Below are 115,343 nucleotides of genomic sequence, written 5' to 3' on the forward strand. Positions count from 1 at the left end.
TGATGCTGAGTTGAAGATCTGGGTATCCGGAGCTTCAATTCCAATTGAAAGAAAGTTTAATAAGAGCCTAAACATCTATCACTTGCAGAGTGTATTAGCTCAATATGTATTGAAATAGAGATCCGGGGCCATAAGAATGATGCTCTAAAGTGAGCCAGCGGCTAAAGTTATATTTCACCATTTTGTGCCGCCTACAAAATAAAAGAAGACCCGCAGGAAACCTTTCTCGTTTACCCGTGGAGTCCAAGGAGAATATAGAAATGGCAATTGACGCAGTAAAAGATTATTTTTCACAGTATGGTAGAGCGAATGATGTTATGGAGTTTGATGTCTCGAGCGCAACAGTAGAGCTTGCAGCACAGGCGTTGCAGGTTATTCCGGCCCGCATTGCAAAGACACTTTCCTTTAAGAATGATCATGGGTGCATTTTAGTTGTGACTGCTGGCGATGCAAAAGTTGATAATAGAAAATTTAAGGATCAGTTTGGACTTAAAGCAAAAATGTTGGCCTCAGATGAGGTCCTTGAATTCACCGGTCATGCAGTAGGCGGTGTTTGTCCTTTCGCTATTAAGAATTCTGAGGTAATGACGTATGTTGACGTTTCGATAAAACGCTTTGATACTGTTTTTCCAGCCTGTGGTAGTAGTAATTCGGCGATAGAGTTAACTTGCGATGAATTATATCAATATTCACAAGGATTAATGTGGGTAGATGTCTGCAAAGATTGGGTGGATTAGTGAAAAGTGTATTGTAGTTAAATACGACGTGCAAAAAAGAGCTATTATCCTTTAGCGGACAATAGTTCTTTTTTATTTGTCTGACAGGAATATCTCATGAGAGCCCAAGTTGTCAAAGAAGGAACGTCCGCGAACGACACAAGAAAAAAGAAAGCGGCTAAGCCACTAAAGGCATAAGTCAATACCTGCTGTTGTGTCAGACCTTTGTTGTTTCTCAGTTTAGCTAATCTAACCGCATAATTTCGACGAAAGGAAGAGTTTTCCTGTATGAATTGTCAAAGAAAGAAGGTGAAACAAGTTGGCAGTTTCCAGGGCAGTCCACACGGATTCCTCGCATATGATGCACCGAGGTGATCGTGTGGAACAGAACTATGCCGCTACATATAAATTGGGCAAAACCACTGTTAATGTCGTAGCTCCTCCGCCTATGACTGAGGAGCAAAAAGAGCAAGTCCTCTGCGGTTGGCGTCGGGCTTTCTGGGCTGCCTGGGACTCACTGTCTGATGAAGATAAACTCGCACTAAATGCAGAGGCAGAGGTTGAAGAAAAAAGTAGAGCTGCCTCAAAGAGAGGAGGGGGAACTGAAAGAAATGATTGAGATTATCTAGCGGCCCTGGTCATTGTAGTGATCAATGGTTACCTTTGGATACATAATTTTGAGCAGGGCGGCAACCAAGTCATTTATGTGCCGACAGAGGCTGGTCTTCCGATCTTAGAAGCTGGTAAACGAACTGAACCCAAACAATAAAAAGGCCGCATGTAGCGGCGGAAGGGAGAGTCCATGAAAACGATTGAGAGCATTTGCTATTATACCGGCCTAGTACTAGCATTCGTCACCGGCGGGTCAATCGGCTACATAGCGGCGGTATTGGTATGACTATGGCCCAAAAAGGAAAAGGCCGCTGCGTCAACAGCGACCCAATCCGCTATACCATGGTATCTACGTAATTAGTATATCCCATGTAAGCTTGTATATACAAACTGAATTTGGCTAAAGGAGGATTTGCATGACCTGCGGAACTTGCCAAAACTTCATTGAGAACACTCGCATGAAAGGTTATACCAAGTGTCCTGTGCTAGGTGTGCATCGTATAACCAGTCAAGAAGCCTGCAAAACATCCTACCGGCCTAAAACCATACAACGATGCGGGACATGCCATCATTTAGGCCGTTCGGAACCTTCTGCCTATAGCGCATTCGACCAGCAGCAAAGAGGAAGCTGGCATGCACAAGGTTGTACCAGAACGGCGGGCCTGCGCTGACTACCAAGTAGCGCAATAATCTGTAGCTGCCCCGCACGCGACAACTCATACGGACGGCGGCTCGGGTGATAGTCGAGCATCGTAGCTTTGGCGGCGGGGCGGTGCAGTATATGGAACCTCGACTATTCGTATGCATGAGGTGGTCACAATTACAGTTTAATATAAAAAACCCGGTCAGAACGACCGGGTAGAAAAAGGGGAGGTATACTCATTTGGGCTAGGAGTCAGGGGCGCATCATACGCGGAAAACAGAGAGGCATGCAGCTTACGCGTGGGTTACAGAACCTTCTTGGATTGCAAAAGCCTGGGAAGCAGGCCGGCATACATACACGCGGGTTGCAGAATGTCCTAGGGTTACAGAATCTTGGGGAACATTGTGGAGAACATCCTCTATCAGGATCGAAATACTGAGTACCGCTAAATTCATCCCAGTCTAGTAGCTCCGGGTCATCCCAATCTTTGTATGCTATGGTATTCACCTCCTGAATCTAGATTAAGGAAGTCTATACTACATAATATGTTTGCTAATTAAAATTGTGTCACGACAAGAACAGATATGCGGGGTGATGTGATGGAAATAAAGTGGATACAGCTAAAAACGGCATTCTTTGAAGACGACAAAACAGACTTTATTATGAACCTGCCAGAAGCAGATTCGATCATCGTTATTTGGATGAGGATACTGACATTAGCCGGGAAATGCAATGCCGGCGGGTTTATTTTACTAACGGAGAACATTCCTTACACCATGGAAATGCTGGCCCATAAGACTTGAAAGCCCACCGATCGCTCAACCAAGCGTTCCGCAGCCATCTGATGATCTGCCCAAATGCTGCCGGGAATGCCAAAACCTATCAGCAGACCTAGACTGCAGCCTTAGATTAGCCATACCCAAGAAGGATAGCTGTAAGAAGCAGAAGAGGAGGATAATTTGTTTCCCTGGGGGACTCTAATTTTGGTGGTAATGAGGGTGTGTTAGATTACTGACGGCAGTGTTTTGTAAAGCGACGGCAAGGGATTGACCGCCTTCGCGCCAGAACATAAAAAACCGCCTTTCGGCGGCTTAAGAGGAGGGAATTATTTTGAACAGGGATCAGTCGCGCTCAGGCGGTAGAAGATTTGTCTCAAAAGTAGAATCGTCTATGCCAAGTGCGTCCTCGATTTTATCAAACAAAGATTCTTCTTGCTTTCTTTTGCGATCTATATCACCTTGTGATGGATCTGATTTTTTCTCCTTGTATGTCTGAATGTCCCGATTTACCTCATTCGATATCTCTTGTTCCGACATTTGTAATCACCTTCCTTTGTTCAACGGAGCCGCCTCCGGTGAATGGTCAACAGCGTAGTAACCATACGACAAAGTCTCTAGTTCAAGTGTATCTTCGGATTTATCGAGCAAAGGCTTTGCTTGCTTCTTTTTGATATTTTGCGTGTCGTGACTAACTTCGTTTGCTAAATCTTGCTCAGACATTTAATCACCTTCCTTTTGCAAATGGAGCCGCCTCCAGGAAGTCGTGTCTAAACGATTCATCCCAGAATGACCCATATGTAGACGGGTGCGGCTCCAAATTTAGTTTACGTCGCAATTTGAATTTTATAGCTAGATTATATTGCCTGTTTTACCTAAAGAACGGATAAGAATGAAGCTAACTATGTAAAACACCCATCCTAAATCCAAAATCCCTAAGGCCTGTTCCATATCGCTGCAAGAGATTCGCGCTGGGAGGGAGCAGGGATGAAAAGCATAAAAATAGGTGGCAAGTGCCACCTAGCAATTAGTGTTTCTTCTTTTCGCGGACTATGTTCTGATCATGGGGTGACATGACGCCCTGATTGAGGGTGCCTTTTGAATCTTTGCTATTGTCATGCTGACGCTTATTAGATATATCTAATTTTTTACCGTCCATGAAACCACCTCCTTGTAAGTAGCATTTCCTCTTCATTGTCTCTTATGCTTAGAACAAATTTAGATATATGGATGAATAACTGAGGAAAAGAAAGAACCGAAGAAGGTATACCATGAAAGCCTTAACCATCATGCAGCCCTGGGCCTCGCTGATCGCGGTAGGGGTAAAGCAGATTGAAAATAGACCAACGTCGAGAGAGATGCAACAAATACGAGAAAGAAGGCTTATGGTGAATTTTGAAACCATCGGTCAAAACATTGGTAATTTAGTCGATCAAAAGCAAAAAGCCTATGGAGACGCTATTTCAGCGGTCGAAGGCTGTATTCGCGTTCTATATCCGGCGGGTATCCAACCAGAACAATACCGCGATCTATTACTCCAAGTTAGAATCCTGGATAAGCAATGCCGTATCGCCAGGGGCGACATGAAAGCATTCGGAGAGAACCCCTGGGGTGATGTCGCTGGTTACGGAATTTTAGGCGTAGGCCACGGAGGGATAGATAATGATCTGCATCATGGGTGAGAAAACCAACTGCACTCACAACGTGGCAATCGGCATTGAAATGGGATTGGTAAATGAAGTTTGTCAAAAAGATGTCACTTTCAAGGGGGTCTTGACATGATAAAATTGGTATAGTGGAAAAAAGGCCGTTCGGATGAGCGGTCTTTTCTGTTACCGATTTAACGTGAACATTAAAAAAATTAATCGCATATTATACAAAGGAATAAGTTTAATGGAGGTTTAAGAATGTCAGATTTCTGTTGTGAGCATAAACACCATCACTGCTGTCCTAAATGTCATCACGAATTCCATCACAAGTGCCCGAAATGCCACCATGAATGCGAGAAAGACTGTCATAAATGTGAAAAGTGTGACCACCATTTTGACCACGATTGCGAGTGTCCTAAATGTCATCACAGGTTTGAATGGTAAGCGTAGATTTCATTTCGACTTAAGCGCCCTTTGGGGCGCTTTTCTAATACCAATTCACTCGCTGGCCGCATGTGCCAGCGGTACGAGCCGTTCCTAGGCGCGGGGCGCCTCTTTAATTTTACTTAAGAGTATCATTAGGCAGAGCGGTAACGATAAATTTTTACAAACTTATGATTATGGGGACATGGTTCTTGCTTTTTCGACATTCACGATGTGATAAACTGTAAAAGGTTTTGAGATAGGAGATGAATTGGAAGTTGAAACAGGTTGCAAGACTAATTATAAAGATCGAGGAGATACGGCAAAAGTTGCATTGCGTATCATCTTGTCATGGATATAGCGATCCAGAAGTTGTGTCGCTCAGTCAAGAACTCGACGAACTATTGAATCAGCATCGCAGAGTATGTTCAATTAAATAATCTGAGCCTTCGGGCTCTTTCTTTTTGCCTAAACCGCCTGGCCGCATGTGCCAACGGTACGAGCCGTTCCTGTACGTGGGGCGGCTCATTTATTTGAAGCAGTGTCTATAATTTTTAAATGTTGAGGGCTGGTATTAGGAATAAACAGCGCGCCGTCCCCAGTCTGATATGGCGTTTGTTACGCCACAGAGTAGTGTTATTGGTACTGTCATTTTTTTGTCATATCTACATGATATAGTATAAATAGTAAGAAGTGGAGGAATACCCAAGGAAGGTGATTAATATGGTTTCTAAAATAGAAATTGCACAACCCGTTTTCGATTACCGGAAGCATAATCTTCAGAAACCCAAGGCTGGTTTGAAGAAGAAGGAATCAACTTCATTCGCTAGTGTTTTAGAAAATACAATTAAATCCCGATCTACTGCGATTAATTTCGCTTCACCAGGATCAAAGTCTGTTCAGACTTCGGCGAGGCGCGATATCTAGTATGCCGACCAGTGATCACGCCACGATATATAGACACCCTCCTTGCATTGCCCTGGGGTTGGATACTTACTCGTAAATCCCATTAGAATACCTTTTGCCCGGCTTCGGCTGGTTTTTTTTATTATATCGTAACCGTTTTCTTTCATTCAACATACTATGAACTAGATATCTAGCTAGGAGGTGTGTTTTTATGGGTCGTGGCTTTGGAGGCTGCGGTTTTGGTAGAAATAGCAGTGGGATTATAATCGTCATTATAATCATACTTCTTTTTTTCTGCTTTGATGAGGATAGTTCGAGCTGTATTTAGTACCGGAGGATGATCCACACCGTCCATTCTTGATTATCTATAAGTACCTCCTTCATTAAAATGCCCTATGCCACCGGGGCATTTTAATTTTTGTTAGACCTTCTTTAGCCCTGGACGTTTGGCTGGGGCTTTTTTATTTTACATAATATAAAGGAAAGGCTTGATTGAGTATTGAATGTAATACATTAGTTAATACGGGGAGGATTATTATGACGTTTAAGCATGAATGCGGTGGCCATGCCCATACTAGCGGTGTTGGGCCGGTTCAAGGATGGAACCAGTGTATTTGTAGTAGGTGCGGAGAAATATTTTACAAATGGTTTACTGCAAAGATGCTAGAAATCCTGAAATAATAGCGTACCGCTAATCCCTCGGGGTGGGCGGTTTTTTGTATCAAAAAGATGGCAGTTTACATATGATAAACTAAAAAGCAACTTGGAGGCCGCGGGCGTGAATTATTTGTATTTGCCGAAGCCCTCTAAAAAATGCGTAAAATCCTATACTTCGATCTTAAGATTATATGAAGTTTCTTTCTTTAGGTTATGGAAGGTATGTCCATGGTGCGGTTGCGAATTTGATTATTACTACTGTTGTGGTGTATGTCCTTATTGTTACGATAATCCTAACACTGATAACAGTGACGATCCCCCTCAACCTGGCTTCGTGTTTTTTCCAGAACTCCTGCTTGAAACTTCTCCGCTCGCGCTTTTTCCGGAACTCGCGTTTTACCCATAGACAACTTTGTCGGTGAACTGAAGCCGCTCCTCTTGGGCGGCTTTTTTATTTTGCATTGTAACACTATTTTTCAATTAACCATATGATGTATTAGATAATTAAATAGGGGGTGTTTCTATGGGCCGTAATTTTGGCTTTGGAGGCTGTGGAAACGGATTTGGTAGTGGGATAATTATCATCATTATCATCATTCTTTTGCTTTTCAGCTTCGATAACGATTTTACGAGTGTATAAACCATTTCTCTAAGTAACCTAACCGCCCCGACATTGATTATCTATTACCTCCTGTTAAAATGCCCTAACACCAGGGGCATTTTAATTTTTGCACTAGAAAAACCTCACTCAGAGTACTTAGGATATCGACGCCGCTCACCCTTCGGGAGGCGGCTTTTTGTCACCTCACTACATTACAAAACATATTATGTAAAAGTAGGAGGTGTGGAATTGTGTCTGTGTCTGATGAAAATCGTGATGTTCTTAGCGCATTTAAAAAACGATTAGAAAGATTGGAAGATCAAATAGGAGAAATAGATAGAAATGTTAGCGAGATCCTCCGAATAGTTCGTAAACGGGAAGATGGGGGATTGATGCCTTAATAATTTACCCCTAGCCCTGCACATGCGGGGCTGTTTTAATGCATGAGAAAAGCCGCCTCACTTGGCGGCCTGGTTTCTTTTTAGCTTCGGCCCTGCACGACAGGCACAACTCCTGCCCGGCATAGGCTTTTTCGACCGGCGGCTGCAGGTTGATTGTCTTGCCGCATTTTGTTGCAAACGAATTTCATGATTGGCTCCTTTCCTGGTATGCCATCGTTAGCGGCGCTAATACTCTATCTGCACACTTTTCACACAAAAAAATGTGAGACGTTTTTGCAATTTTTGTGCGCAGCTACAGTAATATCCTTTTATTGATACCCGGCATAAGCTGTAATAGGAGAAAATAAGGAGGAATTGCCTGTGTACACTCCCCAAAACTATTCCAACCTGTTTGGTATGGACGGTTTTAGCGATAAACTTCTGGAAATGCATTTTACCCTGTACCAAGGTTATGTCAATAATACCAATATCCTGCTTGCGTTGCTGCGGGCCCTGCTGGACGCCAACAAAACCAGCGGTCCGGAGTATGCCGAACCCAAACGCCGCCTCGGCTGGGAATTCGACGGCATGCGCCTTCACGAATACTATTTCGGTAACCTTGGCGGCAATGGACGTATCAACCGTAAATGTCCGCTTTTTAAAAAAATCATAGCTAATTTCGGCAGCTACGATAAATGGGAGCAGGACTTCAAAGCCACTGGCATGATGCGCGGCATCGGCTGGTCGGTGCTTTACCAGGACATCAAAAACGGCCAATTGATCAACTTCTGGATCAACGAACACGATACCGGCCATCCCGCAGGCTGCAAACCCCTGCTCATCATGGATGTTTGGGAACATGCCTACATGCCCGACTATGACTTGAACCGAAATAATTACATTAAAGCCTTCTTTGCCAATATCAACTGGGATGTAGTCCAGGAGCGCTTGGAAGAGTAAAATAGGTGACAGTTGCAGGGGTTAGGTCAAGCATGTTGTCATCATCCTTCTATAGCAGAGTGAGCCGGTTTCCCGGCTCACTCTGCCTTTTCACGGGAACGTTTTCTGCTCTACGACGTTCCTTTTTGACATAATAACTACTAGGGTTCAACTCCACGCAACTGGTATGAAATGTTACGTTGCTACCACGCTCTTAAAGGCCTACTACAAAGAAGGGGTGAATTTGGACCGACGTTAATCCAAAAATATGTCAAGGGCAGCACCTTTAATTGTATGTATTATAGGAGCGCCCTTTTTTTATTTCCAAAAAGTCCCGGCTTCACAAACAGATGTTCGATATGGTATTATTGCAGTACAAACGTTCGGAGGTGGGCTTATGAATAAAATGGAAGCTATCCTTGAATACCTCAAAATCGCAACGAACAGTACTCCCCAACAGTCCGTGAAATCGCTAGCGTAATTGGCATGAGCGTAGAACCTACTCACCACATGCTGACGGTCCTCAGGGATCGCGGCTATATCACTTGGGAGCCTAACATGACCCAGAACAATCAGGTTAGTTAGGCCAGCGTGAGATATTTAATTCTGTCCCCATGGGAAGGGAAGGCTAAATGTGCAACGCACAATCCTGCACTCAGACCTTAATAATTTTTATGCTTCCGTCGAATGCCTCTACAACCCCGATTTGCGCAACAAGCCTGTCGCCGTATGTGGGGACGCCGAGGCACGACACGGGATCGTACTCGCTAAGAACCAGTACGCTAAGGCGGTAGGTGTAAAAACAGGGGACGCTATCTGGCAAGCAAAACAGAAGTGCCCCGGCTTGGTCACCGTGTCAGCGGACTTTCGGAAGTACCTGCGGTTCTCGCGCTTGGCTAGAGCGATATATGCTGATTATACTGATCAAATCGAGAGCTTCGGTATTGACGAGTGCTGGCTAGACGTGTCCGGGTCTGTTCACTTATTTGGTAATGGGGTAACTATTGCAGATGATATCCGGCGGCGGATGCGGGATGAACTTGGTGTAACGGCATCGGTAGGGGTTTCATGGAACAAAATCTTCGCTAAATTGGGCAGCGACATGAAGAAGCCTGATGCTACAACCGTTATCACAGAAGATAATTATCGAGAAACAGTCTGGTCTCTACCGGTAGGAGAGCTATTGTATGTTGGTCGATCTACTCGGCGGAAGCTTGAGAACCGTGCTATTTTTACGATTGGTGACTTAGCGAAACGTGAAGTTAATGATCTGGGGTTGTTGCTAGGTGTTTGGGGAGAAACTCTCTGGTCGTTTGCAAACGGTCTTGATTCGGCGCCGGTGCGGCTAACAGGAGAGGAAAGCTTAATCAAATCTGTCGGCAACAGTACGACAGCGGCACGCGATCTCCTCAATATTGAAGACGTCAAAATGATAATCTACGTGCTGGTCGAAAGCGTCGCAGCTCGGCTCCGCAAGCACGGTCTGAAATGTATGACAGTGGCGATCAGTGTGCGAGATAAAGATTTATTGTCGTTTGAACGACAGGGCAAGCTTAGCGGTCCGACTTTCGTCTCTAATGATATTGCCCAAAAAGCACTGGAACTGTTCGCAAGCAATTATCGCTGGAATAATTCAATCCGCAGCTTGGGTGTCAGAGGAGCTGATCTAGTAACTGCGGACAGACATGTTCAGCTTGACCTGTTCGACCGCGATAAAACGGAGGCGGAGGAGCTGGAACGCACTGTCGATACTCTTCGGCGACGCTTTGGTCATTACAGCGTACAGAGGTGCGCGATGCTGCTTGACAGACAACTAACCGGGTTCAATCCTAAAGATGACCACGTGATTCATCCAATATCATTTTTCAGGTGATAAATATGGGGAAAATATTTGTAGAAATCATTGCTGAGCACGATCTAAATGGCAGGACTAAGCCGATTGCAATTAAGTGGGAGGACGGGCGAGTCTTTGAAATCGACCGCGTCCTTGACGTGCGCCAGGCGGCGTCGCTCAAAGCTGGCGGCACCGGGATAAGGTACACTTGCCGGATTCGTGGCAAGGAATCATATCTGTTCGATGATGAGGGGCGTTGGTTCGTCGAAGCAAAATAAGAGGAGTATATTGCTCTAATCCGGGGGTGCCGCTCCTTCGGGGGCGGCTTTTTTATTTTGCAGATTAGCCAGTTACTTCAATAACACCAAGCCAGTCAAGATTGTTATCGTTCTAAATGGAATATCCGCATCATAAGGTGAATTATAAAAATGAAGGGGGTATAATAGTGGAGGAAGACATTAGGAAAAAAGCTTATAAGATTGAAAGTGATAGTGATAGTGATTGTGATCATGATCATTCCACAAACCTGACTCATGTGCATGAATTTTTAGGAAGCACCAAACTTGCGGAGCTGGAGGAAGATCCTCACAATCATCGTTTTGCCGGGGTTTCAGGTCAAGTTATCTCAATAGGGAATAATCATCATGTGCATGACATAATAACAAGGACAGACTTCTACGAGGACCATTTTCACGAGATCTGTGTTCGGTCTGAACAAGAAACTAATGTAGGTGATGGAAAACACGTGCATTTTGTACATAGAATGACCGAAGAGGCTGAAAACCATGAGCACGAATTTCTTGTTGCTACCCTAATTCAAGACCCAATTGGCGACTAGCCTATTTATGGGTATAAGCTCCGCTTAATTTGCGGGGCTTTTATATTTACCGAGAGACGATCAGGGGCGATGGTTCGTATTGGCAAGTTGCCATTGATCGCCTAGGTGCATAATTCGATTATTTAGCCGCTTCTGAAGGTATTATCCCCTTTAGGTATATCAAGCCATCGACACGTTCACTTTGAGCGTGTTTTCCTATTTGTCCTCAGTTAAAATACTGTTTTGTCCGCGCAATGTGTAGTTTACTGGGGTTTCCGCTACTTATTCGCCGTCTGTTGACTGCCAACATTTCTTTGTTAGCGAAAAGATAATTTGCCTGTCTCGTTTTGTCAAGCAGTCAAATAGCCATCAAAAGCAGATCCTTATGTATTTTCACCATTTTGTAAAGACTACTTTTACAAGGAGGTGAAACCAAATGGCAAAAGATTCTGAACTCGGCGGCAAACATAATGGTTCCAATAAAGGTTCACCCTCAGCTAAAATGGCAAATCATCAGCAGCAAAAAAAATTAGCTAGCCAACAGGCAGCGGCTGGCGATGGACAATCAACCAAAAAATAAGGCAAATTAGGCGTCGGTGATTCTCCGGCGCCCTTGCTTTGTATTACTGTTTATTGCTTATTATAACTTTGCTATGTATTATACTATATAATCAAATAGGAAGAGATTGTATTGATTACAGATAAACCGATGAAGGAAACGAAATAACATTAATCGATGTTCTTGGTACTGGACCTGATATTGTCGTGGAAGCGGTAGAAAATCAATGTGAGCAGGAACGATTGATCAAGCAACTGAGTCGATTGGATGATAGGGAGAAGTGGGTGCTAGAGCAACGCTTTGGACTACCAGGCTGCAATAAGAAAACGCAACGCGACATCGCGCGCATACTGGGAATCTCCCGTTCGTATGTTTCCCGAATTGAGAAAAAGGCGGTGGCCAAACTGTCTAAGCATTTCTCCCAGGAAGATGGACACTAGGCTTGTGGACTGCACTGCTTTTGTCTCGGCGTTATGCGTGGTATAATTAATTACTATATACTCGAGGAGGCGCGATGCTGCAACTGCTTTGTCCCCGTCTGATGGTGAATAGTCTGTTAGAAATTGATATAACTTTGTTGCGCCAACAAGGCATAGATGGTATTGTCCTTGACCTCGACAATACCATTTTGCCATGGGATAGTGCCGAAATTTGCCCGGAAGCCGCCATTTGGCTGCACCGGGCGCTGGATTCGGGGCTAAAAGCCGGTTTGGTTTCCAACAATCGACAGCGACGGGTCGCCGAGTTTGCCAGCCAGTTCGCCATTCCCTTCGCGGCGAGAGCTTTTAAGCCTGCCAGTCGTGGTTTCCAGCAGGTGATTGCTGAGATGAATCTAACTCCAGACCAGATAGCTGTGGTTGGTGACCAGTTGTTTACAGATATTCTGGGCGGTAATCGACTGGGCTGCTGGACGATCTGGGTCAAACCACTGAGCGCCCGCGAATTTATCGGGACAAAAGTTACCCGTCAACTGGAGAAATTAGCTGTACGTGTACTGCAATCGAAGAAAATGATTTAGGAGATGTAGACATGAAAGTCGCTATGATTCAGATGCAGGTAAAGGCTGGCGATGTACAAGCCAACCGGCAACGTGGCTTGGCTTTGGCCCGCGAGGCTGCTTCACTGGCTGATGTTCTTGTACTGCCGGAAATTTGGACAACCGGCTATCATTTAAAAGAGCTTGATCGCTGGGCAGAGGAAGAAGACGGACCTACAGTAAACGAACTAAAAGAAATCGCTAGGGCCCATGAGGTTTGGATTGTTGCCGGCTCGTTGCCAGTTCGTCGAGTGGAGGGCGTAACCAACACCATGTTTGTGCTGGCGCCAAATGGTACAATTGCCGCCCAGTATGACAAAATTCATATGTTTAGCTTATATGGAGAGGGCAGGTTTTTTCAGCCTGGCGCTAAGCAGACGGTCTTTCCCTTGGCTGGTACTCAGGCGGGGTTAGCTATTTGTTATGATATCCGTTTTCCGGAGCTGTTTCGTTCACTGACCCTGGCAGGAGCTGAGGTAGTATTTGTTGCCGCCGAATGGCCAGCAGTCAGAAGCGCCCATTGGCGGCTGCTGAGTCAAGCGAGAGCACTCGAGAATCAGGTGTTTATCATTGCAGTTAATTGTGTGGGTGAGCATAAGGGGATTGTCTTTCATGGCCATTCGCTGTTGGTTTCGCCTGAGGGGGAAATATTGGCTGAGGGTACAGATAAAGAAGAAATTGTGTTAGGCGAGGTGGATCTGGCTGCCGTCGGCAAGGCCCGTCAATCTCTGACTGTCTGGCAGGACAGGCGTCCTGACTTGTATACATAGGAAATTTTGCAAATATTGTCGCAATAATGCAGGAGTTGTTTATGTGAATCAAGAAAACTTTTCAATTATGATTTTCTAGTTTTCAAATGATAGGAGATACAGATGTGAAGAATCGCAAGCGCCTTGGCGATCTATTGCTGAATGCAGGCTATATTACTCAGGAACAGCTTGAAAAAGCGCTGAGCGTGCAGAGCAAGACACGTGAACGCCTGGGTCGCGCGCTGATCAATCTCGGTTACATAACAGAAACGGCAGTCTTGGATCTGTTAGAAATACAGCTAGGTGTCAAACGCGTTGAATTGACACCTGCCCAGGTGGATAAGACTGTTGCCGCCCTAATTCCTCGTGCGTTAGCGGAAAAATATCAGATTATTCCCATTGAGAAGCAAGATAACGTGATCAAACTGGTTATGGTAGATCCGACGAACTTCTTCGCTATTGACGATGTCCGCATGATCACCGGCAGCGAAGTAAAGCCGGTGATTGCAACCGAAAGTGAAGTTGTTCGGGCCATCAACGATATATACCGATCACTCTCAGTAGCCAAACAGCGCGAAGAAGCGGTTCAGCCAGGATCGCCCTCAGGCGAAGAGGCGCCGGTTGTCGCGATGATTAATACAATTATCTCACAGGCGATCCGCGAGAAAGCCAGTGATATCCATATGGAACCACAGGAAAAGGGGTTTCGCATACGGCTGCGCATTGACGGCGTTTTGCGAGAGATAGCGTCCTTTCCAAGGCATACTCATGCCCCTGCCGTCTCCAGAATTAAAATCCTCAGCGAGATGGATATCGCGGAAAAGCGGGTGCCGCAGGATGGCCGCATCAAGGTGACTGAAGCCGGAAGGGAAGTAGATATCCGGGTATCAACCTTGCCGACGATTTTTGGTGAAAAAGTTGTCATGCGGATACTGGATAAACAGGCAGTCGTCTTTGATATCAGTCGTCTGGGGCTATCTGATGAGACTCTCGAGAAATATCGTCGCTTATATTACCAGCCATATGGCATGATCCTGGTAACAGGGCCAACCGGATCAGGCAAGACAACAACCCTGTATTCGACCTTGTCGGCGCTGAACTCGATTGATCGTAATCTTATCACAGTGGAAGACCCGGTAGAGTACCAACTGGACGGTATTAACCAAGTACAGGTTAACCCCAAGGCGGGTATTAATTTTGCCAACGGGCTGCGATCCATCTTGCGACAAGATCCCAATGTCATCATGGTAGGCGAGATTCGCGATTCTGAGACAACCGACATTGCTATTCGTGCTGCTCTGACCGGACACTTAGTTTTCAGCACGTTACATACCAATGACGCGGCAGGTGCAATAACCCGGCTGATTGATATGGGTGCAGCGCCTTTTCTAGTTGCTTCTTCTGTGTTGGGAGTAGTTGCTCAACGTTTGGTCAGAAAAGTTTGCCCGGATTGTCGGGAAAGCTACTTGCTCACTGCAGTTTCGCCAGAGCGGCTGTATCTGGGATTGCGTTCCGATGAGCCGATTACGTTATACCGGGGGCGTGGTTGTTCACTTTGCGGCCAAACCGGCTATAAAGGCAGACTGGCCATTCATGAGATCATGCCCTTAACATCAGCCTTGCGTCAATTGATCAATCGCCGCGCTGACCGCGATGAAATCGCCGCCTGCGCGGCCAGAGAAGGCATGACCACCATGAGTCAAGACGGCTTCACTAAGGCTATGGCCGGTTTGACAACGATTGAAGAAGTAAGGCGAGTTGCCTATGATCCAGGATAAGGGGGACAGTTCCATGCAGATGGAAGCTATTTTACGTGCTGCTGTGCTGAATAAGGCGTCAGATGTTCATTTGACTGTTGGCATTCCACCAACACTGCGAATTCATGGTCAGCTCACGCCTATGGATATGCCAACGCTTATGCCTGAAGATACCTATCGCTTGTTGACTGCGATTACCTCAGTACCTCAGAGAAACCAGTTTGATGCCATAGGGGAACTGGATTTTGCCTATGCGATCCCTGAATTCAGCCGCTACCGCGTCAATGCGTTCAGACAGCAAGGCTCGGTTGCGCTGGTCCTGCGCATCATTAATGAACAGTCCCCAACCTTGACTGAGCTTGGTCACCCGGAGGCCTTGTTTACGCTAGCCCGGCGACCGCGCGGTCTAGTGCTGGTTACAGGCCCCACCGGCAGCGGCAAATCAACGACACTAGCCGCGATGATCAATTTGATAAATAGCGAGCGCGCTTGCCATATCCTAACTCTTGAAGACCCGGTCGAATACCTGCATAAACATAAGAAGAGCATTGTAAATCAGCGGGAAATCCACCATGACTCCCAAAGTTTCGCCAACGCTCTTCGCGCCGCCTTGCGCGAGGACCCGGATGTGATTTTGGTGGGTGAGATGCGCGACCCGGAAACGATCGGCATTGCCATCACGGCCGCAGAAACCGGCCATCTGGTGTTTGCCACTCTGCATACTGGTGACACAGCGCAAACGATCGACCGGGTTGTTGATGTCTTTCCACCCCATCAGCAGCAGCAAATCCGGGTTCAATTGTCAACTGTACTGCAGGGGATCGTCGCCCAGCAACTTCTGCCGCGCAGTGACGGCAGCGACCGGATCGCCGCTCTTGAAATCATGATGAGTACACCGGCGATTCGCAACTTGATTCGTGAAGGCAAGACACACCAAATTGCCTCGTCTATTCAGACTGGTGCGCGTTTTGGTATGCAGACCATGGACAATTCACTCAGAGACCTTTACCGTCGTGGCGTAATTGACAAGGAGGCGGCTGTTGCCCATGCGATTGACCCTGACGCTTTTTTGAAACTGCTGCAGGCATAGGAGGACAGTTTGTATGCCGCAATATTCCTATACAGCGCGAGACCGTGCCGGACAAATTATCCGCGGCTCGTTCACCGGTGAAAGTCGCGCCGAAGTGGCTGCCTATATTCGTGGCCGGGGTTTATATGTTACCCAAATCCGTGAAGCTGCGCCCAGCATTTCCTTTAACCTGGATCTGTCAGTAGGTGGCGGAGTAGGCACTAAAGACTTGGCTTTATTCTGTCGGCTGTTTGCAACCATGCTAGAAGCCGGGCTGTCTATGAACAATATTCTGCTAGTGCTGATTGAACAAACAACAAACAAGAAACTGCGAGAGACACTGAAGACGATTTACCGCAAGGTGCAAGAAGGGGAAGCTCTCTACCGTAGTCTTAGCGAACACCCGCGCGTCTTCCCGCCAGTTATGATCAGCATGGTCGAGGCTGGCGAGTTGGGCGGCGTGCTTGATAACGTGCTAGAGCGTCTGGCCGTCCAATTTGAAAAAGAACATAAGTTGAATGAAAAAATCAAATCAGCTATGGCCTATCCTGCTGTCGTTGTCGGCATGGCACTAGTGTCACTGACCTTTATTCTTACTTTTGTTTTACCGACGTTTGTCAAGATGTTTACAGACATGAAAATTGAACTGCCACTGTTAACCCGGATACTGGTGGCAGCTAGTGTATTTGTCCAGACATATTGGCCATTGCTGTTGCTTCTTGTGGCCGGAGCGGTCATAGGCTTTGCCTATCTGGCTGAGAAGCCAGGCTTTCGCCAAAAGGTTGATCCTCTGCTATTGCAAATACCGGTGTTTGGCTTGCTAATGCGAAAAATTGCCATTGCCCGTTTTACCCGCACGTTAGGCAGCCTGCTGCGTGGCGGAGTACCGATTCTTCAGGCTATTGAAGTTGTAAAGAAAACAACTGCCAACTATGCGATGATTAGTGCTCTAACCAACGCCCAGAACAGTATTCGCCAAGGTTCAGGCATAGCCGGGCCGCTAAAGGAAAGTGGCGTGTTTCCGCCAATGGTCATCCATATGACGGCTATTGGCGAAGAATCGGGCGAGCTTGACCGCATGCTGGATAAGATCGCCGATTTTTATGAAAGCGATGTTGACGACATGGCGGGACGGCTGAGCAGTATGCTGGAACCGATGCTGATAGGATTTTTAGGCATACTGATTGGCTTGATTGTGGTGGCGGTGTTACTGCCGATATTTGACATCGTGAGCGGGGCAGGGCACTAGAGTGCGGAGTTGCGTTGCCACGGAGGACACGGAGTGGACATAGAGGGAGAACGGAAGAGACGTTCAAAACCATGAAGACAGTTAAAGTGGACACAAAGAAGTACTAAAAGAAATATTTTGCGCACGTTGTACGCAAAGCATACGCCACTTTAACCGCAGGCGTGCAGCGCCCTTTGCGACTTTGTGGTAAAGAAGAAACTACTAGAGTTTAATCCAAGTGTCGAAAAGAAATATATTATGTACTATTTTTTACAAAATTAACAAAAAGTTAGTTAACAATTTATAACAGTTATTGTACAATAAGAATTAATAGGACTTTTAGCCCGATTTTGGGGAAAGAGTAAAACTTCTTTAGTATTTATAAATAATTAGTAGGAGAGTGAGAAGATGTTTAAGAAACGGAATCAGAAAGGTTTTACTCTGGTTGAGTTGGTTGTTGTTATTGCTATTCTAGGTATTTTGGCCGCTATTGCGGTGCCGCGGTTTGCAGGGGCCAATGACAATGCCACACGCGCGAAAGTTCAAGCTGATTTGCGGACCATAGATAGCGCAATTGCCATGGACAGAGCAAATGGTACTTATGTAGCTGGAACAACTGTGATTGCCGACCTCGTTACGCGGGGATTTATAGCTTCAGCACCAGTTCCAAGAAATCATGCAGGTAATGCTGTTGTTTATGGTATTGGTAATGCCGCTCCCGATACAGATCGTGCAATTGCTACAATTAATGCAGTGGTTTACCGAGCGGATAGTGTGATTCCTTGATATACTCTTTCCGAGGCGGTACTGTTTGACAGTGCCGTCTCGTCCTAACTTTTTAGGATTATTTATTTATCAATATATAGGTGACAAATCGTGATGATTATTCTTTTTTGTATTCTATTCGGTCTTCTCATCGGCAGTTTTCTCAACGTCTGCATTTACCGCATCCCGCTAAATCAATCTATCGTCTACCCGCCATCCCATTGCCCAAACTGTCAAACTCCTCTTAGACCCATCGACCTAATCCCCGTCCTCAGTTACTTTCTGTCTGGCCGCCACTGCCGATATTGCGGCGAAGTGATAGCTTCTCGTTACGCGATCGTGGAATCACTGACCGCGTTTCTTTTTGTATGGTGTTTTTCTGTTTTCGGCTGGACAGGGGAAACTGTCTCGGCTTGTGTCTTTGTGTCGTTTATGGTTGTGATTACTTTCATTGACTATGATCACCAGCTGATTCTTGATAAGGTTCTGATCTGGTTTGCTTTGGCTGGTGTCTCAATACGCTACTATCTTGGTTCTCCGTCGCTACTTGATATGGGACTAGCTGCCCTGGTCGGCGGCGGACTGTTGCTTATCATCGCTGTGCTTAGCCGGGGTGGCATGGGCGGCGGTGATGTAAAGTTCTGTTTTGCGCTGGGTATCTGGCTGGGATGGCCAGATATCCTTTTGGCCTTATTTTTGTCGTTTGTTATTGGCGGACTGGCAGGGGTGATCCTACTTGTATTTCGCCTGCGAGGTCGCAAAGATATGATCCCCTTTGGTCCGTTTATTTGCTTGGGCGCATTTCTTACGCTCCTTTATGGGCGAGATATTCTGACCTGGTACTTTGGCCTAATGAGGTGAGTTATGCAACGCGGTTTTAGCTTTATCGAATTAGTTGTTGTACTATCGATCTTGGCGATTTTGGCTGCTGTTGCTGTGCCGCAAATCGGCGATTCGGTCACTGTTCGTGAACTTGAAGACGTGGCTCAACAGCTGGCGTCTGACATTCGCTGGACACAGCAGGAGACTATCAATCGTACAGCTGACATGACATCACCGATGATCACGTTTTATCCTACGGGATACGCTATTGAAGCTGGCTTGGGTAATCGTCTTAAACCGTTCACCAAATTTCCAAATTCTGTTCAACTCGTAGGAACAACTAGTCCTATTTCGTTTAAATTGGATGGCAAGCCAGTGACCGGTACAACGATATCTTTGCAGAGCAGAAGTAAACCAACTCTATTTCGTTATGTGATTGTGCTGCAAACTACCGGGCGAATTAGGGTGGTGAATTCGCTGTGAGGCGTACAGGCCAAAATGGCTTTATTCTAGTTGAAGTTTTAGTTGCCATTATTATAATTAGTGTGGCTCTAACTGCGGTTGCCGCAATGTTCGTACCCGCAACCGCCGCCTATTCCAGCGCAGCTGACTATACAGTAGCTGCCAATCTAGCACAAAAACAATTAGAACTGCTAAAAACTCAGCCGTCAACGTTTTGGAATGGGGCGTTGCCAAGGACTTTGTCTTGGCAAGGCACAGAAACTCTGCCGATAAACCTAAATGGCATAGATTATCAAATTACCACACAGGTGTTAGCAATACCTACGTCGAATTCACTGGTTGAAGTACAGGTTACGGTGAATTGGTCGAAGGGGACAAAGGTGCAATCCATGCAAATGGTTGCCTTGTTTTCTACAAAATAGAATCATTTATCGGAGGCAGTGATGCGCTGGCAGTTATCCCAAAGAGGCTTTACTCTCATTGAATTAATGATCGGACTGTTCCTGACCGGAATACTGATGGCAGCTTTGTTTGGCTTGCTGTCTTCTTCACTTCAATCCCGGACACAGGCTGATCGACACGTGGAACTGCAACAGACCGCACGCCACGCTATGGATAGTATGGTGCGGGATCTGCAATACGCAAATGCAATTACGTCAGTCAGTCCAGAAAGTATCACCTTTAAGACAGAACAATTCGGGACTGATACGATTACATATTGGCTCGACAAATCTAGAACTACTGCGATATTAAGGCAAAATAAGAATGCAAGCATTAACCAACCAGTCACAGGTGAAGGACAAGCCGTTAATGTCAGCATTAGCCAATTGGCGTTTGAAATATTGAGAACCAACACCGCAGGACAGCCGCTGACAATAGGAATTGAACTGGCGGTTACTGATCTTGCGGTCAGCGATTCCGCAAAGCGCCCTGACTATACGCTACGAACAGCAGTTACCGGAATGAACATTCCTCGCTAGTTTGCTTAGTGATGGAGGTCACAAAGTGAGGTTTTTCAAAATAAACAAACAAGCCGGATCTGCGGGGATTTTGGCTCTTGTTATCCTAGCACTGCTCGGTGTTGTCGGCGCCGGCATGGTCAGACGTACATCGACTGAAGTCGATATGTCGGCAAATTACCGCAATGGCGTGGCGGCGCAATATCTGGCAGAGTCTGGAGCACGCGAAGCGATCGCGAAATTGACCCAAGATGCTGCCTTTGTCGCCGCAACTAGGGATAAAACCGCGAATTGGACTTCTCCAGTTATCGGCTCTGATGCAACGTCAGGAACCTATAGAGTAACAGTGGTCGGCTCTGGCAACAACTGGACGATTTCGTCGACGGGCACTGTCGGATTGGCTAACCGAATGGTTTATTTTACTATTTCGCTCGCGTCATCGATATATAGCTCAGCTGTTTTCTGCGGCCCGGATTTTATCGCTGAACAAAACACCCATATTACCGGCTCGATAGGGACAAACGGCAACGCCACCTTCGGACAAAATTCAGTCGTGTCTGGAGTAGTGTCAGCTCACGGCACGGTCACAACACAACAAAACTCATCTGTTCCTAAAACAGAGGGTGTACCTTTGGTTGATATTCCCATATTCACAATCCCCTGGGACAACAATTCCTCCACCTTGCCCGCCCCTTCGTGGCCTTTGTCTGGCGGTAATTATTTTGTCAATGGTTCGCTGGTTTTAGGCCAGAATACAACATATTCTGGCAATGGTGCTAGCACTATATTTGTTAAGGATTCCATTGTCATCGGACAGAATGTTACTCTTAGCGGCAATATAAAGTTAATCGCTCTAAAAGACATTACCATCGAACAGAACATGGACATTAGCGGTGGTGTGGCCCTGCTGGCCGGGCGCGATATCAAAGTTGGCCAAAATTTCGGGAAACAATCTGATTCCACAATACCAGTTCTGCTGGCGGCACAAGGAACAATCGATGTTGAACAGAACTTTGGTAAAGGTTCAGAAAACTTCAAAGCCAGTCTTTATGCCAACGGTGCCATAAGTTTGGGACAAGGGACTAAGATCAAAGGATTTGTGGTATCAGGCAGCGGGGTGAACATGCGTCAGAATGTAAGCATTACTTATGATGCATCTTTTGCCGACCATACAGAGCTTCCTGCAGATGTTGGTAATACAGTCAACATTGGTCCGTGGAGCAGTTACAAGTCTAACAAATAGGGGAGGAGATTGATCATGCATTTAAAGAATTATATGGAAGATCTGGTGTGGGAGAAGCTCGACGAGGTAATGGCTACTCAGCCTGATATGTGTAACTGTGAGCAATGCCGATACGATGTAGCGTCACTGGCTCTCAATTATTTGCCGTCGCGCTATGTCGTCACCGCCACAGGCGAGACCTATACTCGTGTAAAGTCGTTGGAAATGCAATTTGTTATTGATATCATCAGCGCCATCTCGCGTGCGATGATTATCGTCCAAGCTAAACCTCGCCATCCGGCAGAAAAGTAGTGTGAACGTGAGCATTCTAAGTAACCTGTTTAATCGAGACAGCAAATACATAACTGGTGTCGATATTGGCAGCGGTTTTATCAAAGTTGCTCAGCTTGACTATTCTCAAAGCCAGCCAGCCTTGATCGCGGCTGGCGCGACAGCGTTGCCGCCAGGAGCAATTACGGACGGATTGATTAGTAATTCGGCCTTGCTTGCTACGCAACTGCAGCAGTTAATGCTGTCAGCAGGTTGCCATGGTGAAAATGTCGCATTTTCTGTTGGCGGGCGGTCGACGTTTGTCCGGGAAGTATTATTCCCATCAATGGAACCAGCAGAATTAAAAGAGGCGATTACCTGGGATATTGAGAAATATATTCCCTTCGCCCCAGACACCTATTATTACGATTATTCGATTGTTGGCAAGTCTGAGACTGACTTAGAGATGCGGGTACTCATTGCAGCTGCTCCCAAGGAAGAAATTGATGCTTTAGTGGCTTTAGCTAACGAGTCAGGTCTAAAACCGATTGCTATCGATATTGACGCACTAGCGGCGGGCCGGGCATTGGGTGATCCGGATTCTGCGCTGTTGGTTGATATTGGTGACTCGATCACCCAGATCACTGTGTTCCAGGGAGGGTGCCCTGTTGCGGCCCGGACAGTCGTAATGGGTGGGCGCAACTTCACGCTTGATATTATGCAGATACTTGGTCTCACCTACCAGGAGGCTGAACTGCTGAAAGTGCGCCAAGAAGGGCTGCTGCGTCCGCGTAACGATGACGACGACGCAACCGATGTGCACAGCAAGCTGGCTCAGTCGGTTGGGGAACTTGCGAGAGAAATCGTTCAGACCTCTGAATTTTACAAAGTGCAAAACAGAAGTGCAGTAATTGATAAAGTAATCTTGACTGGCGGCGGCGCTAACCTTGATAATCTGATCAAGCATTTAGAGTGGCAGACAGGCATGCCGGTTGCACTACTTGATCCGCTGTTTTCTGTTCGCTCGACTGCCGCCTTTGACCCGCAGTATATTCGAGGGCTAGCTGGGCAGTTGACTGTTGCGATTGGACTTGCTATGCGGGGAGGAGAAGCATGATTACGATCAATCTGCTGCCACCGGTAAAGAAGAACCCTTTTTTGCAGGCTCGCCATTCCTTCGCCATCGCTGCCGGCTTGTTCGTTTTGTGCCTTGGCTCCTTCTGGGGTTATCTGCTCTATACAGAACAAAAACTAGAGACTGAACTCCAGCAGGTAAGGCAGCAGCATGAACTTTTCAAACCAACGCTGACGCAAATGCGGACCGCAACCGCTAAGCAACAGGCGATTACTGCCAGACAGACCATCCTGCTGGCCCTGACCCAGGAGCGTCCACCGCTTTACGCTGCGATCGCACGTCTGGGGGCTATCATTCCGAACGGAGTCTGGCTGACGGAAGTAACTGGCGATAAAAATAATTTAAAGATCGCTGGCATGGCGAAAAATTATCCGGATGTTGCGGAATTTTTGAAAAAGGCTCAAGACGATGTGATGTTTACCGAGTTTACGCTAATCCGAGCCGAGCACGACAAAACGAACGCCAATTTTGAATATAGGGTGAAGTTCAAGGGGATGTGACACAGATGCAGTTTGATACTCTGCCGCTACGCTATAAAGTTTGTGCTTTTGCCCTTGGGATGGTCCTGCTGACGTGGTTGTTCGCGGGTCTCGTATTGTTTCCATACCAACAGCGTATGACAGATATAGAAAACCAGCTGCAGGCGGAACGCAGTTTGGTTAAAGCAGCACAGGATTTTGGCATGATCCACCCGGAGCCGGCGAAATATTTAAAGCTGATTGATGATAAGTTACATGTACTCGAACGGATGCTGCCGTCTGAAGCGCGGGTCAGCGAATTTTTATCTCAAAGCGAAACAGCAGCAAAAGCCAGCGGCGCGAAGTTGGTGTCGCTCAAGCCGGGTGCAGCCATGAATAAAAACGGTTATCAGGAATGGTCAATGGAACTAGTTATTCATGGTAGTTTTTTTCAAACAATGAATTTTGTTAAAAAAATCGAAGAAGGCCCTCGCTTCAACAGCGTTTCTAACATTGTGATGCAAGCAAAACCTGGTCAACTGGAAAGCAAACTGACGATTAGCATTTATTCTTTTGGTATCCCACCCGTCCAGGCGACTCGCCTGCCAGTCGCACCGGCAAAATAATTGAATGTTTTAAACTATGCGAATAAAATGCGCTATGATAAAATAAAGATTATGACAATATTCGGGGAGCGTGGAATAGATTGGTAACTGGAAGAAGAAAAATCATTGGAGTGGCTGCGTTAATTTTCATCGTTTTGTCTGGTATTATTACATACCGCATATATGACAATTTATCGGCGAATAAAGAACGTGCAGGTCGGCTGGCTCAGGGGCGGGTAGTCGAGGTGGAGGCCGCTAGGGTCGGCCGCCAGGATATCAATCCAGTCATTGTGTTGTCAGGCAACTTGGAAGCAGGCTGGAACGCTGATATCTCACCGAAAGCTGACGGCCGTATTGATAAGCTGTATGTCGAGGAAGGCGATGTTGTTAAAGCCGGCAGCGTCGTTGCCGATCTTGATATGCAGGAATTGAAGGCACTGCTGACACAGGCCGAGGGGAATCTGCTTGTTGCCAAGGCTGAAATGGAGCAAGCTGACCTCGAACTAAGACGCATGGATTCTTTGGTTAAACAGGGGGCAATTTCGGCTCAGGCCTATGATACGGCTAGAATCAAACGTGATTTAAATATTGGTAAAGTCAAAGCGGCACAAGGTAACTTTGATCAATTGGCTACCCGATTGGATAATGCCAGTATCCTCGCTCCCCGTGATGGTGTAGTTGTCAAACGTCACCTCCAGGCAGGATTTTTCGCCAAAGCGGGGACACCGATTATCAGTCTGGCGGATACTTCATCTTTGTTGGCGAAAGCGACTTTGGGGGAAGGTCAGATTACTCAGCTTGCAGTTGGAGCTGGCGCGAAGGTCATCGTGAGTGCACTCGACGGACGTGATTTCTCTGGTGTCATTACTCGCATTTCTCCGGCGGCAGCACTACCGGCACGGACGTTTACGGCTGAGATCAGTGTGCCGAATCCGGACGGAATTTTAAAGCAGGGTATGTTTGCTAAAGTGGAACTCATCGGCAACGTCAAAAAGAACGTGCTGGTGGTTCCGGAAATCGCTTTAGTTATGCGGGAAGACCAAAAAACCGTCTATGTCGTTAAAGCAGATAACAAGGTACAGCAGCAGACGCTAAAGTTGGGTTATGTGGGCAATGGGATTGCTGAAGTGCTGGACGGCGTTAAGGAAGGAGATCTAATTGTTGTCGCTGGTCAGAACAAGATCAAAGACGGCGCAACGGTGAAGGCCTCCGCCAAGGACGGTGGACAATAGTGGGAATCAGTACCTTCATTAAGCGACCTGTTTTCACAACCATGTTGGTGCTGCTATTGGTCGTGTTCGGCATGAGCGCTTATCCCAGTTTAGGCATAGACCTAAACCCTGATGTTGATTTTCCGATTGTCACTGTGAGGATTACTTATACCGGCGCTTCGCCTGAGGAAATGGAGAGTTTGATCACTAAGCCAGTAGAAGATGCGGTCAGCTCGGTGTCTGGCATCAAGACCTTGTCCTCAGTTTCACGTGAAGGCTCGTCGGAAACGACGATTGAGTTTGAATTCGGCACCAACGCCAAGTTAGCAGCCAACGAAGTTCGCGAAAAAGTGGCCGGTGTGCGCCGCCGTCTGCCGGAAGAGATTGATGAGCCGGTCGTGCAACGGTTTGACATTACTGCCCAGGCGATCCTGTATTTTAGTATGGCTTCAGACGTGCGCAACCGCGGCGAAATTCGTAAAATCGCTGTTGATCTTGTTAAGGACGATCTGCAGCGCCTCGATGGCGTGGCTGAGGTTAACGTCTATGGCGCGGCTGAACGCGAAATACATATTTACCTGGATCCACAAAAGCTGGAAGCCTATAATGTAACATTTCAGCAAATTCTAGAACTCGCCAACAACCAGAACATCAACACACCTGGCGGCCGGGTTAATGAGAAAGGCACTGAGCTGACTGTCCGCACCATCGGCAAATACCGTAGTGTGCAAGATATTAAGGATATTGTGGTGGCGAATCAGCAAGGTCGGCTGATCCGCATGTCTGATATCGCTAATGTTGAGGACGGTTGGGCGGAAGAACGGGTCTATGCCCGCACTGATGGTCAACCTAGCGTTATGCTGTCTGTACAGAAGCAATCTGGCAGTAATACCGTTGATGTGGCCGAACGGGTAAAGAAGCAGGTCGAACATCTGCGCAACAACGTACTGCCGCCAGATATGAAAGTAACTATGACTCGTGATAGCTCAGTCTATATCCGCGACAGCGTGGAAGATGTCATTGTTTCGCTGGTTTTTGGCAGTTTTTTGGCAGTTTTTATTACATTTTTATTTCTTCGTAACGGCAGGGCCACTATTATTTGCGCTATTGCCATTCCGACGTCAATCATTGCCACTTTCTTCTTAATGAAGTCGATGAATTTCACGTTAAATAATATGTCTCTGATGGGTCTTAGTCTGTCGGTCGGTATATTAATTGACGATGCGATTGTTGTCATTGAGAATATCTTTCGCCATATGGAGGAAGGTAAATCTCCGTTCGAGGCAGCTAAAGACGGAACACAAGAGATTGCGCTGGCGGTCATGGCGACCACACTTTCCATCTTGGCGGTATTTGTGCCTGTCGGCAACATGGGCTTAGTTATCGGTCAATTCTTTAAACAGTTTGGCTTGACAGTCGCTTTTGCGGTTGCGTTTTCACTGTTTGTCGCCTTTACGTTGACGCCAACTCTGGCGGCCTATTGGCTCAAACCGCATTCAACAGAAACCGTTGCCCCTCGCGGCTTCTCACGGTTAGTGCAAAAAATGCTAGACAGTTTCGAAAATGGTTTTCTAGCTGTTCGCACGCTGTATGTGTTTATTTTGCGCTGGGCGCTCCAACGCCCGAAGAAATTGGTTGTAGTCGCTGTGCTGTCTCTGTTTATCAATGTCATGCTGACACCATTTCTTGGCGTCGAATTTCAACCAACCTATGATTCCGGAGAATTCAATATCGTGATGAACGCGCCGGCTGGCACTTCCATTGACCGGATGAAAGAACTAGTGACACCAATCGAGAAACTAGTTCTCGAAATACCCGAATTGGAGGCCGCTTATTTGCTTGTTGGACAGAATCGGCAGACATATCGGTCAACTTTAGGCATCAGACTGATCTCTGCCAGCGAACGAGATCGTTCGATGACACAAATTATGGACGAGTTGCGCTTCAAGCTGCGGGGAGTTAGAAACCTGAAAACTGCAGTGCAAAACAACCAAGGCGTGGGACGCGGTGATTCACGACCAGTTCAGTTGGCGCTGCGCGGACCTGAACTAGAAGCACTTTCTCACTATGCGCAGGATTTAGCCGAGAAGATTCGCCAAATTCCTGGTAGCGCGGATGTGGATATCTCGAGTGAACAGTCCGAGCCTGAGGTGTTAGTCCGAATGGACCCAGCCAGAATGGGAGAAATCGGCGTTGACGCAACCGCTGTTGGCGATGTGATCCAGATGGCCTTCCTGGGTAAAACGACCAAGAATCAATATAATATCGCTGACAGCGACTATGATATTCGCGTTCAATTACAGGAGCAGAGTCGTTTGAATATTGATGATGTAGCCAATTTGCGCATCTCGACTAAAAGCGGCACGTTCGCCCGATTAGGTGATGTTGCGGAAGTCAAGTTATCCTCCGGTCCGACGCAGATTGACCGCGAAGGGCGGCAGCGTCAAGTTATCGTTTATTCCAATGCAGTCGGAGTCTCGGCAGGTGAGATCATCGCCAAAGTGCGTGACCTGTTACCTGAACTCAATCTACCACTCGGCTATTCAACTAAATTCGTCGGCTCGGCCCAGATGATGCAGGAATCCTTTGCTGAAATCGGCAAAGCACTGGTGCTCGCGATTATCTTGATTTACATGGTGCTCGCAGCTGAGTTTGAGAGCTTTGTGCATCCACTAACCATTATGTTGTCATTGCCTTTCTCGCTGGTTGGAGCGATTCTCGGGTTGCTGGTCGCGGCTAAGACGATTAACATTATGGCTCTCATCGGAGTTATCATGCTGATGGGCTTAGTTACAAAAAACGCCATTCTGCTGGTAGACTATACCAACCAGCTGCGTGCAAACGGCATGGAGGTCGTCGAAGCGTTGGTAGAGGCGGGCGCTGTTCGTCTTCGCCCAATCCTGATGACAACAGCTGCCATGATCTTTGGTATGTTGCCGGTTGCTCTTGGTATCGGCGCTGGCGCTGAGTTGCGCTCATCGATGGGCGTTGTCTTAGTAGGTGGTCTGATTACCTCGACCATGCTGACCTTGATTATAGTGCCTCTGGTATATTTGTTAATCGATAGGATGCAAAATCGACTAAAACATGATAAAGCAAAAGACGCAGGAATAACGGTATAGCAGAAACTACGGTCTCACTTACCGGCAAGACAACAACAAGAATGACTAAAGAAGATCGCCGCGTTTCGCTGGCGATCTTTCTCGTTCTGGATAGAAATTAAACGGTTCGTTAGCGCGAAGCGCGCACGCGTTGCAAAGCGAATTGATATAAATACAGCGTTAACGTTCTTTTCGCGCTTTGTGCGAGGTTTATTGGGCTTCCTTCCCGGGACAGAAACTTTATGCTCACTTGGGGAATAGACTATATTGGTATGCTACTCCTTTGGAGGTGAGTAGATGGAGGATACTCAGCTTATTTCACTGACTTCGTCAAACGAAACCGGAATGCAAGATATTCTAGCGCTGATGCAAATACAAAATAATTATATCAATCAACTATACAGCATGATCATTAGCGCCTGCGCTGATGCGCAAGTAGCCGCAAACAAAGAATTCATTGACTTTACTCATCATTTTGTTAAATTTGTTCAACATCAGTCCAGCAGCATGGGCTTTAGTCAGGCGTTGGATACGATACGGGTATATCACTTTGCGTTGTTGGAGTTGCTTTTGGATAATCAGATTGTGGCGGCTGCTGAGCAACTAGAATTAGCAATTACCAGTTTGGAGCTGGCAAAGACTGCTCCTAGAACATTAGCCAATCCGCAAATGATCGTGCTACATTACGGTATGGATTTGCTCGAAGAGGCCCAACTAAAGATAATCACCTTGTTAGAAGAATTAGTCGCTGTATCGCGGCGAGGACAATTGCAAAATTGACAGAGGCAAGATTTGTAAATTCCTGTTATTGAGAAGTTTGTTTGTATATGGTAGTATACATTTAGATTAGTAGTGTTTAAATAGCAAGTCTGCTGCGGAGTTAAACACAAGGCTTAAGCACAGATTACCTAGGGGTTTAGCCTCTCTAAGTGCCCTCTAGGTACTCTGTGTCTTCTGTAATTAAGAGCACGGTGATTACATAACACCAGCACAACGGGAGTGGACAACCATGGATGATAAGCAATTGATAGAATTATTGGAATCGTACCGCTCTGGTCAGATATCCACCGAAGAAGGAGTTGCCGCTCTTCGCACTCTGCCTTATGAAGACTTGGGGTTTGCCAAAATTGATCACCATCGGACCATCCGTCAAGGATTTCCTGAAGTTATTTTCTGTCAGGGCAAGACGGTAGAACAAGTGGCAACGATCGCCACCCGCTTGGCTGGTCATAACAACAATCTACTGGCTACGCGGGCCACACATGAAATGTTTGAGGCGGTTAAATTGTCTGTTCCTGACGCCGTTTACCGCGAACAGTCTCGATTGATTACTGTAAAACGTGATGAGACTGTTGTTGATCCCGATCGATTCATTCTGGTCGTTACGGCCGGAACCGGCGATATACCGGTGGCCGAAGAAGCGGCGATCACGGCTGAAATGATGGGCAATACGGTTAAGACTGTCTATGATGTCGGTGTTGCCGGTATTCATCGACTGATCGCCCAATACGATCTGCTACAGCAGGCCAATGTCCTGATTGTGGTTGCCGGAATGGAAGGCGCGCTGGCTAGCGTAGTCGGTGGTATGGTTGCGAAACCAGTTATTGCTGTTCCAACTAGTGTCGGTTATGGAGCGAATTTCGGCGGCCTGTCGGCCTTGTTGGCTATGCTTAACAGTTGCGCGGCAGGGATTGGGGTTGTCAATATTGATAATGGATTTGGCGCCGGTCGTTTGGCCAGTATGATTAACCAGATGAGGTGAAGCAATGTCTGTTGTTTATTTAGATTGTTTTTCCGGCGTCAGCGGCAATATGCTGCTGGGTGGGCTGCTTGATCTCGGCTTGCCAGAGGAACAGCTGCGCTCTATGCTAGCTAACTTACCGATCTCCGGTTATGAGCTTTTAACCAAGAGAGTAGAAAAACACGGAATCAGCGCAGTGTACGTAGATGTTAAGCTAACGAAACGTCAACACCACCGACATCTGTCGGACATTTTACAGATCATCGAAACTTCAGGATTACCAAAGTCTGTAATAGAGACTGCAAACGCAATATTTTTGCGTTTAGCAGCTGCCGAGGCAAAGGTTCATAACGCCACCTTGGAAGATGTCCATTTTCACGAAGTCGGCGCAGTTGACGCTATTGTTGATGTCGTAGGTACCGCGTTCGGCTTGCATGAGTTGGGCATTACTAGTCTATATGCTTCAAAGCTGCACGCAGGAGCGGGCTTTGTCAAGTGCGATCATGGCTTAATGCCTGTGCCGGCGCCTGCGACCGCGGAACTGCTGCAGGGGATTCCCTGGTATGGCGGCGATATCAAACGGGAACTGGTCACGCCAACCGGAGCGGCGATTGTGTCGACTCTGGCAAAAGGGTTCGGTTCTATGCCTGACCGGTTTGTCAGCCGCAGGATTGGCTATGGTGCTGGAACGTGGGAGCTTGAAATTCCGAATGTATTGCGGATGATTTACGGCGATTTGCAGCCCCGGCAGGATGAGCTACTCATTATTGAGTGTAATATTGACGACATGAACCCTCAAGATTATTCGCCGGCTATGGACAAACTGTTTGACGCGGGCGCTTTGGATGTCTGGCTTACCCCAATAATCATGAAAAAGAGCCGTCCGGCTCACACTTTATCAATTTTAGCGCCGAGTGTGGCGCTAGATGTAGTGGCGCGAGTCGCGTTAACCGAAACGACTAGCATCGGCCTTCGCTATTTTCCAGTCGAACGAATTATCGCCGATCGGAGTGAGTTGACAGTTGAAACAGCTTGGGGTCGTGTCAGGGTAAAGATCAGCCGCCACCAAGGCAAAGTCTGTCAGGTCACTCCCGAGTATGAGGATTGCCTGCGACTGTCACACTCGTGCGGTGAGCCTGTGCGTATAGTCAGACAAGCGGCGCTTGCAGCTGCTTTCTTACTGCCGGAAACAGAATAGGAGAGGGTGCCGATGGCCGCATTAGAAGAAACAGTCGCTTCGATTACGAAAAACGTAACTGAGAATGATTTGGTTATAGCCAGTTCTCGCTCGATCGCCTATGGTGTTCAGTTAACCATCACTGACGCAAAAGAGTCGATTACTCTCAATATCTACAGTGGCAAAAAGGGCATCTCATTAACGCTTGGCGGCTCTGCCGCCAGCCAATTGCGGCAGAAAGTAGAATCGCTATTGGCAGTTCCACCGCGCCAATCCGCCCAACCAACTAAACCGCAGGGGGCTGACTTGGGCTTTGCCAATGTAGAAGGTTTTGACGGACGCTGGATTGGGACTGATGAATCAGGCAAAGGTGATTTCTTCGGACCGCTAGTCGTTGGAGCTGTGCTAGTTGACGATGAAACAGAGGCCCAATTGGTTGCAAAAGGCATTAAAGACTGCAAAGTCTTATCCGATGCCAAGGTGAGAGCCTTGGCTGTTAGTATCCGGGAAATCTGCCATGGACACTATGTTGAACTGGAGCTGCTTCCGTCTCGCTATAATGCGTTATATCAACAACTGCGAACAGAAGGTAAGAATTTGAATCAGTTGCTCGCCTGGGCCCACGCCCGGGCGATAGAAGATCTTTTGCAAAAAGAGCCTTGCCGGTTTGCTATTGTTGACCAGTTTGCCGATGAACGGCAGATTCTGTCGCGCTTGATGGCCAAAGGAAAAGCCCTGACGCTTATACAAAGTCACCGGGCTGAACGTAATATCGCGGTGGCGGCCGCTTCTGTATTGGCCAGGGATCGTTTCTTGGCCAGGCTGGATAGCTTTCGGGCCCAATACGGCATGGAGTTCCCCAAAGGGGCTTCAGCCGCCGTCATTGCCGCTGGTAGACGCTTTGCTGCTGAACGGGGGCGCGAGGCGCTGATCGAAGTCGCTAAAGTTCATTTTAAAACCATGGAGGAAATATAGCCGCAGACTATAACTAAGCGGCAGAGCGCGGGGGGACGCAATGAAAGACGTACAGAATCTAAACGATGTACGCGGTATCGCCATTCAGAAGGTTGGCGTTACTGATGTGCATTTGCCCTTTCAAATAAAGACTAAAGCTGGGGCGCTTCAGTCTGTGTTAGCCCGCATCCGACTGACAGTAGATTTACCGCAAGAGTACAAAGGCACCCACATGAGCCGGTTTATCGAGGCCTTGTTCGCCTGGAGCCAAAAGCCGGTATCCTATCGTGAGATGGAACAATTGTTGGGCGATGTTCTGCAGCGGCTGCATGCGCAGCGGGCTGGCATTGATATTCACTTTAAATATTTTATCGAAAAAACTGCGCCAGTCACTGGCTTAAAAAGTATATTGGATTTTGACTGCTCGTTTGCCGGCAATCTCGTGCAAGGTGAACGCTTGGAATTTACACTAGGTGTTGCGGTTCCGTTCACTTCACTATGCCCATGTAGCAAGGAAATATCGGATTGTGGGGCACATAATCAGCGCGGGGTTATGAGAGTGAAACTCCGGCAGCGTCCGGGTACGTTTACATGGATTGAGGACTTGGTTACGCTACTAGAAGAACAAGCAAGTTGTCCGGTCTATCCTCTGTTAAAGCGGGAAGATGAAAAATATGTAACAGAGCGAGCCTATGAAAATCCGAAATTTGTCGAAGATGTTTTGCGTGACATGGTGCTTGTTCTGCGCGGCATTAGAGGCGTCAGTTGGTTTGAAGCGGAATGTGAAACATTTGAATCAATTCATAATCACAACGCTTATGCATATCATAGCGAAGATAGCCAGCCGTAGACTGGCCCAATTTTGAGACAGGAGTGATCGTTATGAATTATTCTTGGGCTGAGCGATTAAGCGGCATGGAAGATCCGGCAATTAAAAATCTTCTTAAAACCATGCAACGGCCTGATGTCATTGCACTTTCTGCCGGTTCACCCGCGCAGAGCTCATTCCCGGTTGCTGAATTATCTGCAGCTTTCTCCGCTGTTCTCGCTGATCAAGGCGCTAGCGCCTTGCAGTATGGCATCAGTGAAGGTTATGGCCCGCTTAGGAAGTGGGTTGCTTCCAGGGTTAGCCGTCTAGGCATTCAATGCGAAATGGAAAATGTTCTAATCGGCAACGGTTCACAGCAAGTTCTTGATCTCATCGCCCGTATCTTGCTTAATCCTGGCGATTATGTGGCGGTAGAAAGCCCAACCTATCTAGCTGCTCTTCAGATCTTTAAAGGCTATCAAGCTCGGCTTCTTCCAATCCCGATGGATCAGGATGGTATGCTGGTCGATCAACTGGAGGCTGCGATACAGACCAAACGTCCGAAATTCATTTATGTAATTCCCTCATTCCAAAATCCTACCGGCATTTGCATGTCGCTGGAGCGTCGCCGCCGTCTGGCGGAACTGGCTGCCCGCTACGAAATACCAGTTATTGAAGATAATCCTTATGGTGAGCTGCGCTATGAAGGTGAAGCGATTCCGGCAATTAAGAGCCTGGCAGACAGTCCTTGGCTAATGTATGCCGGGACTGCATCAAAGATTATTGCCCCTGGTCTGCGACTAGGCTGGCTGGTTGCTCATCCAGAATTTATTGAACGAGTCGCTACTGCTAAACAGACAAGTGATGTGCTTTCTAATTCCTTAACCCAGCGAGCAGTTCATCGTTATGTTACAGATAATGATCTGGATGCGCATATTGAGACCATTATCAACCAATATCGCCTACAGAGGGATGTGATGTTGGCAGCGATGAAACAGCATTTTCCAGCAGGTGTAAAGTGGCAGGCCCCTCACGGCGGGATGTTTCTCTGGGTCACTTTGCCAGACGGCATGGATGCTTCAGCGCTACTGCCACTAGCGGTTGAGCAAGCAAAAGTTTCCTATGTACCAGGAACGCCGTTTTATGCTGATAACAGCGGCGCCAACACGCTGCGGCTGAATTTCTCGAGCCCTACGCCAGAACTCATTGCCGAAGGTATTGAGCGTCTGGGTAAACTCCTGAAAAGCTATATGAATGGATAGTAAGAAGAGGCTGTGCCGAAACGAAAGTTTCGACACAGCCTCTTTTGCATGCGTATGACTATTGTTGAATGGGTTGTTCCAGCTCTGTCATCAGGTTGGGGTAAACGAATTGGCAGGAATCGGGATACATGCCTAGCTTGCCCAGTTCTTCCATGACGACCACAGACACAGGGGTCTCAAAAGAGACGAGATTATCGTCAGTTAGCATGGGGGCATCTTCGACAAGGATTACTAAGTAGAGTTTAGCTTCTGGTGCGTTTTCCGGCACATCTTGGCGATCAAGCGGTATTTGCGGGAATAGGCGCAAGGTTGCGCAGTATTCGCCTGATGCATCTGTAATTTGAGCCCGGTAAGCATTCAGCCAAAGAGTACGTGCTAGCTTTACAGTAAATGGTGTGTTAAACATGGAGTTCATCCTTTCGTGTGAGCTTGTATTTTATTATAACATTGTCTTGACAGACGGCAAGTGCTGATGGAAAAAAAACAACGATCCGGACGCCGGATCGTCATGTATTAAGCGTTGCTAATTACGCAGAGAGGGGCTGTTTATTAATATCCTTCTTTTTCTTCAATTGGATGAACATGACCACAGCCAGCAAAACTATTCCAATTACGTCAGTGAATGTGCCCGGATCGATCAACATTATGCCACCTACGCCGGCCATGATGCGCTCAGGCCAGGACATGGGAGCAATACAGAAACCGATCATAGCTGCGCCGAGTCCTGTCATGCCAGGGTGGCTGAGATGATGTTTTGTAAACATATCGCTTTCCTGCCAATAATTTTACCAATAAATGAAATATTGCTATATATTCTGTAAATAATGAATGCTGGATACTATATACTTAATTGTTCTTTGTGATAACACAAATGTAGCGATGAACAAAGATGAGCTTTTGCATTTTTTTGTCATCGTAAGCAGGACTTCTTGATGCATCATTGAATATAATACAGATAACTACGCACAATTTAACAGTAGATTAGTGGGGATAGGTGCTTCGTGAAGCTTAATTGGGAAGTCCGGTGCGATGCCGGCACGGTCCCGCCACTGTAAAGGGGAGCCTGTTCTGCGATATACCACTGGGTTTATTCCGGGAAGGTGCAGACAGCAATGATCCCAAGTCAGGAGACCTACCTATTCTGACACACCGTTATGACCTACGAGAGATAGGCAGGTGGGATAGGTGTTTCTTTTTAAGATTGTAACGCCCCCTGCTCAGGGGCGTTTTCTTTTGTTTGGTCATTTTCGCAAAAAACTATAGGTTCTATCATCTATGTTTAAGAAAGAAGGTCACGATTAATGCGGATTGCGATTATTTCTATAACCAATGAAGGGGCTTTACTGGCACAAGGTCTGACTGCTTCACTTAAGGGGGAAATTGATGTTTTCGCCAAGGTAGGGCGTAATCCGGCTGAGGCCAAGGAATATGAGCATCTAGGTCAATTAGTTGCGAGGCTGTTTCATCAGTATGATAGCTTTGTATTTATCATGTCTGTGGGTGTTGTGGTTAGAGTAATCGCCCCTCATGTACGTGACAAGCGCTATGATCCAGCGGTAGTTGTGATGGACGAAACTGGCAGTTATGTGATCAGTTTGCTTTCCGGCCATCTAGGACACGCTAATGCTCTGACTTGCATAGTGGGCGAATCAGTTAAGGCCCATTCTGTCATTACAACAGCCACTGATGTTCTGCAAAAGCCTGCGGTTGATTTATTGGCGGTAAAGATCAACGCTACTATCGAACCGTTTGAAAATTTGCACACGATGAATGCTGCTATTGATAAAGGTGACAAAGTATCATTCTTTATTGATTCGACTCTTGCTAATTGTGAGACATATATTGCCGCAGCTGAGGAATTTGACGTAAAGCTGATTGATATAAAGGAATTAGCTGATGCCGCAAGCTATGATGCGGCGGTCGTCATCACAGACAAAGAGTTGTATATGGTAAAACCGTATGTGTTTTTGCGGCCAGCTAGTTTGGTGGTTGGCATAAATTGTCGCCCAGGAACGACAGGCTCGGAAATTCTGGGAGCGATTGCTGACGCTTGTAGAAAAGCGGGCCGCAGTACGAAGAGTATTGCTGCCATTGCTTCCAGTGTTGTTAAGGAAGATGAAATTGGTGTGTTGGCCACCGCTCAGCAAATAGAGGTTCCAGTGCGCTTTTTCAATGCTGAGGAATTGAACCAATGTATCGAGAAATTCGGACTCAAAAAATCGGCAATTATCGATGAAAAGTCAGGGGCGAGCATTGCTAATATATGCGAAGCAGCAGCTCTGGTTGCTGCTAAAACCGACAGTCTGATTCTAGAGGCAACTCTTTATAATAATGTAATGATAGCAATTGCTGAGGCTAAATCACCGTGGTGGGAATAGATCCTGTAAAATTGATGAGCAAGACAAGGAAGGGTTAGATGGGAAAGATCGTATTAGTGACTGGCGGCGCCCGTAGCGGAAAAAGCCGATTTGCTGAACAATATGCCAGAAATCTTGGAGACAAGCTAGCTTATATTGCGACAGCTCAGGTGCTTGATGAGGAGATGGCTGACCGGGTAAAACTCCATCAGGGACGACGGTCGGAAAACTGGCATACGTTTGAGGCTGCTTTTGCCGCCGAACAGGCGATTCAGGCTGCCGCCGATTTTCCAGTAGTATTGTTTGATTGCCTGACAATATACACTGCGAACCTGTTGTTGGCAGAGCAATCTACTGACATAGAAGCTAGGCGTGAAAGCGTGCTGCAGCAGGCGGATCTGGTGATCAAGGCTGCGCAGGCCAGCAAGTCGACGATTATATTTGTTGCGAACGAAGTTGGCATGGGTATTGTGCCTGATAATGCGTTGAGCCGAGAATACCGTGATCTCGCGGGATGGATCAATCAAAAGGTTGCTGCTGTCTCTGACGAGGTGCATTTAGTTGTCTGTGGCTTGGCGGTTGAACTAAAGAAATTGGCTCAACCTGTGCAGTTGTAATAAACAAGTGCTCGGAGGTATCATGCGGGATTTTATTACCGGCTTGCAGTTTTTAACGACGATCCGACTCTGGCCGGAAACTGAGTGGTCATCAGAACGATTCGGTCGCAGTGTACGCTATTTTCCGCTAGTCGGAGCAGTGATCGGGCTTGTATTGTCTGTGAGTTATATTTTGCTGTCACCCTGGCTGCCGATACATTTGGCAGCAGCTTTATTTATCATCGGTAATATTTTGTTAACTGGTGGTCTGCATTGCGATGGCTTTATGGATACCATGGATGGAGTGCTGTCTGGACGATCGCCGGAGCGTATGCTCGAAATCATGAAAGATAGTCGGGTAGGGGCCAACGGCGTGATCGCATTTCTTTGCCTGATTCTTTTGAAATGGTCAATCCTGCTTGATTTTCCTGCCGCCGCTTTGCCTGCAACATTGTTTGCAGCTCCTATCATTGGTCGGATGGGAATGGTAGCAGCAATTACATCCTTTCCTTACGCTAGGCCCCAAGGAATTGGCAAGGCATTTGCTGAATTCGCCGGCGGCAATAGCTTGCTTTTTGCTCTGGCTAGCGGTTTAGTCCTAATTAGCCTCCTGGGTTGGCCGATAATAGTAGCGGCTTTAGTTGGCCTCATAGCAGGCATGTTGTTTGCCCGCTCCGCTAATAAACGGCTTGGGGGAATTACTGGCGACATTTACGGCGCAGTTACTGAGATCACTGAGCTGTGCTTTTTTGTTGCTGCCCTGGTATTGACCAATTTCATTGTTGCCTGATTTACTATTTGCTGCGGATAGGCGTAATGATAACTGAAAATACTGGAGCATGCAGCGGAAATACTGAATGAAAGGTAAGGAATCAATGGCAGGTGAGAAGATGACCCGGATTATTTTAGTCCGGCATGGGCAAACAGAGTGGAATATGCAATTCAAGTACCAAGGTCATAGTGAAGTTGATCTCACTCCGACTGGGGTTAGACAGGCTGAACGAGTAGCAGCTCGGCTTGCAAATGAACCGATTTGCGCTGTTTATTCAAGCGACCTGGGCCGAGCGTTAAAGACTGCAGAACATATCGCTTTGTCGCATCACTTGTCTGTTACGCCGGTGAAGGGTTTGCGCGAGTATCATTTCGGTGAGTGGGAAGGCCTGACCTTTCAACAGATTTCTGAGCGTTGGCCTGAAATTAGCGTAGATTTCTTTAAGAATCCAGATTCTGTCCGCGTTCCCGGTGGTGAGACCTTTGGTGAAGTTAAAGCTAGAGCAGAGGCATCTGTCCGAAAACTGGTTGATTTACACCCTGATCAGACAGTTGTTCTCGTCTCCCATGGCGGTACGATACGCACCATTCTCTGCGCCGCTCTTGGTCTGCATCTTAACCGTGTCTGGGCTCTGCGCCAAGACAATACAGCAGTTAATATTATTGAATATTACCAAGAAACAGCTATTGTTACGCTAGTCAATGATATTCACCATTTGTCCGGCGAATAGAGCCTTATAGCAGGAGTTTCCAGAAGCGCGTGGAATACCTTTGTATACCAGTAGCTATCTGTGGCATAGTTTTTAACAGGATGGCTAAAATACTGACTGACTGGTTAACCTGAATAGACAGTTCAGAATATACTGGAATGTAGCGAGAGGAGCATTGTTATGGATGCCGTGACCAGTTTTTTAAATAAGAAGATTTGGGCAATCGTAGGAGCAACTGATAATACTGAAAAATTTGGTTATAAAATCTACAAATGTATGAAAACTGCTGGTTATACCGTTTATCCGGTCAATCCTGGTGTATCCGATATTCAAGGTGTGAAATGTTATCCTCGCTTGCAGGATTTGCCGGAACAACCGGAAGTGGTTGATGTGGTCGTACCGCCGAAAGTGGGCGAACAGATTATGAAAGAGTGCGCAGAGGCAGGGATAAAGAATGTCTGGTTGCAACCTGGCGCTAACGCAGAGAGCGTATCGAAGCTCGGTAAGCAGCTCGGTCTTGAGGTAATCGATACAGGTTGCGTCATGTCTGAGATTCACGTTCGTGGCATATCGCACAAATAGATAGGAATTTGATAATTGAAGGAGGTTATTCAATGTCTAGTGTCATTAATACAAGTGAAGCTGCCTTCCAAGATGATGTTCTGGAAGCTAAAGGTCCTGTTCTAGTCGATTTCTGGGCTCCTTGGTGCGGTTATTGTACAAAACTGTCACCCATTTTGGATGAAGTAGCAGGAGAACTGGGCGATAAAATTAAGATTGTTAAAGTTAATGTCGATGAAAACCGGGCGATTTCTCAAAAATATGGTGTAATGAGCCTGCCGACTATGATGGTCTTTAAGAATGGTGAACCTGGCGAGAGATTGATGGGGTTTATGCCGAGAGTGAATTTGATCGCAAAACTGAATCCGCTCTTGTAACCTGTAAACAAAAATATGAACGCCGCGGCGTTCATATTTTTGTCTGCCTGAGAATAGAAAAGTAACAAGCTATTGAACTGAGAAGGCAGACAGGAGAGTGCACTATGCAGCAACCGTTAACCATTATGCTGATCGGCGCCCCAAATGTCGGCAAAAGCATGATTTTTAACTATCTGACAGGCATGTATGTTACGGTGTCGAACTATCCGGGGACAACTGTAGATGTCAGTCGGGGCAAACTGGTTCTTGATGGATTGTCTTATGAGGTGGTTGATACGCCGGGAGTCTACTCATTGATCCCGATGACAGATGAGGAGCGGGTAACCCGGGAATTATTATGTGATGGCAAGCCTAAGCTGATTATTCATGTGGTTGATGCCAAACATATTCATAGAATGACGCATCTGACATTAGAACTGCTGGACGGCGAATTTTCCGTTATTGTCGATCTTAATGTGATGGATGAAGCGGAACAACTGGGTATGTCAATTGACTCTGTAAAGCTGTCTGAGGCGCTCGGCGTTCCAGTTATCAAGACCTCAGCAATTAACAGAAACGGGCTGGAGCAACTTAGGCAGGCGATCCGTCAATACCGATTTCGTCACTTGTATCGAACTGGCTTTGACAGTGAGCTTGAAACATCAATTGCTGCGATTGGTGATTGTATTGAAAAACCCTCTGGCTATGGCATGTCCCCGCGATTGATCGCGCTGTTGCTACTACAAGGGGATGCTGCAGTTCGGGCTCTGGTAAAGCGTGAAGTCCTATTTAACGAGATTTTGCAGTTAGTTGATCAAGCGACAAAACAGAATGGACAACAATTGAGTTTTGCCGTTATGGCTCAACGGCAGGCCGCAGTAGAACGAATATTGGGGCCTTGTGTACTCTCGCGCCAAATTAACCGTAGAATAATTGGAGAAACGGCAAGCAGACTAACGCGGGAACCGCTTACAGGCATCCCGATATTATTGTTGGTGTTATATTTCGGCTTGTATCTGTTTGTTGGACGTTTGGGAGCCGGAGTGTTGGTGGATTACTTTGATAAAGTGATCTTTGGCAGCTATTTGTTGCCGACTTTTACTGCCTGGGTGTCGACGTATATACCTTTTGAGCCTCTGCAGACTCTGTTCATGGGTGAGTTTGGCATCGTATCACTGGGTTTACGGTATGCGATCGCCATTATACTGCCAGTTGTTAGCACATTTTTCTTAACGTTTGCATTACTCGAGGATTCTGGCTATTTGCCTCGACTGGCTATGTTATTAAATGAATTTTGCCGTTGGTTTGGTCTCAATGGTCGAGCGGTGATTCCTTTATCGCTGGGGTTTGGCTGTGGAACGATGGCCGTTATGGTTACTCGGACGCTGGAAACCAAACGGGAACGTTTGTTAGCGACCTTTCTTCTTTCATTAGCCGTTCCTTGCTCTGCCCAGTTGGGCGTCATTTTGGCTCTATTGTCGCGAAACGTAATTGCTCTGGTGCTTTGGATAGGTGTTATAACAGCAGTCTTTTTAGTTGCGGGGTTGCTGGCGAATCGCCTGTTGCCTGGCAAGCCGAGCCTTTTTTATATGGAATTACCGCCGATTCGCCTGCCACGTCCAGGAAACGTGATTGTCAAGGCTTACTCACGCATGGTTTGGTATATGAAAGAGATAATTCCTGTATTTATCTGTGTTAGTGGCGTTCTGTGGCTGGGGGAACGGATAGGATGGCTACAGCTGATTGCTGATCGTTTTCAGCCGGTTCTCAGCTTGGTCGGTCTGCCCTCTGAGTTGGCGCCGATATTTTTGTTAGGTTTTTTTCGTCGTGATTATGGTGCCGCAGGCTTATATAATGCTGCAATGGACGGGGGACTGACTGTAAAGCAACTGCTAGTGGCAGCTGTAGCGCTAACCTTATTTCTGCCTTGTGTAGCGCAGCTAGTCGTCATGGTTAAAGAACGCGGGCCTATGGTTTCTCTGTTGCTGTTGGCGTTAATCGCACTGCTTTCTTTCTTTGTGGCTTGGCTTGTTTATGCTCTGGTTAATCCAGCGTGGTTTTAGAAGGGGGGAAGCCAGTGCGAGGAAGACAACTAATTAAGCTGATCCCTGGTGAGCGGGGAAACGTCACCTGTTTCTCCGGCCTAGAAGAACAGCATGCTCGAAAACTGCTGGCTTTGGGCGTTTTTCCTGGGATGGTAGTCGAAGTTCTGCAGGTGTCGCCAACACTGGTTATTCGCTTTGAGCACACTCAGCTTGCGCTTGACCGTGAGATTGCTTCGCATATTTATGTAACGAGCCGATAAAAAAATAGCGAAACACATTTTTTGTGCTTCGCTATTTTTACCGTTGTACTAGTACCGTATCAACCCTAATCCTGTGTATACTGGCGGTAGATTTCCCGCAATGCGGCGTTGTCGTCAATCGGCATACTGCCGGTATGTCTCATTCCTCCGCCTTGCCTTGCAAAAAATCTCCTCGCCATTCTACTTACAGTTTTAGAGTTGACACGGTACTAGTCCTGCCCAACAGCCTTATTCAAATCCGCGACTAGGGAGGCGACGTCGATACCATGGGCGGAAGCGCCTTGCTCAAGGTTCTCGAAGCGGGCGGCTACACATCCCAGACATCCCATTCCGTAATTACGAAAAATTTCAACTGTTTGCGGATATTTTTGAACAATATCGATAATGCTCATCGATTTATCAATTACTGACATCTTGGCAACTCTCCTTTCATTACATTTTTACAATAATTATACCACACTTTGTTACTGGATGCATTGTGCAGATCCTCATGTTTACGTCTCACTGCCTTAACTCGAATGACTGGTTTTTTGCTGTCAAAAGCAGTACAATAGTAGTATACCTTTTTTGGAGGCTTCTTTATGCCACTCGAACGAGTAAAACAAGTTCTTGCTTAATACCCGGATTTGCAATTCCACCTGTTTGACGCCAGCACGCATACCGCTGATTTAGCCGCTCAGGCGCTGGGCGTAACACCTGGGCAAATCGCCAAGACGTTGGTTTTCTTGGCTGATGGCAAACCGCTATTAGTCGTCACTTGTGGTGATCGCAGGGTAGATACGAAGAAACTAGTGAAAGTCTTTGGCGTTAAGAAACTAAAATTTGCTGACGCACAGACAGTCTTTTCCCTAACAGGTTTCCCACCAGGCGGCGTCTCGCCGATCGGCTCGCTGCAGCCGCTGCCGGTGTATGTTGACCAGAGCCTGTATCAATATGATATCGTTTACGCCGCCGCGGGAACGGCCAATTCAGCGTTGCCGATTAGCCCGAACCGACTGCTGCAAATCACTGAAGGCTGCCTCATTGATGTTTGCTAAAATAGGCTGTTGCGAATGTCTTTTGTCAAAATAAACAGCTTATCAATCAAGATTTTTGGTGTGTCGTCGATATTTGCCAGATAAGCGTGAAAAAACTAGAAATTTTCATAGGACCATAGTCCTGAATTCTTGAAATCCTCTGCTTTTGCAGAAGGATTTTTTTATTTTGAACAGAATTGGTATAAAAGTGGTTGAAAGTGGTGTAAAGTGGTGGATTAAAGTGGGCGAGGTGACGGGGCATGTTATTAGGCGAGTACCAACATAGCATTGATGCCAAAGGCCGCGTCATTTTACCTGCTAAATTCAGAGAAGAGATTGGCGAGAATTGTATCGCTACCAAAGGTTTGGAGAAGTGTCTATTTGTATATCCTAAGCAAGAGTGGAGCATAATTGAAAGCAAACTGAAACAACTTCCCTTAGCAAAAGCTGAAGCCCGGGCGTTTGTAAGGTTTTTCTTCTCCGGCGCTGCTGAGTTGGAATGCGACAAACAGGGTAGAGTGCTTGTTCCCGGTAATCTTCGTGACTATGCGGCACTCGATAAAGATATCGTCATTATTGGTGTGTTAAACCGAATTGAAATTTGGGACAAAACGGCATGGGAAGAGTATAACAATCAGATCGGCCCGACAGTCAATGACATTGCGGAACATCTGGTTGATTTGGGAATATAGCGGGGTTAAAATATGGAATTTCGACATGTTAGCGTGTTATTGGATGAAACCGTAGATCGTTTAGTAACAGATAGTGATGGGACTTATATAGATTGTACCTTAGGCGGCGCCGGACATGGATTGAAGATATGCGGTGCACTCCAGGCGGGTGGCAGATATGTGGGGATTGATCGCGACCCGGCGGCGATTCAAACTGCGCAGATAAAACTAAACCAGGTTGATTGTCGAGTCGATTTGGTACGTGCGAACTTTTCCGAAATCAAGCAAGTATCGCAAAATCTGGGCTTGACAGATATTCATGGGATACTTTTTGATTTAGGAGTGTCCTCACATCAATTAGATACAGCCGAACGAGGTTTCTCGTATATGAACGATGGTCCGCTCGACATGCGCATGAATCCTGACGATAAAATTTCGGCGTTCGATGTTGTTAATCGGTATTCAGAACAATCGCTAGCAAAGCTGATTGCTGAGTATGGTGAGGAAAAATGGGCTAAGCGGATTGCCGCCTTTATCGCAGCTGCACGCAAGGAACGTCCAGTGGAAACCACTAATCAACTTGTTGATATTATCAAACACGCAGTTCCTGCCGCCGCCAGGCGTGAGGGGCCGCACCCCGCGAAACGAACCTTTCAGGCGATTCGGATCGAAGTGAATGGTGAGTTGGCAATTTTACGGCAAGCGCTGCTTGATGGGGTGCAGTTATTGCGACCAGGTGGAAGAATCTGTGTTATTACGTTTCATTCACTAGAAGATCGGATCGTGAAACGAACCTTTCAAGAATTAACGAAGTCATGTACTTGTCCTCCGTCATTTCCGATCTGTGTATGTAAGACAAAGCCGTTGTTACGGCTCGCCGGTAAAGCAGTCAGCCCGTCTGTTCAAGAAGTAGAAGATAATCCACGTGCTCGCAGCGCGACTCTAAGAGTGGCCGAGAAACTGTGAACAGCTCGCTGTTCTAATTTTTAGGGAGGGTCAATACATATGTTAGCAAGCAAGAAGCAGGAATGGGCAATTTCTCATGATTATGCGCCGCAGACTGACGTAAGACGCCAGTCTAAACCGGCTCATGGTCTAAATGTCGAACTGCGCAAGAATTGTTGCGCGCTTGCGGTACTTCTTCTGCTGCTCGCTAGTATTGCCACCCTCCAGACTGAACGCATTGTTAGCACTGGCTATCAGTGTGTTAAATTGCAGAATGATCTGAAGGTTGTTGAGCAAAAAAACGAGAAATTGCGAGTCGAAATTGCCCGTTTGAAATCCCTGGACCGGATTCAAACGATTGCGACAAACAATTTAGGCATGACTGCTCCCAAACATGTGCTGGAGTCGCCGCTGGCGACGAGCAGTTCTGGCAAATTGGCAGCAGTGCAGCAGGAGGCTCCGCGGCGTAGAATGTAACAGATTGGGGGATGACGTGTGGCGTCAGCTTCACATGGTACAATACGCAAACGTGTGGCTTGGCTTTTATTGTTTACAACGATCATTATCTCCGGATTAACGGTTCGCCTTATGTATCTTCAATTCTACCGTAGTTCCTGGCTGACAGAGAACGCGACAGATCAACGGGTCAGGGAGGTACCTGTAGAAGCAAAACGGGGAATCGTGTTTGACAGAAATGGCAAACCAATGATTATTAGCGTCAGTACAGAATCTATTTATGCAATACCCGCTCAGGTTCAAGACGCCGAAAAGACAGCAGCCAAGATGGCTGCTATTTTGGCGTTAGACCAAGAAAAACTTGCCGTTAAGCTCAAGCGCCGTCAGGCCTTTACCTGGATCATGCGCAAAGCCGATACAGATACAGCATCGAAAATCAAACAACTCAATCTGCCTGGTATTGGTTTCACTCAGGAGGGAAAACGTCATTACCTGTATGATAATCTAGCCTCCCATGTGCTCGGATTTACTGGGATCGACAGCCAAGGGCTAGATGGCGTAGAATTGACGTTTGACAGTTACCTCAAGGGGCGCGCAGGCAGTGTTGTCATTGAATATGATGCGCGTGGTCACGAGATCCCTTATGCACATCAACGCTATGTACCAGCAATTGAAGGGAATAATCTATACCTGACCATCGATCTAGTCCTGCAACAGATTGTGGAACGTGAGCTTGATCGTGTTATTCGGGAGACGCAAGCCAAAGCAGCCACAATTATTGCGATGGACCCCCGCAGCGGCGAAGTTCTTGCTTTAGCCAACCGTCCTGATTACAATCCAAATAAATTTGCTGAATACTCGCCAAAACTCTGGCGCAATATCGCTGTTTCCAATACCTATGAACCAGGATCGACGTTTAAAATTATTACCACTGCTGCTGCGTTGAAGGAAAAGGCGGTTAAATTGGACGATAAGTTCTTCGATCCGGGCTTTACAGAAGTTCAGGGGCGCAACATTCGCTGCTGGAAGCATGGCGGTCATGGCAGCCAAACCTTTGTTGAAGTTGTCGAGCATTCATGCAATGTTGGTTTTGTCAATGTTGGGCTCCGCCTGGGGCGTGATCCATTTTACAATTATATCGAGTCCTTCGGTTTTGGGCAGCCGACAAATATTGATTTATCCGGCGAGGCGAGCGGCATTATGATCAAGCGATCAGCGATTAAACCGATTAATATCGCGACAATCGCTATCGGGCAGAGTATTGCGGTAACGCCAATCCAATTGTTGACCGCCGTATCCGCAGTTGCAAATGGCGGGCAACTACTGCGGCCACAGATTGTCAGAGAAGTGAAAGATAAGGACAATCAGATTTTGCGCACGTTTCAGCCAGATATTAAAAAACAAGTCTTAGATTTGGAAACAGCATCGGTAGTAAGAGGAATTTTGGAAAGAGTTGTGGAAAATGGTACCGGAAGGAATGCTTTTGTCGAAAATGGTCATGTCGCAGGTAAAACTGGTACAGCGCAAAAAGTTGAAGGCGGCGCGTACGCCCCGGATAAGTTCATTGCTTCATTTGTTGGCTTCGCACCGGCGAATGATCCGCAAATTGCCATGCTGGTTGTTATTGACGAACCTTCTGGCTTATATTATGGCGGTCAGATTGCAGCCCCGGTTTTTGGTCGCGTGATGCAGGATGCCCTTCAATATCTTGGGGTGTCTAAGCTAGCTTCAGCCAATCAACCTGCTGAAAGTCACACAGTTGTTCCTGATGTAATTGGCAAGCCATTACAGGATGGAATAAAGGAATTGAAAAAGGCAGGGTTGGCCTACAGAATTGAGGAGTCTGGCGAGCAGGTGACAGATCAGGTACCTAAGCCGAATAGTCGGGTACCGGCCGGTTCGAAAGTTTTACTTTATACGCGGACCCCTAGGTTTGATACAGTGGAGATTACTGCCCCAACTGTTGAGGGGTTAGGACCAAAAGAGGCGTTTGAAGTGTTGCGTGAATTGGGTTTACTACCACAGATGATGGGAACGGGATCAAAAGTGGTCAAACAAGATCCTGCTCCTGGCGCAAAAATTGCCCCAGGCTCGACATTCTTCCTCTATCTTGAGTAGTAAGAGACTAATTTTGGAATTAATGGTTAAATATATATGTAGTACACATGGGGAGGCTTCATCATGGCCAAATATTTACCTGATTTGCTAGCATTAATCACTTCGGTCGAGACTAGAGGCAATCGGTCCGTTACTATTGAGAACATCGCGTATGACTCACGTAAAGTTAGTCCCAATAGCCTGTTTATTTGCCTTAAAGGCGGTAGCGTGGATGGGCACGACTTTGCCGCAGCCGCAGTTGAAAAGGGAGCAGTTGCCATTTTGGCTGAGCGGGAGGTTGATCTTCCGCCGCATGTAACGCTTATTATTACTGCTAATGTCAGACTAGCGATGCAGAATATTGTTCCTTACTTTTTTGATTATCCGTCACGCGAGATGCGAATGATTGGCATAACCGGCACCAATGGGAAAACGACGACTACCTATTTAATTCGCTCGATTTTACAGGAAGCTGGGTATCGGGTTGGTCTGATTGGCACGATCCAAACGATGATAGGTGAACAAGTGTTGCCAGTCAAAAATACCACTCCTGATGTACTTGATTTACAGGAAACCTTGCGGAAAATGGCTGACGCAAAGCTGGATTATGTCGTGATGGAAGTATCTTCGCATGCGCTTTCATTGGGCCGAGTTGCTGGCTGTGAATTCGATGTCGGCATCTTTTCTAACTTGACCCAGGATCATCTTGATTTTCATCAGACGTTTGATAACTATATTCAAGCAAAGGCAAAATTGTTTGACATGCTGAGTCAACCGGTTCAGAATAAACAGCGTAAGACGGCTGTTATTAATTTGGATGCTGTTGCTGCGGATATTATGCTGAAGCATGCAGATTGTCCAACGCTTACCTATGCTATCGAAAATCAGGACGCAGACCTCAAGGCCAGCCAAATTGATATTACTAGCAAGGGCGCTAATTTTGTTATTTTAGGCAGCTTTGGCGAGCAAAGATTAAGCCTAAAGATTACAGGTGACTTTAACGTGTATAATGCCATGGCAGCGATTGGCGCCGCCCTGGCGGAAGATGTACCTCTTGCTACGATTGTTCGGGCGATTGAAAACGCCAACAGTGTACCTGGTCGCTTTGAACTCGTGGATGCGGGGCAACCTTTTAGCGTGATTGTCGATTATGCGCATACTCCGGACGGCTTAGAGAATGTTCTGCAAACCGCCCGTCGCTTCGCTCAGCGCAGGGTAATCGCGGTCTTTGGCTGCGGCGGTGACAGAGACAGGACGAAACGTCCGATTATGGGACGATTGGCTGCAAAATATGCGGAGGTAATTATCGCTACATCGGATAATCCTCGCTCTGAAGACCCATCCGCTATTCTGCGTGAAATTGAAGCAGGCATCAGAGATGCGATTCGTCCTGACGCCTGCTATGAAGTGATTGTTGATCGGCGTGAGGCGATTGCTAAAGCACTAAGCGCGGCGCAACCGGACGATGTTGTTGTCATTGCTGGCAAGGGACATGAAACCTATCAGGTATTGAAGGATAAAGTGATTGATTTTGATGATCGTGCAGTGGTGCGGGAAATTATCAGGGAGATGGAGTAATGGCTGAGTTTTTATTACAGGAGGTTCTAACGGCAACTGGCGGCAGTGCAAGCAGTGACAAAATGACGAGATTCTGCAGCATATCTACTGACACGCGGTTGCTTCAGCCGGGAAGCTTATTTATCGCTCTGTCTGGAGAACACTTTGACGGGCATAACTATCTCAACACTGCGGCAGAAAATGGCGCTGTTGGGGTCATTGTTAGCCGGAGGGATATTGCGGTCCCTGCCGGTGTTATCGTTATTGTCGTTGCTGACACGAGGCGTGCTTTGCAGGACTTAGCGAGATTTCATCGTCAGCGTTTTTCTGGACCGGTCATTGCCATTACCGGGTCGAACGGCAAAACAACAACCAAGGATATGACTGCCGCCGTTTTATCTTCACGGTTGTCTACATTGAAAACACAAGCCAATTTCAATAACGAAATTGGCTTGCCACTGACGCTGTTGCGCCTGGATCAGAGTCATCAGGTAGCTGTTGTCGAAATGGGCATGAGGGGCAAAGGTGAGATTCAAGAGCTAGCCGCTATTGCTTTACCGACAATCGGTGTTGTTACAACTGTAGGAGAAACTCATATTGAACTGCTCGGATCGGTGGAGAATATCGCTGCAGCCAAAGCTGAACTGGTTGAAGCAATTCCCGAGGATGGCACAGTCATTTTGAATGGTGACAATCCACTGGTTCGCGCGATGGCAAAGAAAACTCCCGCCAAGATTGTGTTTTACGGTATGGTGGATGCGGAAGTTACCGCAAAGGCTATTATCCAGACTGAAACAGGGATGTCATTTGACTGCTGTTGGCCAAATCAAAGCTTTCGTGTGGATCTAGCTACGTTTGGCCGTCATAACATATACAACGCATTGGCCGCAATTGCTGTTGGGCGAGAACTGGGATTGACGCCGGCAGAAATTTGTCAGGGGATAGCATCATTTGTCCCTGACGGTATGCGGTTGCAGGTCCAAGCCATTGGCCAATATCGGGTGATCAATGATGCCTATAATGCCAGCCCGCTTTCGATGGCTGCTTCCATCGAGGCGCTGAAAGATATTGCTGCAGGCAGAACAGTGGCTGTGCTTGGCGATATGCTGGAATTAGGTGATTTTGCCGTAGAAGCTCACCGTAAAATTGGTGAGAAGCTAGCTGCTCAGCGAATTGATCTAGTGATAACTGTTGGCAATTTGTCAAGAAATATTGCTCAGGCTGCGATGGAAGTAGGACTTCATGTGGAGGCATGCGACAATCACGAAGCTGCCCGACAGATGCTAAAGAAGTTTTTGCGGGCGGGCGATACCGTATTACTTAAGGGCTCTCGTGGAATGAAGATGGAACAGCTTCTCGACGTATTCGCCTAGGCTGCTCGGCCTGCAAGCTGTTGGTAGTTGATCTAGGAGGTTCATTATGCAGAATGTATTTTTCGCTGCTGTCGCCGCACTGGTTATAGCACTGGCTGCTGGTCCGCTGGTCATTCCTGCGTTGCGCAGGCTGAAGTTTGGTCAGAGCATCAGACAAGAAGGGCCGCAACGCCATTATGCCAAATCAGGCACGCCAACTATGGGCGGCGTCATTATTTTGAGCGCATTAACAATTTCTACATTGTTTTTTGCTGGCGGCAGTGCAGAGATTTGGTTATGCTTATTTATCACCTTGGGGCATGGGCTCATCGGTTTTCTCGATGATTTTATCAAAGTTGCACTCAAGCGCTCACTTGGTTTACGCGCGAGAGAAAAACTGCTCGGGCAGATTATCATGTCCTTTGCGCTGGCTTATTTTGTGACCACTGTTTTAGGGTTGGGAACAGATATTTGGATTCCGTTTGCCGGCACGTTTGATTTCGGGCCTTTCTACTATGTTCTTATCTTTTTTGTACTGGTTGGGGCTACAAATGCAGTCAATCTGACAGACGGCCTCGATGGTTTGGCCGCCGGCACTACGACTGTGGCTGCTCTTGCGTATATGGCAATTTCGCTCATGGTTCAAAAAGAAGCATTGGCTATTTTTTCTGCAGCATTAGCTGGAGCCTGTGTAGGTTTTTTAAAGTATAACGCCTATCCGGCAAAAGTGTTCATGGGCGATACCGGCTCATTGGCGTTAGGCGGCGCGTTAGCTACGGTGGCTGTTTTGACTAAGACAGAATTACTGTTAGTGGTAGTCGGCGGCGTTTTTGTGGCTGAAGCGCTATCTGTCATTATTCAAGTTATATCATTTAAGACAACAGGCAAACGGGTATTCAGGATGAGTCCGGTTCACCATCATTTTGAGCTGTCTGGCTGGGCAGAGACAAAGGTGGTAAAAACGTTCTGGCTTACAGGGGTATTGTTAGCTATTGTGGCTGTTTTAGTTCTACTTATCAGCCGTGCTGGAGGGGTATTTTGATGAATTTTACGAATAAGTCCTTTCTTGTTCTGGGAGCAGGTATCAGCGGGATTTCAGCAGCAAATGTTCTGTCAAGCTTAGGTGGGGTCTCCACGCTAAGTGACGCAAAATCATATGATGAACTATCAGAGGAAAGTCGCAATAAAATCAGTGCTGGCGTGAGACTTGAATTCGGCCGTCAGGACAAGGCTTTGCTTGACGGGCAGGATTACCTGGTCTTATCGCCAGGGGTTTCTATTTATCATCCTTTAGTTGACGCAGCTCAGGGCAGAGGTATTCCTGTCTTCAGTGAGATAGAAATTGCTTATCATCTGTCAGAGGCGCCGATTATCGCTATCACCGGTACGAACGGTAAGACGACAACAACTACCTTAATAGGTGAAATGGTCAAAACCTTAGGCAAGAAAACTGTGGTTGGCGGCAATATCGGGATTGCACTCTCGCGAGAGGTTCTTGGGTTACCTGCAGATGGCCTTGTTGTCGCGGAAATTTCGAGCTTTCAACTGGAGGCGATTCATGACTTTCGGGCTCGGATTGCTGCAGTCTTGAATCTGACGCCAGACCACATTGACCGCCACCGTAATGTTGAAACCTATCAACTGATGAAGGAACGCATTTTTGCTAATCAGCAGGCAAGCGATTACACCGTTTTAAATTTTGATGACCTCACTGTTCGGGAGATGGCGGCTCGCACTGCGGGGCAAGTCTTATTTTTCAGTCGCAAACAGCAACTCGCAGAAGGCGTTTGTGTTGATGCCGGTATCATCACAGTGCATTGGCAGGGGAAATCAGTAGCCATTTGTCCAATTAGTGATATGAACTTACGGGGAGCGCATAATCTCGAAAATGCTCTTGCCGCGTGTGGTGTTGCGTATTTAGCTGGCGTTAAACCTGCAGACATGGCTCGCGTACTGCGGGAGTTTGCCGGGGTAGAGCATCGCATTGAGCCGGTGGCTACAATCAAGGGTGTGGCTTACTTTAACGACTCCAAGGCGACAAATCCGGAGTCAGCGGTTAAAGCACTCGAGGCATTTTCCGGTCACATCATACTGATTGCCGGCGGCAGAGATAAGAACACTGATTTACATGAATTCATGACACTTGTCAGTGAACGGGTTGACCACTTGATTCTCATTGGTGAAGCCGCTGCGCGTTTTGCGCAAGAGGCGGGAAAACATGCAGTAAAAAATATTCATACAGCAGAGACCTTCTCTGCCGCCGTTGCTTTAGCGTACCGACTTGCAGCCCCACCGCAGGTAGTCTTATTATCTCCCGCCTGCGCTAGTTATGATATGTTTAACAACTATGAGGAGCGGGGAAAACTCTTTAAGGCTCTTGTTCGCGATTTGTCAGCTAATTAGTTGATGATAGGGGAGGGATCGCTGTTGGCGGATAAACTAAAGGCGCCGGATTTTATCCTATTTTTCACTGTCCTCGGTATGTTGGCGATAGGCGTCGTGATGGTGTTTAGTTCCAGTGCAGTCTCTGCTCAAGTTAATTTTCAAGATAGCTACTACTTCTTAAAGCGGCAGCTAGTATGGGTTTCTCTGGGGTTATTTGGGATGATCATTCTAATGAACATTGATTATCATATATGGAGAAAAGGTAGTAAACCGTTTTTGTTATTCACCTTGATTTTATTGGTGCTTGTACTTATTCCCGGCTTGGGTAAAGTGGTGAACGGCGCTCGCCGCTGGCTCGGCTTTGGCTCATTATATTTGCAGCCGTCCGAGTTAGCGAAGTTGGCGATGGCGCTTTTCTGCGCCGATAATTTGTCGCGAAATCAAGAAAAAGTGACAAAGTTCATGAAGGGAGTAGCGCCGATTCTTTGCTTACTCCTTTTAGTCTTTGGCTTGATTTTGAAAGAACCCGACTTAGGGACTGCTCTTTCAATTGGTGGTATGGTGTTTGTGCTGTTATACGCAGCAGGAGCCAGGTTGTCGCATTTGTTTTCGTTAGGAGCTGCCGGAGTAGTCGGCATTGTTGCCGCTATCATTGCTGAGCCGTATCGGATGAAGCGGCTGTTGGCATTTAGCGATCCGTGGGCTGATCCGTTAGATACTGGTTACCATATCATTCAATCTTTATATGCTCTGGGATCAGGCGGACTATTTGGAGTCGGATTAGGTCGCAGTCGCGAAAAGTTCTTGTATCTGCCTGAGCCGCATACTGATTTTATTTTTGCAATTCTAGGCGAAGAAATGGGCTTTCTCGGAACCGCGACAGTATTACTGTTGTTCTTTCTGCTGGCCTGGCGTGGCTTTCGAGTCGCCATGGCAGCACCAGATATATTCGGCAGCATGCTAGCAACGGCGTTGACTACCGTTATCACTATGCAAGCCTTGATGAACATTGCTGTGGTCACTGCGTCCATGCCTGTCACCGGTATTCCTCTGCCCTTTATCAGTTTCGGCGGGTCTGCCTTGATCTTTAACCTAGCCGGGGTAGGTATTTTATTAAATATTTCACGTTATGCTGCAACGCGTTGAGGAGGCAAAGGTTTATATGCGTATCATTATTTCCGGCGGGGGAACCGGCGGTCATATCTACCCCGCTTTAGCCATTGTCAAAGAGTTGGAGCGGCTGGCGAATCCGGCGGAAATTCTATTTGTTGGTACTAAAGAAGGCTTGGAGTCAGATATTGTGCCTAAAGAAGGCTACCGCCTGAAGACTATTGAGGTAGGAGGCCTGGAGCGGCAATTGAGTTGGCGAAATGTACAAACACTGGCCAAAACAGTGGGCGGCATTTGGCAGTCGCGGTCAATCATCCAAGAGTTTCAGCCAGATATCGTGATTGGCACTGGGGGATATGTTTGTGGCCCGGTGCTGTTAATGGCCTCCTTGTTGAAAATACCCACATTAATCCAAGAACAGAACGCCATCCCCGGGGTGACTAATAAAATACTGGCTCGCTTTGTTGATAAGATTGCTGTTGGTTATGCTGAAGCGATCCCGCGCTTTCCAGTAGCTCGAAAAGCTGTGGTAACCGGTAATCCGATTCGCTCAGACGTGATGGAGATAACCCGTGAGCAGGGGCAGCGTGAATTGGGTCTGGATCCGGACAAGCTGACCTTGTTGGTGAGCGGAGGCAGCCGAGGGGCGCAAAGCATAAACAAGGCGGCGATCGTAGTTTCTAAGGTGTTGGCTGGACGGGAAGGAATCCAGGTATTGCATGTTACTGGTAAAAGCGATTATAATAACATAGTTGGTTTATATAACCAAATTGGCATAGAACCTGAAAAAACTGGAAATATTAGTATCAGACCGTATTTGTACAATATGCCGCATGCACTAGCCGCGGCTGACCTTGCAGTTTTTCGAGCAGGAGCCATCGGTTTAGCGGAACTTACGGCGAGAGGAATCCCTTCCGTCTTAGTGCCGTATCCTTATGCTGCCGAGAACCATCAGGAGCACAACGCTCGGGTTTTGGAAACCAACGGCGCAGCGCTGGTGATTCGAGATGCGGATTTGACTGGCGAGCTTTTGTTGGCTGCTATTGAAGGTTTGCTTGCTGATCCGCAAAAACGTCTGGCCATGGCTCAAGCTAGTAAGGGGATGGGTAGACCGTACGCCGCCCAGCGAATCGCTGAAATGGCAATTGCGCAGGCACGCGGAAAACGGTAGCAATCTTGCTAGAGGCTGCATACTATGACATTACGCAAGGCGGTTCTGACGGCAGGGACTGTGCGGCAAAGGGGGAGAATTTTTTTTGCTGCAAACAATGAGAAAAATTCATTTTATAGGTATTGGCGGCGCCGGAATGAGCGCAATTGCAAAAGTACTTTTGGAGATGGGGTACCAAGTCACAGGCTCAGATCTCGTGAAATCAGAAAGTACAAGAAAACTTGAGTGCCTGGGTGCTGTCGTTTTTGCCGGACACGACCGCGATCACCTCGACGATGCTGAGGCTGCTATTGTTTCTACTGCGATTCCCTCTGCCAATCCGGAACTGATTGCAGCTCGGGAAAAGGGGATTCCGGTCTTTCATCGTGCAGATATGGTCGCTGCTTTGATGGAAGATCGTTTCGGAATTGCTGTTGCCGGAGCGCACGGGAAAACCACTACCACGTCGATGATCTCTCTAGTACTCGAACATGGAAAATTGGACCCGACGATAATAATCGGCGGAGAGCTTGAAGCCATTGGTGGTAACTCAAAACTGGGAAAAAGTCAGTTTGTAGTGGCTGAAGCTGATGAAAGCGATGGCTCGTTTATTAAACTAGCACCGAAAATTGCAGTGGTTACTAACATAGAAAATGATCACATGGACTATTATGGCACTATGGAGAACATCCTCACTGCTTTTCGGGATTTTCTACATAAGCTACCTACTGATGGTTTGGCAATTGTATGTTTTGACAATAGTTATATTCGAGACATGGCTGATGGGCTAGGACGCCCCTTTATTTCGTATGCGATTGACGCCTCAGCCGATTATACTGCGAAGAATATTACTTCAGAAGGATTACGAACTAGTTTTGACGTGTTTCATCATGAAACCTATCTCGGTACAGTGACTACTCAGGTGCCTGGCAGACATAATGTCGCAAACGCTCTGGCTGCGATTATCGTTGGCTTGACTCTTGGACTTACACTCGAAGAAGCATCTAAGGGCTTGGACGTCTTTTCCGGCGTAAAACGACGGTTTGAAACTAAAGGGCGGCAGGCAGGTGTATGGGTCGTTGATGACTACGCGCATCATCCCACCGAAATTGCGACTACTTTGCAAGCTGCTAAGGGCACAAAGCCTGGGCGATTGATTTGTGTATTTCAACCTCATCGTTATACCCGTACTCAGTTGTTGAAGAAAGAGTTTGGCGCGGCATTTAGTGCCGCTGATCTGTTAATCCTGACTGATGTGTACTCGGCGGGTGAAGCCCCGATTCAAGGGGTCAACGGTGAAACACTTAAACAGGAAGTTGATCGTCAAACCCAACAACAGGTTGTATATATCGAGAGCAAGGACGCTATTGCTTTGTATTTGGCTGGTGTCGTTAAGCCAGGAGATATGGTTATCACGATGGGTGCAGGAAACGTTTATACCGTTGGCGAAGAATTGGTCAAGAGACTAACGGATAAGTAAACTAGTTTTGCAGTGATTTGTTTTGATGGGGTGGTTGTACTTTTCTAGGGGGGGAGACGATGGAGAAATTTATCGTCACAGGAGAAGTGCAATTATCTGGCCACGTACGTTGCAGTGGCGCAAAGAATGCGGCTCTGCCCGTTATTGCGGCTACTCTTCTCAGCGCAGGCGTTAGTATAATTCATGATGTGCCAAAATTGCGTGATATCGCGGTGATGGAGCAGATTGTCACCCTACTGGGGGCTTCTGTTAGCTGGGAAGCTAATACATTAAAAATTGATACAACCAATATTAATCTGATCGAGATTCCGGAACATCTGATGCGCGAGATGCGTGCGTCTGTTTTCTTCATGGGGCCGCTACTCGGAAGATTTCGTAAAGTTCGTATCTATTATCCGGGTGGCTGTGCAATTGGCCCACGACCGATTGACCTGCATCTCAAAGCATTAGAAAAGCTGGGCGCGAAGGTCACAGAAAGTTTCGGTTTTATTGATGCAGAAGCGAAACGATTGCAAGGGGCGGTCATTCACTTTGATTTTCCGAGTGTGGGTGCTACCGAAAATGCGATGATGGCGGCTGTTACAGCCGCGGGAACCTCCTATATTCGCAATGCCGCACGCGAACCTGAGATACTTGATTTACAAATGTTTTTGAATAAAATGGGAGCAAAGGTAAGCGGCGCCGGTACCGACACGATAAAAATCGAAGGCGTTGAACATCTGAGCCCGGCTGAGCACACAGTCATTCCTGATCGGATTGAGGCTGGTACGTTTCTTATTGCTGGCGCTATCACCCGGGGCGACATTGTTGTACATAATGTAGTTCCTGAATTCTTGTGCTCAGTGACAAATAAACTACAGGAAGCTGGTACCAAAATTGAAATTGGTGCTGACTACATCCAACTGCAGGCTGATGAATTGCGAGCAACTGATATCAAAACATTGCCTCATCCTGGTTTTCCAACCGATTTGCAAGCGCCTGCTCTGGCTCTCTTGAGCCTTGCTAAGGGCACCAGCGTTGTGACTGAAACCATCTTTGAAAATCGCTTTAAGCATGTAGATGAATTAACACGAATGGGTGCTAGGATACGAGTTGAAGGCCGTACGGCGATTATCAGAGGTGTTTCTAAATTGACAGGTGCCATTGTGGAGGCCAGCGATCTTCGCGCAGGCGGTTGCCTTGTATTGGCTGCTCTGGCAGCGCAAGGAGTTTCCGAGATCGAAAATATACATTATATTGATCGCGGTTATGAACGGTTTGCGGATAAACTTCGGGAATTGGGAGCGCAAATAACAAGGAGCAAGTGAGCATGATTCAGAAAAAAATTGCTGTGTTGATGGGAGGACCATCTGCAGAGAGAGAAGTTTCACTAAATACCGGGAAAGCTATCCAGGACGCTTTAACTGTAAAAGGCTATGAAGTAGTCGGTATTGATCTCGAACCAGCCCGATTTATGGAACAGATCAATGAATCAGGGGCGGAGATCGTATTTAACGCTGTGCATGGACTGTATGGTGAAGATGGTGCCGTTCAAGGGGCTCTGGATATGGCCGGGGTTCCTTACACCGGATCGGGTGTTTCGGCCAGTGCCATCGCCATGGATAAAGCCATTTGTAAACAACTATTTACAACTGCCGGAATTCCGACTGCTCGATACCGGATATTGACAGATAACCAGTCTGCAGAGTCTGCCACAGACGAGATTATTAAAGAGTTTGCTTTGCCTGTGGTCGTGAAAGCGACAACACAAGGATCCAGTATCGGTGTGTATATTGTTGAAGAAAAAGACGCGTTAACTAATGCCGTGCGTGAAGCGTTTAGCTATAGTCGCCGCATTGTTGTCGAAGAATTTATTAAAGGTCGTGAACTAACGGTTGCAGTAATCGCTGGCAATCCCGTGCGTTCGTTACCGATTATTGAGATCGCACCACATTCCGGACGATATGACTATCAGTCAAAATATACGAAGGGTGCGACCGAGTATATTGTGCCAGCTTTACTGACAGAAGGGTTGACAGTCGACATTCAAAAGACGGCTGCCGATGTATTTAACCTAATTGGTTGCAACGGTGTTGCCCGGGTCGATATGATTCTGGATGCAGACAACCGTTATTTCGTTCTGGAAATTAATACAATCCCCGGAATGACGGCAACTAGCCTGGTGCCTAAGGCAGCGGCAGCGGCAGGCATTTCCTTTCCTGATCTCTGTGAGCAGCTTCTGCTTGCTGCTATTGCTGAATAGCAGCAAGCCTCTAAACAAGAATACAAAGCGTGGCAGAGACTGACGTTTTTTTCGTCAACCTCTGCCTCTTTTTTCCGTTTATAAATAGTTACCAAGTGATAAAGAATGTTGTATAATGAGGACATCTATAGAAAAGAGGTGTACGTCGTATGGACCCGTCCGACTCAACTCGGCGTCCAGTCAACGGTACGGCGCTGGCTTTGTTGCTGTTGGCGGTTCTCTTATCCGGGTTTCTTCTCTTTCAGTCGTCGCTTTTCTCAGTTGGCACGGTTATGGTGCAAGGACACCGATATTTAGCTGAGGACGAAATCCTGCGCATTGCTGGAGTCGGTGCGCGGGTTAATATTTTCCGGCTGGATACTGCCAACATTCAACGGCGTCTTACTCAGGACCTCCGGATTGCTGGCGCTGATGTTACTCGTCAGTTGCCAGGCACGATCATTATTTCGGTGCGTGAGCGTCAACCAGCGGCGTTTATAGCGACTGCCTATGGTTTTGCTCAGTTGGATGGCGAGGGGATGGTTCTCGCGGTTGCCAAATCAATTCGACGGATGAACGTACCGATAATTACGGGCCACAATATAGGCGGTTCCTATGTTGGCGAGAGGGTGGAATCACCTGTAGTGCTTGGCGTGCTTCGCTACCTATCTGCGCTAAGCGAGTCTGCATTTCGTCAGCTATCAGAGATCCATATTGAATCCTCTGGACAAATTACAGGCTACACTGTCGATGCAGCTCGTATAAAATTAGGAGAACCTGAACAAATGGCAGAAAAGGCTTCTAGAACATCTGCAATTTTCGCCGATGGTAAGAATACGATGGCACTAATTGAGTATATTGATGTTAGCTATGCGACACCCTATGTGAAGTTTAAACAAGAGAGAGAGTTGAAGTAATTTTGATTCCTATTAGACAAGGCCAAGCGGCGATTGCGTTAGTCTGCGTGGTTTTAGGGGTCATGCTGGCTGTTCAGTTCCGGACAACTCAGGATGTTCGGACCTCCATTCCGTATCAACGGGTGGAGGACCTGTCTAGCAGACTCAACCAAACCGAAAAAGAGCGTGATGCTTTGGCTAAAGAGGTTCACCAGTTGCGTCAGTCATCTTTGAGGGGCGTAGACTCTCAGGAGATGGAGTCCATTAAGATGGCTGCTGGCCTGCTTGCGCTGCAAGGTCCTGGGGTTGTTCTCACCATTGATGACAGCAAACGTCCAAGCAAGCCTGGTGAAAACCCTAATTTGTATATCATTCATGATGATGATATCCTCAAAGTTATTAACGAGTTATTGGCAGCAGGGGCTGAGGCCATGTCGATTAATGAACAGCGATTAATCGCCACATCCGAAATTCGCTGCGCAGGCCCTACGCTGTCTGTTAATAATACCAGGTATTCACCGCCTTATGAAATTCGCGCTGTCGGAGATCCGAAGACGCTAGAGAATGCCTTGAAAATGCGCGGCGGAGTGATTGAGACTTTACAGTTTTGGGGTATTCAAATCGCAATCAAAAAGCAGGAGAATATCGTGATTCCTGCATATAAAGGAGCTTTCCGCTTTGAATATGGCAAGCCGGTGAAAGAGGAGGCTAAGCAATAATGATTTTGCCGATAGCTGGTTTGCTTATAGGCATAATTCTGGGTACAATTTTTCCTGTTTCAGTGCCAGCAGACTATGCAAAGTATCTATCAGTAGCCCTTCTGGCTTCACTCGATTCGGTTTTTGGCGGCTTACGAGCTGGTCTTGAAGAAAAATTTGATAATACCGTGTTTATAACTGGCTTTTTTACGAATGCGCTATTGGCTGCTGTATTAGTTTATATGGGCGACAGGCTAGGAATTGACTTATATTATGTTGCTTCGCTCGCATTTGGTTTGCGAGTATTTCAAAATCTTGCTATTATTCGTCGATACTTTCTTAAAAAATAATTGCCTAAACCCCCGGGATTACCGGGGGTTTTCAAATTTTTGTATTTAAAAAAAGGGAAACCAGTCTTTGTGTTGAACTGTAAAATTAGGTGTTACTAAGACAAAGTTTGTCGGTTTCTGAGTAGTTCGAAATGCAGTCTGATACCTTGAGCTGGGGAGGAAATATTCACATGTTTGAATTGGATACGTCATTTGCCCGATTCGCAGCTATAAAAGTTATTGGCGTTGGCGGTGGCGGTAACAACGCAGTAAACCGGATGATAGACGCTAAGCTGCAGGGGGTAGATTTCATTGCTGTTAATACTGACGCGCAGGCACTGCTTACCTCTCAGGCTTCGCGTTGCATTCAAATTGGCGAAAAGTTGACAAAGGGCCTTGGCGCTGGCGCCAATCCTGAGATGGGGGAAAAAGCGGCGCTCGAGAGCAAAGAAGAACTACTTAAGGCGCTTGAAGGCGCAGATATGGTCTTTATTACTGCGGGTATGGGTGGTGGCACTGGCACAGGCGCGGCACCGATTGTGGCTGAATGTGCCAAAGAAGTTGGGGCGTTGACAGTAGGCGTTGTCACTAAGCCGTTTTCTTTTGAGGGAAAGCGTAGACAAGCCCAGGCTGAGCGCGGTGCTGAGCGGCTGAAAAGCAAAGTGGACACGTTAATTACCATTCCTAATGATCGTCTGATGCAAGTTGTTGATAAGCGTACCTCGATACTGGAAGCTTTTCGCATTGCTGATGATGTTCTTCGTCAAGGAGTGCAGGGGATTTCTGATCTTATTGCAATTCCTGGGTTGATCAACCTTGACTTTGCCGATGTGAAGACAGTCATGACAGATGCGGGATCGGCGTTAATGGGCATAGGCATCGCTTCTGGCGAGAATCGGGCAGTTGAGGCAGCGCAGGCAGCTATTAAAAGCCCATTACTGGAAACCTCCATTGACGGAGCTACTGGCGTATTATTGAATTTGACGGGAGGACCGGGTTTAGGAATCCTTGAAGCCAATGAGGCGGCAGAGATCATTGCCCGGGCCGCTGATCCAGAAGCCAATATTATTTTCGGCTCTGTGATCGATGAGCGTTTTGGCGAAGATGTGCGTATCACTGTTATTGCCACAGGCTTTGACTCACGTACCCGTAGATCATCCTTTGGCGGCGCTTCTTCTCCCTCGCTTGAACCGTTCCGCCGACCCGAATTCGACATACCGTCCTGGCTTAAGCGCTAAGCCGGACAATTGATCTAAATAGTCATAAAGTGAACAATTGAGCCAGTCCGGTGTGGACTGGCTCAATTGTTTTTAGAACTTTAATACTATTTTTGGGATAATTCCGGATAATTTGTTTGCCTTGGTATACCATGTATCAACATCTTTTCAAACTGGAATTTTATATAATTTAACTGTAATAAACAGGGAATGGTAGCCATATAGTAGCATAACGGCCATATATTGGAATTCGAGGTAAGAATAATGTATGTATATGTCGACTTATTTCTTGGCTTAAACATATTGATTAACGCCCTACTTATTGTCTTAACAGCAAAATTATATGGCACGCGAGTACGCTGGTTAAGGGTGCTTTTGGCGGCCGGAGCTGGTGGTATCTATGCACTAGGCTACATCTGCCTTAGCTGGGAGTTTTTATATTCTATCCCGATGAAGTTGCTGATGTCGATGTTAATGATTCACCTAGCGTTTAGCCCAAAAACGCTGAGTAGTCTATTGCGATTAACCACGGCTTATTATATTGCCTGTTTTGTTACTGGTGGTGCCATGGCTGGCTGGTTTTACTACCGACAATCTTTTATGTCAGCGCTACTAGAACCAATCAGCGCATTTATTGGCTGGCATGATTTGCTCGGCGGCGCAGTATTGGCGATATGCTTGCTGCTTGCCGCAAAAGCAGGCCTGCTGGCGAATCTTTTACGTAGATCAGTCGAATACCAAGTTGAAGTTGTGTACAGAAACAAAGAAACTGCGCTTACAGCAATAGTGGACACTGGCAATTCACTATACTCCGCAGGCCGCAGGCCGGTTATTATTGCCGATTATCAGGCAGTTCAAGAAGTCTTTAGCCAGCAAACTAAGGATTTTTTCTCTCGCTACTCGCCAGATACTTGGCTAGAAAGTTTGCACGACTGTGAAGACAAGGATTGGTTAGCACGAATACAAATCATACCCTTTCGCGCTTTGGGCGGTGAAAGCGTATTGATTGCTTTTCGCCCAGATATGGTTAAAGTGCGATCAAAGGATTCGTTTATTGAAACTTCAGATGTCGTAATTGGCGTTTACGCTGGAAGTCTTTCTGCTAAAAATCGCTTTACTGCTTTGTTGCACCCTGCCATTCTTCAATTTACTGTTCACAAGGAGGTAAACACATGCGTATCGCCTGGCTGAAGTTCAAATGGAGAGTTTATCTAAAATGGCAGGCTCTACTGCGCCATCTCAGCCTGTCAGAAGAAAATGAGGTTTATTATGTTGGTAGTACAGAGATACTGCCGCCGCCGCTTAGCAATGATGAAGAAGTTATCTTATTGACTTGTCTGCAAAACGGCGATAAGACAGTAAAGAGTATTTTTATTGAACGTAATCTAAGACTAGTCGTATATATTGCAAGAAAGTTTGAAAACACCGGAGTGGGGATAGAAGACCTGGTCAGTATCGGTACGATTGGTTTAATTAAGGCAGTCAACACGTTTGATCCGGGCAAACGCATTAAGTTAGCGACATATGCCTCCCGCTGCATTGAGAATGAGATTCTGATGTATCTGCGGCGTAACAGCAAAACCCGCTCTGAAGTCTCTTTTGATGAACCACTGAATATTGACTGGGATGGCAATGAATTGCTGTTGTCTGATGTTTTGGGTACAGAGAATGATGTTATCTATAAAACGGTGGAAGAGGAAGTCGATAAGATGCTCCTCGCCAGTGCTCTCAACAAGCTTTCGGGACGTGAGCGTAGGATTATGCAGCTGCGTTTCGGTTTGGATGATGGGGCTGTGGAATGTACCCAAAAAGAGGTAGCCGATATGCTGGGAATATCACAATCATATATTTCGCGCTTGGAAAAACGCATTATCAAAAGGCTGAGAAAAGAGATAAATCGATTAGAGTAGATTAGGGGCAGGATAGTATCCTGCTCCTATTTATTGTGCCTCGCGGATCACGGTATAAAAGTCGGGCAAGCGGGCAATAATGCTTATAGAATCGCCAGTATCCATAAGTGGGCATTTATGGGGTGAGTAGATGATTATTAACAAAGTTGAAATATGTGGTGTAAATACCGCTAAGCTACCTGTCTTGTCAGCAAGTAAGATGCGCGAACTCTTTGTTTCGCTGCAAAGCGGGCAAGAGGAGTCACGCGAAAAGCTAATTTACGGAAACCTTCGCTTGGTCTTGAGTGTTATCCAGCGCTTTAATAATCGGGGCGAATATGTGGACGATCTATTTCAAGTTGGCTGTATAGGCTTGATTAAGGCAATTGACAATTTTGATCTCTCGCAAAACGTAAAATTTTCGACGTATGCCGTCCCGATGATTATCGGTGAAATTCGTCGCTATTTGCGAGATAACAACCCCATTCGCGTTAGCCGTTCGATGCGTGATATCGCTTATAAGGCGTTGCAAGTTAGGGATTCTTTAGTCAATCGTTTTTCCCGCGAGCCATCAGTGACAGAAATCGCTGCAGAGCTAAAGATCCCGCGTGAAGAAGTAATTTTTGCCTTAGATGCCATTCAAGAGCCAATTTCGCTATTCGAGCCGATTTATCATGACGGCGGTGACCCTATTTTTGTGATGGACCAAATCAGCGATGACCGGAATTCTGATTTCAACTGGCTTGAGGGGGTAGCGATTAAAGAGGCATTGCGTCGGCTTAGCGAGCGGGAAAAACATATTCTTACCCTGCGATTTTTCGAAGGGAAAACCCAGATGGAAGTCGCTGATGAAATCGGCATTTCACAGGCACAGGTGTCGCGGTTAGAAAAGGCGGCATTGGGGCACATGAGAAAATATATTTAAATAGCAAATCTAAAAGCAGTTATTAGTGATTTTATCATAGTTTGGAGGCAGTTTAAGCGTGTTAAGGAAGTGTGTCTGTGGAGGACTACTCCTCGGTGCGTCGGCATTATTCGCAGCAGGATTTGGTGCTAATCAAGAACCAGCGGCATTTTTGCCAGGCAACTCACGTGATGTCGTAAGACTACACGTAATTGCTAATAGTGACGCGCAGTATGACCAACTGGTAAAATTAAAAGTTAGGGATGCGGTTATCGCCTATATGGCGCCTAAACTGAAAAATATCGCTACCAGCGCAGAAGCAACTGCCGTCATTGCTGAAAATCGGCGAGATATGGAAGAGGTAGCCCGTAGGGTATTACTGCTTAGCGGAGTTGCGTATCCAGTACAAGTACAATTCGGCCAATTCGACTTTCCAATAAAGGCCTATGGTGAATCGGTATACCCTGCAGGTAAGTATAATGCGGTGCGAGTCCTTTTAGGAAAGGCTGAAGGAAGTAATTGGTGGTGTGTGTTGTTCCCACCATTATGTTTCATTGATGCCAATAATGCAGTATCTACGCAAGCAGTAGGGTTAAAACCTGCTGCTAACGACGGCTATGGTCAAAAAGTTGAGCTTCGTTGGAAGCTGTTTGAAATTTGGCGGCAACCGGACAAAGAATGATAATACATAAATTATTGTCCCTCATATAATTGTATCTGGGACGACCGAAGAGGCTGAGGATCATACGCACGATTTTGTTTTTGCTACTCTAATTGAAAACCCAATTGGTGACTAGCCTATTTATGGATTAAAGCTCCGCTTAAATTGCGGGGCTTTGATATTTACCGAGAGACTATCGCTCTATCGCGTCTGCCTCCAAGTGGGTGGTTTTTTTTTATCGTAACCATATTCTATCATTCAGCATATTATGAATTAGATATCTAGCTAGGAGGTGTGTTTTATGGGTCGTGGCTTTGGAGGCTGCGGATTTGGCGGAAGTGGAAGTGGGATTATAATCATCATCATAATAATACTTCTGCTTTTCTGCTTTGATGAAGATTCTTCGAGCTGTATTTAATACCGTGAGACTGGGGCAACCCGTCCATTCTTGATTATCTACAAGTACCTCCTTCGATAAAATGCCCTAACACCAGGGGCATTTTATTTTTGCACTATGATCATTAGCCACTTAATGGGGCATGCTAGCGTAAGCTGTATATTGGACGTTTACGGCCGCCTTTCCCTGGCGATACAGTAAAGGCCATGACCGGGCTTGAATTATCTTATACAGCGTTATCATCAAAGGGAAAAACCCTAGATAAAATAAGCATTCGTGAGCATTGCTAAAAAAATAATCACTAAACCAACTAGTCCCTCATATAATGTAAAGGAACATTAGGCGGAGGGATAGATGAACGATGATGAAGACAAGCGATCTTCGGGCAAAAGAAGTGATCAACACTATCGATGGCAAATGCTTAGGACATATTACCGATATAGAGATCAACGTAGAGACAGGAAAACTGACGGCGATTGTAGTTCCCGGCAATGGGCGATTTCTCGGCTTCTTTGGCAGAAACGAAGAGATTATTATTCCATGGGACAAAATTAATAAGATCGGTTTGGATGTTATCTTGGTCGAAACAACGGCCTCAGTCGACTACGAGCGCTTAGATCGATAAACTATATACAATAACGGCTCAGGCCGTTATTTTTTTTGACATCAATCCGGGGTGTGATCGCATATCTTACTGTAACGATGGTTAGGGAGAGATGCGCATGCATTTTTGGGCTTTGATCATTCTGCTAATTATTTTAATTGGCGGGTCCATATGGATGCGAATGTGCTGTTTGCGAGCAGTTGATTCTTCTAAAGTCCAACAAACCGTGTTTTCAATAGCAGTGCAAGAATTAGTTGCCACTGCTGGTGGCGTTTACCTCTCGATCATTGCACTTGTCTCTTTTTTGAAACTGGACATTCCAGAAAAGCTGGCAGTGGCGGGAATTTCCTTTGATCCTATCGCATTACTGGCAATTGGCGTTGCGGTAGCACAACCATTGTGGAGAAGGCTGTTCCCCGAGAATACAGAATAGATGGGGTGATATTTTGCGTTTAAGTGATATGACGGGGAAAGAAGTAATTAATATCGCCGATGGAGCTAGACTAGGAATTGTTGAAGAATGTGATCTTGGTTTCGATTCAAGGACAGGCAAAATCGAATCCTTGTTGCTGCCGGGACGCGGTGGTTTGTTACAACTATTCGGTGAGTGCAAAGGAGCAGTTATACCATGGCAGTCAATCCGCCGAATTGGCGACGAGGTGATCATAACAGATATGAGCGATTCAGCCGATCGAGGTTTGATGGGAATTCGTCATGATCGGTAGAACAGATTAAAGCGAATAAAAACGACTGATTGGGGCAGGATATTATTATCATCATGGCAATACTAGGAGGAGATATCATGGAAAACAACAACAATTCTTCGCAAATGACAAATCAAACCGGCCCTGTCGTGACCAGTTATGCAGAAGGGCAATCTGCAGGCATGCAAGCATCAGGAAATACGAATACACAAACTGGGATGAATTCACAAACTAATATGACCTCGCAATCGACAATGACAACTCAAGCCGGTGGACAACAAGCCAAAGTTGCTTCCGGCAGGCAAAAGGTAGTTATCGGTATTTTCGAATCCAAACGTGAAGCTGAACAAGCAGTTAGCCAACTGCGCAATCAGGGGTTTTCCGATCAGGAAATTAATATCGTATCTAAACAAGGCCAAAATCAAACAGAGTATGCAGAAGATGACATTAGCGACGGGGCTCTTACCGGAGGTACGCTTGGCGGCATTGGCGGCCTACTGCTTGGTGCAGGCGCTCTAGCCATTCCGGGATTAGGACCAATCGTGGCAGTCGGACCGATCGCCGCTGCATTAAGTGGTGCGGTAATGGGAGGTGTCGCCGGCGGTCTGATTGACTGGGGGATTCCTGAGGAAGTCAGTCGTCGTTATGAGAACAGTGTCCGGCAAGGCGGAATTTTGGCCGTAATTCGTACATCTGATAGCTCTGTTAATCAGGCAGCCAGCATTTTACGGCAAAATGGAGCGAAAGATGTGGAATCACATGCCAGTAACGCACAGTAGTGATCTTGGCAAACTGGAAATAAAGTATTGACACAATAGTCACTAACGGGATACAATGAACATAAATTAAATAGAATCAGACCTGCGTACAGTGTAGTAGAGGTGCAGGCAACAAAAGTACTTTCAGGGAAGAGTGGTATCAATGATCTGAAAGAAAAGGGTTGTCTGCCGAAGCGATTGTGTCACCGGGACATTTTCGCTGGTCTTGTATAAAATATATACAAGATTGTCACCATGTTACCTCATGGTGGAGCGCTATCTCACTAATCAAGGCGAAACAAATTGTTTTTCCTTGTTTGACAAGGCTGCGTTAAGCAGTCAGTGAGAACTTCGCTCACTGACTGCTTTTATTTTAGGAGGTGTATGACATGATCCGGGTATTAGTGTGCGGTGCATATGGAAAAATGGGCCGCGAGGTTCTAAAGGCCGTGCACAAAGATGAACATTTGAGTGTGGTCGGTGCTGTAGATGTGAAATCTGAATTTTCCGATGTTGGTGATTTGATTGGAACCAGCAAAATCGGTGTTGTAGTAGGTAGTGATTTAGAAACTGTCATTCAGGAAACCCGCCCCCAAGTATTGGTTGATTTTACCCGTCCTGAGTCAGTAATGAACAATTTGCAAATTGCCATCCGTAACGGCGTTTGTCCGGTTGTGGGAACCACCGGCCTATCTGAAGCCGACGTAGCAGCGGTTAAGCAGCTTTGTAAAGAGAGACATGTTAATGCCATTATTGCACCGAATTTTTCATTGGGAGCCATTTTGATGATGCGCTTGGCCAAAGAAGCTGCCTCAGTTTTTCCGCATGTTGAAATCATCGAACTACATCACGATCAGAAGCTAGACGCTCCTTCAGGGACCGCGCTTCGTACTGCTGAATTAATTATGGAAACCCGCGGCCAGATGCGTCAGGGCCATCCGCAAGAAGTGGAAAAACTGGCTGGTGCCCGTGGCGGCGAAACAGGTGGCATCCGTATACATAGTGTCCGGCTACCTGGCTATGTGGCGCATCAGGAAGTGATCTTCGGCGGACTAGGTCAGACGCTAACAATTCGGCATGACTCAGTTTCTCGAGAATCCTTCATGCCTGGCGTTGTCTTGGCATGTAAAAAGGTGTTAACTGTTGACGGTTTAGTGTTTGGTCTGGAGAATATTCTAGAATAACGGAGGTACTTAAAATGAAAAAACCGAATGTGGCTATTCTCGGAGCAACCGGCGCCGTAGGTCAGGAGTTCCTTAAACTCATCGCAGAACGTAATTTTCCCTTCAATAATTTGAAACTGTTGGCGTCAGAACGTTCTGCAGGCAAACAAATTGAAGTGCTAGGTAAGACATATACAGTGGAAGAAGCCACACCGGACTCGTTTAATGGGATTGATATTGCGCTTTTCGCAGGTGGAGCGGCCAGCAAGACTCTAGCGCCTGAAGCTGTCCGCCGCGGCGCCATAGTTATTGATAATTCAAGCGCATTCCGTATGGATCCAGATGTGCCACTTGTCGTTCCAGAGGTTAATCCAGAGGCGTTACACTCCCATAAGGGGATCATCGCTAATCCGAATTGTTCCACTATCATTATGGTTATGGCTCTAAAACCAATCCATGATCGGGCCAAGATTAAGCGGATTGTCGTGTCGACATATCAAGCAGTATCAGGAGCAGGTAAAGAAGCGATTGATGAGTTGACTGAGCAAGTGACCGACATACTAGCTGGCAGACCTGTTCAAGCTAACATTCTGCCAAGCGCAAGTCTTCCCAAACACTATCAGATTGCTTTTAATTTACTCCCTCAAATTGATGTTTTTCTTGAAGATGGGTATACCAAAGAAGAAATGAAGATGGTACACGAAACCCATAAGATACTTAATGATTATTCGATAGGTATTACAGCTACGACGATTCGCGTACCTGTATACCGCAGTCATTCCGAATCTGTCAATATCGAGCTGGCTTCTGACTTGTCAGTTGATGAAACCAAAGAACTTCTTGCCGGATTCCAGGGGGTCAGCATTCTTGACAATCCAGCTGAAATGGAGTATCCGATGCCGCTATTCTGCTCTGATAAAGATGATGTTTATGTTGGTAGAATTCGCAAAGATACTTCAGTACCCTATGGATTAAATCTGTGGGTTGTTGGTGACCAAATCCGCAAAGGCGCGGCGCTGAACGCATTGCAAATCGCGGAATATATGATCGCCCATCAGTTAGTATGAGGTGCAAAGAATGAGGATCATTGTTCAAAAGTTCGGCGGTACATCTGTAGCTTCGCCGGAAAATCGTGAACTGGTAGTGGGGAAGATTGCCAAGGCGCAAGAGCAAGGGTTTCAATCAGTCGTTGTCGTGTCTGCCATGGGCCGAAAAGGAGATCGCTATGCGACCGATACACTGATTGATTTAGCGCGCGGCACTTGTAAAGACGTCAATTCTCGCGAGCTGGATTTGATGATGTGTTGTGGAGAAATTATTTCAGCTGTTGTCATGGCAGGCACGTTGCAAGCAGCAGGAATTGATGCTGTTGTACTTACAGGCGGGCAGGCCGGGATCATGACTGATAATAATTTTAGTAGCGCGCGGATTCAAAAGATTGATACAGCTCGCATATTAAGCCTGCTAGAAATGGGTAAGACTCCGGTTGTTTGCGGTTTTCAAGGCATAACTGCCGGTGGTGAATTAACAACATTAGGGCGAGGCGGCAGTGACACAACAGCCTCTGCATTAGGCGCAGCGCTGAATGCGCAAATGGTAGAAATTTATACCGATGTGGACGGGATCATGACAGCTGACCCCCGCGTTGTCGATAACGCGCGTATTCTTGATGTGATCAGCTATAGTGAAGTGTGCCAATTGGCGCATCAGGGCGCTAAGGTCATTCACCCCCGGGCTGTTGAAATCGCGATGCAGAAGAGCATTCCGCTGATCGTCAAATCTACTTTCAGTGACATGCCGGGAACTTTGATCACAAATATCGGTAAAGAAGATGGCTCTGGGGCGTTAGTGGAAGATCGGATCGCGGCAGGGGTAACCTCTCTTTTAAATATTGCGCAAATACGGGTTAAATTGGCTGCTTCTGCATCACAGGAAGCTGGATTTACAGTCTTCCGGTCGATGTCAGATAATAAAATCAGCGTTGACCTCATTAATGTGTTTCCAGACCAAATCATGTTTACGGTTGGTCAGGACATGATGGAGAAAGCTGCCGAAACTCTCTGCACACTCGGATTTGAAGTGGATGTTGTTCCCGGATGTGCGAAGGTATCGGTCGTCGGCGGCGGCATGCGCGAGGTACCGGGTGTTATGGCCTCGTTTGTTGAGGCGCTGGCGCTAAATGGAATTTCCATCTTGCAGACAGTAGATTCAAACGCTTCTATATCCGTACTCGTGCGTCAAGAATTTGCCACGAAAGCAGTGCAGGCACTGCATGAGAAATTTGGGCTATCACATCCTTGAATGATTATATTGGAGGGGTAGAAAAATGAAATCCTTTGGCCGTATTCTTACCGCGATGGTTACTCCGTTTCATGAGGACGGCAGCGTCAACTATCAAGCAGCGGCCGCTCTTGCTCGACATCTGGTGGCTAACGGTTCAGACGGTTTGGTTGTCGCCGGTAGTACTGGTGAGGCTGCGACGATGGATGCAGACGAAAAGCTTCGTCTATTCGCAACTGTTGCGGACGCAGTTGGCGATAAAGCGACAGTCATTGCTGGCACAGGCAGTAATGACACCAGGGCGTCAATTGCCTTAACACGGCAAGCGGAGAAGCTTGGCGTACACGGAGTCATGCTGGTTGGCCCTTATTATAACAAGCCTACTCAGGAAGGTTTTTATCAGCACTTTAAGGCTATTGCTGAAGTAACATCGTTACCGGTCATTATTTATAACGTTCCAGGTCGTACAGCCTCGAATATTTTACCTGAGACGATTGCACGGCTAGCCACTATACCTAATATTGCGGCTGTTAAGGAATCAAGCGGCAATCTTGATCAAGTGTCGGAAATTGTACGAACAACGCCTGATGACTTCCTGGTATACAGTGGAGATGATAGTTTGACATTGCCTATTCTTTCTGTTGGCGGCTGTGGCATTATCAGTGTTGCTGCTCACGCAGTTGGTGTACGCATGCATCAGATGGTTGATGCGTATTTTGCCGGTGATATCGCCCAGGCAAGAAATATTCATCTCGAACTGTTGCCATTTTTCAAGGTGATTTTTATTGCAAGCAATCCTATACCGATTAAAACCATTATGAAAATGCTAGGACACGAGGTTGGTGGATTCCGTCTGCCGCTTGTGCCAGCGACAGACAAAGAAATCGTGCAATTGCAGCAAGTTATGACAAAGTTGAATATTCGCTAAAACATAGCTGTTTTTATGCCCTGGCGCTTGCCAGGGCATTTTTGTGTGGCTCTCTCTATATTGGCAAAGGATAAACCAGCGTTGGTGCGCGCATAATAATTTTGTAAACGCGTGGGCGGCTGTTGTTAAATTGCACCAAATACGCTATAATTAAGGAAAGCAAATGAGCGGGTCGGTTTTTTCCTTAGTCACCAGACTGAACGGGCAGAGGCAATTTGCATTGTTGGAATACGTGGAGGTGTAACCTTTTTTGGCAAAAGCACAAAAAGTTCAGATCATCCCGCTAGGGGGCCTGGGCGAGATCGGCAAGAACATGACGGTGATCCGTTATGGTGATGATATTGTCGTGATCGACTCTGGTTTAATGTTCCCTGAAGATGATATGCTTGGCATTGACTTGGTCATTCCAGATATCACTTATCTTCTGGAGAACCGTGATTTAGTTCGAGCAATTATTTTAACCCATGGCCATGAGGACCACATCGGCGCATTGCCGTATGTAATGAAGCAGTTAACTAATGTCCCTGTATACGGCACCAGACTTACACTTGGCATCTTAAACGGGCGTCTGAAGGAAAACGGCGTTTCTGCAAATGGGCTGATTCCCATTAAATCAGGAGATCAAATCCAACTTGGCAGTTTTCAGGTTGGCTTTATTAGGGTTAGCCATAGTATAGCTGATGCGGTTGCAATCTACTTGAAGACTCCTGTCGGTACAATCGTTCATTCCGGGGATTTTAAGTTTGATCAGACGCCGGTAGACGGTAAAGTAACAGATTTCCATAAGTTTGCTGAACTGGGTGATCAGGGGGTATTAGTTCTGCTTGCTGACAGCACTAATGCCGAACGTTCTGGTTTTACCTTGAGTGAACGAACTGTAGGCGCCGTCTTCGATGAAGCATTCCGCAAAGCAAAAGAGCGTATCATTGTTGCCTCTTTCTCATCAAACGTTCATCGAATCCAACAGGCTATTGATTCGGCTTGTAAATGTAAGCGTAAGGTGGCAGTCATTGGCCGCAGCATGATCAATGTTGTCGGTATCGCACTCGAACTAGGCTATCTGGATGTACCTGAGGGCGTAATCATCGATATTGACGAAATCAACAATTATCCGCCTTCGTCGATTGTTATTCTGACAACTGGCAGTCAGGGCGAGCCGATGTCAGCCTTGACTCGTATGGCTATGTCTGACCATAAAAAAGTGGAGATTATGCCGGGTGACACCGTGATTATCTCAGCCACACCAATACCGGGAAATGAAAAGATGGTCGCAAGAACAGTGGACTATTTATTCCGTCAAGGAGCAGACGTTATTTATGAAAAGTCGTCAGGGGTTCATGTCTCTGGTCATGCTAGCCAAGATGAACTTAGACTTCTGCATAACTTGATCAGGCCTAAGTTTTTCATTCCTGTGCATGGGGAATATCGCCACCTGAAGAAACATGCTAAAATCGCTCAAGAAATCGGTTTGCCGAAAGAAAATATATTCATTGCTGAGAATGGTCATGTGTTGGAGTTCGGACCTGATAAGGGCGCAATTGTATCTAAGGTAACTGCTGGTCGTGTACTAGTCGACGGCCTAGGAGTTGGCGATGTCGGCAATATTGTTTTGCGTGATCGTAAACAATTGTCTCAGGATGGAATTTTGGTTGTGGTGCTAACAATGGACAAGCAACGTGCCTGTTTGGTTGCTGGACCGGATATCGTTTCGAGAGGCTTTGTGTATGTGCGTGAATCGGAGCAACTGATGGATGAAGCAAAAGAACGAGTCAAGCAAGCGCTTGACAAGTGTGAGTTAAACCAAATTACTGAATGGGCCACAATTAAGTCCAATGTGCGTGACAGTCTGGGTAAATACTTATATGAGAAAACCCGGCGGCGACCAATGATCCTACCGATAATTATGGAAGTATGACCTAGACGGCAGCCTAACCAGGTTGCCGTCTTTTTGTGGCGTAACTGGAATGAATCCTGCCAGATTGCCAATACTAGTATTGAATTGGCAATAGGAGGTATATTTCATGCTAGTTTCCCATAACGATCTGGTTAATTCCCCAAATAGTCAATCCGAGAGTCCGGAGACACCGGCAAACGAGCCTCAGAAAAAGAATAAACTGAAAAAAGGTGCAGTGGCGGACAATATTCAGGAACTCGGTTCAACCGACATTCCTACAGTTAAAAGCAACATTCATGTGATGACAATTATTGGTCAAATTGAAGGTCATATGATTTTACCACCAAATAATAAATCGACAAAGTATGAGCACGTTATGCCGCAACTGGTAGCAATTGAGCAGAGTAATGAAATCGAAGGCTTGATGCTGTTGCTTAATACAGTTGGTGGCGACGTCGAAGCAGGTCTAGCTATTGCTGAAATGATTGCTAGTATGTCTAAACCATCAGTCTCTATTGTGTTAGGCGGCGGGCATAGTATTGGCGTACCGGTAGCGGTATCCGCCACTCATTCTTTTATCGTGGAAAGTGCAAGCATGACCATCCATCCGATTCGATTAACCGGATTAGTCATTGGGGCGCAAAGTTCATTTGATTATTTGGAAAAGATGCAAGATCGAGTAAATAAATTCGTTGTTGGGCACTCCAGTGTGAGTGATTCCAAATGGCGGGAATTGTTGTATAAGACAGGCGAGTTATCCAGAGATATCGGGACTTCCGTAGTCGGGAAAGATGCAGTTAAATATGGGCTAATCGATTCAGTGGGTGGAATCTCAGAAGCGATGAATAAACTGCAAGAATTAGTCAAAGCCAAGAAAGAGAGCAAGGGGCTGAAACAATGATCTTGTGGACGATCATGCCAGAGGAGTTGGTATTTGGTCAAGAATCGTACGTCGACCCCTATGAAGAAATAGAATTTGCGGGCGCTAAGATGATGGTAGAAAAAATAGCTGCTAATCAATGCCGGATTGTCCGTATTATTTCAACAGATCCCCAAGATTATTTGCGATCAGACCTTCAGCCTGGGGTAGTGCTGACAGCCAAGAATCGGTATGAACTGCTGTCATAATCGATAGCTGGTGACGTCTGCCAGGCGAATACAGCCGTAGCCCCCGGTTACATGCTCGGGGGCTACGGCTGTATTTGCCTGGCACGGCTAACTTTCTCAACTGTTTGCAAAAAAAAGGATTTCACGCTACTATTATAGAAAGAATAGTTTTCAGAGGTGTTGAACTTGCTAAAACTATTTTCTAACCTGTCGCCAGATACTCGCTGTGAAATACGTGGCATTTTATTGATTGGGGCCGGTCTCTTCACAGTGGTTAGTTTAAACAGTTCGAATATCGGCTCAATTGGCGCTATTTTGGCCAGATTGTTGCGATATGCTTTTGGCGCGGGGGCGTCGTTCCTGCCCCTTTTGACTGTAATTATTGGTTCCCGTTATCTTTGGAGTCGCAAACCGTTAACTTACTCCACCCGTTTTTGGAGTTTGCTTGGTCTGTATATTTTTTCATTGGCTTTATTTCATCATGCGATGATACCTGTCAACCGCGAGATTCTTCCTGACAGCTTGGTTCCAGGCGGAGGATTGGTCGGGGGAATGCTGCTTTTTGTCTCGCGTAATCTATTTGGCTATTATGGCGCTTTAATCGTTTTAGTCGCTTTTTTACTCTGCTTTTTAATTCTTAGCGCTTCTTGGTCGCTAAGCCATACACTTGTCACGGCAAAAGAGAGAGCTTTAGAAAGCGTGGCTCTTGCCAAACAGAGTTTGGCAGCCTCCAGGCAATGTGCAGAAATGGAGGCTGAGTCTGAACCGCCTTTTTTTGATCAGGAAAAGCTAGAAAAGAAGGCTCAAATGAAGCGTGAACCTAAACAGGCTGAGACAGTTGCCGTTTCCTTGCCGGACAAACGAGATGAGACGCCTGTTGTCATGGCCGATTTGCCTATGTCAGGAAACCGACAATACATTGTGCCGCCTCTGTCGCTTTTGGCTAAGAACGTGAAGCCGCGGTCGTTGCGCATGCAACGAGAAGTGCATGATAACGGCCGACTGTTAGAAGAGACGCTGGCAAATTTCGGCGTAGGGGCCAAGATTGTAAATACCTGTCAAGGACCGACGGTAACGCGTTATGAGATAGAGCCTGCTCCTGGCGTCAAGGTTAGTCGCATCGTCAATTTAGCAGATGATATAGCGTTAAAACTGGCAGCTTCCGGCGTGCGTATCGAAGCGCCAATTCCCGGTAAAGCAGCGATTGGAATTGAAGTCCCCAACAAAGAGACCGCCAGCGTTCCGCTCAGAGATGTGCTAGAGAGCGAACCGTTTCAAAAAGCAAGCTCGCCGTTGACTGTTGCGTTAGGAAAAGATATAGCTGGGCAGCCCATTATTGCTGATTTGGCAAAGATGCCTCACGTGTTGGTTGCTGGTGCGACTGGTTCAGGGAAAAGTGTTTGCATCAATACGCTAATCACGAGTGTCTTGTTTAAGGCTACACCTGAACAAGTAAAATTCATTTTAATTGATCCGAAAGTGGTAGAGTTGTCCAATTATAATGGCATTCCACACTTGATGACTGAAGTAGTAACCGATCCGAAACGAGCAGCCTCAACACTACGTTGGGCAGTGCAAGAAATGGAACGCCGCTATGCTCTGTTTGCTGCAGCGTCTGTGCGTGATGTAGGACGCTATAATGAAGCGAATCCTGAACAGTTGCTCCCACTGATCGTGATTATTATCGATGAGTTAGCCGATCTAATGATGGTTTCGCCGGTCGACGTCGAAGACGCGATTTGTCGTTTAGCTCAGATGGCGCGCGCGGCTGGCCTTCATCTAGTACTCGCGACGCAACGGCCTTCTGTTGATGTAATTACCGGTACAATTAAAGCCAATATCCCATCGCGAATTTCCTTCGCGGTTTCATCTCAGGTCGATTCACGTACCATTCTTGATATGGCCGGAGCCGAAAAGTTAATCGGCAAAGGGGATATGTTGTTTAGTCCGCAAGGCTCCAACAAACCGATCCGCGTCCAGGGCGCTTTTATCTCTGATAGCGAAGTAGAGGAACTGATGACCTTCATCCGCAAACAAGGTGAGCCTGTATACAATGAAGAGATTCCGGCCTTTGAACCGGCGGTGCAGGATCAAGAAGGAAATCAATCATTCGAAGATGAAATGCTCGAGGAAGCGGTCCGGATGGTTCTGGAGACTGGACAAGCTTCTGTCTCGATGCTGCAGAGGAAATTTCGGATTGGTTACACCCGAGCCGCTAGACTGATTGATACTATGGAAGAGATGAAAGTTGTTGGTCCCAATATCGGCAGTAAAGCACGTGAAATTATTATGACATCAGACCAAGTGTATGCTAGGTACTTTAAAAAATGATGCAAGCTAGTTTGAAGAACTGTGGTGATACTATTTGCCTAGATTAATTGCAATCAAGGAAGCACAACAACTTGACAACCCTATTTACATTGATCTGCGCTCACCGTCAGAATATGAAATCGGTAGAGTACCAGGTGCAGTTAATATTCCGCTGTTTACTGATGAAGAACGAGCCGAGGTTGGGACACTCTACAGACAGTGCGGCCCGGAGCTAGCTAAAGATCGTGGACTTGCCATCGTTTCGCCCAGACTTCATGCTATGGTTAATGCTATCCAAACGTATGCATCATGCAAACGTCCTGTGATAGTTTACTGTTGGCGTGGCGGTATGCGATCCGGTTCAGTCGCCACTGTTCTCGAATTGATGGGAATTACGGTATATCGACTAAGCGGCGGTTATAAAGCGTACAGACAATATGTTCTGGAACAGTTATCCCAATTTTCCCTTCGCCCCCAGATCGTTGTTCTGTGCGGTTCTACCGGGGTTGGCAAAACGACATTGTTGCAGATGCTCTCAAAAGCAGACGAGGCTGTCATTGACTTGGAAGGACTTGCAAACCATCGCGGTTCAGCATTTGGGCATGTTGGATTAGGAAAACCCAGTACGGCGCAGAATTTTGATGCTATGCTTTTGCAGGAACTATTTCGCGCGAATGTTAGTCCAACTTTACTAGTTGAGTGTGAAAGTAAACGAATTGGCAATGTGTATTTACCGGAATTTCTCTATCAGGCTATGCAACATGGGAAAAGGATTTTGGTATCAGCCAGTTTGGAAACTCGTGTTGAGCGGTTGATCCAAGAATATTTGCAAGTAGGTGCAGGCAGCGATCAAGCAATTATCGCCAGTATTCAAAGTTTGACCAAACGGCTTGGGGCGAAACACACACAGCACTTGATTGAATACTATCAGTTGGGGAAAATCAATGAGGTCGTGGAAACTCTGCTCATTGAGTATTACGATCCTCTGTACGGCTATGAACAGCCAGACTCAGCCAGTTATGATTTCTGCGTAAATGCTGACGATCTTGAACAGGCGGCATCCGAAATTCAACGTTATATCGTGAGTTTAGGGAGGTAAGAGTTTTGCAAACTGTTGGTGAAATGCTTCGCGACGAACGGGAGCGTAAAGGGTTAAAGCTAAAAGATATTGAAACTGTGACTAATATCCGTTCGTTATATCTACAAGCAATTGAAGATGGTAATTATTCTGTGCTCCCTGGAGAGGCATATGCTAAAGGGTTTATTCGTAACTATGCGAACGCCCTCGGATTAAACGGTTCAGAGTGTGTGGAGCTCTTTCGGAAAAGTCAACAACCAATCGAAACATTGCCGACAACGGCTGTTGAAGAGAAAAAAAATCAGGAGCAAGAAGAATCACCATCTGTTTCGCCGTCTGTAACCACTCGGCGACGCCAGCGAAGCCGCAAGGCCGAGACTATGTGGATTGGGGCGTTACTGCTATTATTTGTCCTTGCTGGTGGTATTTGGTGGTATACGTCTACAGCACAAGATGATCCGAAACCGCAAACCCCGCCTCAGGCCCAACAACAACCAACCCCGTCCGGCTCTGTTCAGCAGCAACCTCCGGCCCAAGTCACGCCCGCAAAGCCTGCTGGAAAACCGGTGGTCATTGCTGCAAAATTTATCAATCAATCCTGGATTCAGGTTATGGCTGACGGTAAACAAATATATGAAGGCATCCCTCAGGCTGGTGAATCCATGACTTGGCAAGCAGAACAACAAATTACGATGAAAGTAGGCAATGCAGGAGGGGTCGAGGTGACTCACAACGGTCAGTCTATTGGTAAACTTGGCGGCAACGGCGAGGTTGTCCTCAAGACGTTTACGGTTAGCGGACGACAATAAACCCTATGCATGGATTTACGTGGAGAAAATGAATGACACAAAATGAATTTTTGCCAATAACTAAGGAAGATATGGAAAAGCGCGGTTGGGAACAACTCGATTTTCTGTTTATTAGCGGCGACGCATATGTAGATCATCCTAGCTTTGGACCGGCGATCATCTGTCGTCTACTGGAGAAGCAGGGTTACCGAGTGGGTATCATCGCTCAGCCTGACTGGCGGAATACAACAGATTTTAAACGTTTGGGAAAACCCCGTTTAGGCGTGCTAGTTTCAGCAGGCAATATGGATTCGATGCTGAATAAGTTTACCGCAGCGAAAAAGACACGAAGCACCGATAATTATAGCCCAGGCGGACGAGCAGGTCTTCGTCCGGATCGGGCGACGATTGTCTATTGCAATCGCATTCGTGAGGCATGGAAACGTGTCCCGTTGATCATCGGCGGGATTGAAGCCAGTTTGCGGCGATTTGCTCATTATGATTATTGGTCTGACACTGTACGCAAATCGATTATTGCCGATTGCCGAGCTGATATCTTGATTTATGGCATGGGTGAAAAGCAAATTCTCGATATTGCCGCTCAATTATCTGCTGGCGTTCCGGTTGACGCGATTGATCATGTAGCGGGAACTTGTTGCCTTAAAACGTCGTTAGAAGGCTACTGGGACTATGCGACTGTGCCATCCTATGAGGCAGTTCAGGATAATAAGCGCGCTTTTGCTGAGGCGTTTCGCGTGCAATACCGCGAACAAGATCCTATTCGTGGCAAAGTCGTGGTTCAGCAACATGGAGAACAGTATTTGGTGCAGAATCCGCCTGCCGAACCTCTATCCATGACTGAAATGGATGAAGTGTACGATCTTCCGTATCAGCGGACCTATCATCCCTCCTATGAAGCTGCGGGTGGGGTACCGGCGATTCGCGAGGTTAAATTTAGCCTAGTTAGTCATCGTGGTTGCTATGGCGCCTGCTCGTTTTGCGCCATCGTGTCTCATCAGGGCCGAATTATTCAAAGCCGTAGCCGGGAATCGCTCTTAAAAGAAACAGAGCAACTTGTCAAGCTGCCTGATTTTAAGGGCTACATTCATGATGTCGGCGGTCCGACAGCAAATTTTCGAGCGCCTTCCTGTGCGTCTCAACTAGAACGCGGGACTTGCCGTGACAAACAGTGTTTGCATCCGGAGGCTTGCCGTAATCTAAACGCCGATCATTCCGATTATCTTGAATTGTTGCGCTCGATTCGGGCTGTTCGAGGCGTCAAGAAAGTATTTGTCCGCTCCGGTCTTCGCTATGACTACATACTGGCTGGCGATAACCAGGAGTTTTTGCGGGAATTGTGTCAGTATCATATTAGTGGACAATTGAAAATTGCACCTGAACATATTTCGCCCAAAGTAACTCGCCTGATGGGCAAGTCAGGTAAGAATGTATATTTGAAGTTTATTAAAGCATATCAGGCGATAAACCAGGAATTAGGCAAAGAACAATACCTGGTTCCTTATTTTATGTCTAGTCACCCGGGTGCCGGATTGCGGGAAGCGGTTGAACTAGCCGAATTTCTCCGTGACATGGGATATCATCCCGAGCAGGTGCAGGATTTTATACCTACGCCTGGCAGTTTATCGACCTGCATGTATTATTCTGGCTTGAATCCTCTTACCGGTGAAGCTGTTTATGTTGCAAAAGATCCGCACGAGAAGAAAATGCAGCGTGCGTTAATGCAATATCGCGATCCAAAGAATCATGAGCTGGTTTACGAGGCTTTGCTTAAAATTAATCGACTTGACCTAGTCGGCTTTGGTCCCAAGTGCCTGATTCGTCCCCGTGACGGTCAAGCCTTTACCCCGGCTTCACGCGGTGAGAGCCAACGACGTTTGCCGGCGGCACGCGGACAGAAAGGCAAGTTGGTCGCAGATGCCAAGAAACAGAGAAATACTAAACAGAAACGCGGGAGGGGAACTCGTTGAAAGTTGGTTTTGTCAGCTTAGGCTGTGCTAAAAATTTGGTTGATACTGAGGTGATGCTTGGTCTGTTAGATCAGGGGGGCTATGTGATTACAGACCAGCCTGAGGATGCTGAGGTCTTAATTGTCAACACCTGCAGCTTTATTGATTCTGCCAAGGAAGAATCAATTTCGGTTATTTTACAAATGGGAGATTATAAGAAACACGGTAAATGCCGTTGCCTAGTCGTCGCCGGTTGTTTGGGGCAGCGCTACCGCGATGAGCTGTTGAATGAGCTTCCGGAAGTGGATGCTATTCTGGGTACAAGTGCTTGGGGGAGAATCATTGAGGCGATCGAGGCGGTACAAGCTGGCAGCCGAGTCTTGTTTATTGACGAAATGACTTCTATATATGATGATAAATCCCCCCGGATACGAACAACGCCAAACTACAGCGCCTATATCAAAATTGCTGATGGCTGCAGTAATTGCTGTTCCTATTGTGTAATTCCACGGGTCAGAGGGAACTTCCGTAGCCGGCCCATCGAGTCAGTTGTTGCAGAAGCGAAGAATTTGGTCTCCCGCGGGGTAAAAGAAATCAATCTCATCGCTCAAGACACCACCAGCTACGGACGGGATCGCACCGGTCAATCAAAACTGACTGAGCTTTTGCGCGAGTTAGTAGCTATTGAAGGCGAGTTTTGGATTCGGTTGCTCTACTGTTATCCAAACTATTTTACTGATGAATTAATTGAGCTTATTGCTAACGAGCCTAAAATTTGCAAATATATAGACCTACCACTTCAGCATGCTCATGATGATGTTTTACTCGCGATGAATCGTCGCGATTCACGCCAGGATATTGAAACATTGTTGAAAAAAATCCGCTCAACAATTGCCGGTGTTGCTATTCGCACTACCTTTATCGTCGGCTTTCCCGGCGAAACGGAAGAACAGTTCCGGTCGTTGCGGGACTTTATGGCAGAGCAAAGATTTGATCATGTCGGCGTGTTCAGTTATTCGCAAGAAGAGGATACCCCAGCCGGAGCCATGACAGAGCAAATCCCGGATGAAGTTAGGCAAGCGCGTTATCATGAACTGATGGCGTTGCAAAGCCAGATCTCCGAATCTATTAACCGCGGACTGGAAGGAATGACGGTTCGCGTCTTGGTGGAAGGTCAAGTTGAAGGGGAAACTACTCTGATTGGACGATCTTACCGCGAAGCGCCAGATGTTGATGGACGCGTGTATATTGAGGGTGGAGCTGACGTCGCCCGGGATGTGGGCTGTTTTGTTAATGCGAAGATTATTCAAGGCTTTGCTTATGATCTGGTTGCTGAACCAGCTGAAGAATAACAGGATCATGCCTGAATTGGGCATTCATGTAATCAAGGAGGGTTCTCTGTGATAGCTGAGATTATCAGTACAGGCACAGAACTTCTATTAGGTCAGATTGTCAACACTAACGCACAATATTTGGCGAAAAAAATGAATGAACTAGGCATTGACGTTTTACACCAGTCTACAGTCGGAGATAACCCTAGCCGGATGGCTGAAGTCATCGCACATGCACTGGAACGATCAGATCTAGTCGTGACAACAGGTGGCCTGGGACCTACTCTAGGCGATATCACCAAAGAAGTTACCGCTCGATTGCTAAATCGTGCCATGTATCTGCATAAACCTAGCGAGAGTCGCATCAGGCAGATCTTTGCCAGCCGAAATATGCTGATGCCGGAAAGCAATTTGCGTCAAGCCATGATGCCCGAAGCGGCGATCATTATCGATAATGACCGTGGAACCGCACCTGGTGTTATCCTGGAAGAGTCAGATAAGACAATTATACATTTGCCAGGGCCGCCACAAGAAATGCAATGGATGTTTGAAACTGCCATAGTCCCATACTTTAGGCAACGTTTTGGCCTGCAGTCGGTTATCGTCTCACGTGTATTACGGACCTTCGGGGTCAGTGAATCAGCACTTGAAGAAAAAATCAAAGATTTTGTGCTTGCGCAGAGTAATCCGACGCTCGCCTTACTTGCCAGAAGCGGTGAAATTCATCTCAGAATTACAGCTAAAGGTCAGACGGAAGCAGAAGCAACTGAACGGATTGCTACCCTAGAGCAAGCACTTCGAAGCCGAGTCGGCAAGGCTATCTTTGGCATTGATGATGAGACACTCGAGTTAGTAACAGGGCGTCAACTGTCTGAAAACAATTTAACCATTGCATTGGCTGAGTCCTGCACAGGCGGTTTGGTTACCAGTCGATTAACCGATATTCCCGGCAGTTCCCGCTATCTAATTGGTTCGCTTGTTTCCTATAGCAATCAGATTAAACGTGAAATTCTAGGTGTTTCTGAGCAGATACTAACTGATTGCGGCGCTGTGAGCGAGGAAACGGCCATTTTAATGGCTAAACAAGTTAGAGAAAGGTTCATGACTGATATTGGCGTCGGAGTGACCGGGATTGCTGGCCCTGATGGCGCGACAGCAACCAAGCCGGTTGGTCTTGTCTACATTGCAGTAGTTGGAGCCCAGGGAGTTGAGTGCGTCAAGCACCAATTCTCCGGTCAGCGTACAGGCATTAAGCAACGAGCCGCAAACGCCGCGCTATTTCAAGTCATGCGCTTTATTGAAAATTATGCTTCAGATCGAGAAAAATAGGAGGGACTATCAATTTGAAAGAACAAGGTTTCTTTGGCGAACTGCAGCTGAGTAAAAAAATTCTGTCAGCAATTACAGATATGGGCTTTGAAGAGCCGTCACCTATTCAGAGCAAGACTATTCCGGTCGCGCTTGAAGGCAAGGATCTTATCGGGCAGGCCCAGACAGGCACAGGTAAAACTGCCGCTTTTGGTATTCCGATGATGGAGCGTCTTGTGGACAGCCGTCATATCCAAGCTTTGGTTCTTACGCCTACACGGGAACTCGCTATACAGGTAGCTGAGGAACTCGCTAAGATCGGTAAATTCAAGAAAGTCAAGGTTCTTCCCATTTATGGTGGTCAACCGATAGAGCGCCAAATCCGAGCACTAAAATTGGGAGTTCAGGTTATCATCGGCACCCCGGGGCGATTACTTGATCACATGCGGCGAAAAACCATCAGATTAGACTTCGTCAATCAGGTAATCATTGATGAAGCCGATGAAATGCTTGACATGGGCTTTATTGAAGATGTGGAGAACATCCTTGAAAACATTTCAACTGACAGGCAGACCATGTTATTTTCCGCAACCATGCCTAAAGAAATATTGGCTTTGTCTGAGAAATATATGAAGGATCCTGTATCAATCACCACTAGCAAGGAACAAATAACTGTTCCCTTAATTGATCAGGTCTATTATGAATCCAGAGACAAGCTTGACGGACTATGCCGTGTTCTTGATGCAGAGACCACAGGGCAATGCATCATTTTTGGTCGCACTAAAAAGGGCGTTAATGATTTGACCGCTTCCTTGCAGGCTCGTGGCTATATGGCTGACGGCTTACATGGGGATCTCAGCCAGTCGCAGCGCGACCGAGTCATGAAGAAGTTTCGTGATGGCGATCTTGAGATACTAGTAGCCACTGATGTTGCAGCTCGCGGTCTTGACATCGAACATATCACCCATGTTATTAATTATGACATTCCGCAAGACCCAGAGTCTTATGTTCACCGTATCGGCAGAACAGGTCGCGCTGGTAAACGCGGTGTGGCAATTACATTTATCGAACCGCGCGAGTTCCGGCAGTTAAAGTTAATTGAGAAAATCGTCAAAACACGGATTTTGCGTAAACAATTGCCTACTCTTACTGACATTATGGAACGCCGCCGCGATCTGATAAAAAATCAAGTCATGCAGACAATTGAACAGGGAAGTTATACTGATTACCACACAATCGTCGCCGATATCGCAAATTATCATGATCCGTTGGATATTGCTGCCGCTGCCCTAAAGTTATTCCAGGAAGGATTCCGTGAGAAGACGGAAGAAAAACCGATGTTTTCGCAAACTGGCGGTGCGGATGGCATGGTCAGACTGTTCATGAATGTGGGAAGAGCGCAAAACATTCGTCCTGACGATATTGTGCGTACGGTAGCTGAGGAGGCTGGAATACCTGGTAATATTATTGGCTTGATCAACATATATGATAAATTCACCTTTCTTGAAGTGCCAGTTGATGTTGCAGAACGTGTGCTGACAGTCATGCACAGAAATACGATAAAAGGATTTAAAGTCAATGTTGAACCCGCCAAGGCAAGGCAGTAATAGTGCTTGACCACGAGAACGTATGTTTGTATAATGTAGATAATGTATGTATAAGAATACGGGGGGAGTCATACTATGGCGGAAAAAGCGGAGAAAATACAAAGCGATAACCGATTGCAAGCACTTGACTCAGCAATGCGTCAGATTGAAAAAGACTTTGGTAAGGGCTCAATTATGCGATTGGGCGAAGTATCGGCAAAGATGAGCCTTGAGGTCATTCCTACCGGTGCGTTGACTCTCGACGTTGCTCTTGGTATCGGCGGTGTTCCTCGCGGCCGTGTTGTAGAAATCTATGGTCCTGAGTCATCCGGTAAAACGACAGTTGCACTTCATATTATCGCCGAAGCCCAAAAAATGGGCGGTATAGCCGCTTTTATTGATGCTGAGCATGCACTAGATCCCTCCTATGCGAGAAAATTAGGCGTTGATATCGATAATTTGCTTATTTCGCAACCAGACAATGGCGAACAAGCTCTGGAAATTGCCGACGCGCTAGTGCGTAGCGGCGCAATCGATGTTATTGTCGTGGACTCGGTGGCCGCATTAGTTCCTAAGGCAGAAATTGAAGGAGACATGGGCGATTCCCATGTTGGTCTTCAAGCCAGACTGATGTCGCAGGCGTTGAGAAAATTGACCGGTATTATCAGTAAATCAAAGACAACCGCTATTTTTATCAACCAAATCCGGGAAAAAGTCGGCGTAACCTATGGCAGTCCTGAGGTGACAACAGGCGGTCGAGCGCTCAAATTCTATGCAACTATTCGCATGGATGTGCGTAAAGCGGAAACCATTAAGCAGGGGAATGACAGCATTGGTAGCCGTACCCGTGTTAAAGTGGTTAAAAATAAAGTCGCGCCACCATTCCGCATTGCTGAGTTTGACATTATGTACGGCGAAGGAATCTCCAAAGAAGGAACGCTGATCGATATTGGCAGTGAACTGGATATTTTGGTCAAAAGCGGATCCTGGTATTCGTATAAAGAGAATCGTTTAGGACAAGGCAAGGAAAATGTGAAAGAGTTCCTTAAACAGAATCGTCAAATTGCCGAAGAAATTGAAGCCCGGGTCCGCGAGTCGCTGACGGTTGGCAGCTCTAAACTACCCGCGTTTATAGATGATGCCGCAACCGAAGAATAGTGCGCTTACCGTGGCAGTTAGACTTCTGGCGCGGCGCGATCACAGCGAGCGCGAGTTAAGCGATAAGCTGGCGCAGCGAGCCTATTCACGAGATGAGATCAATGAAGCGCTAGCGCGCCTTCGTGAGCGAGGCTATGTTGATGATACTGCCTATTGCAATAAACTGGCTGAGAGTCTTTGGCAAAGTGGCAAATGGGGTTTGCCTGGAGTGGCAAATCAGCTCCGCCGCCGCGGTCTGCCAGAGGCTATGATCCGGGAAACGATGGCAGCCTTTGAGCGGGAGCAGGAGTTTAAGCATGCGCTTACTTTGCTGGAAAAACGTGCATTTACGCCGGATGAAAGAGATAAAGCGGGTCGCTTCCTAGCGTCCAGAGGTTTTTCTTTTGCGGTGATTGAGCAGTCACTCGATCATATCCATTCTTGAGCGATGAATCTATCTGTTGCCTTTGTATCAGTAGCTTGACACTGTATGAAAAACCAATTACAATTAAATTATTCCATGTGTAATATTATAATGATTCAGAAAACACAGGGATAATCAGGTGGGTGTGCAACAAGCCGAGTTGATACTCGGCTTTGCCCTTAATTAACGTAAAAGGAGGTGTGATGCATTATCATCGAGCTAATTATTACTGCAATCATTGTGGGAGTGTTTGGATTCGGTATCGGTTACTGGGTTCGCAAGAATGTGGCAGAATCAAAGATTGCCACTGCGGAGGAAGCAGCCAAGAAGATTCTTCAAGACGCAGAGAAAGTTGGCGAAGGCAAGAAAAAGGAAGCTTTGGTGGAAGCCAAAGAAGAAATTCACCGCTTACGTAATGAACTTGACCGTGAGGTCAAGGAACGACGCTCTGAACTACAACGTCTAGAACGACGCCTAGTGCAAAAAGAAGAAAACCTCGACCGTAAGATCGATTCCCTTGAAAAGAAGGAAGAGGTTCTCAGCCGCAAGGAGGCTGAGGTTGATAAAAGCCAAGAGAAGATCAACGATTTGTATGCTAAGCAACAGGCCGAGCTGGAACGCTTGTCCGGCTTGACGTCCGACCAAGCAAGACAACTGCTTTTAGCAAGTGTAGAAGAAGAGATCAAACACGAAACCGCCATAATGATTAAAGACCTCGAACAACAAGCTAAAGAAGAAGCTGACAAGAAAGCGCGTGAAATTATATCGCTGGCGATTCAGCGCTGTGCCGCCGATCACGTAGCAGAAACTACGGTTTCGGTCGTGGCATTGCCGAATGATGAAATGAAGGGCCGTATCATTGGCCGTGAAGGTCGCAATATTCGTACCCTAGAGACTCTCACAGGAATTGATCTAATCATTGATGATACTCCTGAGGCGGTAATTCTATCCGGATTTGACCCAGTCCGTCGTGAAGTAGCACGTATTGCGTTGGAAAAATTGATTGTTGATGGACGAATTCATCCGGCTCGAATTGAAGAGATGGTTGAAAAAGCACAAAAAGAAGTTGAACAGAAGATTAAGGAAGCTGGCGAACAAGCCACCTTTGAAACAGGAGTGCACGGTTTGCATCCTGAGATTATTAGGTTACTTGGACGTCTCAAGTACCGCACTAGCTATGGGCAAAATGTGTTGAAACATTCGATTGAGGTTTCTCACCTTGCCGGTATTATGGCTGCTGAACTTGGTGTAGACGTTATGTTAGCAAAAAGAGCTGGTTTGCTGCATGACATTGGTAAAGCCGTTGACCACGAGGTTGAGGGACCCCATGTCACGATTGGTGGAGATTTGGCGAAAAAATATCGTGAATCAGCTGAGGTTATTAACGCTATTGTTGCTCACCATGGCGATGAAGAACCGCGAACGGTTCAGGCTGTACTCGTTGCAGCTGCTGACGCAGTTTCTGCAGCCCGCCCAGGTGCGAGACGTGAAAGTCTTGAGTCTTATCTCAAGCGCCTCACCCGCCTGGAGGCTATTGCTGAGTCGTTTGAAGGGGTCGAGAAGACATACGCGATTCAAGCTGGTCGCGAGATTCGTATTATTGTCAAACCGGAAAAAATTGATGATGCCACATCAGTGCTTATGGCACGTGAAATTGTCAAGAAAATCGAAAGTGAACTTGAATATCCGGGGCAAATTAAAGTCACTGTCATTCGGGAAACTCGTGCAGTGGATTACGCCAAGTAGTTACAAAGCGGTCTCTTCGGAGGCCGCTTTCCATTCATTCTTTACCAGTTAATGAGTAGCAGGAATTTACGAACTACTCTAGAATTTTAGACTGTATGGATTAATGCACTTATCTAATTTGGACGGTGAACAATATGCCGAATTATCAGCAGGGTGATAAACAAATTTCTGACGGAGTGAATCTGCTAATCTCGATTCTAGTCCGATATCCTGAAGTGGGCACTATTACTTATAATTCTTCAAACCAGTCGATCAAGCTGACTTTCCTGCTGACAGGTTCGCCAGAAAAAAAACACATGGATTTTATCACAGACCATATTACTCACAGCCTCGATGCGTATCACATTTTGAAAAATATGAAAGATACTCTTGTCGAAATTTGCATGAACAGCTACGAGAATATGGCCATGTTAACAATAATCCGTGATGTCGGCTCGCTTTCGCGGGGGGAGATTGCTTTAATTATTGCTCTTTTGCGAGAAAAAGCGATAGATTTACTAGTTACAGACCAAAGCGAGTTCCTCGTAGAGGAGGATTTGCTGATTCAAGAAGAATTGATCGAGAATATGCTGGAAAATATGAAAAAAAAGTATGATAGTCATAGCTTGATTGGAATCCGCGAAGATGGTAGAGTTCTTGTTTTTAACAAATGATTGACAACAGTGCTTTCTCTTTTTATTCATAATTATTTGAATCTTTTGCTTTACCAGAGAGGATTTTTAGCGCAGATAACGAATATCTGGAAGGTAAACTAGACATCGTTGCGGCACTAATGATTCTAACGGAGGAGGGCACTTAGACATGGAAGTATTGAAAGTATCGGCAAAATCCAACCCCAATTCTGTAGCAGGCGCATTAGCTGGGGTATTGCGTGAGCGAGGGTGTGCCGAAATGCAAGCGATTGGCGCCGGGGCTCTCAACCAAGCAGTTAAAGCAGTTGCAATTGCTCGGGGGTTTGTGGCTCCGCACGGTGTTGACCTCGTGTGTATCCCGGCTTTTACCGACATCGTCATTGACGGTGAAGAAAGAACTGCCATTAAGCTTATTGTTCAGCCGCGCTGACGACAACAAAGCCTGTTCAGCAAATGGACAGGCTTTTGTGTTTTTACAGCATTATTTTCAAGCCTCTGTCGAGGCATACTAGTTCTGCCAAAACAATGAAAGAGAGGCTATAGTATGATAGTTGAACTGGTTGTCGGCAAACTGGTAAAAATCCAATGTGACACTCTTGTTGTCTGTATTCCTGAAGCTGCTTCGTTAACGGAAAACGCTGCTATTACGGAAATTGACCAAGCACTCGGCGGTAATTTAACAGTTTTATTCAAGGAACAGTTGAGTTGTGGGCGATATGGAGAAACTACTGTTATTCATACCTTTGGCGCCATTGCCGCTAAACAAGTTATTTTACTTGGGATAGGTAATTCCGCGAAGTTGACGATTGACAAAATACGTTCTTTAACGGCTATTGCTGCAAGGGCGGCGAGCAAGCTATCGGCGAAAACGCTTGCTCTGGCTATGCGACATGAGGCTGAGCTGACTAGGTTTGGGGTGGCGGGAGTTCAGGCGAGCGTTGAGGGTGCTTATTTAGGACTGTATGAATTTAATCATTACAAAAGTAAAAAGAAACCAAGTCTGTTGAGCGGTATCCAAATAGTTGCTAGTCCAACTGATGATACTACTGCTTTACAGGCTGCAGTGGACAAAGCGCTCATCATCGCTGATAGTGTTTGTTTTGCCCGAGACATGGTGAATCATCCCTCACATTATATGACTCCTGAGCGTATGGCCAAGCATGCAGAGGAAATAGCGCATAACTTTGGCGTTGACTTAGAAATTCTTCGTGCTTCGCAGATTCGAGAGCAAGGACTTGAAGCACTTTGGTCTGTGGCTAAGGGAAGTGATGAGCCACCTGTTTTGATCGTTCTTACCTATCGTGGCAATCCGCAAAACTCCGAAGTCCTCGGTCTAATCGGCAAAGGTATAACGTTTGACAGTGGTGGCATCTCTCTAAAACCTAGTGAAGGAATGGGAGAGATGAAAGATGACATGGGTGGCGCTGCTGCGGTGTTGGCGGCGATGAAAGCGATTGCTCAGCTTAAGCCGGCGTCAAACATTCTCGCTGTAATTCCATGCGCTGAGAATATGCCATCAGGTCGGGCATTGAAACCGGGTGATGTTATCGGCTCTCACAGCGGCAAAACCATTGAGATCATTTCAACCGATGCTGAGGGGAGATTGGTCTTGGCTGATGCGATTAGCTATGCTCGCAAGCTCGGAGCGACGAAATTGATTGATTTGGCTACTCTGACGGGCGCGTGTGTTGTCGCACTAGGCAAAGTGACATCAGCGATTGTTGCAAACGATGAAAGCTGGAGCCAGGCCGTGCTGACAGCAGCCGTAGCTACTGGTGAAAAAATGTGGCCTTTGCCAGCCTTTGATGAATACAAAGAACAAATAAAAAGTGACATTGCCGATCTGAAGAATTCTGGCGGCAGACCGGCTGGCGCCATTACGGCTGGCCTGTTCTTGGCGGAGTTTGCGAATACGACTCCTTGGGTACATATCGATATTGCCGGCACTGTGACTAGCGAGAAAGAAAATGGTTACAACCCTAAAGGTGCAACCGGAGCCGGAGTACGCACCCTTATTCAGATTGCTGAGACGACATGATTCAAGCCGATTTTCACATCCACACAACTGCGTCTGATGGTCGTATAGCACCCAGCGATATCTTGTTACAAGCTGTCCAGGTCGGATTGACCCATATCTCGATAACTGATCATGATACAGTCGATGGTTTGCTGGCGCTTGGAGCTAAGCCGCAACAGGCGGGAGTGACGGTAATAGCTGGTATTGAATTTAGTACAGACATGCCAGACTGTGAGATTCACATACTGGGGTATGGAATTGACATTTTTCATCCTCGCTTGCGTCAACAATTGACGCTGCTAAAAGAAGATCGTGTTTCGCGTGTTAGGAAAATGGCAGCTAAAATTACTGCTTTAGGCTATCCAATAGAGGAACAGGATATAGTAGAGGTTGCGCGAGGCGCAACCTCTGTGGGACGGCCGCATGTGGCAAAAGCGTTGATCGAAAAAGGCTATTTTTTCTCTGTTTCAGACGTTTTTCATTCATTGTTGAATCGGGACAAACCCGGGTATGTTCCGCATTATAAATTGACTCCTGGTGAGGTCATTGGGTTAATCCGTCAAGCCGGTGGAGTTTCGATTCTGGCTCATCCGGGATTAGTCGGCAATGATCAACAAGTTAGATACATAATAGAATCCGGGATAGATGGGCTGGAAGTATATCATCCCAAGCATGATGTCGAGGCTGTTGATCGTTATCTTTCCTTAGCCCAAGGCCAGGGGTTATTAGTTACAGGCGGCTCTGACTATCATGCGATTCCCGGTCGCTTTCCAGAAAGGCTGGGAGAGTTTCTTGTGCCGAATAATGTTGCGAACCTGTTTGTCAGCCGAATTTCCGGGTTATGATCCGCAATACGCGGATATTGGTAAAGGACGATCAGCTTTTGTAGCAAGTTAGCAGATCGGCAAGAAAGTTCAGAAGGAATAGGAGGCTGTCCATGGAAGTAATCGCTTTAGTGGGGCCGAGTGGAACTGGGAAAAGCCATCGGGCGCTAATCGTTGCCCATGAACACAATGCAGATGCGATTATCGACGATGGCTTGCTGATCAAAGATAGTAAGATCATTGCTGGATTTTCAGCAAAAAAAGAACCGAGTAAGCTGAAGGCTGTTAAACGTGCTATCTTTATGGATGAAGAACATGTTCAGGCGGTCAAAAGCGCGATTAAGACGGTTACTCCTGAAAGAATACTGGTTCTCGGTACTTCGATCAATATGGTAGAAAAGATTATTGATGCTCTTGATCTGCCAGCATTATCAAAAATAATTCGAATCGAAGATATTGCTACTCCGACCGAGATTACCCGCGCCAAAGAAAGTCGGATACGAGAAGGCAAACATATTATTCCTGTACCGACGATTGAATTAAAACCGCACTTTTCTGGTTATTTGATTGATCCACTGCAAATATTTTTTAAAAAACCACAAGCAAAATATCGTAAAATCGGTGAAAAGTCGATTGTACGCCCCACCTTCAGCTATTATGGTAAACTTTTTATTTCTGACGCTGCTATTGCCGTCATTGTTGACTATGTTGCAACAACAGACATGCAAATAACCCGGACGAGTCAGGTAAATATAAAAAATTCTCATGATCGAGAAAAAGGAATTTCGATCACTTTGGACGTAACTATACGATATGGAAGTATGATTCGCGAAGTTGTGTCACAAGCGCAGCAACGAATCAAGACTATGGTGGAATACATGACTGGAATGATAGTACGTGACGTAAACATTGATGTAAAGCGTCTCAGCTTGGATTAGGGAGGAGGAGGAGTATTGGACAGAACAAACGGGAATTTAATATTGTTTTCTGGTTATGCCAAACTGCCTACAGGCATTACCGCGAGTGAGATGTACAAAGTTATTGGTGTAATCGTTTTAATTGATTTGGACACGGATGTCATCGTCGAGGCGGATTGCACGTTGGCAACCAAACTCGCCAATAAACATGTTTCGTCCGCTCTTGTTGGCTGCTCCATGAAGAATGGCGCCGAGCCGTTAGTGCGGATAATTGACCATATTTATCAAGGGAGCGCCAAAAAAGCAATTATTACAGCATTGCGGATTATTTATGACAAATACCGGAGTCATAAAGATGGCATGACTCCTAGCGCCTTGGATTAAGATTGGCAATTAGCAAAAGAAAACCGGATAGTCCGGTTTTCTTTTGCTTTAGTGGTAACTGACTTTATTCTATGGTAGGCTGTGAGTTATAATAGAGTCAAGGGAGTGAACTATATATGCAAGGACACCAAACCTATTACATTTATACTTTTGGCTGTCAGGCCAATGCAGCGGATTCAGAACAACTTGCTGCTCAGCTTCAGCAAGCAGGATATACGGCAACCTTATTGCCAGATGAAGCTGATCTGATCGTGCTAAACACGTGTTGTGTGCGTGAGAGTGCTGAACGAAAGATTTATGGTAAGATTGGCGAATTAAAAAAGTTGAAAACAGCTGACCCTAACCGGATTATCGGCGTAGCTGGCTGTCTTGCTCAAAAGGATAAGGATAAGTTGTTTGCTAAGGCACCGCATTTGGATTTTGTCATGGGGACTTTTACCGTCGGTCGCTTGTTAGAAAATATTAATAAAGTTAAGGAAAATCGAGAGCAGGTCTTATCTGTCTGGGAGCAGGCTGAGGAAACGCAGCGCTTGCGCCCGGCTAGTCTGTCAGGTCAAATATCAGCATGGGTGCCTATCATGTACGGCTGCAACAATTTTTGCACCTATTGCATTGTTCCTTATGTGCGTGGACGGGAGCGTAGTCGTCCGGTAACCGAAATTATTCAGGAAATTGCTGCATTGGCTAAGCAAGGCGTAAAAGAAGTTACTCTGCTCGGCCAAAATGTAAACTCGTATGGAAAAGATGGACAGGCGAATGCTACATTCGCTGACCTGCTGCGCGAAGCTGATAAAATCAAGGAAATTCAGCGGATTCGCTATATGACATCCCACCCGCGCGATATGAACCAGCAAGTCGTCGATGTAGTCAGAAACAGTCGGTCGATCTGTGAACACTTTCATTTACCTGTTCAGTCGGGTAATGATCGCATTCTGCAGGCGATGAACCGCGGCTACAGCATTAATGATTACCGCACTTTGGTGCGATCGATTCGTCAGGCTATTCCAGATTCTAGTCTGACAACTGATTTGATCGTAGGGTTTCCCGGCGAGACAGACGAATTATTTGCCCAGACTCTCGATTTTATTCGCGAGATACGATTTGACGCAGCGTACACGTTCTTGTACTCTCCCCGCTCAGGAACGCCTGCTGCGACCATGCCAGAACAAATTCCCAGCTTAATAAAAAAACAGCGCTTGCAGCTGTTGATGGATGTACAAAATGAAATCAGTTTGCAGATCAATAGACAGTTAGAAGGTAAAATTGTTGAGGTCTTAGTCGAGGGTCCGAGTAAGAATGATGACAGTGCTTTTGTTGGCCGTACCCGAACCAACAAAATTGTTATCTGGAAGCATACTGGCAGTGAACAAGCGGGTGAACTACTATCGGTTCAAATTGATAAAGCCCAGACTTGGGTATTAAAAGGAAAAGCCGTCGATTGACGGCAGTAGGTAGAGGAGAACAGGATGGCTGAAACGTATACACCGATGCTAGAACAGTACCGGGAGATAAAAAACCGTCACCTGAATGACATCCTATTTTTTCGGATGGGTGATTTCTATGAGATGTTCTTTGAAGATGCCGAAACAGCGTCGCGGGAACTGGAAATCACGCTAACGGCTCGGGACGGAGGCGGCGGAAAACGCGTGCCAATGTGTGGTGTTCCGTATCATTCAGCTGATGGTTATATTGCCAAACTCATTGAAAAAGGCTACAAGGTCGCTGTGTGTGAGCAAACGGAAGACCCGCGCCAAGCGCAAGGTATTGTAAAACGCGAAGTCGTAAAAGTCATTACTCCAGGTACGGTATTGTCAGACCAACTGCTACCAGACAAGGCCAATAATTACCTGGTTGTATTGCTCGAGGAAAGCGGTCTGCTATGCTTTGCTGCAGTCGACATATCAACTGGCGAGTGTATGTGGGGCTCTTTTACTGGTGCCAGCAAGGTTGCTGCTATGTGTGACCGTCTATTTTGCCTGTCCCCGGCTGAAATCCTGTTTGCAGGGAAAATTGATAGCGCTGCTGCCATTAATGAGTTTATTGCCGCAAGGATTCCCAGTTGCGCGTATAGTTCAATTGATGTCGAAGACTTTTCTGCCTTACGGAAATTGCCAGCCTCACATTTTGGCACCGACAACTTGCCCGAACAAGAACCTGCACGCGATTGTGTCGCATATTTGTTATATTACCTACATCATACTCTAAAGAGCGACCTGTCGCATGTTAATCGGCTTGGTCGCTATGACGCAGATGCTCATCTCTTATTAGATAACATCACTTTGCGAAACTTGGAGATTTCACGCAATTTGCGTGATGGTAGCAAAAAAGGGACACTGCTGGGCGTGCTCGATTATACACAAACTGCGATGGGAGCCCGCTTGCTAAAAAAGTGGGTTGAGCAGCCCTTGAATCAGCCCACAGAAATAGTAACCCGTTTAGACGCGGTGGACGAACTTGTTAAACAACCCGCTGCTCGGGCTTATATTAGAGAGCAGTTGCGTGATGTATACGATTTTGAGCGTATCATAACTAAAATCGAAGTAGGCACTGCCAATGCACGTGATCTCACCGCGTTGCGACAATCCTTAGCGACCTTGCCACTAGTAAAAGAAGCGATCGTAAAGCTTCGCGCAAAACTATTTAGTAGCGCTGGTGGCCAGCTATCCGGTCATATGGATATTGTTCAGTTGATCCAGGATGCCCTTGTCGATAACCCGCCGGTAGCCACGCGGGAGGGGGGCATGATACGTCCGGGCTATGACTTGGAGTTGGACGAGTTACGGACTATCGCACGCGATAGCAAACTTTGGATTCAGAATTTGGAGGCCAATGAGAGAGAAACCACAGGTATACGCTCCCTCAAAGTTGGCTATAACCGGGTATTTGGCTATTACCTGGAGGTAACTCACGCCAACGCGTCTGAAGTTCCGGCACGCTATACCCGCAAGCAGACGCTTGCCAATGCTGAACGTTATATTACTCCCGAATTAAAAGAATTTGAGCTCAAGGTACTTGGTGCGGAAGAAAAAATTGTTGTTCTTGAATATCAGTTGTTTGTTTCTCTGCGGGAAACGATCAAACGTCAGGTGCGTGAAATTCAGCAGACAGCCAGGCAAGTAGCCTTGTTGGATGTCCTGTGCTCGTTAAGTGAAGCCGCATCTCGGCATAATTATGTAAAACCGCAAATCGTGACTGACCGCGAATTGCGTATAAAGGACGGACGGCATCCGGTAGTCGAAGAACTGCTGCAACGCGAGCGTTTCATTCCGAACGATACTGGATTAAACCACCGGGACTGCGAAATCATGATTATAACCGGACCAAACATGGCCGGAAAATCTACCTATATGCGTCAAGTCGCGCTTTTGACTGTCATGGCTCAGATTGGCAGCTTTGTTCCGGCGCGGGAAGCGTCCATCTCGCCAGTTGACCGGATTTTTACCCGGGTCGGCGCTAGTGATGATTTGTCCTCAGGCCAGAGCACTTTTATGGTAGAAATGGCGGAAGTTTCACATATTCTCAAACATGCCACCAGCAAGAGCTTAATTATTCTGGACGAAATTGGCCGTGGCACAAGTACTTATGACGGTATGAGCATCGCCCGGGCAGTCATCGAACATATTAAGAGCAAAATTAAGGCCAAAACTTTGTTTTCTACCCATTATCATGAATTGACAGAAATGGAAGGACAGTTTGACGGGGTGAAAAACTACTCGGTTGCAGTTAAGGAGCGGGGCAACGATGTAGTATTTCTACGTCGAATTGTGCCAGGCGGGGCAGATAAAAGCTATGGCGTGCATGTGGCGCAATTAGCGGGTTTGCCAAAGTCTGTTATTGAGCGAGCACGTCAAATTTTGTCTGATCACGAACAGCCCGATTGCCGCCAGATTGAGAGAGCAGCTAGCCCCAGCCCCAGCCCTCTACCTGCCTCGTTATTTTCGTCTGGACTATCGGATGAACTGCTGGCGCTTGACATCATGACAGTAACACCGCTGGAAGCCTTAAACATCTTATACAAACTGCAAAATCAGGCTAAGGCGGAGGCTGGCAAACTATGAGTGCAACTATTCGAATTCTTGATGAAACGGTAGCAAATCAAATTGCTGCAGGTGAGGTTGTCGAACGTCCTGCCTCCATTATTAAGGAATTAGTAGAAAACGCTTTGGACGCTGGTGCACGATCGATTGCAATCGAAATCGCTGATGGCGGTATCAGCTTCATTCGCGTTACAGATGACGGATCAGGCATGAGTGAGACGGATGCACGATTGGCAGTCATTCGTCATGCGACAAGCAAGATTACTTCTGCCGATGATCTTAGCCGTATCGCCACATTAGGATTTCGTGGTGAGGCTCTGCCCAGCATTGCGGCTGTTTCAAAGTTTACACTGATCACGCGTCTGCCTGAGGCGAACCTTGGCACCCGTCTTGAGATTCATGGCGGTAGTTTACTCGAAGTCAGCGAAACCGGTGCTGATAGCGGTACCTCAATTACTATTGTTGACTTATTCTATAACACTCCGGCCAGAAGAAAGTTTCTCAAAGCGGCAGCCGCTGAGGCGTCACAAATCCACTTAGCTGTTGTCCGGCTAGCTCTTTCGCGCTCTGAAATCGCATTTCGTCTAATTAATAATGGTAAGTTAGTTTTGTCAACTCCTGGCGGGGGCAGCATTGAAGAAGTTATGGGATGTGTATACGGACATCAAATTGTACCAGAATTACTGCCACTGCCGGACGCATTCGGAGAAGTTCGTGTTAGTGGCTGTATTGGCAAACCGAGTATTCTAAAGAGCAGTCGTCAGTGGCAGACTTTTATTGTCAATGGGCGTGTCATTTCTAATCGAATGCTCTCAAAAGCTCTGGATAATGCGTTCCATTCCCTGTTGCCGCACAGTGGCTTTCCGTTGGCGGTTGTGACAATCAATTTATCGCCTGCAGATGTGGATGTCAATATTCATCCGCAAAAAAGTGAAGTCAAGTTTCGCGATGAGCGTTCCATATATGGCGCAGTCTATAGGTCTGTATCTGATGCGCTCACTCAGGCGCGGCAACCTCAATCCATCGCGGCTCCATATCTGCTCGAAAAACATATGACGGAAGCCCCCAGAAACGCCGATCTATCGCCCTCCGTAACAACTCATCAGCCCGCTTTGTTCGTTCCTGACCGATTGAATGCTCCTGTGCTGCCTCTTTCGGTTGTACGGGAAAGTTTGGCTGCTGTCGATTCTTTAGCTGGCTCTGCCAACGTATTTCATTCATCTGAAACGACAGAGCAGGATACAGGTATGTATCTGCAAGCCCTAGGCCAAGTGGAAAATTGTTATATTGTCGCACGCGGAACAGATGGACTGTACATCGTGGATCAGCACGCAGCCCATGAGCGAATTTTGTACGACAAAATGCAGCAAGCAAGCGGACGGGTTCACGTACAAAAATTATTGATTCCGATTTTATTGACAATAGACCCGCTGGAAGGTAGGGCAATCGCTGAAGCGGAACCTGCTTTGCAAGAACTTGGCTTTACACTTGAACCCTTCGGCCCAGATACATATCGTTTAACTGAAGTGCCAGCAGATGTTAACACTGGTGAGGCTGAAGCTCTGTTGAAGGATGCACTGCGGCTGATCGGCGAACTACGTGATTTGAGTCCTGCCGCGTTGCGCCACGCCTATCTCCAGACCGCTGCTTGCAAAGCGGCCGTAAAGGCTGGCGATCTATTAAATATCCGACAACTTCAGGCTATTCTTGACGAATTGTGCCTTACCGATCGACCGTTCGCTTGCCCACATGGAAGACCGGCTATGGTGCGCTTCGGTGGGGACGAATTAGGGAAAATGTTCAAACGGACATAAGGGGAAAACGAAAATTGGTTGTTACCACTGTATACGAGCCAACGCTATCTGAGATTGAACAAGCAAAGGAGATTGCTGTATTTTTACAATTGCCTTATGTGAAACGTGGCAGACGTTCACTCGGAAATTTGCGAAAGTTATGCCAAATAGATACGCTAATTGTTGCCGCCGACAGTGGACCTAAAATAAGTACCCCGGACGGAGAGTTGTTTTTTCATATCGGCATGGCTGCCTTACGAATAAAAAACTTTCGGGATGGAAAACCTGACCATATGGCGGCTGCAATGGAGTTAAGCCAAGGGGTATCGGTACTTGACTGTACCCTGGGGCTTGGCACGGATGCTATTGTAGCCAGTATGCTAACTGGGGAGCGGGGAGCTGTCATTGGGCTGGAGGCATCAGAGCTGATCGCTTTTATTACCGGCTGGGGATTAGCGAATCTTTCTGCTGAAGCAAATGATATAACAGCTGCCATGCGGCGAATCGACGTGATTTCCGCTGATTATCGTCAATATTTACCTACGTTACCTGATAACTATGTTGACATTGTTTATTTTGACCCGATGTTCCGCAGACCTGTACACAGAAGCTCCGGGATTCGCCCGCTTCGTGAATTCGCGGATACTGGCTGTTTGTTGGAAGCAGATCTGCGTCAAGCTTGCCGTGTGGCGAAACGGCGAGTTGTTGTCAAGGAAACTCACGGTAGTCCAGAATTCAAGCGATTAGGAATTACTACTTTGGTTGGTGGAAAATACAGCAGTGTCCAATACGGGGTTATCGAACAGGAGGGCTGCTGATGGAAAGGCTAATTGCTGTTGTTGGTCCTACCGCCGTCGGCAAAACTAAGGTAAGCATTGATCTTGCAAGCTATTTGTATACAAAAATCATCTCAGGAGATTCCATGCTGGTCTATCGGGGACTGGATATTGGTACAGCTAAACCGACTCAAGAAGAGCAGGCGGGAATTATCCATGAACTCATTGATATCCGCGATCCGGGCGAGGAATTTAGTGTTGTCGACTTTAAACAGTTGGCTAGTGAATGCATCACACGCGTAAACGCAACTGGCAGGATACCAGTGATCGCCGGAGGAACTGGGCTGTATATTAAGGCCCTGCTGGAAGATTACGGATTAACTACCCCACCTGGCGACGAATTGATCCGCCAGGAACTCAAGCGGATAGCCGATGAGCAGGGAAATGAGCGGCTTTATCAGCTGCTTGCAGAAAGTGATCCAGTTAAAGCCGCTTTGTTGCATCCCAATGATGTGAGACGGATTATTCGTGCTCTTGAAATTCGTATGCTTACAACTAAACCCGTTATTGAGGATAGTGCGGCAGGACTTAAATACGACAGCTTGGTAATCGGCTTATCGATGGATCGCGAGAAATTATACGAACGGATTAATCGCCGAGTTGATACAATGATTGCGATGGGACTGGCGGACGAGGTAAAACGGTTAGTTGAACAAGGTGTTCCATTGACATCCCAAGCCATGCAAGCTATCGGCTATAAGCAAATGATTGGCTATGTCAAAGGTGAATATAGTCTTGCCGATGCGGCGGAGGCCATTAAGCTGGCGACGCGACATTTTGCAAAACGGCAGATGACATGGTATCGAAAGATGCCCTATATCAGATGGGTGAATGTCGATGAGTACACAGACCACTCGACGCTAATGGAACATATTTACAATTTAGTTGCAGAAAAATTTGGCATAGAGTAGAATAAGTACAAATAGGAATACGGAGGGTTTCGCGGATGACGACAAAGGTAATCAACTTGCAGGACAGCTTTTTGAACCAGGTACGAAAAGAGAACGTGCCTGTCATCATCTATTTAGTAAACGGCTTTCAGTTGCGGGGTTCGGTCAAAGGATTTGATAATTTTACGGTAATTATTGAAAATGATGGCAAGCAACAGCTTGTTTACAAACATGCTATTTCAACCATCACGCCGTTCCGAGCATTGATGCCAGGATTCCATGAAAAGAAAGAGGAAGTAAAGACAGATAAGGTTTGACAAAAAGCTCCGGGGAAACCCGGAGCTTTTTGTCACTATTTTTGAAATGCCGCGTATACTGTTATCACCGAAAACGAGGGATGTGACATACGTGACATTTCATAACCCGCAAGATGTGTTGTTAGCAATCAGAGATGGAGAAATCTCCGCTGTTGACGCCTGCAAATGTCTGCGGGACATGGAGAATACGCAAGTTATGATAACACGTCCTGACAGCTCAGTGAATCAACGGCAACGGGTTGAGGAGATTCTTTCTGAATTGGATCAACTGATTGGGCTTACGGAAGTAAAGAAGTTGGTTAGAGAGGTTTATGCTTTTGCTGAAATTCAGAAACGGCGTCAGAAGGTGAAGCTTGTGACTGAGCCGCTTGTTTTGCACATGATATTTAAAGGTAATCCAGGCACAGGCAAAACCACTGTCGCCCGCATCATTGGCAAGATCCTTCAAGAAATAGGAATATTGCAGCGGGGACATATTATTGAAGTAGAGCGGGCTGATCTGGTTGGGGAATATATTGGGCACACAGCCCAAAAGACTCGTGAGCAATTGCGAAAAGCCTATGGCGGGATCTTGTTTATCGATGAAGCGTACTCACTTGCTCGAGGCGGGGAAAAAGATTTCGGTAAGGAAGCGATAGACTGTCTTGTCAAAGGCATCGAGGATCACCGGGGAGAAGTTATACTGATTTTAGCTGGATATTGTCAAGAGATGGAGCGCTTTCTGGAGTCAAATCCTGGCTTGCGATCCCGCTTTCCGATTCACATTGATTTTCCCGACTATAGTCAGGAAGAATTGATGGCAATCGCCGAACAGATGTGTCAAAAAAGGCAGTATCAGTTGTCATCACAGGCACGCCTGCAAATTGCTAGACTATCTTTCGCCAGTCATACAGGGTACTCAGGCAATGCGCGGACAGTGCGCAATGTGATTGAACGGGCAATTCGTCGTCAAGCTGTCCGGCTGATAGAAAAACCTCTGCTAACCAGAGAAGACCTCATGTTGCTTGAGTCTGAGGATATTGCGGAGGTAGCTCTATGCGCGAAATAGTCATTGTTGGCCGTCCCAATTCAGGTAAGACGATGTTTGCGTTGAATTTCGCTAACTTTTTGGGAGTAAAGCGAGTAGACGTGACTTTTCGGGACTATGACGACATCTTGACCTGCCGCCATTTCTCCATCGAGGAAGCAAAGCGCGAATTGTGTAGCAGTGTGGCGCATCGAACCCTGACACTTCAGTCTATTGTTCTGCGAATGACGATGGGCAAAACCCCAATCGAGTTTATGCTTGACGATACCTGCGGGGTTTCCGAACAAATCCATCCTGACGCTACGGTGCGAAGAGGCATGGCGCAAACCTTAAAAAGCATGCGTTATGCAGACTATATCTTTCATATGCTGGATATGATATACTGGTCTAACCATCCATTTTTTCAAAGTGGAAATATTGACCAAGAAATATACCAGTACGGTTTGGCGCGCAATGCGTATACTATACTTGCTAACAAAATTGATGCACCACTCGCACGAGAACACCTGACGAAAATTGGCTCAGCCTTTCCGAAAGCGAAAGTCATACCAATTTCGGCTCTGCTGGGAGCAGGATTTAAAGAGGTGAAAGCGTGTGTTGCACGTAATATCTGAATGGACTAGGATGTTTTTTTCGGCCGTGCTTTGCGCATTTTCGATAAAGCTACTTGATGATTATTTAGATCGGGAATTTGATACAGCATGCGGAGAACACAATTGGATCAACCACCTAGGCGAAGGCGCTGTTGCTTACAGTCTGCCGTTTTTGGCCATCAGCGTAGCATTACACCCAGGGATTGGCGTTTCTTTGTTTCTGGCTTCCTGGACTGTTGGCATGTACCGAGATTTACATGTAAAATATCCCAGCAGACTGCGCGGCTGGCAAGAATCTGCGATAGTGATGGCAACTGGATTCTACTTTGCCGAATGGGATACCATGACGTGTTCGCTCTTGATAGCTGGTGCGGTACAATTAAGTGATGATATTATTGATCGATATACTGACCAAGCAACCGGAGTACGCAATTTAGCGCATCAATGGGGAGTTATGCCTTGCTGCGTTGCCTGTATCGCGTTTTTTATTGGTGCATGGTTTTTTGCTCCTACGGTATTTTGGCCGGTCATTTGCGGGATTGTCGTTGTCTATGTTGCATCCACCCGCAAAGGGAGGAGTGCGCATGTTTGAATGGCTGCTCCTTCTTATTGCCTTTATTGCCGGATATGGCTTAGGCAAACGCAATGGGTGGAAAAACGGCTTTGCTGAGGCTGAGGCGATGGTTCCGCTCCGCTTGCGGCAAGAGTCGTGCGAATTAGGCAAATGTGTTCTTTGTCAGGCAGAACCAGATGACCACCCGGGACTTAACTGCTAAATTAGGACAGAGCGTACAGTAAATATATAAATGGAGGTGGATTGGCATGGAAATATACGGAGATTTGGAAGGCCTTAGGACAAGCCTGCTGAATGAACTAAAAAGACTTTATGAATACTCTGTTGCGCCAGCAGAGATGATTTCTCTGGAATTAGCTGAACACATGGCTATATTAACTGATGAGTTGAACAGGGAGATCGTCGTTTATATTAATCGGAGAGGGCAAGTTTTGAGAGTAGCGATTGGTAACGCGCGGACAGCTCCTCTGCCTGAAGCTGAAGGAAGGCGCTCTCTTTCCCGTCTCAGCGGCATACGCTGCATACATACCCATCCTAACGGTGATAGCCGTTTGAGTTCAATTGATGTGAGTTCACTGCGCGAAATGCGTTTTGATCTCATGGCTGCTATTGGCGTGGCTGATAGAAAAGTTCAGAATATTAGTTTCGCCGTTTTGGCAGGCTGGGATGGAACAATCGCAAAAGTACAAGAATTTACCGATCTGACTATCCAACAATTTATTTCCATCCATTTGCCACAGTTGATCGGCCAAGTAGAAGACCAACTGGCTATCCGTGTTGATGCTACAGAGGTCCGACAGACGGAAAAGGCCTTTCTGGTAGGAATTGAGGGAGGTTCTCGTTGGGATGCCGAAGACTCACTGCGGGAATTGGCTCAACTGGCTGAGACGGCCGGAGCGGTAGTAGAAGGTTGGACAAGTCAAAAGCGGGACAAGCCTGATTCCACTTTTTTTGTTGGACGCGGTAAGGTTGATGAATTGGCTTTGATTCGCCAAGAAAAGTCGATTGATTTGATCATATTTGATGATGAGCTGACGCCTGCCCAGCAGCGCAATTTAGAAGAAGCGCTTGGTACAAAGATTATTGACCGCACCGGATTAATTTTGGACATTTTTGCGCAACGCGCGCGTTCTCATGAAGGTAAATTGCAGGTCGAATTAGCTCAACTGCGATACCTGCTACCACGTCTGGGTGGCCAAGGCCTAGTATTATCACGCCTAGGCGGCGGCATTGGAACACGCGGCCCTGGAGAAACCAAACTAGAAGCTGACAAGCGGCGTTTGCGCTCGCGAATTAGTGACATTCAGCAAGAAATTGTTCAGGTTGAAAAACACCGCGAGTTACAGCGCCGTGGACGCAAAAAAACAGCATATCCTAGCATCGCCTTAGTCGGTTATACGAATGCCGGCAAATCCACGCTAATGAATCGGTTGACATCAGCTGGGGTACTGGCCGAGGATAAGTTATTTGCTACCTTAGACCCCACCACTCGCTGTATCCGTCTGCCAAAAGGGCAAGATGTATTTCTCTCAGATACAGTCGGTTTTATTCAAAAGCTGCCTCACCAGTTGATTGCAGCGTTTAAGGCCACACTAGAAGAAGTGCTGCAAGCAGACCTACTTCTTCATGTGCTTGACAGCAGTCACCCGAGAGTTCAAGAGCAGAATACCGCTGTATACCAAGTACTGCGAGAGTTGAAGGCAGACACTAAGGAAACAGTGACTGTGTATAATAAAATGGATCAACTTGATAATCCAAGCCTGATTGAGCGGATACTGCGACAAGAGAATACTGTCACAATATCCGCACTGACCGGAGACGGAATAGATACTTTACTCACCATGATTGAACAGGTACTCAGTAAGCGTAAAACAGATATTTCGCTTTTGATCCCCTATGAGCAAAGTGGTATTTTGTCTTCATTATACGAATGCGCTACTGTTCACTCTGTTGATTACCAGGAACAGGGTATTAGAGTGGAAGCCTCCATTCCGGTTGAAAGCACTAGACGCTTTATTGAATTAGAGATAGTTGAGGAGAACGATGATGCAATTTACGACGAAATTGGAGAAAATCCGCCGCGAGGCGTTAATGGCAATTCGCCCTCGATTGGAGACGATTGAGGAAATCTCAACAGTCAACACAGCCAAGACGCTTGCCGCTTTCCGCAAGCACAGGGTATCCGGGCATATGTTCAATTTTTCTACAGGCTATGCCTATGATGACGTTGGCAGAGATACTCTAGAACTGGTTTGGGCAGATATTTGCGGAGCCGAAAAGGCCTTATTTAGAACTCAGTTTTGTTCAGGCACACACGCTCTAGCTAGTGTACTGTTTGGAGTGTTGCGGCCAGGAGATGAATTGATATCGGCAGCAGGGGCACCTTATGACACAATGCAGTCAGTCATTGGAGCAAACCGAATAACACCAGGGTCGCTGCGCGACTGGGGCATTTCGTATCGAGAAATCCCTTTGCTAGACGAATCGGTCGATGAGGAAAGCTTGATCGCGTCGATTACAGAGCAGACAAAGATGGTTTTGATTCAACGCTCTCGTGGTTATAGTCTGCGAGCGCCCTTGATGCTTGCCGATATTGAACGCTTATGTTCTCGGATAAAAGCAGTGAAGCCTGACTGCATTTGTTTTGTTGATAACTGTTATGGCGAATTTGTTGAAACCAAGGAACCGACACAAGTTGGCGCAGATATCATGGCTGGTTCACTAATAAAAAATCCAGGTGGCGGAATTGCGCCTACCGGTGGCTATGTCGCCGGTAGGGCGCATTTAGTCGAATTAGCCTCTTATCGTTTGACTGCCCCGGGCATCGGCTCAGAAGTTGGGAGTTCCCTCGGGGCTAGCCGGCTGCTGTACCAGGGGTTGTTTATGGCGCCGCATGTAGTGGCACAGGCTGTCAAAGGAGCAGTGTTCGCTGCCAAGTTTTTTGCTTTGCTTGGTTATGAGACAAGTCCGCAAGTAGACGAAGCGAGAACAGATATCATTCAGGCAATCAAGCTGAATACACCAGATAACATGGTGGCATTTTGTCGAGGATTGCAGAAGCATTCACCGGTTGATTCGCATGTGCGACCTGTGCCCAGTGGTATGCCCGGCTATGATGATGCGGTTGTAATGGCTGGGGGAACATTTGTTCAGGGATCATCGATCGAGATGAGTGCTGACGGTCCGCTGCGTCCGCCTTATGCAGTTTATCTTCAAGGTGCTCTGTCATTTGAACATGCAGTATTGGGAGTCTTGGGTGCCGCCAGTGAATTGCCTGGGATTGAAGACTGATTTAAATGTTGATTTTTCTTTAATTAGGAAAAAGTTCTGGCTATAGGCTGTCTGTTTGTGGTATTATAGTTGAAATACCTTCGTCCTGAAAGGAGATTATTATGTTTGAAAACAAGTTTGGTCCCGAAGGTCTGACCTTTGATGATGTGCTCTTAGTTCCTGCACAATCAGATGTATTGCCAAGAGATGTCGAAATCGGCACAAGGCTGACCAAAAACATTTCGCTTAATATTCCTATCATGAGCTCCGGCATGGATACTGTAACCGAAACTCGTATGGCTATCGCTATAGCCCGCGAAGGCGGTATTGGAGTAATCCATAAAAATATGACAATTGAACGGCAGATGAACGAGATCGATAAGGTGAAACGTTCAGAGCATGGAATTATCGTTGATCCGATTTTCTTATCACCAAGTAACTTGTTGCAAGATGCGCATGACCTAATGGAAAAATACCATATTTCTGGCGTTCCCATCACCGAAAAAGGGAAGTTAGTCGGAATTCTTACAAATCGCGACTTGCGGTTTGAGACCGTTTTAAACCGACCGATCCATGAATGTATGACCAGGGAGCATTTAATTACTGCTCCGGTAGGAACATCACTGGAAACAGCGAAAGAAATTCTGCGCAAGAACCGCATTGAGAAACTGCCTCTCGTTGATGAAGCTGGAAATTTAAAAGGGCTAATCACTATTAAAGATATTGAAAAGGCGCAAAAATACCCAACTGCAGCTAAGGATTCTAAAGGCAGACTACTGGTTGCGGCGGCGGTAGGGGTTGGGGCCGACATGATGGACCGGGTCGCTGGTATTGTCAGCGCAAAAGTCGATGTTATTGTGGTTGATACAGCGCATGGTCATTCCCGCGGTGTACTCGAGGCTGTCAGAAAAATCAAAACTACCTATCCGCAAATTGATTTGATCGCAGGCAATGTGGCTACAGGCGAAGCAACGCGGGCTCTAATAGAAGCCGGTGTTGACGCTGTTAAGGTCGGTATAGGGCCAGGCTCAATTTGCACGACTCGTATTATTGCTGGTATTGGCGTGCCACAGATTACGGCAGTCTATAATTGTGCTACTGCGGCGCGTCCTTATGGGATTCCTATCATTGCTGACGGCGGTATTAAATATTCGGGAGACATTGTTAAAGCTATTGCGGCAGGAGCAAACGTTGTGATGATTGGCAACCTGCTGGCAGGCACGGAGGAGAGCCCAGGAGAAACAATTATCTATCAGGGGAGAAGCTACAAAGTCTATCGCGGAATGGGATCACTCGGCGCCATGGTTGAAGGTAGCAAGGATCGTTACTTTCAGGAGAATATGGACAAGCTGGTTCCGGAAGGTATCGAAGGCAGAACCCCGTACAAAGGATCAGTTGCGGATACGGTTTTCCAACTGATTGGCGGACTTCGCGCCGGTATGGGCTATTGCGGAGTAGGGACTATTGATGACTTAATTAGCAAAACTCAATTTATCCGTATAACCAGCGCCGGTCTGAAAGAAAGCCATCCTCATGATGTCATTATCACTAAAGAGTCGCCAAACTATAGTTTATAATTGGCAGAGGGCCGCTGGCGGCTATCATGCAAACAGGCTCCGGCGGTGTTCCGGAGCCGTTTTCTTTTCTTAACGTTCGATGATGTTGACAGTCTGTAGAATAAGCGTAATTTCAGGACATACTAATTTTCAGGAGGGATAAACATGAAACGCACCAGCAAATTCAGGCGGCCAGGGCTAAGGCGAGCGAGTTTTCTGTCGGTTGCGTTATTCCTTGTTTGTCTTGTCGCGTCAGGCTGCACATCTCTTGGGCTTCCATCACCTGAAAATCTTAATGATTTGCACTTTGTCGAAGCGACACAAGTGCTTGATGTTAACGGACAGCTCATTTCCAAGCTGTTTGAAGAAAATCGGATTGTAGTACCCATCAGTCGCGTGAATCCTTACATATATCAAGCAATCATTGCAAACGAAGATACCCGCTTTTACCAGCACTTTGGAATTGATCCGATTGGCATACTTCGCGCTATTGTAGTCAATTTGCGCCGCGGTGAAGTCGCTGAAGGCGGTAGCACAATCACGCAGCAATTAGCAAGAAATATGTTTTTAAATCAAGAGCAAACCTTGTTAAGAAAAATTCGTGAGGCAATCCTTGCTTTGATGATCGAACGCAGATTCTCGAAACAAGAGATATTACAGGCATATCTTAACCAAGTCTATTTCGGCGAAGGCGCATATGGTGTCGAAGCCGCTTCCCAAATGTATTTTGGTAAACATGCTGCAGATCTTTCTTTGGCAGAGAGCGCTCTTTTGGCGGGTTTGCCACGAGGCCCGAATATCTATTCTCCCTATGTGGATGTCAACGCTGCCAAGAAACGGCGTGGGGTTGTTTTAACCGGCATGGCAGCGGCCGGCTTTATCAGCGACGAAGAAGCAAAGACAGCCAATCGTGAAGAAGTCATTACGGCAGGCAAGAAAAAACGTACAGTCCAAGCATCCTATTTTTTAGACTATGTTGCTAATGAGTTAGTTGGCCGTTATGGCGCCAATCAAGTATATAAAGGCGGTTTAAAAGTATATACCACCCTAGATATTAAAGCCCAACAAATTGCTGAAACCGTCTTAGGCGATCAGCAGGGCGCGGTGCTAATCCTTGATCCGCGCAATGGACATATTCGGGCGATGGTGGGTGGGAGAAACTATCAGGAGAGTCAGATTAACCGGGTACTGAGCGAGATTCGTCAGCCTGGATCGGCATTTAAGCCCTTCGTTTACGCGACGGCACTGAATCAGGGACTAAAGCAAAATACTTTATTTGTCGATGAACCAATTAACATCTCTGGCTATCAGCCAAAGAATTATGACAAAAAGAATCAGGGGCCTGTAACAATGAAGAAAGCTCTGCGCCTGTCTTTAAATACAGTAGCTGTGAAACTGGCTAATCAAGTTGGTATCAAACCGTCCATTGATTTGGCTAAACAGTTAGGAATCAGTACCCTAACTTCTCAAGATGACAATCTCAGCACCGCTTTAGGCGGTTTGACGGAAGGCGTTAGTTTACTAGAGTTAACCGCCTCCTATTCGGCGTTTGCTAATGGAGGTGTTTATTCAAAGCCAATTGGCATCTTAAAGGTGACCGCAGAAAACGGACAAATTCTTGAGCAAAACCAACCCTCGCAAGTGGCTGTTCTAAAACCAGAGGTTGCATATTTGCTAACAGATATGCTGCAAAGCGTCATACAGTCAGGTACAGGAAAAGCGGCTGCTATTGGGCGCCCGGCCGCTGGTAAGACCGGTACAACTGATGAAACGGTTACCGCTTGGTTTATTGGCTATACTCCGGATTGGCTGGCAGGAATCTATATAGGCAATGACAAGCGAACGCCAGTGGGTCTGACTGGCGGCGAAGTGGCAGGAATGTGGGGCTCAATGATGGGACAAGTGACTGCCGCGTCGGCACCGGTTGAATTTGTTAAACCGACAAATGTAGTCAGCGGAATTCCTATTTGCGCTGAGACCGGCAAGATACCGTTTGGGCGCTGCAAAGAAATCGAATATGACGCTTTCATAAAGGGCACTGAGCCCAAGAGTATTATCGAGCCGTTCCTGGCACCATTTTTGTCACCAAAAGATCCCAATCCTGAAGCGGCAACCCCAAATGAAAAAAACACAACACCAAACCAGCCCGCCAAGCCGCCGACCAAATGGAAGTTTCCTTGGTTTGGATTGTAGGCTATATCTCGGTATGGTACAATAGAGGGGAAATGACATCATTAAGGGAGATTCTTTTGTGAGAGAACGCGCAACGGTATTAGGCGTTGGAATTGATAAGGTGACGATGGATGAAGCCGTCGCTAGGGTGGGAGAGTTTATTGGCGAAGACTGCCCCAAGCTGGTAGCAACTGCTAACGCTGAAATGGTTATGTTAGCACAATCTGATACCAAGCTCGCAGCAATATTAGCCTCGGCTGACTTAGTCGTTCCAGATGGCGCTGGCGTTGTCTGGGCAGCTCGTTATAGTGGCCAGGCAGTAGCTGAGCGTGTGGCCGGCTTTGACTTAACGCAGCGTTTGCTAGCGCTAGCCGCTCAGTCAGGCTACCGCGTCTATTTCTTTGGTGGTTCCCCAGGGGTGGCAGAAGCTGCGGCAGTCACCGCTCAACAGCTCTATCCTGGTGTTCGAATTGTCGGTATCCGCAATGGCTTCTTTCAGGAATCAGATCAAACCGCAATTATTGATGAGATTCGCCAAGCTAGCCCGCATATTTTATTGGCCGCTTTGGGAGTGCCAAAACAAGAAAAATGGCTTCACAACCATTTGTCTGCTCTTGAGGTACCTGTATGCATGGGAGTTGGCGGTACCTTTGACGTGATGGCGGGAGTAGCGACGCGCGCGCCGCGATGGATGCAGCAAGCCGGGCTTGAGTGGTTGTACCGGTTGCTTCGTCAACCCCAACGTCTTGGCCGGATGATGGCTTTGCCCAAATTCGTTTTGAGAGTACTGTCAGCTAAAAACCATTAGACAAAGACTAACCGCTATATTATAATAATTTGAGGAAAAAGATAAGTATAGCAAGTTGTCTGCTTGCTTTTGTTTTTTTTCGTCAGGTTGACGCTCTAAGGAGGTGCATATGTGACCAATTCGCCTATAGTCAAAGAAGGACATACATATATATTGATTTTGGCTGTAATCACCATTATCTTAGGGGTAACCCTAAGCCCCTATTGGAGTATTGTCCCCGGAACGATTACCGCTTTTGTCATGTTCTTTTTTCGCAATCCGCGACGTAATGTGCCTGAGGACCCGAGTCTGATTCTTTCCCCCGCTGATGGGACAGTCATGAGTGTGTCAGAGGTATTTGAAGATCAGTTCTTAAATGCCCCTGGGGTGAAAGTCAGTATTTTCTTGTCTGTGTTTGATGTTCACGTCAATCGCAGCCCGGTTGAAGGCGATATCAAGTTCCAACAGTACACTTGCGGCCGCTTTAAGCCGGCTTTCAAAGCGTCGGCTGGCTTTGAAAATGAACGACATGCAATTGGACTCGAATGCGGCGACATGAAGATCCTAGTCACCCAGATAGCTGGCTTAATCGCCCGTCGTATCGTATCCTGGGTTACTGTTGGCAGCCTACTCGAACGGGGGCAACGCTACGGAATGATAAAGTTCGGGTCCTGTACCGAAGTCGTCGTTCCTCTGAATGTCGATATCGTTGTCAAAAAGGGTGATCGCGTGGTCGGAGGAGAGACAATAATAGGGAGGGTGCGAAATTGAGAAGCATTATTCCCAACGCGTTGACGGCGTTGAACCTTGTTTTTGGTGTGTTTGCCATCATATCTGCATATCATGGTCAGTTCTTACAGGCTGGCACATTGATTTTCGCAGCGATGATCGCCGACGGTTTAGATGGCAGGGTGGCCCGCTACTTTGGAGTTAGCGGTGATTTTGGAAAAGAACTGGATTCTCTATGTGATCTAGTTTCCTTCGGTGTGGCACCAGGCTTTCTGGCTTATGTGCTTGTCTTGAATGAATTAGGCTTTATCGGAATGGCGATTGCAGCGCTTTTTGCGACTTGCGGAGCGCTCCGGCTGGCGCGTTTTAATGTGAATGTTGGAATTGTTAAAGGCTACTTTATGGGACTGCCCATTCCTGCGGCCGGCTGTGTCATTGCAACCTTTATAATGACCGGCCTGAAGCCACAAGGTATCTGGTTCCCGATAATGATGTCCATTGTGGCATTGCTGATGGTCAGCACTATCCGTTATCCGGATTTTAAGGGAAAAGGTGAACCTATCCGCCTAATTCCGGCCATACTCACCCTGGCGCTTGCAGCTTATCTGATTTATACGTTTCGCCAAATTAACTTGTTTATTCCGTTTTTCTCGTTTGCTTTGTTTGGTATACTAAACACTGCATTTGCTCTGTTTGATAAAAGTAATTCTTAGCGTCTGGCGAAATCCTGGGATACGTCCTCGCATCTTAGGACATAGTAACCATACAAATGTTTGAATTTGCGGTTTCTCTCCAGTGGCGCATTGAACAATTCTGAGCCGAGGGATTGGAATCGGCGTAGGATAAGCAGAGTACTTGCTTATTAAAGGAGAATCTCATGAACTATACGTTCGATTACATAATGATTCCCATGCAATTAATCATTGTGTTCTTTACCTTGTATTATTTTTTCATCGCTTTTTTTGGTATGTGGCGGCGCAAGGAGGAAAAAATCCTTACTCCGGAAAAAACATTTGCTGTTATTGTTGCCGCTCATAATGAGGAACAAGTCATCGGTCAGCTCGTTGAAAATCTTCATTATCTTCATTATCCAGATGAACTCTACGATATTTTTGTGGTAGCGGATAATTGCAAAGACAGAACAGCGGAAATTTCAAGAGCAAAGGGAGCACTCGTTTACGAACGTTTCAATGATAAGCAAAAGGGTAAAGGTTATGCAATGGAATGGATTTTTACCAAACTGTTTAGTCTGGAGCGTAAATATGACGCAGTGGTCGTCTTTGATGCTGACAATCTAGTTCACCCTAACTTCTTAGCCGAGATGAATAGTCGGTTGTGCAAAGGCGAAAAAGTCATACAGGGTTATCTAGATGCAAAGAATCCCAACGATACCTGGATTTCTGGAACCTTTGCGATATCTTTTTGGTTGGTAAACCATATCTGGCATCTGGCAAAATATCAGCTTGGACTCTCTAGCGTGCTAGGCGGCACTGGTATGTGCATTTCTACAGATATACTGTATCGATTTGGTTGGGGCGCTACTTGTCTAACTGAAGACATGGAGTTCACCATGAAGGTCCTGTTAAAAGGCATCCGTACTACTTGGGCGCATGATGCCATTGTTTATGATGAAAAGCCGCTGACATTTCAACAATCCTGGAAACAACGCAAGCGGTGGGCGCAAGGTCATTTTGACGTTGCGGGACGTTATATACCGCAGCTGGTTTATGAAGGAATCAAGCAGCGAAATATCAGTATTCTTGATGGCGTGATTCACCTGCTTCAGCCGCATTTTTTGATCCTATCGACGACATTTGTTCTGCTAAGCTACCTTTACTATATTGAACCCTTCTATACCAATATTTTGTATATGATACTGCCGATTGAAGTTTGGACCCTGATTGCGGTTGGTCAGTATGTTTTTCCGATCATTGTACTAGCGAAAATCCGAGCACAGTGGAAGTCTTGGCTGTATATGATACTATATCCTTTATTTGTGTATAGCTGGATTCCGATCACATTTGTCGGCTTTTGGCGGCGTAACGACCGTGAATGGAGTCATACCCAACATACACGCAGTCTCAGTTATCACGAAATGGTTATGTCACAAGACGATTTTGCGAAGCACGATGAACTGCTGAGTAAACAGGTTACTAAATAGATAATCTTATGGAGTATTATTTAATGATGAGTGAATAACTCATCATTTTTCTATAACAAATGTGTGAGGTATTAAACGATGTGCAGGTCCAGGTGTCATGGTCTGGGAATCATCGCAGTCTTCTGTTCTAATATCGAACCTTAATGAGCAGCCAATAATCATCTCATAGAGGAAGAGGGGACACGTTTTGTATATTGTAATTACGAATGATGATGGCATTCATTCTCCAGGGATTCGAGCGCTATGGATGGAGCTTTCGTCCATCGCCGACATTGCGGTTGTTGCACCAGATAGTGAACGCAGTGCTTGCAGTCAATCGATTACTGTTCATCACCCGATTCGAGTGGATGAATACCCTGTTGATCAGGTTGGGGTAACTGCCTGGAGTGTAAACGGAACTCCAACTGATTGTATCAAGGTAGCACTAGAAGCCCTATTGCCTCGCACCCCAGATATTGTTGTGTCTGGCATCAACAATGGTCCTAATTTAGGGACAGATGTTTTGTATTCCGGCACAGTCAGTGCCGCAATTGAAGCATCACTGCATGGCTTGCCCGCAGTGGCTGTATCGCTGGCTGCACGGCGCCCTGTTGATTTTTCGGTAGCGGCCCGGTATACGCGGCAGTTGGTGGAAAGGGTTATGGCACAAGAATCACTTCCACAGAATACATTGTTGAATGTAAACGTGCCACCACTGGCCGCTATGTCGATCAAAGGAGTGGCCATTACGAAATTGGGTAAGGTTAGTTATGAGAACGTATTTGAGAAACGACAAGATCCCCGTGGGCGCGTCTACTATTGGATGGCCGGCAACGTGATAGATGCTGGGAACGATCCAGATAGTGATGTCGAAGCTGTCAAAGCGGGTTATGTATCGGTCACGCCGGTGCATTTCGATTTAACTAACTATGCAATAATGGATATGGTCAAGGGGTGGGACTGGTAGTTTTTTGCTTGGGTATAATTTACAGCTGCGTGCATACATTTATTGTAGAACCTCGAAATAGGGGGTATGTGTATGGCGAAAGCAGCCAAGTATCGTAAAAGCGGCATGCCGCCAAGCCGGAGCGCGGGAACAGCCATATCTATTATCGTAGGATTTATTGTGAGTGTTTGCATTTCTTTGTTGTTCATCACACTATTATCATTGATGAATGTCATCTCTGACACCTTTTATATTGACAACTATCTACAGTATTTGATGGTTGCAGTGAATATGATTAGTATTTTTATTGGTAGCGTGTATGCAGCGCAACGGGTGCAATCAAGAGTCCTCTTGACCGGAATGGCTGTAGGATTTCTTTATGTCGTGTTTTCCGTCGGA

120 protein-coding genes and 2 riboswitches (2 of these 122 only partly in view) are annotated in these 115,343 nt (G+C 46.6%); of the genes, 114 read left to right on the forward strand and 6 right to left on the reverse strand.

The features are described 5' to 3' along the window. The 4 genes from AXX12_RS04385 to AXX12_RS04400 form a co-directional block, all read left to right on the forward strand. Positions 1-118 carry the 3' portion of a PH domain-containing protein gene (locus tag AXX12_RS04385; RefSeq protein ID WP_066238690.1) on the forward strand. Its footprint begins 260 nt before the window's first position, so 118 of the gene's 378 nt are visible here — the last part of the coding sequence; the start codon falls outside the window, past its left edge; the stop codon is at positions 116-118. Positions 119-260: 142 nt separating this feature from the next. Then, entirely contained in the window at positions 261-737 is a 477-nt protein-coding gene (locus AXX12_RS04390) for a YbaK/EbsC family protein (protein WP_066238693.1), read from the forward strand. A gap of 337 nt (positions 738-1,074) precedes the next feature. Continuing rightward, positions 1,075-1,335: a hypothetical protein gene (locus AXX12_RS04395; RefSeq protein WP_156478583.1), complete on the forward strand. Its 261-nt coding sequence runs from the start codon at positions 1,075-1,077 to the stop codon at positions 1,333-1,335. Positions 1,336-2,570: 1,235 nt separating this feature from the next. Continuing rightward, positions 2,571-2,774: a phage replisome organizer N-terminal domain-containing protein gene (locus AXX12_RS04400; RefSeq protein ID WP_066238696.1), complete on the forward strand. Its 204-nt coding sequence runs from the start codon at positions 2,571-2,573 to the stop codon at positions 2,772-2,774. Positions 2,775-3,092: 318 nt separating this feature from the next. On the opposite strand, the gene AXX12_RS04405 is transcribed toward AXX12_RS04400, so the two are convergent. The 3 genes from AXX12_RS04405 to AXX12_RS19975 form a co-directional block, all read right to left on the reverse strand. After that, positions 3,093-3,287, reverse strand: coding sequence for a hypothetical protein (locus AXX12_RS04405; protein ID WP_066238699.1), 195 nt, complete (start codon positions 3,285-3,287; stop codon positions 3,093-3,095). Positions 3,288-3,293: 6 nt separating this feature from the next. Beyond that, complete coding sequence (locus AXX12_RS19175; RefSeq protein WP_156478584.1) at positions 3,294-3,470, reverse strand: hypothetical protein; 177 nt, start codon at positions 3,468-3,470, stop codon at positions 3,294-3,296. A gap of 304 nt (positions 3,471-3,774) precedes the next feature. Then, entirely contained in the window at positions 3,775-3,906 is a 132-nt protein-coding gene (locus tag AXX12_RS19975; protein WP_269448385.1) for a hypothetical protein, read from the reverse strand. 112 nt (positions 3,907-4,018) lie between these two features. Here AXX12_RS19975 and AXX12_RS04410 point away from each other — a divergent pair, with 112 nt between their 5' ends. From AXX12_RS04410 to AXX12_RS04550, 33 genes are all read left to right on the forward strand, one after another. Then, positions 4,019-4,429, forward strand: a complete 411-nt coding sequence (locus AXX12_RS04410; RefSeq protein ID WP_066238702.1) for an ASCH domain-containing protein — start codon at positions 4,019-4,021, stop codon at positions 4,427-4,429. A gap of 656 nt (positions 4,430-5,085) precedes the next feature. Then, a complete protein-coding gene (locus AXX12_RS20100; protein WP_082816710.1) occupies positions 5,086-5,259 on the forward strand; it encodes a Spo0E family sporulation regulatory protein-aspartic acid phosphatase in 174 nt (57 codons plus the stop codon). A gap of 1,975 nt (positions 5,260-7,234) precedes the next feature. Next, positions 7,235-7,384 carry a hypothetical protein gene (locus tag AXX12_RS19180; protein ID WP_156478585.1) on the forward strand — a complete coding sequence of 50 codons (150 nt, stop codon included), beginning with the start codon at positions 7,235-7,237 and terminating at the stop codon, positions 7,382-7,384. A gap of 354 nt (positions 7,385-7,738) precedes the next feature. Continuing rightward, positions 7,739-8,323, forward strand: coding sequence for a superoxide dismutase (locus AXX12_RS04420; protein WP_461781726.1), 585 nt, complete (start codon positions 7,739-7,741; stop codon positions 8,321-8,323). Between the two features lie 402 nt (positions 8,324-8,725). Next, positions 8,726-8,887 carry a LexA family protein gene (locus tag AXX12_RS20105; protein WP_082816711.1) on the forward strand — a complete coding sequence of 54 codons (162 nt, stop codon included), beginning with the start codon at positions 8,726-8,728 and terminating at the stop codon, positions 8,885-8,887. Positions 8,888-8,936: 49 nt separating this feature from the next. Then, positions 8,937-10,175, forward strand: coding sequence for a DNA polymerase Y family protein (locus AXX12_RS04425; protein ID WP_066238708.1), 1,239 nt, complete (start codon positions 8,937-8,939; stop codon positions 10,173-10,175). Between the two features lie 5 nt (positions 10,176-10,180). Further along, positions 10,181-10,414 carry a hypothetical protein gene (locus tag AXX12_RS04430; protein WP_197470639.1) on the forward strand — a complete coding sequence of 78 codons (234 nt, stop codon included), beginning with the start codon at positions 10,181-10,183 and terminating at the stop codon, positions 10,412-10,414. 200 nt (positions 10,415-10,614) lie between these two features. Beyond that, positions 10,615-10,974 carry a YmaF family protein gene (locus tag AXX12_RS04435; RefSeq protein WP_461781729.1) on the forward strand — a complete coding sequence of 120 codons (360 nt, stop codon included), beginning with the start codon at positions 10,615-10,617 and terminating at the stop codon, positions 10,972-10,974. Between the two features lie 415 nt (positions 10,975-11,389). Next, a complete protein-coding gene (locus AXX12_RS19185) occupies positions 11,390-11,533 on the forward strand; it encodes a hypothetical protein (RefSeq protein ID WP_156478586.1) in 144 nt (47 codons plus the stop codon). 185 nt (positions 11,534-11,718) lie between these two features. After that, positions 11,719-11,952, forward strand: coding sequence for a sigma-70 family RNA polymerase sigma factor (locus AXX12_RS18705; protein ID WP_197470641.1), 234 nt, complete (start codon positions 11,719-11,721; stop codon positions 11,950-11,952). 74 nt (positions 11,953-12,026) lie between these two features. Further along, positions 12,027-12,530, forward strand: coding sequence for a YqeG family HAD IIIA-type phosphatase (locus tag AXX12_RS04440; protein ID WP_066238711.1), 504 nt, complete (start codon positions 12,027-12,029; stop codon positions 12,528-12,530). Between the two features lie 11 nt (positions 12,531-12,541). After that, a complete protein-coding gene (locus AXX12_RS04445) occupies positions 12,542-13,318 on the forward strand; it encodes a carbon-nitrogen family hydrolase (protein ID WP_066238714.1) in 777 nt (258 codons plus the stop codon). Positions 13,319-13,404: 86 nt separating this feature from the next. Continuing rightward, a complete protein-coding gene (locus tag AXX12_RS04450; protein WP_066238717.1) occupies positions 13,405-15,075 on the forward strand; it encodes a GspE/PulE family protein in 1,671 nt (556 codons plus the stop codon). Between the two features lie 19 nt (positions 15,076-15,094). Next, positions 15,095-16,144 (forward strand): type IV pilus twitching motility protein PilT, encoded by a 1,050-nt coding sequence (locus tag AXX12_RS04455; protein ID WP_066240263.1) that lies wholly within the window; start codon positions 15,095-15,097, stop codon positions 16,142-16,144. Between the two features lie 13 nt (positions 16,145-16,157). After that, the gene (locus AXX12_RS04460; protein WP_066238719.1) at positions 16,158-17,372 is read left to right on the forward strand and encodes a type II secretion system F family protein; all 1,215 of its coding nucleotides are present in this window, start codon (positions 16,158-16,160) and stop codon (positions 17,370-17,372) included. Between the two features lie 387 nt (positions 17,373-17,759). Then, positions 17,760-18,137, forward strand: a complete 378-nt coding sequence (locus tag AXX12_RS19980) for a type II secretion system protein (protein WP_066238722.1) — start codon at positions 17,760-17,762, stop codon at positions 18,135-18,137. Between the two features lie 93 nt (positions 18,138-18,230). Then, positions 18,231-18,977: a prepilin peptidase gene (locus AXX12_RS04470; RefSeq protein ID WP_066238725.1), complete on the forward strand. Its 747-nt coding sequence runs from the start codon at positions 18,231-18,233 to the stop codon at positions 18,975-18,977. 3 nt (positions 18,978-18,980) lie between these two features. Continuing rightward, complete coding sequence (locus tag AXX12_RS04475; protein WP_066238727.1) at positions 18,981-19,421, forward strand: pilus assembly FimT family protein; 441 nt, start codon at positions 18,981-18,983, stop codon at positions 19,419-19,421. Continuing rightward, positions 19,418-19,822 (forward strand): type IV pilus modification PilV family protein, encoded by a 405-nt coding sequence (locus tag AXX12_RS04480; RefSeq protein WP_066238730.1) that lies wholly within the window; start codon positions 19,418-19,420, stop codon positions 19,820-19,822. The genes AXX12_RS04475 and AXX12_RS04480 overlap by 4 nt, the downstream gene beginning before the upstream one ends. A gap of 21 nt (positions 19,823-19,843) precedes the next feature. Further along, positions 19,844-20,380, forward strand: a complete 537-nt coding sequence (locus tag AXX12_RS04485; RefSeq protein WP_066238733.1) for a PilW family protein — start codon at positions 19,844-19,846, stop codon at positions 20,378-20,380. A 25-nt stretch (positions 20,381-20,405) separates the two neighbouring features. Continuing rightward, positions 20,406-21,602, forward strand: coding sequence for a DUF7305 domain-containing protein (locus tag AXX12_RS04490; protein WP_066238736.1), 1,197 nt, complete (start codon positions 20,406-20,408; stop codon positions 21,600-21,602). A 15-nt stretch (positions 21,603-21,617) separates the two neighbouring features. Then, positions 21,618-21,893 carry a late competence development ComFB family protein gene (locus AXX12_RS04495; RefSeq protein WP_066238739.1) on the forward strand — a complete coding sequence of 92 codons (276 nt, stop codon included), beginning with the start codon at positions 21,618-21,620 and terminating at the stop codon, positions 21,891-21,893. A 7-nt stretch (positions 21,894-21,900) separates the two neighbouring features. Continuing rightward, complete coding sequence (pilM, locus tag AXX12_RS04500; protein ID WP_197470643.1) at positions 21,901-22,968, forward strand: type IV pilus assembly protein PilM; 1,068 nt, start codon at positions 21,901-21,903, stop codon at positions 22,966-22,968. After that, positions 22,965-23,486, forward strand: a complete 522-nt coding sequence (locus tag AXX12_RS04505) for a PilN domain-containing protein (RefSeq protein ID WP_066238745.1) — start codon at positions 22,965-22,967, stop codon at positions 23,484-23,486. Before pilM ends, AXX12_RS04505 begins: the two co-directional genes overlap by 4 nt. A gap of 5 nt (positions 23,487-23,491) precedes the next feature. Beyond that, positions 23,492-24,070, forward strand: a complete 579-nt coding sequence (locus AXX12_RS04510; protein WP_066238748.1) for a type IV pilus inner membrane component PilO — start codon at positions 23,492-23,494, stop codon at positions 24,068-24,070. A gap of 80 nt (positions 24,071-24,150) precedes the next feature. After that, a complete protein-coding gene (locus tag AXX12_RS04515) occupies positions 24,151-25,281 on the forward strand; it encodes an efflux RND transporter periplasmic adaptor subunit (protein ID WP_066238752.1) in 1,131 nt (376 codons plus the stop codon). Beyond that, a complete protein-coding gene (locus AXX12_RS04520) occupies positions 25,281-28,382 on the forward strand; it encodes an efflux RND transporter permease subunit (protein ID WP_074431336.1) in 3,102 nt (1,033 codons plus the stop codon). The genes AXX12_RS04515 and AXX12_RS04520 overlap by 1 nt, the downstream gene beginning before the upstream one ends. A gap of 276 nt (positions 28,383-28,658) precedes the next feature. Continuing rightward, a complete protein-coding gene (locus AXX12_RS04525; protein WP_066238754.1) occupies positions 28,659-29,141 on the forward strand; it encodes a hypothetical protein in 483 nt (160 codons plus the stop codon). Positions 29,142-29,370: 229 nt separating this feature from the next. Continuing rightward, positions 29,371-30,123 carry a nickel pincer cofactor biosynthesis protein LarB gene (larB, locus tag AXX12_RS04530; RefSeq protein ID WP_066238757.1) on the forward strand — a complete coding sequence of 251 codons (753 nt, stop codon included), beginning with the start codon at positions 29,371-29,373 and terminating at the stop codon, positions 30,121-30,123. A 4-nt stretch (positions 30,124-30,127) separates the two neighbouring features. Next, on the forward strand, positions 30,128-31,300 hold the full coding sequence (gene larC / locus AXX12_RS04535) for a nickel pincer cofactor biosynthesis protein LarC (RefSeq protein WP_066238760.1): 1,173 nt from the start codon (positions 30,128-30,130) through the stop codon (positions 31,298-31,300). 12 nt (positions 31,301-31,312) lie between these two features. Further along, a complete protein-coding gene (rnhC, locus tag AXX12_RS04540; RefSeq protein WP_082816715.1) occupies positions 31,313-32,254 on the forward strand; it encodes a ribonuclease HIII in 942 nt (313 codons plus the stop codon). 40 nt (positions 32,255-32,294) lie between these two features. Further along, positions 32,295-33,083, forward strand: coding sequence for a GTP cyclohydrolase FolE2 (gene folE2, locus AXX12_RS04545; protein ID WP_066238762.1), 789 nt, complete (start codon positions 32,295-32,297; stop codon positions 33,081-33,083). A gap of 32 nt (positions 33,084-33,115) precedes the next feature. Beyond that, positions 33,116-34,303, forward strand: a complete 1,188-nt coding sequence (locus tag AXX12_RS04550; protein ID WP_066238765.1) for an aminotransferase-like domain-containing protein — start codon at positions 33,116-33,118, stop codon at positions 34,301-34,303. A gap of 58 nt (positions 34,304-34,361) precedes the next feature. Here the strand turns inward: AXX12_RS04550 and AXX12_RS04555 are convergent, their stop codons facing one another. Continuing rightward, a complete protein-coding gene (locus tag AXX12_RS04555; protein ID WP_066238768.1) occupies positions 34,362-34,709 on the reverse strand; it encodes a hypothetical protein in 348 nt (115 codons plus the stop codon). Between the two features lie 121 nt (positions 34,710-34,830). Next, positions 34,831-35,067, reverse strand: a complete 237-nt coding sequence (locus AXX12_RS04560; RefSeq protein WP_066238771.1) for a hypothetical protein — start codon at positions 35,065-35,067, stop codon at positions 34,831-34,833. A 211-nt stretch (positions 35,068-35,278) separates the two neighbouring features. Next, positions 35,279-35,457, forward strand: a riboswitch (cobalamin riboswitch). A 147-nt stretch (positions 35,458-35,604) separates the two neighbouring features. Here AXX12_RS04560 and AXX12_RS04565 point away from each other — a divergent pair. From AXX12_RS04565 to AXX12_RS04600, 8 genes are all read left to right on the forward strand, one after another. Continuing rightward, on the forward strand, positions 35,605-36,681 hold the full coding sequence (locus AXX12_RS04565; RefSeq protein WP_066238774.1) for a cobalt-precorrin 5A hydrolase: 1,077 nt from the start codon (positions 35,605-35,607) through the stop codon (positions 36,679-36,681). 38 nt (positions 36,682-36,719) lie between these two features. After that, complete coding sequence (gene cobU / locus AXX12_RS04570) at positions 36,720-37,277, forward strand: bifunctional adenosylcobinamide kinase/adenosylcobinamide-phosphate guanylyltransferase (RefSeq protein WP_066238777.1); 558 nt, start codon at positions 36,720-36,722, stop codon at positions 37,275-37,277. 22 nt (positions 37,278-37,299) lie between these two features. Then, complete coding sequence (gene cobS, locus AXX12_RS04575) at positions 37,300-38,046, forward strand: adenosylcobinamide-GDP ribazoletransferase (protein ID WP_066238779.1); 747 nt, start codon at positions 37,300-37,302, stop codon at positions 38,044-38,046. A gap of 100 nt (positions 38,047-38,146) precedes the next feature. After that, positions 38,147-38,758, forward strand: coding sequence for a histidine phosphatase family protein (locus tag AXX12_RS04580; protein ID WP_066240271.1), 612 nt, complete (start codon positions 38,147-38,149; stop codon positions 38,756-38,758). 159 nt (positions 38,759-38,917) lie between these two features. Beyond that, a complete protein-coding gene (locus AXX12_RS04585; RefSeq protein WP_066238781.1) occupies positions 38,918-39,319 on the forward strand; it encodes a CoA-binding protein in 402 nt (133 codons plus the stop codon). Between the two features lie 32 nt (positions 39,320-39,351). Beyond that, complete coding sequence (trxA, locus tag AXX12_RS04590) at positions 39,352-39,675, forward strand: thioredoxin (RefSeq protein ID WP_066238784.1); 324 nt, start codon at positions 39,352-39,354, stop codon at positions 39,673-39,675. A 104-nt stretch (positions 39,676-39,779) separates the two neighbouring features. Beyond that, entirely contained in the window at positions 39,780-41,717 is a 1,938-nt protein-coding gene (gene feoB / locus AXX12_RS04595) for a ferrous iron transport protein B (RefSeq protein WP_066238786.1), read from the forward strand. Positions 41,718-41,731: 14 nt separating this feature from the next. Beyond that, positions 41,732-41,959: a FeoA family protein gene (locus AXX12_RS04600; protein WP_197470644.1), complete on the forward strand. Its 228-nt coding sequence runs from the start codon at positions 41,732-41,734 to the stop codon at positions 41,957-41,959. A 209-nt stretch (positions 41,960-42,168) separates the two neighbouring features. Here AXX12_RS04600 and AXX12_RS04605 read toward each other — a convergent pair whose 3' ends face one another. Then, positions 42,169-42,372, reverse strand: coding sequence for a DUF1858 domain-containing protein (locus AXX12_RS04605; RefSeq protein ID WP_066238792.1), 204 nt, complete (start codon positions 42,370-42,372; stop codon positions 42,169-42,171). Positions 42,373-42,585: 213 nt separating this feature from the next. Between AXX12_RS04605 and AXX12_RS04610 the strand changes: the two genes are divergently transcribed. The 69 genes from AXX12_RS04610 to AXX12_RS04950 form a co-directional block, all read left to right on the forward strand. Then, on the forward strand, positions 42,586-42,996 hold the full coding sequence (locus AXX12_RS04610) for a YbaK/EbsC family protein (RefSeq protein WP_231881798.1): 411 nt from the start codon (positions 42,586-42,588) through the stop codon (positions 42,994-42,996). A gap of 239 nt (positions 42,997-43,235) precedes the next feature. Continuing rightward, positions 43,236-43,667, forward strand: coding sequence for a division/cell wall cluster transcriptional repressor MraZ (mraZ, locus tag AXX12_RS04615; protein WP_066238795.1), 432 nt, complete (start codon positions 43,236-43,238; stop codon positions 43,665-43,667). Between the two features lie 12 nt (positions 43,668-43,679). Then, positions 43,680-44,612 (forward strand): 16S rRNA (cytosine(1402)-N(4))-methyltransferase RsmH, encoded by a 933-nt coding sequence (rsmH, locus tag AXX12_RS04620; RefSeq protein ID WP_066238797.1) that lies wholly within the window; start codon positions 43,680-43,682, stop codon positions 44,610-44,612. Between the two features lie 39 nt (positions 44,613-44,651). Further along, positions 44,652-45,068, forward strand: a complete 417-nt coding sequence (locus AXX12_RS04625; protein WP_066238800.1) for an FtsB/FtsL family cell division protein — start codon at positions 44,652-44,654, stop codon at positions 45,066-45,068. 18 nt (positions 45,069-45,086) lie between these two features. Next, entirely contained in the window at positions 45,087-47,165 is a 2,079-nt protein-coding gene (locus AXX12_RS04630; protein WP_066238803.1) for a stage V sporulation protein D, read from the forward strand. A 63-nt stretch (positions 47,166-47,228) separates the two neighbouring features. Further along, positions 47,229-48,722, forward strand: a complete 1,494-nt coding sequence (locus tag AXX12_RS04635) for a UDP-N-acetylmuramoyl-L-alanyl-D-glutamate--2,6-diaminopimelate ligase (RefSeq protein WP_066238805.1) — start codon at positions 47,229-47,231, stop codon at positions 48,720-48,722. Next, positions 48,722-50,074, forward strand: a complete 1,353-nt coding sequence (locus tag AXX12_RS04640; protein WP_066238808.1) for a UDP-N-acetylmuramoyl-tripeptide--D-alanyl-D-alanine ligase — start codon at positions 48,722-48,724, stop codon at positions 50,072-50,074. The genes AXX12_RS04635 and AXX12_RS04640 overlap by 1 nt, the downstream gene beginning before the upstream one ends. A gap of 46 nt (positions 50,075-50,120) precedes the next feature. Beyond that, positions 50,121-51,095 carry a phospho-N-acetylmuramoyl-pentapeptide-transferase gene (gene mraY / locus AXX12_RS04645; RefSeq protein WP_066238811.1) on the forward strand — a complete coding sequence of 325 codons (975 nt, stop codon included), beginning with the start codon at positions 50,121-50,123 and terminating at the stop codon, positions 51,093-51,095. After that, complete coding sequence (murD, locus tag AXX12_RS04650; RefSeq protein ID WP_066238814.1) at positions 51,095-52,456, forward strand: UDP-N-acetylmuramoyl-L-alanine--D-glutamate ligase; 1,362 nt, start codon at positions 51,095-51,097, stop codon at positions 52,454-52,456. Before mraY ends, murD begins: the two co-directional genes overlap by 1 nt. Positions 52,457-52,459: 3 nt before the next feature. After that, a complete protein-coding gene (gene spoVE, locus AXX12_RS04655) occupies positions 52,460-53,584 on the forward strand; it encodes a stage V sporulation protein E (RefSeq protein WP_066238817.1) in 1,125 nt (374 codons plus the stop codon). A 16-nt stretch (positions 53,585-53,600) separates the two neighbouring features. Then, entirely contained in the window at positions 53,601-54,719 is a 1,119-nt protein-coding gene (gene murG / locus AXX12_RS04660) for an undecaprenyldiphospho-muramoylpentapeptide beta-N-acetylglucosaminyltransferase (protein WP_066238820.1), read from the forward strand. A gap of 85 nt (positions 54,720-54,804) precedes the next feature. Then, positions 54,805-56,178: a UDP-N-acetylmuramate--L-alanine ligase gene (murC, locus tag AXX12_RS04665; RefSeq protein WP_066238822.1), complete on the forward strand. Its 1,374-nt coding sequence runs from the start codon at positions 54,805-54,807 to the stop codon at positions 56,176-56,178. Positions 56,179-56,237: 59 nt separating this feature from the next. Further along, positions 56,238-57,485 carry a UDP-N-acetylglucosamine 1-carboxyvinyltransferase gene (murA, locus tag AXX12_RS04670; RefSeq protein WP_066238825.1) on the forward strand — a complete coding sequence of 416 codons (1,248 nt, stop codon included), beginning with the start codon at positions 56,238-56,240 and terminating at the stop codon, positions 57,483-57,485. A 2-nt stretch (positions 57,486-57,487) separates the two neighbouring features. Continuing rightward, complete coding sequence (locus AXX12_RS04675) at positions 57,488-58,420, forward strand: D-alanine--D-alanine ligase family protein (protein WP_066238827.1); 933 nt, start codon at positions 57,488-57,490, stop codon at positions 58,418-58,420. 149 nt (positions 58,421-58,569) lie between these two features. Beyond that, entirely contained in the window at positions 58,570-59,316 is a 747-nt protein-coding gene (locus tag AXX12_RS04680) for a cell division protein FtsQ/DivIB (RefSeq protein ID WP_066238830.1), read from the forward strand. A 2-nt stretch (positions 59,317-59,318) separates the two neighbouring features. Beyond that, positions 59,319-60,014 (forward strand): DUF881 domain-containing protein, encoded by a 696-nt coding sequence (locus AXX12_RS04685; RefSeq protein ID WP_066238833.1) that lies wholly within the window; start codon positions 59,319-59,321, stop codon positions 60,012-60,014. Next, a complete protein-coding gene (locus AXX12_RS04690) occupies positions 60,014-60,343 on the forward strand; it encodes a small basic family protein (RefSeq protein WP_066238836.1) in 330 nt (109 codons plus the stop codon). Before AXX12_RS04685 ends, AXX12_RS04690 begins: the two co-directional genes overlap by 1 nt. 170 nt (positions 60,344-60,513) lie before the next feature. After that, positions 60,514-61,560, forward strand: coding sequence for a cell division protein FtsZ (gene ftsZ, locus AXX12_RS04695; protein ID WP_066238839.1), 1,047 nt, complete (start codon positions 60,514-60,516; stop codon positions 61,558-61,560). A gap of 243 nt (positions 61,561-61,803) precedes the next feature. Continuing rightward, on the forward strand, positions 61,804-62,730 hold the full coding sequence (locus AXX12_RS04700; protein ID WP_066238842.1) for a sigma-E processing peptidase SpoIIGA: 927 nt from the start codon (positions 61,804-61,806) through the stop codon (positions 62,728-62,730). After that, on the forward strand, positions 62,712-63,449 hold the full coding sequence (gene sigE, locus AXX12_RS04705; protein ID WP_066238844.1) for an RNA polymerase sporulation sigma factor SigE: 738 nt from the start codon (positions 62,712-62,714) through the stop codon (positions 63,447-63,449). The genes AXX12_RS04700 and sigE overlap by 19 nt, the downstream gene beginning before the upstream one ends. Positions 63,450-63,579: 130 nt before the next feature. Beyond that, entirely contained in the window at positions 63,580-64,353 is a 774-nt protein-coding gene (sigG, locus tag AXX12_RS04710) for an RNA polymerase sporulation sigma factor SigG (RefSeq protein ID WP_066238847.1), read from the forward strand. Positions 64,354-64,411: 58 nt separating this feature from the next. Then, entirely contained in the window at positions 64,412-65,014 is a 603-nt protein-coding gene (gene spoIIR, locus AXX12_RS04715; protein WP_066238850.1) for a stage II sporulation protein R, read from the forward strand. A 737-nt stretch (positions 65,015-65,751) separates the two neighbouring features. Then, a complete protein-coding gene (locus AXX12_RS04720) occupies positions 65,752-66,015 on the forward strand; it encodes a YlmC/YmxH family sporulation protein (protein ID WP_156478587.1) in 264 nt (87 codons plus the stop codon). A gap of 97 nt (positions 66,016-66,112) precedes the next feature. Beyond that, a complete protein-coding gene (locus tag AXX12_RS04725) occupies positions 66,113-66,427 on the forward strand; it encodes a hypothetical protein (RefSeq protein WP_066238854.1) in 315 nt (104 codons plus the stop codon). Positions 66,428-66,440: 13 nt separating this feature from the next. Next, on the forward strand, positions 66,441-66,719 hold the full coding sequence (locus AXX12_RS04730) for a YlmC/YmxH family sporulation protein (protein ID WP_066238857.1): 279 nt from the start codon (positions 66,441-66,443) through the stop codon (positions 66,717-66,719). 77 nt (positions 66,720-66,796) lie between these two features. Then, positions 66,797-67,477 carry a general stress protein gene (locus tag AXX12_RS04735; protein WP_066238860.1) on the forward strand — a complete coding sequence of 227 codons (681 nt, stop codon included), beginning with the start codon at positions 66,797-66,799 and terminating at the stop codon, positions 67,475-67,477. 89 nt (positions 67,478-67,566) lie between these two features. Beyond that, a riboswitch (Lysine riboswitch) is annotated at positions 67,567-67,743 on the forward strand. 102 nt (positions 67,744-67,845) lie between these two features. Then, the gene (dapB, locus tag AXX12_RS04740) at positions 67,846-68,640 is read left to right on the forward strand and encodes a 4-hydroxy-tetrahydrodipicolinate reductase (protein WP_066238863.1); all 795 of its coding nucleotides are present in this window, start codon (positions 67,846-67,848) and stop codon (positions 68,638-68,640) included. A 14-nt stretch (positions 68,641-68,654) separates the two neighbouring features. Then, the gene (locus tag AXX12_RS04745; RefSeq protein ID WP_066238866.1) at positions 68,655-69,686 is read left to right on the forward strand and encodes an aspartate-semialdehyde dehydrogenase; all 1,032 of its coding nucleotides are present in this window, start codon (positions 68,655-68,657) and stop codon (positions 69,684-69,686) included. Between the two features lie 10 nt (positions 69,687-69,696). Next, on the forward strand, positions 69,697-70,920 hold the full coding sequence (gene dapG / locus AXX12_RS04750) for an aspartate kinase (RefSeq protein ID WP_066238868.1): 1,224 nt from the start codon (positions 69,697-69,699) through the stop codon (positions 70,918-70,920). A 25-nt stretch (positions 70,921-70,945) separates the two neighbouring features. Further along, positions 70,946-71,827 carry a 4-hydroxy-tetrahydrodipicolinate synthase gene (dapA, locus tag AXX12_RS04755; RefSeq protein WP_066238870.1) on the forward strand — a complete coding sequence of 294 codons (882 nt, stop codon included), beginning with the start codon at positions 70,946-70,948 and terminating at the stop codon, positions 71,825-71,827. A 250-nt stretch (positions 71,828-72,077) separates the two neighbouring features. After that, positions 72,078-73,742: a ribonuclease J gene (locus tag AXX12_RS04760; RefSeq protein WP_066238872.1), complete on the forward strand. Its 1,665-nt coding sequence runs from the start codon at positions 72,078-72,080 to the stop codon at positions 73,740-73,742. 106 nt (positions 73,743-73,848) lie between these two features. Then, complete coding sequence (locus tag AXX12_RS04765; protein WP_066238875.1) at positions 73,849-74,622, forward strand: ClpP family protease; 774 nt, start codon at positions 73,849-73,851, stop codon at positions 74,620-74,622. Then, entirely contained in the window at positions 74,619-74,849 is a 231-nt protein-coding gene (locus AXX12_RS04770; RefSeq protein WP_066238878.1) for a YlzJ-like family protein, read from the forward strand. The genes AXX12_RS04765 and AXX12_RS04770 overlap by 4 nt, the downstream gene beginning before the upstream one ends. 165 nt (positions 74,850-75,014) lie before the next feature. Further along, a complete protein-coding gene (locus AXX12_RS04775; protein WP_066238881.1) occupies positions 75,015-77,159 on the forward strand; it encodes an FtsK/SpoIIIE family DNA translocase in 2,145 nt (714 codons plus the stop codon). Positions 77,160-77,193: 34 nt separating this feature from the next. Then, positions 77,194-78,237 carry a tRNA 2-selenouridine(34) synthase MnmH gene (gene mnmH / locus AXX12_RS04780; protein ID WP_066238884.1) on the forward strand — a complete coding sequence of 348 codons (1,044 nt, stop codon included), beginning with the start codon at positions 77,194-77,196 and terminating at the stop codon, positions 78,235-78,237. Positions 78,238-78,242: 5 nt separating this feature from the next. Beyond that, positions 78,243-79,025, forward strand: a complete 783-nt coding sequence (locus AXX12_RS04785; protein ID WP_066238887.1) for a helix-turn-helix domain-containing protein — start codon at positions 78,243-78,245, stop codon at positions 79,023-79,025. Between the two features lie 32 nt (positions 79,026-79,057). Further along, a complete protein-coding gene (locus tag AXX12_RS04790; RefSeq protein WP_066238890.1) occupies positions 79,058-80,992 on the forward strand; it encodes a YgiQ family radical SAM protein in 1,935 nt (644 codons plus the stop codon). Beyond that, positions 80,989-82,323 carry a 30S ribosomal protein S12 methylthiotransferase RimO gene (gene rimO, locus AXX12_RS04795; protein ID WP_066238893.1) on the forward strand — a complete coding sequence of 445 codons (1,335 nt, stop codon included), beginning with the start codon at positions 80,989-80,991 and terminating at the stop codon, positions 82,321-82,323. Before AXX12_RS04790 ends, rimO begins: the two co-directional genes overlap by 4 nt. Before the next feature lie 48 nt (positions 82,324-82,371). After that, positions 82,372-83,631 (forward strand): competence/damage-inducible protein A, encoded by a 1,260-nt coding sequence (locus tag AXX12_RS04800; RefSeq protein WP_066238896.1) that lies wholly within the window; start codon positions 82,372-82,374, stop codon positions 83,629-83,631. A gap of 14 nt (positions 83,632-83,645) precedes the next feature. Beyond that, the gene (locus AXX12_RS04805; protein WP_066238899.1) at positions 83,646-85,217 is read left to right on the forward strand and encodes a DEAD/DEAH box helicase; all 1,572 of its coding nucleotides are present in this window, start codon (positions 83,646-83,648) and stop codon (positions 85,215-85,217) included. Positions 85,218-85,292: 75 nt separating this feature from the next. Next, the gene (recA, locus tag AXX12_RS04810) at positions 85,293-86,354 is read left to right on the forward strand and encodes a recombinase RecA (RefSeq protein ID WP_066238902.1); all 1,062 of its coding nucleotides are present in this window, start codon (positions 85,293-85,295) and stop codon (positions 86,352-86,354) included. A 10-nt stretch (positions 86,355-86,364) separates the two neighbouring features. After that, positions 86,365-86,778, forward strand: coding sequence for a regulatory protein RecX (locus tag AXX12_RS04815; protein ID WP_197470645.1), 414 nt, complete (start codon positions 86,365-86,367; stop codon positions 86,776-86,778). Positions 86,779-86,982: 204 nt separating this feature from the next. After that, on the forward strand, positions 86,983-88,503 hold the full coding sequence (gene rny, locus AXX12_RS04820) for a ribonuclease Y (protein ID WP_156478588.1): 1,521 nt from the start codon (positions 86,983-86,985) through the stop codon (positions 88,501-88,503). A 134-nt stretch (positions 88,504-88,637) separates the two neighbouring features. Next, positions 88,638-89,156 (forward strand): hypothetical protein, encoded by a 519-nt coding sequence (locus AXX12_RS04825; protein WP_066238909.1) that lies wholly within the window; start codon positions 88,638-88,640, stop codon positions 89,154-89,156. A gap of 148 nt (positions 89,157-89,304) precedes the next feature. Continuing rightward, the gene (locus tag AXX12_RS04830) at positions 89,305-89,565 is read left to right on the forward strand and encodes a stage V sporulation protein S (RefSeq protein ID WP_066238912.1); all 261 of its coding nucleotides are present in this window, start codon (positions 89,305-89,307) and stop codon (positions 89,563-89,565) included. Between the two features lie 114 nt (positions 89,566-89,679). Next, the gene (locus AXX12_RS04835; RefSeq protein ID WP_066238916.1) at positions 89,680-91,173 is read left to right on the forward strand and encodes a leucyl aminopeptidase; all 1,494 of its coding nucleotides are present in this window, start codon (positions 89,680-89,682) and stop codon (positions 91,171-91,173) included. Next, on the forward strand, positions 91,170-91,997 hold the full coding sequence (locus tag AXX12_RS04840) for a PHP domain-containing protein (RefSeq protein ID WP_231881799.1): 828 nt from the start codon (positions 91,170-91,172) through the stop codon (positions 91,995-91,997). Before AXX12_RS04835 ends, AXX12_RS04840 begins: the two co-directional genes overlap by 4 nt. 92 nt (positions 91,998-92,089) lie before the next feature. Continuing rightward, a complete protein-coding gene (locus AXX12_RS04845) occupies positions 92,090-92,914 on the forward strand; it encodes an Asp23/Gls24 family envelope stress response protein (RefSeq protein WP_066238919.1) in 825 nt (274 codons plus the stop codon). Positions 92,915-92,929: 15 nt separating this feature from the next. Then, entirely contained in the window at positions 92,930-93,277 is a 348-nt protein-coding gene (locus AXX12_RS04850; protein ID WP_066238922.1) for a DUF3870 domain-containing protein, read from the forward strand. Positions 93,278-93,393: 116 nt separating this feature from the next. After that, positions 93,394-94,719 (forward strand): tRNA (N6-isopentenyl adenosine(37)-C2)-methylthiotransferase MiaB, encoded by a 1,326-nt coding sequence (miaB, locus tag AXX12_RS04855; protein WP_066238924.1) that lies wholly within the window; start codon positions 93,394-93,396, stop codon positions 94,717-94,719. A 24-nt stretch (positions 94,720-94,743) separates the two neighbouring features. Further along, positions 94,744-97,335 (forward strand): DNA mismatch repair protein MutS, encoded by a 2,592-nt coding sequence (gene mutS / locus AXX12_RS04860; RefSeq protein WP_066238927.1) that lies wholly within the window; start codon positions 94,744-94,746, stop codon positions 97,333-97,335. After that, positions 97,332-99,128, forward strand: coding sequence for a DNA mismatch repair endonuclease MutL (gene mutL, locus AXX12_RS04865; protein ID WP_066238929.1), 1,797 nt, complete (start codon positions 97,332-97,334; stop codon positions 99,126-99,128). The genes mutS and mutL overlap by 4 nt, the downstream gene beginning before the upstream one ends. Before the next feature lie 14 nt (positions 99,129-99,142). After that, positions 99,143-99,925: a class I SAM-dependent methyltransferase gene (locus AXX12_RS04870; protein ID WP_231881801.1), complete on the forward strand. Its 783-nt coding sequence runs from the start codon at positions 99,143-99,145 to the stop codon at positions 99,923-99,925. Next, a complete protein-coding gene (gene miaA / locus AXX12_RS04875) occupies positions 99,925-100,854 on the forward strand; it encodes a tRNA (adenosine(37)-N6)-dimethylallyltransferase MiaA (RefSeq protein WP_066238932.1) in 930 nt (309 codons plus the stop codon). The genes AXX12_RS04870 and miaA overlap by 1 nt, the downstream gene beginning before the upstream one ends. A 35-nt stretch (positions 100,855-100,889) precedes the next feature. Beyond that, on the forward strand, positions 100,890-101,150 hold the full coding sequence (gene hfq / locus AXX12_RS04880) for an RNA chaperone Hfq (protein ID WP_066238935.1): 261 nt from the start codon (positions 100,890-100,892) through the stop codon (positions 101,148-101,150). Positions 101,151-101,346: 196 nt separating this feature from the next. Further along, positions 101,347-102,198 (forward strand): AAA family ATPase, encoded by an 852-nt coding sequence (locus AXX12_RS04885; protein WP_461781730.1) that lies wholly within the window; start codon positions 101,347-101,349, stop codon positions 102,196-102,198. After that, the gene (locus AXX12_RS04890; protein WP_066238937.1) at positions 102,186-102,791 is read left to right on the forward strand and encodes a tRNA modification GTPase; all 606 of its coding nucleotides are present in this window, start codon (positions 102,186-102,188) and stop codon (positions 102,789-102,791) included. Before AXX12_RS04885 ends, AXX12_RS04890 begins: the two co-directional genes overlap by 13 nt. Further along, complete coding sequence (locus AXX12_RS04895) at positions 102,772-103,362, forward strand: hypothetical protein (RefSeq protein WP_066238941.1); 591 nt, start codon at positions 102,772-102,774, stop codon at positions 103,360-103,362. Before AXX12_RS04890 ends, AXX12_RS04895 begins: the two co-directional genes overlap by 20 nt. Continuing rightward, positions 103,355-103,546: a hypothetical protein gene (locus tag AXX12_RS04900; RefSeq protein ID WP_066238944.1), complete on the forward strand. Its 192-nt coding sequence runs from the start codon at positions 103,355-103,357 to the stop codon at positions 103,544-103,546. The genes AXX12_RS04895 and AXX12_RS04900 overlap by 8 nt, the downstream gene beginning before the upstream one ends. A gap of 46 nt (positions 103,547-103,592) precedes the next feature. Continuing rightward, positions 103,593-105,467: a GTPase HflX gene (gene hflX / locus AXX12_RS04905; RefSeq protein WP_066238947.1), complete on the forward strand. Its 1,875-nt coding sequence runs from the start codon at positions 103,593-103,595 to the stop codon at positions 105,465-105,467. Beyond that, a complete protein-coding gene (locus tag AXX12_RS04910; RefSeq protein ID WP_066238949.1) occupies positions 105,388-106,635 on the forward strand; it encodes a methionine gamma-lyase family protein in 1,248 nt (415 codons plus the stop codon). Before hflX ends, AXX12_RS04910 begins: the two co-directional genes overlap by 80 nt. A gap of 101 nt (positions 106,636-106,736) precedes the next feature. Continuing rightward, positions 106,737-108,191, forward strand: coding sequence for an IMP dehydrogenase (guaB, locus tag AXX12_RS04915; protein ID WP_066238952.1), 1,455 nt, complete (start codon positions 106,737-106,739; stop codon positions 108,189-108,191). A gap of 144 nt (positions 108,192-108,335) precedes the next feature. Further along, on the forward strand, positions 108,336-110,363 hold the full coding sequence (locus tag AXX12_RS04920) for a transglycosylase domain-containing protein (protein ID WP_066238955.1): 2,028 nt from the start codon (positions 108,336-108,338) through the stop codon (positions 110,361-110,363). A 58-nt stretch (positions 110,364-110,421) separates the two neighbouring features. Then, entirely contained in the window at positions 110,422-111,150 is a 729-nt protein-coding gene (locus AXX12_RS04925; RefSeq protein ID WP_066238958.1) for a WecB/TagA/CpsF family glycosyltransferase, read from the forward strand. 111 nt (positions 111,151-111,261) lie between these two features. Beyond that, positions 111,262-111,900, forward strand: coding sequence for a phosphatidylserine decarboxylase family protein (locus AXX12_RS04930; protein WP_066238961.1), 639 nt, complete (start codon positions 111,262-111,264; stop codon positions 111,898-111,900). Beyond that, on the forward strand, positions 111,897-112,571 hold the full coding sequence (gene pssA / locus AXX12_RS04935; protein WP_066238963.1) for a CDP-diacylglycerol--serine O-phosphatidyltransferase: 675 nt from the start codon (positions 111,897-111,899) through the stop codon (positions 112,569-112,571). The genes AXX12_RS04930 and pssA overlap by 4 nt, the downstream gene beginning before the upstream one ends. 164 nt (positions 112,572-112,735) lie before the next feature. Next, positions 112,736-114,019, forward strand: a complete 1,284-nt coding sequence (locus AXX12_RS04940) for a glycosyltransferase family 2 protein (protein WP_066238966.1) — start codon at positions 112,736-112,738, stop codon at positions 114,017-114,019. A 187-nt stretch (positions 114,020-114,206) separates the two neighbouring features. Then, a complete protein-coding gene (gene surE / locus AXX12_RS04945) occupies positions 114,207-114,965 on the forward strand; it encodes a 5'/3'-nucleotidase SurE (RefSeq protein WP_066238969.1) in 759 nt (252 codons plus the stop codon). Positions 114,966-115,037: 72 nt separating this feature from the next. Further along, positions 115,038-115,343, forward strand: the 5' portion of a protein-coding gene (locus tag AXX12_RS04950) for a TIGR04086 family membrane protein (RefSeq protein WP_066238974.1). The gene runs 114 nt beyond the window's last position; only the first 306 of its 420 coding nucleotides appear in the window; the start codon lies at positions 115,038-115,040; its stop codon lies beyond the right edge, outside the window.

Origin of the sequence: Anaerosporomusa subterranea (genome assembly GCF_001611555.1) — a bacterium.
Lineage (GTDB): Bacteria > Bacillota > Negativicutes > Sporomusales > Acetonemataceae > Anaerosporomusa > Anaerosporomusa subterranea.

What these genes read in the sequence shown, in the direction of transcription:
- AXX12_RS04560 (WP_066238771.1), bottom strand. Translation starts at nt 35,067, where the DNA reads ATGTTTACAAAACATCATCTCAGCCACCCTGGCATGACAGGACTCGGC.
- mutS (WP_066238927.1), top strand. Translation starts at nt 94,744, where the DNA reads ATGGCTGAAACGTATACACCGATGCTAGAACAGTACCGGGAGATAAAA.
- sigG (WP_066238847.1), top strand. Translation starts at nt 63,580, where the DNA reads ATGATTATTAACAAAGTTGAAATATGTGGTGTAAATACCGCTAAGCTA.
- mutL (WP_066238929.1), top strand. Translation starts at nt 97,332, where the DNA reads ATGAGTGCAACTATTCGAATTCTTGATGAAACGGTAGCAAATCAAATT.
- dapG (WP_066238868.1), top strand. Translation starts at nt 69,697, where the DNA reads ATGAGGATCATTGTTCAAAAGTTCGGCGGTACATCTGTAGCTTCGCCG.
- AXX12_RS04790 (WP_066238890.1), top strand. Translation starts at nt 79,058, where the DNA reads ATGACACAAAATGAATTTTTGCCAATAACTAAGGAAGATATGGAAAAG.
- AXX12_RS04770 (WP_066238878.1), top strand. Translation starts at nt 74,619, where the DNA reads ATGATCTTGTGGACGATCATGCCAGAGGAGTTGGTATTTGGTCAAGAA.
- recA (WP_066238902.1), top strand. Translation starts at nt 85,293, where the DNA reads ATGGCGGAAAAAGCGGAGAAAATACAAAGCGATAACCGATTGCAAGCA.
- AXX12_RS04450 (WP_066238717.1), top strand. Translation starts at nt 13,405, where the DNA reads ATGATAGGAGATACAGATGTGAAGAATCGCAAGCGCCTTGGCGATCTA.
- AXX12_RS19980 (WP_066238722.1), top strand. Translation starts at nt 17,760, where the DNA reads ATGTTTAAGAAACGGAATCAGAAAGGTTTTACTCTGGTTGAGTTGGTT.
- AXX12_RS04525 (WP_066238754.1), top strand. Translation starts at nt 28,659, where the DNA reads ATGGAGGATACTCAGCTTATTTCACTGACTTCGTCAAACGAAACCGGA.
- ftsZ (WP_066238839.1), top strand. Translation starts at nt 60,514, where the DNA reads ATGTTTGAATTGGATACGTCATTTGCCCGATTCGCAGCTATAAAAGTT.
- AXX12_RS04635 (WP_066238805.1), top strand. Translation starts at nt 47,229, where the DNA reads ATGGCCAAATATTTACCTGATTTGCTAGCATTAATCACTTCGGTCGAG.
- AXX12_RS04885 (WP_461781730.1), top strand. Translation starts at nt 101,347, where the DNA reads ATGATAACACGTCCTGACAGCTCAGTGAATCAACGGCAACGGGTTGAG.
- AXX12_RS04625 (WP_066238800.1), top strand. Translation starts at nt 44,652, where the DNA reads ATGTTAGCAAGCAAGAAGCAGGAATGGGCAATTTCTCATGATTATGCG.
- miaA (WP_066238932.1), top strand. Translation starts at nt 99,925, where the DNA reads ATGGAAAGGCTAATTGCTGTTGTTGGTCCTACCGCCGTCGGCAAAACT.
- AXX12_RS04830 (WP_066238912.1), top strand. Translation starts at nt 89,305, where the DNA reads ATGGAAGTATTGAAAGTATCGGCAAAATCCAACCCCAATTCTGTAGCA.
- AXX12_RS04690 (WP_066238836.1), top strand. Translation starts at nt 60,014, where the DNA reads ATGATTTTGCCGATAGCTGGTTTGCTTATAGGCATAATTCTGGGTACA.
- AXX12_RS04640 (WP_066238808.1), top strand. Translation starts at nt 48,722, where the DNA reads ATGGCTGAGTTTTTATTACAGGAGGTTCTAACGGCAACTGGCGGCAGT.
- AXX12_RS04405 (WP_066238699.1), bottom strand. Translation starts at nt 3,287, where the DNA reads ATGTCGGAACAAGAGATATCGAATGAGGTAAATCGGGACATTCAGACA.
- hflX (WP_066238947.1), top strand. Translation starts at nt 103,593, where the DNA reads ATGGAAATATACGGAGATTTGGAAGGCCTTAGGACAAGCCTGCTGAAT.
- AXX12_RS19185 (WP_156478586.1), top strand. Translation starts at nt 11,390, where the DNA reads ATGGCAAAAGATTCTGAACTCGGCGGCAAACATAATGGTTCCAATAAA.
- mraY (WP_066238811.1), top strand. Translation starts at nt 50,121, where the DNA reads ATGCAGAATGTATTTTTCGCTGCTGTCGCCGCACTGGTTATAGCACTG.
- mraZ (WP_066238795.1), top strand. Translation starts at nt 43,236, where the DNA reads ATGTTATTAGGCGAGTACCAACATAGCATTGATGCCAAAGGCCGCGTC.
- hfq (WP_066238935.1), top strand. Translation starts at nt 100,890, where the DNA reads ATGACGACAAAGGTAATCAACTTGCAGGACAGCTTTTTGAACCAGGTA.
- folE2 (WP_066238762.1), top strand. Translation starts at nt 32,295, where the DNA reads ATGAAAGACGTACAGAATCTAAACGATGTACGCGGTATCGCCATTCAG.
- AXX12_RS04475 (WP_066238727.1), top strand. Translation starts at nt 18,981, where the DNA reads ATGCAACGCGGTTTTAGCTTTATCGAATTAGTTGTTGTACTATCGATC.
- AXX12_RS04445 (WP_066238714.1), top strand. Translation starts at nt 12,542, where the DNA reads ATGAAAGTCGCTATGATTCAGATGCAGGTAAAGGCTGGCGATGTACAA.
- murA (WP_066238825.1), top strand. Translation starts at nt 56,238, where the DNA reads ATGGAGAAATTTATCGTCACAGGAGAAGTGCAATTATCTGGCCACGTA.
- AXX12_RS19975 (WP_269448385.1), bottom strand. Translation starts at nt 3,906, where the DNA reads ATGGACGGTAAAAAATTAGATATATCTAATAAGCGTCAGCATGACAAT.
- cobU (WP_066238777.1), top strand. Translation starts at nt 36,720, where the DNA reads ATGGGAAAGATCGTATTAGTGACTGGCGGCGCCCGTAGCGGAAAAAGC.
- AXX12_RS04580 (WP_066240271.1), top strand. Translation starts at nt 38,147, where the DNA reads ATGACCCGGATTATTTTAGTCCGGCATGGGCAAACAGAGTGGAATATG.
- AXX12_RS04920 (WP_066238955.1), top strand. Translation starts at nt 108,336, where the DNA reads ATGAAACGCACCAGCAAATTCAGGCGGCCAGGGCTAAGGCGAGCGAGT.
- AXX12_RS04825 (WP_066238909.1), top strand. Translation starts at nt 88,638, where the DNA reads ATGCCGAATTATCAGCAGGGTGATAAACAAATTTCTGACGGAGTGAAT.
- AXX12_RS04735 (WP_066238860.1), top strand. Translation starts at nt 66,797, where the DNA reads ATGGAAAACAACAACAATTCTTCGCAAATGACAAATCAAACCGGCCCT.
- rsmH (WP_066238797.1), top strand. Translation starts at nt 43,680, where the DNA reads ATGGAATTTCGACATGTTAGCGTGTTATTGGATGAAACCGTAGATCGT.
- dapB (WP_066238863.1), top strand. Translation starts at nt 67,846, where the DNA reads ATGATCCGGGTATTAGTGTGCGGTGCATATGGAAAAATGGGCCGCGAG.
- feoB (WP_066238786.1), top strand. Translation starts at nt 39,780, where the DNA reads ATGCAGCAACCGTTAACCATTATGCTGATCGGCGCCCCAAATGTCGGC.
- AXX12_RS04390 (WP_066238693.1), top strand. Translation starts at nt 261, where the DNA reads ATGGCAATTGACGCAGTAAAAGATTATTTTTCACAGTATGGTAGAGCG.
- AXX12_RS04940 (WP_066238966.1), top strand. Translation starts at nt 112,736, where the DNA reads ATGAACTATACGTTCGATTACATAATGATTCCCATGCAATTAATCATT.
- AXX12_RS04605 (WP_066238792.1), bottom strand. Translation starts at nt 42,372, where the DNA reads ATGTCAGTAATTGATAAATCGATGAGCATTATCGATATTGTTCAAAAA.
- AXX12_RS04585 (WP_066238781.1), top strand. Translation starts at nt 38,918, where the DNA reads ATGGATGCCGTGACCAGTTTTTTAAATAAGAAGATTTGGGCAATCGTA.
- AXX12_RS04395 (WP_156478583.1), top strand. Translation starts at nt 1,075, where the DNA reads ATGATGCACCGAGGTGATCGTGTGGAACAGAACTATGCCGCTACATAT.
- AXX12_RS20100 (WP_082816710.1), top strand. Translation starts at nt 5,086, where the DNA reads ATGAATTGGAAGTTGAAACAGGTTGCAAGACTAATTATAAAGATCGAG.
- AXX12_RS04470 (WP_066238725.1), top strand. Translation starts at nt 18,231, where the DNA reads ATGATTATTCTTTTTTGTATTCTATTCGGTCTTCTCATCGGCAGTTTT.
- larB (WP_066238757.1), top strand. Translation starts at nt 29,371, where the DNA reads ATGGATGATAAGCAATTGATAGAATTATTGGAATCGTACCGCTCTGGT.
- AXX12_RS04485 (WP_066238733.1), top strand. Translation starts at nt 19,844, where the DNA reads ATGCGCTGGCAGTTATCCCAAAGAGGCTTTACTCTCATTGAATTAATG.
- AXX12_RS04700 (WP_066238842.1), top strand. Translation starts at nt 61,804, where the DNA reads ATGTATGTATATGTCGACTTATTTCTTGGCTTAAACATATTGATTAAC.
- AXX12_RS04555 (WP_066238768.1), bottom strand. Translation starts at nt 34,709, where the DNA reads ATGTTTAACACACCATTTACTGTAAAGCTAGCACGTACTCTTTGGCTG.
- AXX12_RS04565 (WP_066238774.1), top strand. Translation starts at nt 35,605, where the DNA reads ATGCGGATTGCGATTATTTCTATAACCAATGAAGGGGCTTTACTGGCA.
- trxA (WP_066238784.1), top strand. Translation starts at nt 39,352, where the DNA reads ATGTCTAGTGTCATTAATACAAGTGAAGCTGCCTTCCAAGATGATGTT.
- AXX12_RS04430 (WP_197470639.1), top strand. Translation starts at nt 10,181, where the DNA reads ATGGGGAAAATATTTGTAGAAATCATTGCTGAGCACGATCTAAATGGC.
- AXX12_RS04455 (WP_066240263.1), top strand. Translation starts at nt 15,095, where the DNA reads ATGGAAGCTATTTTACGTGCTGCTGTGCTGAATAAGGCGTCAGATGTT.
- rnhC (WP_082816715.1), top strand. Translation starts at nt 31,313, where the DNA reads ATGGCCGCATTAGAAGAAACAGTCGCTTCGATTACGAAAAACGTAACT.
- murG (WP_066238820.1), top strand. Translation starts at nt 53,601, where the DNA reads ATGCGTATCATTATTTCCGGCGGGGGAACCGGCGGTCATATCTACCCC.
- AXX12_RS04495 (WP_066238739.1), top strand. Translation starts at nt 21,618, where the DNA reads ATGCATTTAAAGAATTATATGGAAGATCTGGTGTGGGAGAAGCTCGAC.
- larC (WP_066238760.1), top strand. Translation starts at nt 30,128, where the DNA reads ATGTCTGTTGTTTATTTAGATTGTTTTTCCGGCGTCAGCGGCAATATG.
- AXX12_RS04745 (WP_066238866.1), top strand. Translation starts at nt 68,655, where the DNA reads ATGAAAAAACCGAATGTGGCTATTCTCGGAGCAACCGGCGCCGTAGGT.
- AXX12_RS04765 (WP_066238875.1), top strand. Translation starts at nt 73,849, where the DNA reads ATGCTAGTTTCCCATAACGATCTGGTTAATTCCCCAAATAGTCAATCC.
- AXX12_RS04675 (WP_066238827.1), top strand. Translation starts at nt 57,488, where the DNA reads ATGATTCAGAAAAAAATTGCTGTGTTGATGGGAGGACCATCTGCAGAG.
- AXX12_RS04845 (WP_066238919.1), top strand. Translation starts at nt 92,090, where the DNA reads ATGGAAGTAATCGCTTTAGTGGGGCCGAGTGGAACTGGGAAAAGCCAT.
- murD (WP_066238814.1), top strand. Translation starts at nt 51,095, where the DNA reads ATGAATTTTACGAATAAGTCCTTTCTTGTTCTGGGAGCAGGTATCAGC.
- guaB (WP_066238952.1), top strand. Translation starts at nt 106,737, where the DNA reads ATGTTTGAAAACAAGTTTGGTCCCGAAGGTCTGACCTTTGATGATGTG.
- AXX12_RS04900 (WP_066238944.1), top strand. Translation starts at nt 103,355, where the DNA reads ATGTTTGAATGGCTGCTCCTTCTTATTGCCTTTATTGCCGGATATGGC.
- AXX12_RS04510 (WP_066238748.1), top strand. Translation starts at nt 23,492, where the DNA reads ATGCAGTTTGATACTCTGCCGCTACGCTATAAAGTTTGTGCTTTTGCC.
- AXX12_RS04720 (WP_156478587.1), top strand. Translation starts at nt 65,752, where the DNA reads ATGATGAAGACAAGCGATCTTCGGGCAAAAGAAGTGATCAACACTATC.
- AXX12_RS04440 (WP_066238711.1), top strand. Translation starts at nt 12,027, where the DNA reads ATGCTGCAACTGCTTTGTCCCCGTCTGATGGTGAATAGTCTGTTAGAA.
- cobS (WP_066238779.1), top strand. Translation starts at nt 37,300, where the DNA reads ATGCGGGATTTTATTACCGGCTTGCAGTTTTTAACGACGATCCGACTC.
- AXX12_RS04410 (WP_066238702.1), top strand. Translation starts at nt 4,019, where the DNA reads ATGAAAGCCTTAACCATCATGCAGCCCTGGGCCTCGCTGATCGCGGTA.
- AXX12_RS19175 (WP_156478584.1), bottom strand. Translation starts at nt 3,470, where the DNA reads ATGTCTGAGCAAGATTTAGCAAACGAAGTTAGTCACGACACGCAAAAT.
- AXX12_RS04910 (WP_066238949.1), top strand. Translation starts at nt 105,388, where the DNA reads ATGATGCAATTTACGACGAAATTGGAGAAAATCCGCCGCGAGGCGTTA.
- spoVE (WP_066238817.1), top strand. Translation starts at nt 52,460, where the DNA reads ATGATAGGGGAGGGATCGCTGTTGGCGGATAAACTAAAGGCGCCGGAT.
- miaB (WP_066238924.1), top strand. Translation starts at nt 93,394, where the DNA reads ATGCAAGGACACCAAACCTATTACATTTATACTTTTGGCTGTCAGGCC.
- AXX12_RS04890 (WP_066238937.1), top strand. Translation starts at nt 102,186, where the DNA reads ATGCGCGAAATAGTCATTGTTGGCCGTCCCAATTCAGGTAAGACGATG.
- AXX12_RS04460 (WP_066238719.1), top strand. Translation starts at nt 16,158, where the DNA reads ATGCCGCAATATTCCTATACAGCGCGAGACCGTGCCGGACAAATTATC.
- AXX12_RS04840 (WP_231881799.1), top strand. Translation starts at nt 91,170, where the DNA reads ATGATTCAAGCCGATTTTCACATCCACACAACTGCGTCTGATGGTCGT.
- AXX12_RS04680 (WP_066238830.1), top strand. Translation starts at nt 58,570, where the DNA reads ATGGACCCGTCCGACTCAACTCGGCGTCCAGTCAACGGTACGGCGCTG.
- dapA (WP_066238870.1), top strand. Translation starts at nt 70,946, where the DNA reads ATGAAATCCTTTGGCCGTATTCTTACCGCGATGGTTACTCCGTTTCAT.
- AXX12_RS04505 (WP_066238745.1), top strand. Translation starts at nt 22,965, where the DNA reads ATGATTACGATCAATCTGCTGCCACCGGTAAAGAAGAACCCTTTTTTG.
- AXX12_RS04725 (WP_066238854.1), top strand. Translation starts at nt 66,113, where the DNA reads ATGCATTTTTGGGCTTTGATCATTCTGCTAATTATTTTAATTGGCGGG.
- sigE (WP_066238844.1), top strand. Translation starts at nt 62,712, where the DNA reads ATGCGTATCGCCTGGCTGAAGTTCAAATGGAGAGTTTATCTAAAATGG.
- AXX12_RS04400 (WP_066238696.1), top strand. Translation starts at nt 2,571, where the DNA reads ATGGAAATAAAGTGGATACAGCTAAAAACGGCATTCTTTGAAGACGAC.
- AXX12_RS04550 (WP_066238765.1), top strand. Translation starts at nt 33,116, where the DNA reads ATGAATTATTCTTGGGCTGAGCGATTAAGCGGCATGGAAGATCCGGCA.
- AXX12_RS04835 (WP_066238916.1), top strand. Translation starts at nt 89,680, where the DNA reads ATGATAGTTGAACTGGTTGTCGGCAAACTGGTAAAAATCCAATGTGAC.